This is a genomic window from Frigoribacterium sp. VKM Ac-2859 (assembly GCF_013204925.1).
In the GTDB taxonomy this organism is placed as follows: Bacteria; Actinomycetota; Actinomycetes; order Actinomycetales; family Microbacteriaceae; genus Frigoribacterium.
In genome coordinates, this window is record NZ_JABMLC010000001.1 from 56,307 (window position 1) to 168,935 (window position 112,629).

Sequence of the window (112,629 nt, forward strand, 5' to 3'; positions counted from 1 at the left end):
GACCGAGATGATCGGCGCCATGGTGCTCCTGTCGCTGACGGCCCCGGTGTCTCCGGGGCCGAGACCCACCCTCGCGGGCCGCGCCGACCGCGTCGTCCCCCCACCGCGGACACCTGCCGGCCGTCGAGTACCGCACCTGCGGTACGCGACGTCGGGCCAGAGGGGGACTCGGCCACCGCCGTTCCAGGGCACGATGGGGTCATGACGACGACGGACGGCAGGAGGCGCGAGCCCGCCTACCCGCGACCTCGCGTCCCCTGGTGGCTGGGCGACACGATCGCCGCGGTGCTCGTCGTCGGTGCGGCGTTCGCCCCCTTCCCCGTCGCGGGGTTCCGGCCGACCGGCGGGCTGGCCGTCGCGGTCGTCCTCGCCCCCGTCGTCCTGCTGCCGTTCCGTCGTCGACGCCCCGTCCCGGTGCTCGCCGCGATCGTCGGCCTGTTCGGCATCGCCGCCCTGCTCGGCACGCTCGCACCGGGCGTCGTCCTCGCCACCGGCATCGCCGTCTTCGCCGTGGCCGCGCGGACCCCGCGCCGCCGCACCATCGTCGTGACGGTCGCCACGGTCCTGGCCGTCGCCCTGCTCGGCCTGCTGGGGGTGGGGGGACGCGTCGTCGACCTGCCCGTGGTCCAGTTCACGCTCCTGGTCGCCTTCGCCGCCGCGGCGGGCGACGCCAGCCGCTCCCGACGGGAGTACATCGAGGCCGTCACCGAACGCGCCGAGCGAGCCGAACGCACCCGTGAGGCCGAGGCCTCGCGCCGGGTGGCCGAGGAGCGGTTGCGCATCGCCCGCGACCTGCACGACGCCGTCGCCCACCAGATCTCGGTGATCAGCCTCAACGCGGGCGTCGCGTCGTCGGCGATCGAGACGCGACCCGAGAAGGCGGTGACGGCCCTCGCGACCATCCGCCGCGCCTCCCGGACCGTCCTCGGCGAGATCGGCGACCTGCTCGAGGTGCTGCGCGCCGGGGACTCCGAGCGGGTCGCGTCGCCGCAGCCGGGCCTCGCACGACTCGACGAGCTCGTGGCAGGGTTCGCCGACGCGGGCCTCGTCGTGAGCACGCGGGTCGAGGGCCCGCTCGCCGCGGTCACGGGCGCGGTCGACCTCGTCGCGTACCGGGTCGTGCAGGAGGGGCTGACGAACGCCGGCAAGCACGGTGCCGAACACCGTGCGCACGTGCTCATCGCTGTCGACGAGCACGAGGTGTCGGTCGTGGTGACGAACCCCGTGCCGGCGTCGAAGGACGCGCCCGAAGCGGTGGACGTCCGTGGCGGGTACGGGCTGCTCGGTCTGCGCGAACGCGTCGCCTCGGTGCGGGGCGTCGTCGAGACCGGGCCGACGCCGGGCGGCTTCCGGCTGGCGGCCGTGCTGCCGGTGACCCGTGGGGTCGACGTGGCCGGTTCGTCCGGCTCGGCCGGCTCGTCCGGCTCGTCCGGTGGGAGCGGGGGAGCCTCGTGACGACCGTGCTCGTCGTCGACGACCAGCCGCTGATCCGTCAGGCCGTGACCGACATCCTCGACGGCGAGGACGGGGTCGAGGTCGTGGGCGACGCCGTGAACGGCCGGGAGGCGGTGATGCGGGCGTCGGCGCTGAGGCCGGATGTGGTCGTCATGGACATCCGCATGCCCGAGCTCGACGGCATCGGCGCGACGGCCGAGATCTGCGCCGACCCGCTGCTCGCCGGGACGAAGGTGCTCATCCTCACCACGTTCGAGGAGGACGAGTACCTCGTCGCGGCCCTGCGCGCCGGCGCGAGCGGGTTCATCGGCAAGGGCGCGGAGCCCGACGACATCGTCCGGGCGGTGCGGGCCGTGCACGCGGGGGAGGCGCTGCTGTCGCCCGTCGCGACGCGCAGCCTGATCGAGAAGTACGTGCTGCCGGGTGGTGGCGGGGCGGGATCGGTCTCGGGAACGCCGTCGTCAGGGGAGTCGTCGTCGGGGGCGTCGTCGCCGGCCGTGCCGGCCGGGCTCGCCCACCTGACCGACCGTGAGCGCGAGGTGCTGCTGCTCGTCGCCCGGGGTCGCGCCAACGCCGAGATCGCCGGCGACCTGGTCATCTCGCCGCACACCGCGAAGACACACGTCAACCGCATCATGACCAAGCTCGACGCCCACGACCGGGCGCAGCTCGTGATCCTCGCCTACGAGACCGGCTTCCTCGCGCCGGGCGCCGCGTAGCGCCCCCTCCCTGCGCGCGAGGGGGCAGAAGATGTCCTTCCCCCGCGTGCGGAGGACATCTTCTGCCCACTCGGGCGGAGGGGGGACGAGGAGGCGCGGGTCAGGCGAGCGCCGCGGGGTCGAGACCGTGCTGCTCGACCTGGATGGCCTGCCGGATGGTCAGCGGGTAGATGCGCGAGAGCTCGGGGTTCGACGGATCGCTCGAGATGTACGCCACGCTCTCGACGTGCTGCTCGAAGGCGTTGACCTTGTCGCGCGGCGCGCCCACCACGAGCTGGAAGCCCAGGGAGGTCAGTGCCGCCAGGGCCCGGCCGGTGTACTCGGCGTCGGCCTTGACGAAGCCCTCGTCGAGGACGATCGGCGCGTAGGTCGGCACCCGGTCGGTGCCGTCTCCCAGCCGGAACCGCAGGGCGGCCCCCAGCACGAACGCGATGAGCTCCTGCCCCTCGCCGCCGGACTTGCCGGCCACGCCCTCGTGCACGATCTGCGTTCCGTCGGCGCGGGTCTCGATCGCCCGGAACTGGTAGTGCTCCCGCGCGTCCAGCACCCGCCGGCGCCAGGCGTCACCGACCTTCGACTTCTCCTCGAGGTGGGCGAGGTCGCGGCGGAGCCTCAGGAACCGGCGCTCGACCTCGGACGCGTCCCGCGCCTCCGGGGCCCGTCCGTCCGCGGAGCGTGCCTCGGACGTGCCCCCGCTCCCGGCCCCGCCGGTGTGCTCGCGCAGCGTCCGCTTGAACTCGAGCAGGTCGCCGTTCGACACCGGCCGCGGCTCGATGTCGAGCGTCGAGCCCTGTCGGAACTCGATCGACCGCAGGGCCTGCGAGATGGGGCGGACGCCGCGGCGGATGACGTGGCCGTCCTCCTCGATCTGGACGAGCAGCGCCCGAAGGCTGTCGCCCACGTCGCTGCCGGCCCTCTCGAGCCAGCGCTGTCTCGCGTGCGGCAGGTCGTCCTCGACGAGCTGCCGGTGGATCGCCCGGACCGCCGGCAGGCTCTCGATCGTGGCGTCGATGCCCGCGGTGCGGTCGAGTTCGAGGTACCGCTCGAAGACGACGACGAGCGTCGACTCGGCGTTCGCCCGGTCGCGGTCGTGCGCGTCGACCTGGGCCCGCAGCTGGGACGCCGCGTCCCGGTACAGCCGCACGACGTCGGTCGCCTCACGCGGTGCCGCGAACGGCAGCGGGGCGAGGAGTGCCCGCTCGTCGTCGGTCAGGGGGTCGGCGTCGGCGGCGTCCGCGAACTCGTCCTCGATGTCGACGAGCGTCGCGTGCTTCTCGTCGAGCTGCGCGAGCACCTGGTCGATCTCGGCCAGGCGGCGCGTCGCGGCCGAGCGGTCGTCGTCGTGCTGCGCGGCCTCGGCCTGCAACGTGGCCAGTTCGGGACGCTCGACGGCGATGCGGTCCAGCTGGGCGCGCAGGTCGTCGAGCCTCGCCTGCGCGGGGGCGGTGTCGAGCTCGTCCCAGGTGAACTCCTTCGCGCGGGCGACGGCGTCGGCGACGCGGCGGCGTTCGACCGCCTCGGCCTCGATCGCGTCGTACTCGCCGCGGACCCGGGCCAGCACGGCCTCGAGGTCGACGATCTCGTCGCCGAGCTCGGCGATCCGGGCCGCGTTGTCGAGCCCGATCCACGAACGGGTCGACCGGTCGTCCTTGATCACGCGGTCGCGCGAGCCGGTGCGGAGGCCGCGCCGGGTCACGGCACCGCGGGTGCCGGACGGGCGCGGGCCGCCGAGGTCGTCGGGACCCTCGACGCAGAGCACGCTGCGGTCGGCGACGAGCTCGTCGTGCAGCCAGCCACGGAACGGGCTGGCCGGGTCGAGCCGCACCATGGCGGGCACGGTGCGGTCGACCGGGGTGAGCGTCGGATCGGCCCCGGTGGTCGCCGGCACGAGCGTGACGCGTCCCCGCACGTCGTTCTCGTCCACCCAGCGGCGCACGGCGTCGAAGTGCGCGCGGTCCACGAGGAGGTGCGTGGCGAGGTCGCCGAGCACGCGCTCGATCGCGACGGCCCACCCGGCGTGCTCGGGCGCGACCTCGAACAGCTCGCCGGCGTAGGGCAGCTCCGACACCGGCACGCCCGCCCCCTCGGCGATGCGCCGGCGTCGCTCGATCGCGTCGTCGGGCACGTTGCTGCGGCGCTGCTCGAACGACCGTTTCTGCTTCTCGAGGGCGGCCAGCGAGCGCTTCGTCTCGCCGATGCGGGCGGCGAGGTCGCTGCGGGCGTCGGCGGTCGCGGCCCGGGCGGCCGCGTCGTCGGCCGCGAGGCGGTCGGCACGCTGCCCGAGCGCGACGAGTTGTTCGTCGTCGCGGGGGAGGGACGCACCGGTCCCCTCGAGCGCGGCGGCGAGCCGGCCGCGGGTGCGCTCGACGGCGGCGAGCTCGGCCTCGGCGGCGGCCACGTGCTCGCGGAGCGACTGCGTGGGGTCGCCCCCGAGCTCGCTGATCCGCGCCAGGGCCTGTTCACGGGACCGGAACGCGAGCTGCTCGTCCGCCTGGGCGCGCCTCCGGCGTTCGCCCTGCTCGCGCTTCTCGGTCGTGACGCGGTCGACCTCGCCGCTGACCCAGCTGCCGACGCGTTCGGCCAACCAGACGCGGAGGCGGCTGGGCCCGTCGTCGTCGACCAGCAGGCGGCGCTTGGCCGAGCCGTCGCGTCCGGCGAGCTCGTACCGGTCGGCGAGCGTCGGCACGGCCTCGAGCACGTCGAGCTTCTTGCGGGTCGTCTCGAACACGTCGTAGAGCGCCGAGGCCTCGCGGTAGGTGGCGAGCGTGGTCTCCCAGCGGCTGAGCGCCTGCGGCTGCACGAGCACGAACTGCTTGAACAGGTCGTCGATCGAGAACACGCCCTTGGACGCCTGCGCCCGACGCAGCAGGGTCAGCGCCTTGAGCTGCGACTCGTCGCTGCCGCCGATGCCGAGCTGACCGCACAACCGCACCCGCAGCTCCGGCTGCGACGAGGTCGCGAGATCGTGGGCGGGGTCGAGCAGGCGGGCGAGGGAGCCACGGGTCAGGGGGTTCTGGCTCGTGCCCTCGCGCGTCACCTCGGCCAGGCGGCTGAGGTCGAAGCGGCCCTGCACGAGCAGGTAGACGCTCGCCTGGGTGACGTCGTCCTGGCTGGCGGTGTCCTCGCCGATCCAGGCGACGCGGACGGCCGTGACCGTCTGGCCGAGTTCGGTGGACCAGGTGATGGCCGCACCGCTCGGGAACGCCTGGCCGAGCGGACGCAGGAACCGCGTCGTCGTGCGGTCGGAGGCGGCGTCGCGGACCTCGTCGGTCTTGCCGCGCGCGTAGCTGTACACCGTGCGCTCGGACCGCTGTCGGCTGTCGTCGCGGGCGGCGCGGTTGAACTCCTGCGGGTTGGGCATGATGACCGCGGCCATCGCGTCGAGCACGGTCGACTTGCCGCGGCCGGTCGGGCCGAGGATGGCGATGCCGCCGCGACCCACGGGCATGCGGTGCAGGCCGGCGTAGCTGCCCCAGTTGAGCAGCTGCACCTGCTCGATGCGGTACTGGCCCGAGTGGAACATGCCGAGGTCGGGCGGGGTGTCGGCGATGCTCATGCCTGGGGTGCTTCCGGGTCGGTGTCGGTGCCGGCGTCGTGCGCGGGCGCGGGCTCGAGGTCGAGGTCGAGGTCGAGCGGGACGGCGGTCGGGTCGGGTTCGGCGTCGGGGGTGTCCTCCACCGTGTCGGCGGGGCCGGCGTCGGCGGGATCGGGTTCGACCTCGACCTCGGGCTCGACGACGTCGACGTCGGCATCGGCGTCGGCGTCGGCATCGATGTCGGCGTCGACCTCCGCTCCGGCCGCGTCCGCATCGACGGGGATGCCGACCTCGTCCCCATCGGTCGGGTCGCCCTCGACGCCTGCCGCCTCGAGGTACACCCGCTCGAGGTGCGCGAGTCGGTCGGCGGTCATCAGCGGCACGATCGCGGGCGAGACCACGAACAGTTCGGGGTCGTCGGGCTCGGCCGTCAGCAGGTCGCGGGCGACGAGCGCGGCGATCGCGGCGTCGACCCGGCGGCGGGCGCGCACCTCGTCGGAGCCCGAGTCGTCGTGGTACCGACCGAGGAACTCGGCCACGGCGTCCTTCGAGATCACGACCGCCTCGTCTTGCCCGTCCGTGAAGGCGTGCTCCCGGCGGGCGAAGACCATCAGCAGCGAGGCGTCGCGCGACAGCGGCTTCTCGCGGCGCAGCAGAACGGGGACGTCGTCCTCGCCGCCCTGTCGCTTGAAGGCGACCTCGTGGTCGTGGTCGACGACCAGCACCAGGAACAGTTCCTCTAGCCGGGCCCGGATCTCGGGCTCGTGGGCGAGCAGGCCGGCCCAGGCCTCCTGCTGCCGGGCGCGGGACACGAACCGGTGGGTCAGCAGCGTGACGAGTGCCTTGCGTCCGGCCAGCGGCAGCGCGTCCGTGACGCCACCGGGCAACGCGTCGTCGGCGTCGCCGTCGTCGAAGGCGTCGCGGGAGGTGCGCGCCGAGTCGTCGTCGGAGGTGGCGGTCGCCTCGGCCGAGGAGGCGCGGGTCGCCTCGTCGACGCCGGTCTCGTCCGAGGGGGCTGCGGGGCTCATGCGAGGTCCTTCGTGCTGGTCGTGCCGGTCGTGAGGTCGGGGGCGTCGGGCTCGGCGCCCGGCTCGGCCCCGGGCGGACCCGCGGGGTCGCGTCGGAAGACGAGGCGGGGCAGCGTGACCTGCCGACCCGCGCCTCCTGACGTCGTCGGGTCGGCGGGATCGCCGACGAGTTCGACGGTCTCGGTGTCGTCGCCGACGACGCCGCGCTCGAGCGCGAGGTCGAGCATGCTGAGGACGAGCGCGAGGCGGCGGAACCCGGGCTCGGTCGCCTGGTAGACGTCGACGCTCGTGACCTCGTCGCGGTCGACGAGCAGCCGGTCGATCGTCGCCGACACGGCCGCCGTGCTCGTGCCCGAGGTGAGGCGGAGGGCGGCCCGGTCGGCCTCCGGCAGGGTCGCGTCGCCGATGGTCACCTGCACGTCGACCGTCGGCCGCGCGCGATCCGTGTGCAGCTGCACCTGGCTGACGTCACGGACGTCGAGCGCCCCGAGGCCGAGCCCGTCGCCGTGCTCGACGGGCAGCATGGCGTGGCCCGGCCGGCGCTCGGCCCAGACGCCGCCCGCGTGAAGCGCCCGGTCGGCGAGGGTGAGCAGACGCTGCTGCTGGTCGGAGCCCGACCGGCTGAGGAAGCGCCGCAGCGAGGACGTCCACCGGCCGTACGTCTCTTGCACGCTCTGCTCTTCGGCGAGCAGCGAGGAGATGAGCGACTCGAGCTGCGTGCGCTGCCGCTCGGTGAGCTGTGCGGCCGCGTCGGGCTGCGCGAGGACCTTCTCGATGTCGGCGCGCATGACATCGATCCCGCGCGACGACAGCATCTGGGCGAAGCCGCGGTAGGCGCGTCCCTCGGGGGTCTGCTCGAGCAGGTCGTTGTCGCGCAGGTACTGGTCGACGAGCGCGCCCTTGCCGACGTGTTCGGACGAGGCCCGGCGCGCGACCTCGCGGTGCCGCTGCTCGACCATGGCGCCGAGCTGGCGGAAGTCCTCGGGCAGCGACGCGGTCAGACGCACCACCTCGCGGACCTGACGGCGCAGCACGTCGGGAGCGGTGGGTTCGGTGCCGTGCCGCTCGATCTCGGCCTTGCGGCGCTCGAGCTCGGCGATCTGCTCGTCGAGCCGGGAGAGCTGCGACTCGCGGCTGGGGTCGGCGAGGCCCGCGAGCTGCCCGACGGCGTGGGCGATGCTGCCGAGGCGGGCCTCGCTGACGGCGTTGTCGCGCTCGACGAGGTCGCGCACGAGGCGCAGCGCCTTGAGCGCGTGCGGCGACAGGCGGTACTCGGCACGGGCGTCCGGTCCGGAGGCGCGGGTGCGGACGAGCCAACGGCTCTCGACCCAGCTGCGGCAGTACTCGGCCGGGGTGGTCTTCTGCTCGGCGGTGGCCGGCGTGGCGACGGGCGTCGGGGACGCGGGCCGCGCCTCCTCGGGGTCCTGCTCGGTCGTCGCCCGCTCGGACGTCGGGTGCTCGGGGGCGGCCTGCTCGGACGCCGCCTGCTCGAGTGCGGCCTGCTCGGACGCCGCCTGCTCGGCGGCGTTCTGCTCGAGGGCGTCGGCGACCTGTCGGTGGAACCAGTCGGCCGACACCGGACCCTCGGCGTGTTCGAGGTGGCGGGAGAAGAGCGGCAGCATCCAGCGGGCGTTGTAGCCGCGGAGCAGGGCCCAGGTGGGGTCGTCTTCGTACGCCGCGCGCACGTCGTCGCGGCTCAGGGCGTCGTCGTGCCCCGACGGGTGGTTCACCAAGCAAGACCTCCGGCAGTCGTCGGACGACGATACCAACTGGTGACGCTCCGCTCGGCGACGGTGTCGCTCCTCGTCCGCAGCGGCCAGGATGGGGGGATGGGGATGGGCATGGGGATGGGCATCAGGTCGAGTCGGGGCGTCGTGGCGACCGTCGTCGTGGCCGTCCTCGCGCTCGCCGCCGGATGTGCCAGCTCGAGTGACCTGCTCCAACGGTTCGAGTCGCTCATGGACGGTGTCGGCGGCGTGGTCGAGATCGAGACGGCCGGGACCGACTCTCCCCTCGGCGTCGCGGAGGCCCAGGCCACGGTCGTGGTCGAGGACGACCTCTCCGACGACGACCTCGAAGCCGTCGCCGAGCGCATCAGGCCGTTCGTGGCCCGCAACGTCGGTGACTCCTCCGACTGGCGGTTCGTCGATGTCCGGCGAGGCACCGTCTCGTTCGAGGTGCTCGCCGACGAGGGCGACACGGCGGCCCAGCTCGACCTCGCGCGTCGCGTCGCGGACGACGCGGTCTTCGCCGAGGTGTCCCTCGCCACGCACGCGTTCGGCGAGGACGGGGCGACCGGGGACGACTCGCCTCGGCGAGGGTTCGGGATCACGGTGGTCCCCTCGGACTCGTCGGACGTCGTCTCGGCCTGGCAGCGGGCACGCTCCCTTCGGGACGCCGCGGCCCAGCTGGCCGACGTCGACGTGACGGCGTGGAGCCCGGACACCCGCCGGTTCGTGACCGAGAACGTCTCCGGGTTCCCCTCGGTCCTCGACGATCCCGCGACGTCCGACGTCGTCCTCGACGCCGCCGACCAGGCCCGTCTGCTCGACGCCGTGGGGGCTGCGGATCTCGGGGCCGGGCGGGTCGAGGTCCTGCCGGAGGGCATCCGGGTCGACCTCGACACACCGAGCGTCACGGGTCACCACTCGCGCGACGAGGTGGCGGAGGCGTCCCCGCGAGCGGCACGGATCGCCGGCGTCCTCGTCGGGATGTCCGAGGTGCCCGGCACCTCGATCGGCTTCGTCTCGTCACCGGACGAACGGCGAGAGCTCGACGGCGACCTGTCCGCCGCCGAGTCGCTGGTGGACGTCGTCGCACCCGACACGGTCACCTACTCGGCGATCAGCGCCCGGTCGGTCGAGGTATGGACGTCGGGGCTCGAGGGCGCCGTGCCCGCGATGCAGGCCATCGGCGGTTCCGCGGCCGTGTCCGGGATGGACGAGATCCGCGTCTCGTCCGGTGGAGCAGACCGTCGGGGACTCTCGTTCTCGGGCCGGCCCGAGGCACTCGCCGTGCTCGCCACCGTCACGGGCGCCATCGTGGCCGCACCCCGGATCGAGGGCGTGGCCGTGACCGCCACGGAAGGCCGCCTCAGCATCGAGTTCGACGACGACGACGACACCGACGCCGCCCTGGCGGACGTCGTCGGCGCGGTTCGGACGGCACCGGCCGGGACCGTCGTGACGTTCCGGCGAGACGTGCGCGGGGCGGCCGACCTCGTCACCGAGACGGTCGGCCAGGGGGCGACGAGCGACTGCTCGACGCTCGCCGCCGACGACGCAGCACTGTGCGCGATCGTCCGGTCCGCATGGGGTGCGTGATGCTCGGTGCTGGCACCCCGGGCCCGAAGGGTGCACGATCGGACGATGACCTCGCCGATCGACCACGCCGACCCGACACCCGTCGTGCACGTGCTGCACGACAACGCCGAGTGGCTGCCGCCGCTCGTCGCCGCGCTCGACGCCGCGGGGGTGCCCCACCGCGAGCACCTGCTCGACGGGACGTCCTTCGACCTCGCGGCCGCGCCTCCTGAAGGGGTGTTCTGGTCGCGGCTGAGCGGCTCGGCCCACACGCGCGGCCGGGGGACGGCCAAGGAGGTCGCGCGAGCGACCCTGCGCTGGGCCGAACGGCACGGGCGCCGGACCATCAACGGCAGCGGTGTCGTCGAACTCGAGGTGAGCAAGGTGGCGCAGTACCTGGCGCTGGCGTCCGCCGGGTTCGACGTCCCCGCGACGACCGCCGTGTTCGGCACCGCCGACCTCAAGGCCCGGGCACGCGAGCAGACGCTGCCGTTCATCACGAAGCACAACGAGGGCGGCAAGGGCCTCGGTGTGCGGCGCTTCGACGACCTCGACTCGTTCGACGCGTACGTCGACGGGCCCGACTTCGAGGTGCCGGTCGACGGGATCACCCTGCTGCAGGAGTTCCTGCAGGCCGAGGAGCCCTTCAACACGCGCGTCGAGTTCGTCGGCGGACGCTTCGTCTACGCGGTGCGCGTCGACACCTCGGCCGGCAGCTTCGAGTTGTGCCCCGCCGACGCGTGCGTCGTGCCCGACGGCGCCGACCCGGCCACGTTCGCGCCGTTCGCGGTGCGCCCGTCGGTCACCGCGGAGCACCCGCTCGTACGGCGACTCGAGGCTTTCGTCGCCGAGCACGGCATCGAGGTCGCCGGCATCGAGTTCATCGAGACCGTCGACGGCCGCTTCGTGCCCTACGACGTCAACACGAACACCAACTACAACCCGGACGTCGAGCGGTCGTCGTCGGTGTCGGCCGCCGCGACGCTCGCCGCGTGGCTGGGCGAGGTGTTGGCGGCGGAGTACGCCGCGACCCCGGCCTAGCGCCGGTCTCGTCGACATCGCCGAGCTCCGTCGACGACGTCATCCAGCCACGGTACCGACCCGGGGCCGCGCGTCACCCCGGGCCGTGGGTGAGCCGTCCCTGGTGCCCGCCCGGGTGAGCACCGTCCGAGTGGGCAGAAATGGTCCTTCGTCGGGCCGGGAGGGACCGTTTTTGCCCACTCGACGAGCACGACCCGCGCCGACGCGGAACGGGGTCAGCGGCGTTCAGGAGGCGCGGGCGGCGCCGGCGACGTCGCGAACGCGACGGCCGCGAGGCCGGTCAGCACGACCGCACCGATCGTCACGGGTGCGAGCGGCCCGGCGAACGCCGCCGCGAGCCCCTGCGTCGTGCCGAGGCCGACGACGAGCTGTCCGATCACCAGCAGCACGAGGCCGAACGCGGAGCCGAGGAGGCTCACCCGGGCCAGGTCGTGCAGTCGGCGGGAGTCGTCGGCGAGGCGGCGCGTGCCCGGCGTTCCCGGCAGGCCGGCCGAGAGTCGACGTCTCATCCGGACGAAGAGCACGAGCGCGACGACCGACAGCACCAACGGGATCGCGCTGCCGATCGTGAGGGAGGTCTGCACGACGCCGAACAAGGCGTCGGTGCCACCGGGTGAGGGCGGGGTGCTCATCGGACTCCGTTCGGCGGGGACGGTGGGTTCACGGGCGAGTTCGTGGTGGACGGGCGACTCAGGCGGACCGGGGACGACGAACTCGCCCGTGCGCGACCGCTGGTCGCCGACGAACCGCCCGGACACGACGACGCCGACCAGGCGGGAGCCGGGTCGGCGTCGTGGGCCGTGCGGCCGGGTGTCTAGTAGCGGGGCTTGCGGGCGGGCCGCTCGCCACCCTGCGACCGGTCGGGGCGGTCGTCGCGGCGGGGCGCGCCTCCTCGGCGGTCGGGCTTGATCTCGATGAGCTTGCCGCTGATGCGGGTGTCGCTCAGGCGGTCGAGCATGTCGCTCGAGACGTCCGAGGCGAGCTCGACGACCGAGAAGTCGGGGCGGATCTGGATCGCCCCGAAGTCGTCGCGGCTCAGGCCGCCCTCGTTCGCCAGGGCACCCACGATCTGACGCGGCTCGACACGGTGGCGGCGACCGACCTCGATGCGGTAGGCGGTCATCGGCTTCGACGTCCGCGGGCCACGCTCACGGCGCTCGCCCCGGTCGTCGTCGCGACCAGCGCGCGGGGCACGGTCGTCGCGCTCGCGCAGCGGCCGCTCGTCGCGCTGCGGGCGCTCGTCCTTCGGGTCGAGCAGCAGGGGCGTCTCGCCCTGGGCGACCACGGCGAGTGCGGCGGCGACGTCGGCCTCGGGCACGTCGTGGTGCTCGACGTAGTGGCTGATGATGTCGCGGAACGCCGAGATGCGGCTGTCCTGCGACAGGGCCTCGGTGATCGCGTCGTCGAAGCGGGTGAGGCGCGTGCTGTTGACGTCCTCGACGGTCGGCAGCTGCATCTGCGTGAGCGGCTGGCGGGTGGCCTTCTCGATCGCACCCAGCAGACGACGCTCGCGCGGCGTGACGAAGCTGATCGCGGCACCGCTCCGACCGGCACGCCCGGTGCGGCCGATGCGGTGCACGTACGACTCGGTGTCGATCGGGATGTCGTAGTTGACGACGTGGCTGATGCGGTCGACGTCGAGACCGCGGGCCGCGACGTCGGTCGCCACGAGGATGTCGAGCTTGCCGCTCTTCAGCTGGTTGACCGTGCGCTCGCGCTGGGCCTGGGCGACGTCACCGCTGATCGCTGCGGCCGAGTAGCCGCGGGCGCGCAGCTTCTCGGCGAGGGTCTCGGTCTCGCTCTTCGTGCGGACGAAGATGATCATGCCCTCGAAGTTCTCGACCTCGAGGATGCGCGTGAGCGCGTCGACCTTCTGCGGGTACGACACCATCAGGTAGCGCTGGGTCGTGTTGACCGAGGTCGTGGTCTTGGCCTTGACCGTGATCTCTTCGGCGTCGTTCAGGTACTGCTTCGAGATGCGACGGATCTGCGGCGGCATGGTGGCCGAGAACAGGGCCACCTGCTTGTCGTCGGGGGTGTCGGCGAGGATCGTCTCGACGTCCTCCGCGAAGCCCATCTTCAGCATCTCGTCGGCCTCGTCGAGCACCAGGTACTTGAGTTCGCTGAGGTCGAGGGTACCCTTGGCGAGGTGGTCCATGATGCGACCGGGCGTGCCGACGACGACGTGCACGCCGCGGCGGAGCGCGCTCAACTGGACGCCGTACGCCTGGCCGCCGTAGACGGGCAGGACGTGGACCCCGCGCATGCCGGAGGCGAACTGCTCGAACGCCTCGCAGACCTGCAACGCGAGTTCGCGCGTCGGCGACAGCACGAGGGCCTGCGGCTTCTTGGCCGACACGTCGAGGCGCGAGAGGATGGGCAGGGCGAAGGCCGCGGTCTTGCCGGTGCCGGTCTGCGCGAGCCCGACGACGTCGCGGCCGTCGAGCAGGGTGGGGATCGTGGCGGCCTGGATGGCCGAAGGGGTCTCGTAGCCGATCTCGCGGATGGCCTTCAGGACCTGGTCGCTCAAGCCCAGATCGGCGAACGTCGGCGTCGTGTCGGCTTGCTCTGTGGCGTCGCTCGGGGCTTGCTCGGTGGTGTCACTCATGGTGCAACGGTAGCTTGTCCAGGCCCTCTGCTGTTGCTCCCGCCCGCGAGGCGGGCCGAGTCAGGTCGGTGCGAGGGGCAGCACCGTCGCGACGAGCGTGGTCACGACGACCACCGTGGTCAGCGCGGAGGTCGCGACGGCGAGTCGGCGCAGGGCCCGGGACCGGCCCGGCCGTCGTCCGACCGTGGCCGACACGAGGGCCGTCACGGCGAAGGCCGCCGAGGTCAGGCCGACCACGGGCGTCGACGCCCGGCGACCTCGAGCGAGGCCGAACGGGAACCCGGTGGCTCCCTCGTCCAGCTCGCCCCAGCCCCACGCGACGTACCCGGCGGCGGCGACCGCCGACAGGGCCAGCGCGAGTGCGGGCTGGTGGGGGATCGGCTCGCGGTGGACGGAGACGCTCGGCGGGCCTCGTCGAGGGGGACGCCGGGGGCGGAGGATCGGGTCGCCGGGGTCGAGGGTGTCGTCGAGCAGGAGTCGGCCCCGACGGCGGAGCACGATCACCTCGTCGACCGGACGGGGTTGCCGCGAGTCCGGCTTCTGCTCCTTCGCAGGGGGTGACACGGTCATTAGCCTACCGGTCGTCAGTCGAACGGACGGGCCTCCGTGTCGGCGGCCCGAAGTAGTCTTCTCGACGACCGATCCCGCCCCGCGACACCCCGAAGGACGATGTGCAACCGACGTACCGCACCGCCAGCGGTCGACTCTTCCAGGCCGACTGCCTCGAGGTCCTCGCCGAGCTCGACGACGAGTCCGTCGACCTCGTGTTCGCCGATCCGCCGTTCAACCTGGGCAAGGTCTACGGGGCGGGCATCGACGACTCGCTCGACGAAGACGCCTACCTGGCCTGGTGCGGTCGGTGGATCGCCGAATGCGTCCGCGTGCTCCGGCCGGGCGGTTCCTTCTACCTGTTCAACCTCCCTCGCTGGAACATCGAGCTGGGCCACGTGCTGAACGGCGAGGGCATGACCTTCCGTCACTGGGTCGCGGTCGACATCAAGTACGGTCTGCCGATCCCCAACAAGCTCTACCCGTCGCACTACTCGCTGCTCTACTACAGCAAGGGCAAGCCGTCGCGCTTCGTCCGTCCCCGCCTGCCGATCCAGGTGTGCCGGCACTGCGGCCGGGACATCAAGGACTACGGCGGCCACCGCAGCAAGCTGCACCCGGACGGGATCAACCTGACCGACGTCTGGCTCGACATCCCGCCCGTGCGACACCGGGCGACGAAGACCCGCGGGGCGAACGAGCTCAGCGAGAAGCTGCTCGAGCGCGTGTTGACCATCAGTTCCGAGCCCGGCGACCTCGTCCTCGACCCCTTCGGCGGGTCGGGCACCACCTACGCCGTGGCCGAGAAGATGCACCGACACTGGGTCGGCGCCGAGATCGGCGACGTCCAGCCGATCATCCGCCGCCTCGAGGGCGAGGACGCCCAGGTCGAGCTGCCGGGGCGCGGCGACACGGGGCGCGGCGACACGGGCCGTGGCGACGCCGGGCGCGGGGTGACTGCCGGGGCCGAGCGCTAGCCGTTCGAGGTCGCCGCGTCTGCCGGGGGCTCTGCGGATCGGACCGGAGTCGAGAGAGCGACCCCGGGCAGGCGGGGTGCCGTGGGGTCCGCGAGGCGCGGGCGTTCAGGGGTGGGGCTCGGCTTCGAGACCGTCTCGGTGGCCGACGGCACCACGGGGATCGGTGCGGTGGGCGTGGGCGCGGGCACCCCGACCGACGGCTCAGCGACGGGTGCCTCCGCGGCGACCGTCGGGACGATGATGCTGATCGGCGTCGTGTCCGTGTGGACCGACTGCACCCGCACGCGCTTGGCCCGGCGCAACCACCGGCGCGCGCCCGGGGTCGCGAGCAGGCTGCCGAGCACGAGTCCCGCGCCGATCGCGAGGGTCGTCAGCATCGAGAACACGAAGTCGACCTCGGCGCCGTCGTTGCCGGCCATGAAGTTGAGCAGCGACGACGCGACGGCGAGCGACGGCAGCAGCGACCCGCAGAACGCCGGCACGGCGATGACCGTCGCCGCCGTCCGCAGACGAGCCGCGGCCACGGTCGAGAGCGCTCCGAGCAGGGTCGCCGCGACGAACGTGGCCCCCATGAGCGGCAGGTCGAGCTGGCGCAGGGTGAAGAGCGAGAGGTTGCCGACCAGGGCGACGCCGATCGTGATCGGGATCATGCGGGCGGTCGACCCCTGCGCGATCGAGTTGGCCGACGCGGCGGCGAAGCTCGAGATGAGCGAGAGCCAGAGCGGCAGGGCCTGCAGGGTGATGTTCGTCGGGTCGACCTCGATGTCCGCGAACCGTGCGGTCACGGCGAGTCCGGCCGGGATGCCGCACACGACCCCGGCGACGATCAGCCCGATCACCAGGGCGCGCCCGACCGCCATCGACCGGAAGCCCGAGATCGCGTCCTGGGCCCAGGTGACGATCGTGGGGTGCGGCAGGACGAGGACGACCACGGCCGCGACCAACGCCGCCGCGCCTCCCGGGGTCAGCAGCCCCGCCCAGATGCCGAGCGTGCCGAGTGCGGCGGTGGACGCGGCCTGCAGGCCGATGACGAAGAACTGGGGGATGCCGCGGGCGGTCAGCCCCCGGCCGGACGTCATGATGCCGATCATCACCACGAAGGCGCCGACGGCGGCCTGCCACGTGCCGCCGGCCTGCAGCGTCACGGAGACGCCGAGCAGGCCCATCGCCAGGTCGGTCATCCATGAGGGCCACCGGGGCGGGGACTTCAAGACCTCGACGAGGCCGGCCACCGCCTCGGTCATGTCGCGGTCGTCGTGCAGCAGGTCGTCGACGATCTGGTAGACCCTCGACAGCCGGTGCAGGTTCGAGCCCTCGGCGTAGATGACCCGGGTCTTGACCAACGGGTTGACGCCGGCCGGGGCGTACTGGATGGTGATCGCCGTGCCCGTGATGTCGAGCTCGAGCGGGGCCAGGTTCCACTTGGTGCTCACGGCCACGATCGCGACCTCGGTGCTGCGGACGTCGGCACCCGACGACAGCATGACGTCGCCCAGGTCGAGGCAGAAGTCGACGATCTGACGGGGCGAGTAGAGGTCGCCGCCGATGCCGTGCTCGGGCGTCGTGCCCTCGTAGATGGTGCCGCGCAGTCGGGCCCGGACGTCGCGCAGTTCGTGCTGGTTGACCAGTCGTGACTGGGCGGGCCCCTTCGGCCTGCCCTTCGGGGCCTTGGGCACCCGCGGCGGTCGGGGCTTGACCGGGGTGGGCCGCTCAGGGCGCCTGGTGTCCGACACGCTGACCTCTTCCTCGCTCACGACCGGCGGGCCGGGGCACCGCCGAGGCGGTCCCCGCGGACCCGTCCGTCGAGTCTAGGAGGCGCGGTGCCGGACGTCCGGTCCGGACGCGTCGAGCAGGTCGTCGCCCCTAGGACGCGTGGTCGGCGTCGTCGTCGTCGCCGCGCTCGGCCCGCGCCTCGCCCGCGTCGCCCCGCTCGCGACCGGCGTCGGCCATGTCACGGTGACCGTGGTCCGCGCGCATGGGGGCGTCGTCGCGGTCCCGCTCGGCGGCGTGCGCCCGGGCGTCGCGTTCGGCCTGCGCGACGAGCTCGGGGTCGTCGTCCATGTCGTCCTGCCCGCCGGCGAACGGCGACTGCGTCTGGGCCACGATGGCCTGCGAGGTCGAGCCGAGGATCACTCCCGGGTCGACTCCCTTCTCGTGGGCGAGGGCGGCGGTGAGGCCGGCCGCGAGGCTGCCGCCGGCGGTGCCGAGGGTCGCCATGACGTCCTCCTGTCGAGGCGTCAGCGGTTCGTCGGTCAGCTCGGCGACGACCTCGCGGAGGTTCTCGTCGCTGGCCTCGACGGCCTCGGGGTCACCCTGCGTGATGGCCGCGGCCTGGGACACGATGGCGAGCGCGAGGGCCGCCGCCTCGTCTTCGGGCGTGCGACCGGTGGGCTCGTTCGTGTCCTGATCCATGGGCCGACCGTACGCCCGGGCCGCGTGGGGCCTGTCAGGCGGGAGGGGCGGGGTACGTCGGTGTGGACGCGCCGGCCGGGAATGCCGGGAGGCGCGATCGGCTTGGACCACGGATGAGCACCACCGAGACCCCCCAGACCGACAGCACCCGGCCCGCCGCCCCGACAGTTCCGGGCACCGCCCTCGTGGTGGGCGCCAGCGGCATCACCGGCACCGCCCTCGTCGAGCAGTTGACGCGCGAGGGGTGGGACGTCCTGGCCCTCTCGCGCCGCGCCTCCTCGTCCGACGGGGTGACGGGCATCGCCGCCGACCTGACGAGTGCCGAGAGCCTGCGCACGGCGCTGGCGGACGCGAAGCCGACCCACGTGTTCTTCGCCGCCTGGCAGAAGCGCGACACCGAGGCGGAGAACATCGCGGTGAACGGCGCCATGGTCCGCGACCTGCTGGCCGCCCTCGACCACGCCCCCGTGCGACACGTGTCGCTCGTCACCGGGCTGAAGCACTACCTCGGCCCGTTCGAGGCCTACGGCACGGGCGACATGCCCGACACGCCGTTCCACGAGGACGAGGAGCGCCTGCCCTACCCGAACTTCTACTACGCGCAGGAGGACGAACTCTTCGCCGCCGCCGAGCGCCAGGGGTTCACCTGGTCGGTGCACCGGTCGCACACCGTCATCGGGTTCGCCGTCGGCAACGCCATGAACATGGGGCTGACCATCGCCGTGCAGGCCGCGCTGAGCAAGCGCCTCGGCCGTCCGTTCAGGTTCCCGGGCAGCGAAACGCAGTGGAACTCGCTCGTCGACGTCACCGACGCGGGCGTCCTCGCCGAGCAGATGATCTGGGCCGCGACCGACCCCGCCGGTGCCGACGAGCCGTTCAACGTCGTCAACGGCGACGTGTTCCGCTGGCGCTGGCTGTGGCCCCGCCTCGCCGGCCACCTCGGCATCGACCCCGCACTCGTCGAGGGCTTCGAGGGCGAGCCGCGTCCGCTCGAGCAGCAGATGGTCGGCCTCGAGCAGGAGTGGCGCGACCTCGTCGCCGAGCACGACCTCGCCGAGCCCGACCTGTCGCGCGTCGCCTCGTGGTGGCACACCGACGGCGACCTCGGCCGCGACATCGAGGTCGTCACCGACATGGGCAAGGCCCGCGACGCCGGGTTCACCCGGTACCGCCGCACCGAGCAGGCGTTCGTCGACCTGTTCGAGCGCTACCGCGCCGCCCGCCTGATCCCATAGGCCCCGAACCGCCGAGGAGGCGCGGTGCCGGTGGCGAGACCGGCGCCGCGCCTCCTGCCGTCTACGCCCCGGGGTCGGCGCGCTCGGCGTCGGCGATCGCGTCGCTCGGCACCGGCTTGCCCCGCCGCGACACGAAGGTCACGAGCCAGAGGACGACGCCGATCGCGAGCAGGCCCCCGGCGATCGTGTACTGCTCGGCGCCGCGACCGGAGGACACCGGCAGCACCAGCCAGAGGCAGGCCACGACGCCGACGATCGGCAGGACCGTGCCCGCGCGGAAGTGTCCGTGCGACACCGTGTCGCGACGCAACACGAGGACGACGACGTTGACCAGGGCGAACACCGTCAGCAGCAGCAGGGACGTCGTGCCTCCGAGCACGGCCACGATCGGGGACTCGGGCGAGAGCGAGACGTAGCCGATCAGCACCAGGCTGAGAGCCGTCGTGAAGACGATCGACGCCCACGGGGTCTGCCGCTTCCGGTGCACCCTGCCGAGGAAGCCCGGCAGCACGCCCTGCTTGCTCATGCCGTAGAGCAACCGGCTCGCCATCATCATGTTGATCAGGGCGCTGTTGGCGACGGCGAACATCGAGATGAACGGCAGCAGCCCGCCGATCGGGAAGTCCGGGGCGGCGGTGTTCACCACGGTGACCAGGGGGGTCTCGTTGTCGGCCAGGTCGCCGATCGGCACGATCGCCACGGCGCAGATCGAGACGAGCACGTAGATCACGGCGGTGATGCCGAGGCCGGTCAGCATGACCCTGGGGAAGACGCGGCTCGGGTCCTTGGTCTCCTCCGCCATGTTGACCGAGTCCTCGAAGCCGACCATGGCGAAGAAGGCGAGCGACGTCGCGGTGCTGACGCTCAGCAGCAGCGACTTGTCGCCCGGCGTCTCGAAGAGCACCACCTGGCCCCAGTCCGCGTTGCCGCCGGCGATGAACCAGAACCCGATCAGGATCACCATGACGAGGCCCGACAGCTCGATCAGGGTGAGGACGACGTTCGCCTTGACGCTCTCGCTGACCCCGCGGAAGTTCACGGCCATCACGAGCAGCATGAACGCCATCGCGATCAGCATCACCGCCGAGTTCGACAGCTCGACGCCGATGCCCGCCGCCAGGTTGGCCGCGAACGCCCGTGACGCCGTCGACGCGCTCGTGATGCCCGAACACATCACCACGAAGCACACGATGAACGTCACGAAGTGGATGCCGAACGCCTTGTGCACGTAGAGGGCCGCACCGGCGGTCTGCGGGTACTTCGTCACGAGCTCGAGGTACGAGAACGCCGTCACGAGGGCCACGGCGAACGCGATCAGGAACGGCAACCACGCCGCACCGCCGACCTCGGCGGCGACCTGCCCGGTCAGGGCGTAGACGCCCGTGCCGAGGATGTCGCCGACGATGAACAGCAGCAGCAGCTTCGGACCGATCGCCCGCTTCAGCTCGGTGGGGCTCTCGCCCGTGTCGGTCGTGGGCGGCTGCGCCTGGTTCGCGGACCGGGGGTTCGGGGGCTGCTGGTTCGTCGTCGACATGCTGACCTCCGGGGCGCATCGGTGTGTCTCGGGCGTTCCGGTCATCCTGCTCCCGCCGGAGCGGCAGCGGAAGAGGCGGCCGGACATCGTCACACCCCCGACACAGAGGCGGCGTCCGCCCGACACCAGGAGGCGCGTCCCCGGTCGCCGGGACGCAGGCGGTTCCCGAGCCACGCGTCGTACCCTGAGCCCATGTCGGTCCGCCTGTCCCCACCCGAGTCGTCGACGTCCGGCCCCGCACCGACGCCCGGCCCCGCCGACCCGATGACCCCCCGCGCCGCCGGGCTGTGGGCCGCCCTCGCCGGCATCGTGTCGATGGCCGCGTTCCTCGCCGCCGCCGAGGTCGTCGCCCTCGTCACGGGGCCCACCGGCAGCCCGCTCTTCGCCGTCGGCTCGGCCGTCGTCGACCTCGCCCCCGCCGGCGTGAAGGACGCGATGGTGTCCCTGTTCGGCACCGGCGACAAGGTCGCCCTCTTCGTGCTGATGGGCGTGCTGCTCGTCGTCATCACCGGCGCGGCCGGCTACGGCGAGTACCGCCGCCAGCCGATCGGCAAGATCGCCTTCGTGGCGGGCGGGGCGCTCGCCGTGATCGCGGTCCTGACCCGCGCGGACGCCGGCCAGGTCGACGCCATCCCGAGCCTCGTCGGCACCTTCGCCGCCGTGCTGCTGGTCGACAAGCTCGCCTCGCGCCTCCGTCGGTGGGTCCGTTCGACGTCGGCCGGGTGGGCGGAGCAGACCCAGCCCGTCCCGCCGTTGCGCGGGCCCGGGCTCGAACGCCGGTCGTTCCTGACGTACACGGTCGTGGCCGGCGTGGCCGCGGTCGTCGTCGGCACGGGGGCCCGCGTCGTGAACGCCGGCCGGGCGAACGCCGCGGCCCTGCGGCGCGCCCTGACGCTGCCCCGCGCGAGCGTGACCGAGGCCGCGGTCCCGGCCGGCGCCTCCTTGGACGTCGAGGGCATCACGCCCTACGTCACGCCCGCCGCCGACTTCTACCGCATCGACACGGCCCTGCAGGTGCCGTCGATCGACCCGGCCGACTGGAGTCTGCGCATCCACGGCCTGGTCGATCGCGAGGTGACGATCTCGTTCGACGAGCTGCTCGCCCTGCCGCTCGAGGAGCACATGGCGACCCTCAGCTGCGTCTCGAACGACGTCGGCGGCGACCTGATCGGCAACGCCCTCTGGCTCGGCTACCCGATCCGCTCGCTGCTCGAGCGCGCGGGGCCGAACGGCGGCGCCGACATGGTGCTGTCGCGCAGCATCGACGGCTTCTCGGCCGGTACGCCGCTCGACGTGCTGCAGGACGACGGCACGGACGCCCTGCTCGCGGTCGGCATGAACGGCCAGCCGCTGCCGATCGAGCACGGCTTCCCGGTGCGGATGGTCGTGCCCGGCCTGTTCGGCTACGTGTCGGCGACCAAGTGGGTCGTCGAGATGGAGGTCACGCGGTTCTCCGACGCCCAGGGCTACTGGACGCCTCGCGGCTGGGACGCCCTGGGGCCGGTCAAGCTCGAGTCGCGCATCGACGTGCCCCGCGACGGGGCCTCCGTCGACGCCGGGACGGTCTCGATCGCGGGGGTGGCCTGGCAGCCGCACACGGGCGTCGAGGCGGTCCAGGTACGGATCGACGGCGGCTCGTGGGTCGACGCGACCCTGGCCGACTCGGTCTCGGCCGACACGTGGCGCCAGTGGGTCCATCGCTGGGACGCCGGGGCCGCGGGCTCGGGGTCGCACACGATCGACGTTCGGGCGCAGGGCGCGGACGGCACCTGGCAGCGCGAGCAGTACGTCCAGCCGGCTCCGAACGGGGCCGAGGGCTGGCACCGCGTGACCGTCGAGGTCGCCTGACCCGGCGGACGAGGAGGCGCGGGTGCCAGGGTGGGAGGTCGCGGCCCGTCCGCCGCGCGGCCCGCTCCCGGGGCCGCCGCCCGATCGAAGGGACCACCATGTCCACCACCGTCCACCTCGAACTGCACGTCGACCCCGCCCGGCTCGACCTCGCCCACGAGATCGCCCGCGAGACCCTCGTCGCCACGCGCGCCTGGCCCGGCTGCCAGGGGCTCGAGGTGCTGATCGACGACGCCGACCCGTCGGTCATGATCGTCGTCGAGACGTGGGCCTCGTCGGCCGACCACGACGCCTACGTCGCCTGGCGCGCCACGCCCGAGGGGGCCAACCGCCTGCCCGAGGTCTTGCTCGCGCCGCCGACCACGCGGACCTTCACCGAGACGGTGTCGCTGGCCTGACGCCCGCCTCGGCCCGGCCCGGCTCGGGTCAGGCGTCGAGCAGGCCGCGGATGTCGTCGGCGGTGAGCGCCGCGCTGAACACGGCGTCGTCGTCCATCACGGCGTCGAAGAGCTGCGACTTCTGGGCCTGGAGGGCCAGGACCTTCTCCTCGATGGTGTCGTTCGCGATCATCCGGTAGACCATCACGTTGTCGGTCTGCCCGATGCGGTGCGTGCGGTCGACCGCCTGGGCCTCGGTGGCCGGGTTCCACCACGGGTCGAGGATGAACACGTAGTCCGCCTCGGTCAGGTTGAGCCCGAACCCGCCCGCCTTCAGGCTGATGAGGAACGCGGGTGCGTCGCCGGTCTTGAACCGGTCGATCACCTCGGCCCGACGTCGGGTCGACCCGTCGAGGTACTCGAACGCGACGCCACGCTGGTCGAGCCGGGCGGCGACCTTGTGCAAGAACGTCGTGAACTGGCTGAAGATCAAGGCGCGGTGCCCCTCGGCGACCACGTCCTCGAGTTCGTCGAGCAACTGGTCGAGCTTCGCCGAGGGGATGTCGGCGTAGGCCTCGTCCACGAGTGAGGCGTCGAGCGAGAGCAGGCGCAGCAGGGTGAGCGACCGGAAGACGATGAACCGGTTGCGGTCGAGGTCGTCCATCAGGCCGAGCAGCTTCTGTCGTTCACGCTGCAGGAAGGCGTCGTAGAGGTCGCGGTGCGCGGGGTCGAGGTCGACGCGGAGGACCTGCTCCTGCTTGGCGGGCAGGTCGGACGCGACCTGTTCTTTCGTCCGGCGCATCATCAGCGGTCGGATGCGCCGGCGGAGCTTCTGGAGCAGGTCGGGCGCCTCGCCCGTGGCGATGGGCTTGACGTAGTCGTCGGCGAAGCGGACGCTGCTGCCGAGCAGTCCGGGCGCCACCACGTGCAGCAAGGACCACAGGTCGGTCAGGCTGTTCTCGAGCGGCGTGCCGGTGATGGCGAGCTTGAACGGCACGTCGAGGTCGACCGCGCACCGGTGGGCCTGCGAGGCACGGTTCTTGACGAACTGTGCCTCGTCGAGGATCAGCCCCGCCCACCCTTCGGCCTGGTAGGCGGCGAAGTCGAGGCGGAACAGGGCGTACGAGGTGACGACGACGTCGGCACCCCGGGCGAGGTCGTGCACCGAACCGCGTCCGCCCTTGGCCTGCGTGGCGGTCACGGCGCGGACGGTCAGCCCTGGTGTGAAGCGGGCGGCCTCGGCCAGCCAGTTCGACACGACCGACGTCGGGGCCACGACGAGGAAGGGCGCGGGAGGAGCGCCGGGACCGTCGGCCGCGGCCGGGGCCGCCTCGGCCGTGGTCGCTAGCGGGTCTGGGGCCGCTGCCGGGCCCGCGGCGGCTGCCGGGCCGCCTGCCCGCATCCGTTCGGTCTCGCGCACGTGCGCGACGAGGGCGAGCGTCTGCAGGGTCTTGCCGAGGCCCATGTCGTCGGCCAGCACCCCGCCGAGCCCCTGCTCGTGGAGGAAGGCGAGCCAGGCGAACCCCTCGTGCTGGTACGGGCGGAGGGTCGCGTCGACCGTGGCCGGCACGGGGGTCGCCGTGGCGGCTGCGAGGCCGCCGGCGTCGGCCAGGGCGAGCAGTCCGCCGACCGACCGCTGCCACTCGGCGGCGGGCACCGTCTCGTCGGCGAGTTCGTCGAGCTCGGACCAGAGGCTGGCCTGGTAGCGGTTGATGCGTGGCGCGACCTCCCATTCGTCGAGTGCCGACGCCTCGTCGATGAGCCTCTTGAGCTCGTCGAAGGCCGGGTGGTCGAGGGACAGGTACGAGTGGTCGACCAGCAGCAACTTCTTGCGCCCCTTCGCGAGGGCGGTGATGAGCGGCGTGAAGGGCACGGTCCGTCCCTCGACGGTGACCAGCACGCCGAGGTCGAACCAGTCGCGCTTGTCGGTCGGCATCGTGGTGATGGTCAGTCGGGGCTCGTCGGTCAGCTCGTGGTAGTCGGGCCGCGTGCCGACGAGGTCGACCTGTACGTCGGGTCGCGCCTCGAGTGCCTGCAGCGTGCCGGTCGCGAACTCGGCTGCGGTCACCCCCTTCAGCACCTGGTCGCGGGGGACGACGTCGAGCTCGGCCAGGTCGGGGACGGGGGAGTGGGCCGTCAGCGGTCGGGGTGCCCCGTCGATCGTCCACCGCCAGGTCAGGCGGATGGTCTGCCCCTTCTCGAACCCGACGGTGAGCGTCAGCACGGGCGGCACCATCGTCGGGAACTCGATCGACGCGTCCGAGCTGACGACGTCGACGCGCCGGCGGAGGGCGGGGTAGTAGTCGCGGAGGAACTCGTCGGAGTCGGCGGCCGGGACCACGACCTCGGGCGTGATGGTCAGCAACCGCCGTTGCTCGTCGTCGAGCGGCCCCGCGGTCGGCGCGAGCGTGAAGGTCGGTGCGGGTTCGTGGGCGACGCACCACACCCCGTGGTCGGCGATGACGCCGGTCGACTCCGCGCGACGGGCCACGCCGTCGACGGTGACCCCGGCGGTCAGCAGCATCGAGCCGTCGTCGCCCCGCACCGCGTCGACCGTAACGCGGGCCTCGTCGCCGACGACGACGTCGGTCGCGCGCTTGCCCGTCACGAGCGAGATGCCCAGGCGACCGGCCTCGGCCAGCAGCGGCCACAGCAACGGGCTGGCGAAGTCGTCGACGAACAACCAGTCGGCGTCGCCCGGCGTGTAGGTCGAGACCGCCGACCGGTGGAGCGCCGCGAACTGGCCGAACCAGGCGTGCTGATCGGGCTCGATGGCCAGCCGGTTGAGCTGGTACGGCAGCGACGTCCAGGTCAGGTTGCCGCGCACCCAGTTGCCCGTGCCGCTCAGGGTGACCGGCCGCACGCCGAGTCGCTGCACCGTCGGTCCGCCCTGCCGCCGGGCCGAGGGCGCGACCGCGCGCCCCCGGGTCGAGTGCGCCCGGTCGCGCAGTTCGAAGAGCAGACCCATTCGCGTCGTCCGGACCGAGGAGGCGCGGGTCGGCTGCCCGATCGCCCCCACCGTCGACCGCCAGTCGCTCGCTCCCGTGCCGGACCGGGCCGCCCCGAGCGCGGTCACGCCCCCGGTCGTCAACTCGTCGACGGTGGGGGCCGGGGCGCTGCGATCGGCCACGGCCCGGGAGTTGCTCTGCAACAGCGTCGCCGCGACGTGCTTGCAGTCGCTGCCGATCGGGCAGGTGCAGCGGCTGCGGACCGGGCGGCTGTACTCGCCGCGAGTCGCCCGCAGGTCGACGACGACCTGGTAGGGCGTCGACTCGGCCCCTCGGACGGTGCCCTCGAGGCGCTCGTCCGCCGGGTGCCAGGCGGTGTCGAGCACGGCTCCGTCGCGGACGTATTCTTTCGCCCGGTTGAAGGCGCGCGGCCCGACGAGCCGGATGACGTCGACGGCGTCGACCATCGGCACGGCCGTCGAGTGGACGGGGCCGTCGGCGTCGCCGTCACCGGCCGGGAAGCCGTCGTGCACGTCGAACTCGTCGCCCAGGTCCATGCCGCCCATGATGTCAGCCGCCGCCGACACCTCCGGCTCGCTCCCCAGGTGTCGTGGTCCTCCCCGGGATCGTCCGCCGGCCCCCGTCGTCCCGCCCCCAGGGCGTGCGTCGTCCACACCCCCGGACGCGTGGCTAGGTGTCGGGGCGCAGCGGTGCCACACTTGACCCGTGGGGCCCACCCCGCACCACCCCGTCGGCACAGCAGCTGGCCCGCACCATCCCGCTCGTCCCGTCGCCCCGCGTCATCGTCCTGCCCGAAACGTTCCCGCCTCACCGGCACCGAGCCGTCGTCGCCCCGGTGCCTCTCACCCTGCCCGCACGCTCGAAGGGATCGGCACCCCGTGTCCATCGTCACGCCCCGCGACGCCTCGCGCCTCTCGCACCTCCGCGCCCTGCTCTTCGACCTGGACGGCGTCCTGACGCCGACCGCCGAGGTCCACATGCGCGCGTGGGCCCGCCTCTTCGGCGACTACTTCGCCGCGCACGACCTCGCGCCCTACACCGAGGCCGACTACTTCGAGCACGTCGACGGTCGGCCCCGTTACGACGGCGTCCGGGCGATGCTCGCGGCCCGCGACGTCGTCCTGCCCGAGGGGTCACCCGACGACGACCCCGAGGCCGAGACGGTGTGCGGTCTCGGCAACCGCAAGAACGCGGCCTTCGCCGCCGAGCTCGCCGAGAACGGCGTCACGCCGTACCCGGGGTCGGTGGCCTTCCTCGATCGGGCCCTCGCCGAGGGCGTCCGGGTCGCCGTGGTCTCCAGCTCGCGCAACGCCGTGCCGGTGCTCGAGGCCGCGGGCCTCCGCGACCGCTTCGACGTGATCGTCGACGGCGTCGTGGCCGCGGCCGAGGGCATCGCCGGCAAGCCCGCCCCCGACACGTACCTCGAGGGCGCCCGCCGCCTCGGCCTCACCGCCGACGACTGCGTCGTCGTCGAGGACGCGCAGTCCGGCGTCGAGGCCGGTCGCCGGGGTTCCTTCGGCCTCGTGCTCGGGGTCGACCGCGGAACGGGTGCGCAGACCCTGCTCGACTTCGGGGCCGACCTGGTGGTCGACGACCTCGGCGAGCTGGTCGAGGCGCTCGACCGAACCCGCGCCTCCTCGGCTCCGAATCCCGACCAGGCGACACCGGGCACCCCCTCGACCAGCAGCAGCACCACCGGCACCACGGAGGCACAGTCGTGAACCACATCACGTCCGACCCGCTCGACCGCTCGCGGTTCCCCGTCGACGAGTGGGCATTCGTCGAGGACGAGTACATCCAGGGCGACGAGGGCCTCACCGAGACCGTCTTCGCGGTCGGCAACGGGTACCTCGGCCTCCGCGGCAACCCCGACGAGGGGCGCGGCGGTCACTCGTTCGGCACCTTCGTCAACGGGTTCCACGAGACCTGGCCCATCCGGCACGCCGAAGAGGCCTTCGGGTTCGCCCGGGTCGGCCAGACGATCGTCAACGTGCCCGACGCGAAGGTCATCCGCCTCTACGTCGACGACGAACCGTTCGTGCTCTTCGAGGCCGACATCCTCCGCCACACGCGACGCCTCGACTTCCGCGACGGCGTCCTCACCCGCGAGATCGACTGGCGCACGCCCTCGGGCAAGCGCGTTCTGGTGACCAGCCGCCGTCTGGTGAGCTTCGAGGACCGCCACCTGGTCGTCATCGAGTACGAGGTCACGATGCTCGACTCGTCGGCGTCGCTGCTGATCTCGAGCCAGATCCTCAACCGTCAGGACATGGGCGACCAGTACCACGCCGGCATGCGGGCCGCGGCCGAGGCGTTCGACCCGCGCAAGGCCGAGTCGTTCGACGACCGGGTGCTGCAGCCCGTGCTCAACCGCAACGGCGGCACGCGGGCCGTGCTCGGCTACCGCACGACGAACTCGGGCATGACGATCGCGGTCGGCGCCGAGCACCGCATCGAGACCGACGCCGAGTGGGACCAGTCCTCGCAGATCGACGACGACATCGCCAAGCACGTCTACCGCGTGAAGGCGCAGGCCGGCCAGAAGGTCCGCCTGACCAAGACGATCACCTACCACACGAGTCGCGGCGTGCCGCCTCGCGAACTGGCCGACCGGTGCGACCGCACCCTCGACCGGGCCGCCGAGACGCCCACGGCCGAGATCTTCGAGCACCAGCGCGCCTGGCTCGACGACTTCTGGCAGCGCAGCGACGTCCAGGTCGCCGGCCAACCCGAGATCCAGCAGGCCGTCCGCTGGAACCTCTTCCAGCTCGCGCAGGCGACGGCCCGGACCGACGGTCAGGGGGTCGCGGCCAAGGGCGTGACGGGGTCGGGCTACGGCGGACACTACTTCTGGGACACCGAGATCTACGTCCTGCCGTTCCTGACGTACACCTCGCCCAACGTGGCCCGCAACGCCCTGCGGTTCCGTCTCGGCATGCTCGACGCCGCCCGTGACCGGGCCGTCGAGTTGAACCAGCGCGGCGCGCTGTTCCCGTGGCGCACCATCAACGGGCTCGAGTCGAGCGCGTACTACGCCGCCGGCACGGCCCAGTACCACATCGACGCCGACATCAGCCACGCCCTCAGCCAGTACGTCCAGGCGACCGGCGACGAGGACTTCCTGCAGAGAGGTGCCGTCGACATCCTCGTCGAGACGGCGCGACTGTGGGCCGACCTCGGCTTTTGGCGCTCGAACGGCGACCAGCGGTTCCACATCGACGGCGTCACCGGGCCCGACGAGTACACGACCGTCGTCGACGACAACCTCTACACGAACGTCATGGCGCGCGCGAACCTGCGGGCGGCCGTCCGGGCGGTCACCCGCCTGAAGGACGACTCTCCCGTCGCGTTCGACCGGATGGTCGACCGCCTCGGCCTCGAGGAGCACGAGATCACGGGGTGGCAGCTCGCCGCCGAGGCGATGCACATCCCGTACGACGACCACCGGGGCATCCACCCGCAGGACGCCCAGTTCCTCGACAAGGAGCTCTGGGACCTCGAGGCCACCCCGGCGAACAAGCGACCGCTGCTGTTGCACTACCACCCGCTGGTGATCTACCGCTTCCAGGTGCTCAAGCAGGCGGACGTCGTGCTCGCGCTCTACCTGCAGGGCGACGAGTTCACGCCCGAGCAGAAGCTGCGCAACTTCGAGTACTACGACGCGCTGACGACGGGCGACTCGACCCTGTCCGGCGTCGTGCAGTCGATCATCGCGGCCGAGGTGGGCCACCACCAGCTGTCGCAGCAGTACTTCCTGTCGTCCCTCTACGTCGACCTGGCCGACCTGCACAAGAACACGTCCGACGGCGTCCACGTGGCGTCGACCGGCGGCATCTGGAGCGCGCTGGTCAACGGATACGGCGGCATGCGCGACTGGCTCGGCTCGATCACCTTCGACCCGCGCCTGCCGGCCGACTGGGACGAGCTCTCGTTCCGCGTCGCGATCAAGGGCAGCCGGGTGCGCGTCGACCTCGCCCAGCACGAGATCGTCTTCACCGTCGAGACGGGCGACGCCGTGACGCTGTCCGTCCGCGGCGACGAGTTCCGGGTCACCCCCGAGGCTCCGGTGCGGGTGGCCCTCGAGGGCCAGGGGCCGCGCATCACGACGCGCGTCCCCACGACGAGCGACCTCCGGGGGCTGATGCGCGCCGACGGTTCCGTCATCACGGCGTCCATCCCGACGATCAGCGTCGACCGCTACGACGAGGACGAAGCCGCGTCCTGACCGACGCGACGTCCGTCGCCCGGACGACCCGCGCCTCCCCGGCCCCGAGGGCTGAGGAGGCGCGGGTCGTCCGGGCGAGGGGGTCGCGTCAGTGCACCGGGACCGGTGCGTCCACGGCGGGCGAGGCCGACGCGTCCACGTCGTCCGACTGCGGGACGCGGCGACGGAACAGCAGGGCCGCGATGACCGCGCCGACCGCGAAGAACCCTGCTCCCCACCAGTACGCCGTGGCGTAGCCGGTCACGGCGGCCTCGGCCGCGACGGCCCCGGTCGCGGGCAGGTGGTCGGCCACGTAGTTCGCGGCCGCGGTCGCCGCCAGGGTGTTGAGCAGTGCCGTGCCGATCGACCCGCCGACCTGCTGGCTCGTGTTGACCATGGCCGAGGCGACGCCCGCGTGTCCGCGGTCGACGCCGAGCGTGGCGGTCTGGATCGACGCGGGCATGATCGAGCCCATGCCGAAGCCCAACACCATCAGGGCCGGCAGCACGTTGGCGGCGTACATGCTCTCGAGGTCGAGCCGGGTGAGCAGCAGCATGCCGACCACGCCGAGGGTCATGCCGAACGGCACCATGATCTTGGGCCCGAAGCGCGGCACGAAGATGTTCGTCGACAGCTGGGCCGCGAGGACGAGCATCGCGATCATGGGCAGGAAGGCCAGGCCGGTCTTGGTCGGCGTGTACCCGAGCGAGGTCTGCAGGTAGTACGTCACGAACAGGAAGATGCCGAACATGCCCGCGCCCGCGATGGTCACCGACGCGTAGGCGGCACCCCGGTTGCGGTCGAGGACGATCGACAGGGGCAGCAGGGGGTGCTCGGCCCGGCGCTGCCACGCGACGAACGAGGTGAGCAGCACGACGGCCGCCGCCAGGAAGCCCCAGGTCAGCGGCGAGTCCCAACCCTGCGTCTCGGCGTTCGAGAAGCCGTAGACGAGCGAGAAGAGCGCGCCGGAGACGAGCAGCGTGCCGGGCACGTCGAGCTTGGGTCGCGGTCCGGTGCGGGTGACGTGCGACACGAAGATCGCGGCCCCGGCGATCGCGACGGCGGCGATGACGACGTTGATGTAGAGGTTCCAGCGCCACGAGGCGTACTGGGTCAGGAACCCGCCGAGCAGCAGGCCGATGGCTCCGCCGGCACCGGCGATCGCCCCGAACACGCCGAACGCGCGGGCACGCTCCTTCGGGATCGTGAAGGTCGTGGTCAAGACGGCGAGGGCGGTCGGGGCGAGCAGGGCGCCGAACGCGCCCTGCAGGGCGCGGGCGAAGACGAGCAGCCCGAAGGTGCCGGCCGCACCGCCGAGGGCCGAGGCGAGGGCGAAGCCGATCAGGCCGATGATGAACGTGCGCTTGCGGCCGATCAGGTCGCTGACGCGGCCGCCGACGAGCAGCAGGCTGCCGAAGGCGAGCGAGTAGGCGGTGATGATCCACTGCCGGTCGCCGTCCGAGAAGCCGAGGTCGGTCTGGGCGGCGGGCAGCGCGATGTTCACGACGGTCGAGTCGAGGACGACCATCAGTTGGGCGAGGGCGACGGTGGTGAGGGTCCACCAGCGCCGGGACGGCGGCGGGGTGGCAGAGGGCGAGGAGGCGCGGGTCGCGCCGTCAGGGGAGGTGGAGGCCTGAGACATGAGCGCGAGCATATACGAGTCTCGCGAGTTTCGGATACAGGCAGTTTCGTAAACATCCGATGTAGAGTCGCCCCCATGACCGACAGGGAAGGCGTGGCGACGACGCCCGCCGAGACCGACCCCGCGACCCCCTCGCGACCGGGTCGCAAGCGCGACCACAGCCGCGACCCCGAGATCCTCCGGTGCACCATCGACGTGCTCGCCGAGACCGGTTTCGAGGGCATGACCATCGAGATGGTGGCCGCGCGCGCCAAGGCCGGCAAGGCCACGCTCTACCGCCGCTGGGCCTCGAAGGGCGAGCTCGTCGTCGACGCGGTGGCCTGCCTCAAGCAGGGGGCCGTCGACCTCGACGGCCTGCCCGACACCGGCACGCTGCGCGGAGACCTCCTGGCGATGATCAAGCCGCACAGCATCGACGACGCCGAGAAGAAGATGCGGGTCATGGCGGGCGTCGTGACGATGCTCTCGACCACGCCCGAGCTGGCCGAGGCCGTCGACGCCGCGATCGTCCAACCCCGTGCCGAGGCCAACCGCCTGCTGCTGCGCCGCGCCCTCGAGCGAGGCGAGATCGCGGCCGACACCGACATCGAGGCACTCGCCCTCGTCACCCCGTCGATGGTGTCGTACCGGGTGCTCGTCCTCCGGAAGCCCGTCGACCGCGACTACCTCGTCGGGCTCATCGACGGCGTGCTGTTGCCCGCCGCGGGGGTGCGCCAGACCGCTCGGGTCTGACTCCGAGGCCAACGGGGCCGCGCCTCCTCGTGACCCGTTCATGTGAAATCCTCATGAAGAGGCGGGCAGAACCGGGCCACGCCCGTACTGTGCAGGCATGAGCGCAGAGCTGACGCTGGGGGCGGAAGAAGAACTGCACCTGATCGACCTCGAGACGGGGCGTCTGTCGGCCAGGGCGCCGCACCTCCTCGCCCGGCTGCCTGCCGACCGCTACGGGGCCGAACTGCAGCGCACCACGATCGAGACCAACGTCCCGGTCGTGACCACGCTCGACGACCTGCGGCGTGAGATCCTGACCCTCCGTCGGGACCTCGTCGAGGTGACGACCGCCGAGGGGCTCGCCATCGGCGCCGTTGGCACGGCCCCGCGCAGCGAGGTCGCCGACTTCGAACTGACGACGACCGGGCGCTACGGGCGCATGCACGAGCAGTACCGCCTGCTCGTGGACGAGCAGCTGATCTGCGGCCTGCAGATCCACGTGGGCGTCGCCGACCGCGACCTCGCCGTGGACGTCGCCGGGCGGATCGCCCCGGTGCTGCCCGCCCTGCTCGCCCTGAGCGCCAGCTCGCCCTACCTCAACGGCCAGGACACCGGTTACGCGAGCATCCGCTCGCTCATCTGGCAACGGTGGCCGAGCGCCGGGGCGACCGGCCCGATGGTCGACGCCGCCGAGTACGACCAGCTGCTCGCCGACCTCATCGGGTCGGGCGTGATCGCCGACAGCGGCATGGCCTACTTCGACGTCCGGCCCTCGAGCCACGCGCCCACCCTCGAGCTGCGCACCTGCGACGCCTGCCCGCTGGTCGACGACGCGGTGCTGATCGCCGGCCTCTACCGCGCCGCGGTGCGCCGGGCCGAGACGGACGTCGAGGCCGGCCGCCCCGCCCGGCACCGGGCGGCGCCGCTGCACCGGGCCGCGATGTGGCAGGCGGCGCGCAGCGGGCTCGCCGGCGAGCTGCTCGACCTCGAGCAGCACCCCTCGCGGTTGCCCGCGGCCGAGGCCGTCCGGCAGCTCGTGACCCGGCTGCGACCACAACTCGAGGAGTTCGGCGACTGGCAGACCGTGTCCGACCTCGCCGAGGCCACGCTCGCCCGGGGCAACTCGGCCGACCGGCAGCGCGCCGCCTTCGCCGAGAGGGGACGGCTCGACGACGTGGTCGACCTGGTCGTCCGCGAGACGCACGGCCCCGCCGCCGGGCTCGACGACCCGGCGCCGACCCTCGTGGGGTACCGGTTCCGTGCCGGCGACGAGGCGATCGGCCCGGGACTCCACCCCCGCCCGGCCTACCGGGACGTCGCCGGCTTCTTCCAGCAGCTCGGCGCGATCGAGGCCCGCGCCCGCGCCGTCGCACGGGACGCCTGGTGCGAGCGGGCCGGTCTCGGGTTCGGCGTCGGCGGCGACCACCGGGCGTTCCACTGCGACCTCGTGCCCCGCATCGTCACGCGGCACGAGTGGAGCCGCCTCGAGGCCGGCCTGACCCAGCGCGCCCGGGCGATCGAGGCGTTCCTCCGCGACGCCTACGGTGAGCGCCGGGTCGTCGCGGACGGCGTGCTGACCCACGAGCAGGTCGTCGGCGCGGCGGGGTGGCGGACCGAGGCCACCCGGCTGCCCGCGGACGCCGTGCGCGCCGCGGTGCAGGGTTTCGACCTCGTGCGCGACGAGCTCGGTGGCTGGCGCGTGCTCGAGGACAACGTCCGGGCACCGAGCGGGGCCGCGTTCTCGATCGCCGTGCGACGGCTGCTCGACGAGGTGGTGCCGGACGCTCCGCGCCCGGCCGGGCTGCTCGACCCGACGAGCGTGTTCTCGGTGCTGAGGGCGACGTTGCTGGCGCACGCCGCGCCTCCTCGGGGCGGAGGCGAGCCGGTCGGCGCGGTCCTCAGCGAGGGCCCCGCGAGCCCGGCCTGGTACGAGCACCGCACCCTCGCCGAGGGCGCGGGGCTGCTGCTGCTGCAGGCCGACGACGTCGAGGTGCGGGAGGCGCGGGTCGTCGACCGCAGGACCGGCACCGTCGTCGACGCGCTCTACCTGCGGCTCGACCGCGAGCTGGTCGACGTGCACGCGCCGCACGACCCGTTGCTCGGCGAGCACCTGATGGACGTGGCGGCGGCGGGCGGCGTCGTGCTCGCCAACGCCCCCGGCAACGGGCTGGTCGACGACAAGGCGATGTACTGCGCGGTACCCGACCTCATCTGGTACTACCTGGGCGAGCGTCCGCTGCTCGAGTCGGTGCCGACCTACCGGACGGGCGACCCGGCCGAGCGGCTCGCGGTGCTCGACCGGGTGGGCGAGCTCGTCACGAAGCCGGTCGACGGCGAGGGGGGTCGCGGTGTCCTGATCGGCCCGTCGGCCAGCGCGGCGGTCGTGGCCGAGCGTCGGGCCGAGATCGCCCGGGACCCGTCCGGCTGGGTCGCGCAGGAGGTGGTGACGTTGTCGTCGCACCCGACCCTGACCCCGACCGGGCTACAGCCGCGGCACGTCGACCTCCGCTGCTTCGTGTACCTCACCGGCACCGGGGCGGGCGAGAGCGTGCTCGCCGACCTGGCGCTGACCCGCGTGGCGCCCGAGGGCAGCATGATCGTCAACTCGTCGCAGGGCGGGGGCGCGAAGGACACCTGGATCGTGGGCGTCTGACTCGTCGGCGTCCCCGAGGGAGGCGCGGTGTCGGCCCGTGCCCCGTCACCGGTCAGAAGGGCCCGGCGGCCTTCGCGATCGCCTCGAACAGGGCGGTCGTGTCGTCGTCGCGGCGCTTGACCGACGTGCCGATCGTGCCGCCGGGGGAGTGGACCTCGGCCGAGACCCGGCTGCCCTTGTCGGACGTGGCGAAGTCGAGCCTCACGGTGTCCGTGCCGCTGGCCGACGCCGATCGACGCAGAAGCGTGGCCCCCGTCTCGTCGGCGTCGCGCAACGAGAACGTGGGGCTCGCCTGCAGTGCTCGACGCACGAGGCCGGGCAGCATCGCCACCGGCAGCTTCAGGTCGAGCGTCGCCCGGGTCACCTCGGGGTCGCCTCGGACGATCTGGGGTCCACGCGTGTCGGCCATGGTCGGAGCGTAGTGCCGACGGACGGCTCCGTCGATCACCCGGGGGCAGTGGACCATGAGGATCTCTCGCCCACCTGCGTCGTCCCCCTACGCTGGGCCAGTGAGTGAACAGACCCTTCCGCCTGGCTCGGGCGGCGTCCCCTTGCCCCCGCCACCCTCGGCCGACGAGATGCGGGCGACGAGCGAACGGATCGACGAGCTGACCCGGGTGTCCGAACTGCGGGGCATCGACGACACCGACGCCCAGGCCGACCTCTGGGACGCCCTCTTCGCCCTCGACCGCTGGTGGTTCATCGCCCGTGGCGAACTGCCCGACGTGCAGCCCCTGGTGGCCGACGTCGACGGACGTCCGATGGTCCTGGCCTTCACGTCGCCCGAGCGGGCGCGGCAGCACGGCTTCGCGCGAGGGCTGTCGGACGAGGAGGCCGGCCGGCTCCTCGCCCTGCCGTCGAGGGGCTTCGTCGACGATGCCGTCGCGCGGGAGCGCACCGGCGTGTTCGGCGTCCTCTTCGACGTCGAGGGGAAGGGACCCTATGCACCCCTGGGTGCACTCGACGCCATGCGGAGGTTCGGCGTCGATCGGCGGGCGCGGCGCACAGCAGACTCGAACGGCTCGACGTCCACGCCGCCGGCCGGTCCGGACCGCTTCGCCCGCCCGACGGACGCGCCGGTGCTCGTGGTCGCCCACGACGGTCGGCGGCTCCGGCGTCAGCTGGTCGGTTCAGGCATCGGAGTCCTCCTCGCCCTCGCCCTGCTCGCCGCCCTCGTGACGTGGGCGATCACCAGCACCGCGCTGCTCTGGTTCGTGGTCGCCCTCTGGATCTTGCCGACGTTGTTGCCGATCGCGACGTTCTCCGAGTACGTCGGAGCCGTGCGCCGCCGTGGCCGGCCGTCCTTGTCGGTCCACGCGTCGGCGATCGTCATCGACGGCAGCGTCGTCGTGCCGTGGGACTCGGTCACCCGGGTGAGCTGGGTCGACGGGCCGGCCGGCCCCCTGGCCGGCGCGGGCGGGAGGTCGGTGCGACGGCTGTCGATCGTCGCCCGTCTGTTCGCGATCGGCGACGGGAAGCGGCTCGTCAACTTCCACCTGCGGGACCACGACGAGGTGCGTCGGCACGCCGGCAGCGAGGGGACGACGCGACTGGTCGACCCGACCCGCGCAACGCCGTCGCTGCCGGCGGACGCCGCCCACGCCTACGTCGTCCTCACCGACGCCCTCGGGTCGACCGACTTCGCCGCCATGACCGGCGTGTTGCAGCGCCTGGTCGAGGACCGCGGGCTCGGCTGGTCCCGCGCGGTCGAGTAGGCGACAGGCCGCTGAGGAGCCGCGTCGGGGTCGCAGGGGGCACCGCCGCCGCACCCGGGCCTCACCCGGCCGGCCGCCCTACGCTGGACCGATGCCGAGCCCCGACCCGTCCGACCCCCGCCGTCCGTCGAGCCGTCGCGGCCCGTCGGGCACCGCAGCACTCACCTGGGGGATCGTGCTGCTCGCGATCGCCGTCGTCGGGTCGCCGATCGGCGCGTCGGTGCTGCTCGTCGGGCTCGTGGCGCCCGGTCGGCAGTCGTCCGTCGACGTCGTGGTCGCCCTCGCCGTGGTCGCCGTCCTCGTCGCCGGCGGCATCGTGCTCGTGAGGATCGGTCTGGGACAGCGCCGTCGAGCCCGGCTCGAGAAGGTCGTCGACCGGGCGGCCCCGCCGGCGGGACCGCTGCCGGTGACGCGGCCCGCGCCTCCTCGGGTGGCCCCCGGCAGCGCGGCACCGGTCGTCGTGCCGCCTCCTGTGGTCGACGCGACGCCGGTGCGGACCACGGCCGTCGTGGTCGACGACCCGGTCGCCCTGTGGCGCTCGGCGTTCCGGCTCGAGGCCTGGTGGTTCGTCGACCGCGGCACGGTGGGGGCCTCGAGGCCCTTCGCCGTCGTGGACGAGGGCACCCCGACCCTGCTCGCCTTCACCTCGCCCGAGCGCGCTCGGGACGCCGCCCTCGCCCGCGGCCTCGACGCGTCGTCGGCCGACCGGCTGGTCTGGCGCGCGCCCGCCGACTTCGTGGCCGACGTCGGCACCTACACGCGTGCCGGGTTACGGCGTCTCGCCCTCGACCCCGACCAGCACGGGGCATCCGGCACCCTCGCGGCGCTGCCCGAGATCGCGCGGCTCGTCCGGCACTGACCCGCAGGACAGGCCGTCCGCTCAGTTCCAGCGGTAGCCGTGCTCGGGTCGGCCCGGGCTGCCGTACCGGGGCTCGCGGGTCGCCGCCCCCGTGTCGGCGAGGTGCTCGAGGTACCGGCGGGCGGTCACCCGCGACACCCCGGCGGCGTCCGCCACCTCGCCCGCCGACGGTGACCCGCCGCGACGCAGCACCGCCACGACCTGCTCGAGCGTGGCCGGCGCGAGGCCCTTGGCCAGCGTCGGTGCCGGTGCCCGGCGCAGGGTGGCGAACCCCGAGTCGACGTCCGACTGGGTCACCTGCCCCTGCCCGGTCGCCAGCGACTCGCGGAACGCCCGGTAGGCCCCGAGCCGGTCGGCGAACGTCGCGAACGTGAACGGCTTGATCAGGTACTGGACGATGCCGAGCGACACCGCGGTCCGCACGACGGAGGCGTCCCGTACGGCCGTGATCGCGATGACGTCGACGCTCGACCCCGCCGCCCGCAGGGCCCGGCAGAGCTGCAGACCGTGCGTGTCGGGCAGGTTCATGTCGAGCAGCACGAGGTCGAGACCCCGCCCGTGGGGGCCGCCGAGCGCGCGGACCGCGTCGAGGGTCTCGCGTCCGTCCCGCGCCCGGCCGACCACCTCGAAGCCGTCCAGCCGGTCGAGGTACGCGACGTGCGCCTCCGCGGTCAGGGGCTCGTCCTCGACGACGAGCACGCGGACCCGGTCGACGGACGAGGAGGCGCCGGTCACGACCGCACCCCACCCCGACGTCGGGCGGTGGTGTCGACGTCGTCCGGCCGCCGGTCGGGCAGCAGCACCGAGAAGGTGGTCCCGTCGGGTCCCGTGGCGACGTCGAGCCGACCTCCGACCCGACCCACGGCCTGACGGACGAGCGCGAGGCCGATGCCGCGTCCGCCCGCCGACGTCGGCTTGGTGCTGAACCCCCGCCGGAAGGCGAGCTCGACGTCGCCGAGCCCCGGGCCGTCGTCCTCGACGTCGAGCTGGACGCCGCCCTCGACCCGGGCGACGGTCACCTCGACCCGGGGCGGGCGGGCCGGGCGGCCGGTGGGATCGGGGGAGGGGGCCGGGGCGTCGAGGGTCGGGGCGACCGCGTCGAAGGCGTTGTCGACGAGGTTGCCCAGGATCGTGACGAGGTCCCCGGGCTCGACGTCGATCGTCCCCAGGTCGGGCTCGACGTCGACGCGCAGGTCGATCGACCGTTCGCGGGCCTGTGCCGCCTTGCCGAGCAGCAGGGCGGCGAGCGTCGGCTCGTCGATCGCGGCCACGACCCGGTCGGCGAGCCGCTGGCCGAGGTCGAGCTCGTCGGCCGCGAACCGGAGGGCCTCGTCGCCACGCCCGAGCTCGATCAGCGACACGATCGTGTGCAACCGGTTCGAGAACTCGTGGGTCTGCGAGCGCAGCGCGTCCGAGAGGGTGCGCATGGTCTCGACCTCGCCGGTGAGGTGGGTGAGCTCGGTGTGGTCGCGCAGGGTCGTCACGGTCCCGAGCGTGCGGCGGGAGCGCGGGCGGGTGGCGCCGGTGACCGGTGCCGCGCCTCCTGACGGTGTCGCGCCTCCTCGTCCGGTCGAGGGCGACGGGTGGGACGGGCCCTCGGTGGGTTCGGTGACCTCCTGGTTCACGACCAGCACGCGATCGTCGGTCACGTGCACCTCGTCGGAGGCGCGGCGTCCGGACGCGAGCAGCTCGCGGAGCGAGTCGGGCAGCTGCAGGTCGGTCAGCGGGACGGGAGCGGCGATGCCCCCGGGCGGCAGGTCGAGCAGCTCGGCCGCCTGGTCGTTGTAGAGCGTCAGCCGGCCGCGGTCGTCGACGAGCACGAGACCCTCGCGCACGGAGTGCAGCACGCCCTCGTAGTACGCGAACATCCGGGCGAGTTCCTCGGGGCCGCGGCCCCAGGTCACCCGCCGCAGGTACCGGCTGAGCAGCCACGAGACGACGCCCCCGAGCACCACGGTCGCCCCCGCGGCGGCGAACACGAGCGGCAGCCGCTCGCCGACCGACTGCGTGATGGTGTCGACCGTGACGCCGGCCGACACGAGGGCGACGACCTCGCCGTCGCCCTCGATCGGCACGACCGCGCGCACCGACGGGCCGAGGGTGCCGGCGTAGGTCTCGGTGAACGACTCCCCGCGGAGGGCCGGGGCGATCGTGCCGACGAACGGGCGGCCGATCTCGTCGGGGTCGGGGTGCGTCAGGCGCGTGCGGTCGGGCCGCATGATGGTGACGAAGTCGGTCGACGTGTCGCTCATCAGGGCCACGGCGTAGGGCTGCAGACGGGCGCTCGGGTCGGACGTCCCCAGCGCGTCGACGACGTAGGGGTTGTCGGCGATCGAGGTGGCGAGCGCCAGGCAGGCCCGTGCGGCCGAGCGATCCGCGTCGTCGCGGGCCGACCGGATCGTCCAGGCCGTCGCCAGCAGGGTCACGGCGACGACGAAGACCACGAGCAGGGCGAACAGCCGGGTGGCGATGCTCCACCGGGTGGGGTCGACGGTCATCTCGGGCGGGCTCCTCGCTGCGCTGCGGCCGGGGTCCATCATGACGCACCACCGGCGCGACCAGTATGACCACAACGTCGACGCCCACCCGGCGACCGACGAGAGTCACGGCGACGAACCCCGCACGACCGTCGACGACGACGCCGCCGGTCACGAGCTCGAGGAAGACCCCCATGGCAAAGACGCACAAGGGCCCGCAGACCCCCACCCCCGGCGGAACGACGACGACGGGCGGCGTCCGCGCCCGGCGTCGGATCGACCGCTCGCACTGGCTCTACATCGCGGTGATCGTGGCCGTCGCGGCCGGCATCGTCGTCGGCCTCACGGCACCCGAGGTCGCCGTGCAGCTGAAACCGATCGGCACCGCCTTCGTGTCGCTCATCTCGATGATGATCGCGCCGGTGATCTTCTGCACGATCGTGCTCGGCGTCGGCTCCATCGCCAAGGCCGCGACCGTCGGCAAGGTGGGCGGGCTCGCGCTCGGCTACTTCATCGCGATGTCGACCTTCGCCCTGGCCATCGGCCTCGTGGTCGGCAACCTGATCCACCCGGGCGAGGGCCTGATGATCGGCTCGACCGGATACGAGGCGCCCGCCGCCGAGGAGGCCGGTGGCACGGCGGGCTTCCTGCTCGGCATCATCCCCGAGACGCTGGTGTCGTCGCTGACCAGCGGCTCCATCCTGCAGACGCTGTTCGTGGCCCTGCTCGTCGGCTTCGCCCTGCAGCGCATGGGCGATCGCGGCGCGACCATCCTCGAGGGCGTCCGCAACCTGCAGGTGCTGGTGTTCCGCATCCTCGCGATGATCATGTGGGTCGCCCCGATCGGCGCGTTCGGTGCGATCGCCGCGGTGGTCGGCGAGACCGGAGTCGCCGCCATCGTGGCGCTCGGGACCCTGATGGTCGCCTTCTACATCACGTGCATCCTCTTCGTCGCCGTCGTGCTCGGCACGATCCTCAAGCTCGTCACGGGCGTCAACATCTTCCGGGTGATGAAGTACCTCGGACGCGAGTACCTGCTGATCGTCTCGACCTCGTCGAGCGAGGTCGCGCTGCCGCGCCTCATCGCCAAGATGGAGCACCTCGGCGTCTCGAAGCCCGTCGTCGGCATCACGGTGCCGACCGGCTACTCGTTCAACCTCGACGGCACCGCGATCTACCTGACCATGGCGTCGCTCTTCATCGCCAACGCCATGGGCACGCCGCTCAACGTCGGCGAGCAGGTCTCGCTGCTGCTGTTCATGATGATCGCCTCGAAGGGTGCCGCCGGGGTCACGGGTGCCGGCATCGCCACCCTCGCGGGAGGCCTGCAGGCGCACCGGCCCGACCTGGTCGACGGCGTCGGCGTCATCGTCGGCATCGACCGGTTCATGTCCGAGGCGCGCGCCCTGACCAACTTCACGGGCAACGCCGTCGCGACGATCCTCGTCGGCACCTGGACGAAGCAGATCGACAAGGACCGCGTCGAGACCGTGCTGTCGGGTCGTGCGCCCTTCGACGAGGCGACCATGAACGCGGACGGTCACGGCGCCTCCTCGGGGTCGGACTCGGGCTCGGGGTCGGACTCCGCTTCGGCCGGCCCGGCCGCCGCGCGCCTGCTCGACGGTCGCGCGGGTGGGCTGGGCTCGCTCGAGGGCACCTCGCCCGACCGCATCTCGACCGGCTCGCTGCACGCCATGGTCGGCACCGACGGTCGGCGGGCGGACGAGCACCTCGCCGACGCCGCCGCGGACGACGAGCCCCGTCGCGGGTAGGGCCCGCCTCGGACCCCGGATCGTCGCCGAGACCCCCGTGCGTGCGCGGGGGTCTCGGCGACGTCCCGGGGTCTCGCCGTCCGCCCGCCGACCCGCGGCGGGTGCAGTGTGCAACATCCGTGTGGGAGGCGTACCGTCGCACCCGATGTGCGGTCACGCCCCGCGGTCAGAGCCGACCGACCGGGCCCCGCAGGACGGAGCCACCATGCTCGCCGGACGCCTCGACGTCAGCACCCGCCACTTCTCGGTCACCGAGGTACCCACCCCCGACGCCGGCCCGGGGCAGGTGCGCGTCGCCGTCGCCGCCGCCGGCGTCTGCCTCAGCGACGTGCACCTGATCCAGGGGTCGCTCACGCCGCTGCACCTGCCGGGCGACACCGTCACCCTCGGCCACGAGGTGGCCGGCACGGTCGACCAGGTGGGCGACGGCGTCAGGCACGTCGCCGTCGGCGACCGCGTCCTGCTGCAGGCCGGCGAGGAGCGCGACGGCCAGGTCTTCACCCGTGGCGTCGACTACGACGGCGGGTGGGCCGAGTTCGCCGTGGCCCGCGCCGACACGGTCGTGAAGATCCCGGACTCCCTGCCGTTCGAGCAGGCCTGCTTCATCCCCGACGCCGTGTCGACTCCCTGGGCCGCGCTCACCACGACCGCCGACACCCGGCCCGGCACGGCGGTCGGCGTCTGGGGCGTCGGCGGCCTCGGCGCCCACGCCGTCCAGCTGCTCTCCCTGCTCGGCGCCGCGCCGATCGTCGCGGTCGACCCCCTGCCCGGTGCCCGGGCCCGGGCGCTCGAGTTCGGTGCGGACCTCGCGCTCGATCCCGCCGACCCGGACTTCGCCGCGGCACTCGGCCGTGCGACCGGTGGCCGCGGACTCGCCCGGGCCTTCGACTTCGCGGGGGTGCCCGCCGTGCGCGAGCAGGCCATCGCCTGCCTCGGATACCGGGGACGGTTGACGCTCGTCGGCCTGTCGGACCAGCCGATCACGATCACCGACGGCACGAAGTTCAGCTTCCTGCAGCAGCAGGTCCTCGGCCACTACGGCTCCGAGCCTGCCGACGTCACCACGCTCGTCGCGCTGGCGGCCCGGGGGAGGCTCGACTTCGCGAAGTCGGTCAGCGCGACCGTGCCGCTGGCCGAGGCCGAGCGGGCGGTGCAGATGCTCGAACGCAAGGAAGGCGACCCGATCCGGATCGTGCTGGTCCCGTGAGCGACGCGACCCGCGCCTCCTCGGTCCCGGGCGAGGGTGACGACCGCCCCGCCGGTGGTGACGACCGCCCCGCCGTGGGAGGCGTCGAACACGTGGACCTGCTCGTCGTCGGCGCCGGCCTGTCCGGTGTCGGCGTGGCGGCGCAGCTCCGCCGGGACTTCCCCGGTCGCAGCCTGGCCGTCGTCGAGGCCCGCGCGGCGATCGGCGGCACCTGGGACCTCTTCCGCTACCCGGGGGTCCGATCGGACAGCGACATGTTCACCCTCGGTTACGGGTTCCGACCCTGGCGCGACGCGCGGGCGATCGCCCCGGGCGAGGCGATCAGGGAGTACGTCCGTGACACGGCCGACGAGACGGGCGTCGCCGGGCTGATCCGGTTCGGGCACCGCGTGGTCGCGGCCGACTGGTCCTCCGCCGAGGCCCGGTGGACCGTCACGATCGAGGTCGCGAGCGCGGTGGCAGCGGACGCGTCATCCGCCGCCGGCGAGGAGCCGAGCGCAGGAGGCGCGGGTGCCGCCCCGGCGGCTCGTCGCGTCACGATCACGTGCTCGTTCTTGTTCGTCTGTTCCGGCTACTACCGCTACGACGAGGGCTGGTCGCCCGCGTTCCCGGGGCAGGACTCGTTCGCCGGACGCGTCGTGCACCCCCAGCACTGGCCGGAGGACCTCGACGTGAGCGGCAAGCGCGTCGTCGTGATCGGATCGGGGGCGACGGCGGTGACCCTGGTGCCCGCCCTCGCCGAGAGCGCCGAGCAGGTCACCATGCTGCAACGTTCGCCGACCTACGTGCTGTCCCTTCCCTCGCGCCGGAAGGAGCCCCGTGCCTGGCGTCGACTGCTGCCGCAGGCCGTCGACGACCGGCTGATCCGGTGGCGCAGCATCGGCATGGCGCTGCTCAGCTTCCAGACGAGCAGGCGCTCTCCCGAGAAGATGAAGGCCTTCCTCCGGGCGCAGGTGGCCCGGCGCCTGCCGGACGACTTCGACGTCGACCGGCACTTCCAGCCGAGCTACGACCCGTGGGACCAGCGTCTCTGCATCACCCCGGACGGCGCGCTGTTCCGGGCGTTGCGCTCGGGGTCGGCGTCGATCGTGACCGACGACATCGACTCGTTCACGGCCGGTGGCGTCCGGGTGGCCGGTCGCGACGGCCAGCGGGCGCACGAGCTGCCCGCGGACGTCGTCGTCACGGCGACGGGGCTCAACCTGCTGCTGTTCGGCGGCATGCGGTTGTCGGTCGACGGGGTGGAGGTCGACCCGGCGACCCGGCTGACCTACAAGGGGTTCATGCTCTCGGGGGTGCCGAACCTGGCGTTCGCCATCGGGTACACGAACGCGTCGTGGACGCTGAAGATCGACCTCGTCGTGCACTACGTCGCCCGGCTGCTGCGTCACGCCGACCGTCACGGGTACCGGTCGGCCGTGCCGATCGCGCCGGAGCGGCCGGGACCGACGAGCCCGCTGATCGACCTGACGAGCGGGTACGTGTCGCGCGGGGTGCACCTGATGCCCCGGCAGGGATCGCGGTCACCGTGGCGGATGCACCAGAACTACCCACGCGACGTCTGGTTGATGCGGCACAGCACCCTGACCCGGGACGGTGTGCGGTTCGAGCGCTGAGCGAGCCCCGGCGGTCCCGCGTCGGACGACGCGGTGGCCCGCCGGGCGACGACGCGGCGGCCCGCCGGGGACGACTCAGCCGACCACCGCGAGGGCGAAGGGCAGCACGGCGGGAGCCCCGGCGCGGCGCAGGTCGCGTCCGGCCACCGTGAGCGTCCAGCGGCTGTCGACCAGGTCGTCGACGAGCAGCACCGGCCCGGACACGTCGGCGAGGGCCGCGGCCAACTCGGGGCCGACCTCGAAGGACTGCCAGACGTCGGCCAGACGGTAGACGCTGTTGCCGCCCTGGCCGCGGCCGGCCGAGGGGCGGGCGCTGCCGAGCGTGCCGAGCAGCGGCAACCGCCCGACGGTGCTGATCGCCTCGGCCAGCGACCCGACGAGCTGCGGCCGTGACGTCGACGGCATCGCGACGACCCCCACCGGGCGTTCGGCCCACGGCCACTCCTTCAGGACGCGCACGACCCCGTCGAGCAGGTGCTTCGACAGGGGAGCGTCGGGGGCGGTCGCCGCGAAGACCTCGCGGAGGGTGTTGCCCCACCCCAGGTCGGTCAGTCGGGCGAGCGCCCGACCCGGCTCGACCCGTTCGCCCTCGGGGATCTTGCCCTTGACGGCGACCCCGGCCCGGTCGGCGCCCGTGGGCCACTGGGCCCGGGGGTCGATCTCGACGCCGACCCGGTCGAGGGTGCTCGCGGCCGAGGTCGCCGCCTCGCCGGCGATGTCGGTCGGATACCAGGTGCCCGCGCAGACGTCGCACCGCCCGCAGGGCTCGGCGGCCGGATCGTCGAGATCGACCTGCAACATCTGCATGCGGCAGGTCTGGCCGCGCTCGAACGCGAGCATGGACTCTTGTTCGGCGACCCGGGCCGCGGCGATGCGGTCGTAGCGTTCGGCGTCGTAGACCCAGGGCTCGCCCGTGCTGACCCAGCCGCCCTGGACCCGGCGGACGGCACCGTCGACGTCGAGCACCTTGAGCATCAGTTCGAGCGGGGTGCGCTTGACGTCGACCCGCGCCTCGAGGGCGGGCGTCGACAGCGGCGTCTCGCCCAGCTCGGCCAGCACGGCCGCCGCCCGCGCCTCGGAGGGCATCGAGGCCGTGGCGAAGTACTGCCAGATCTCGGCGTCCTCGGTGCCGGGCAGCAGCAGCACGTCGGCGTTGTCGGTGGCGCGACCCGCTCGGCCGATCTGCTGGTAGTACGCGACGGGCGACGACGGCGCGCCGAGGTGGATCACGAAGCCGAGGTCGGGTTTGTCGAAGCCCATGCCGAGGGCGCTCGTGGCGACCAGTGCCTTGAGGTCGTTGCCCTTGAGGCGCTGTTCGAGCTGTTCGCGTTCTTCGGGGTCGGTGCGCCCCGAGTACGACCGCACGTCGTGCCCGGCCTCGCGCAGCAGGCGGGCGGTGTCGTCGGCGGCCGAGATCGTGAGCGTGTAGATGATGCCGCTGCCGGGCAGGTCGGCGAGGTGGCTGAGCAGCCAGCCGAGTCGGTCGCGCGAGGTCGGCAGCTGCAGCACCCCGAGACGCAGGGAGGCGCGCGCCAGCGACCCCCGGATCGTCAGCACCTCGTCGCCCGGCCCCACGGCGAGTTGCTCGGCGACGTCGGCCACGACGCGGGCGTTGGCCGTGGCCGTCGTGGCCAGGACGGGCACGCCCGTGGGCAGGGTGCGGATGAGGTCGGCGAGGCGACGGTAGTCGGGCCGGAAGTCGTGGCCCCAATCGGAGATGCAGTGCGCCTCGTCGACGACGAGCATGCCGAGCCGGGCGATGAGGACGGGCAGCTGCTCGTCGCGGAACCGCGGGTTGTTGAGTCGTTCGGGGGAGACGAGCAGCACGTCGATCTCGTCGTCGACGAGCTGCTGCTGGACGTCGGACCACTCGTGGGCGTTCGCCGAGTTGACCGCGACGGCCCGGACCCCGGCCCGGGCGGCGGCGGCGACCTGGTCGCGCATCAGGGCGAGCAGGGGGGAGACGAGCAGCGTCGGGCCGGTGCCGCGTCGACGCAGCAGCAGGGTGGCGATGAAGTACACCGCCGACTTGCCCCAGCCGGTGCGCTGGACGACGAGGGCTCGGCGACGATCGGCGACGAGCGCCCGGATGGCCTCGAGCTGCCCGTCGTGGAAGACGGCGTCGTCGCGCCCGGTGAGCGCCCGCAGCAGGTCGAGTGCCTCGGCGTCGATGTCGGTCGCGGTGCTCGTCGGTGTCATGGCCCCATGCTCGCAGAGGCCACCGTCACCCGCCGGACGGACGGAGGGCGCGACCACCCGACGTCGGGGGTCGCGCCCTGGGGACGAGACGAGGGAGGCGGGTCAGCCCGCCGAGGAGTCCGAGCCCGGCTCGGCCGGGGGAGTGGCCCGCTTGCCCAGCTCGACCGCCACGAACGAGGCGATGACGCCGGCGACGAGGGCGAAGACCGTTCCGCCGGCACCCCACGACTTCTTGCCGAAGAGCTGGTCGACCGACGGCCCGCCGGGGCCCGAGGCCAGGGCGGCGGCGGCGGCGATCAGGACGGCGTTGTACTCGTAGCCGCCCTCGGTCACCCACGGGCCCTTGGAGAGGTGCACCTTGCGGACGGCGGTGACCATCGTGCCGACGATGCCGGCGGCGGCGAGCGGGGTCGCCGCGCCGAGGGCGAGGGCGGCACCGCCGGCGGTCTCGGTGACCGCGACCAGACGGGCGTTGCGGGCGGCGGGGTGCATCCCCGTGCCGGCCATCATCTGCTCGGTGCCGGCGAGTCCGGGACCGTCGAAGGCGCCGGTCAGCTTCTGGAGTCCGTGGCCGACGAAGAAGCCGCCGACGGTCAGGCGGAGGAGGGTGGATGCGAGGCTCATGCACCGTTCCTACCCGGTGTGGGCCGTCGCCGTCCGCGGCGGGGAGCGTCCGGTCCGCCCGCTCGTGTCAGGATCGGGGGATGCGCGCCGTCCAGTACGACCAGTTCGGGTCGATCCCGACCATCGTCGACCTCCCGGCACCCGTGCCGCCCGCCCACGGCGTCGTGGTCCGCGTCGCGGCCACGGGGGTGTGCCGGAGCGACTGGCACGCCTGGAAGGGTCACGACGACTCGGTGCGCCTTCCCCACGTGCCGGGCCACGAGTTCGCGGGCGTGGTGACGGCGGTGGGTGCCGACGTCTCCCGGGTCGCCGTCGGCACCCGCGTGACCGCCCCGTTCGTCTTCGCCTGTGGCACGTGCGACGAGTGCCGTGCCGGTGCCACACAGGTGTGCTCGCGTCAGCAGCAGCCCGGCTTCACCCTTCCCGGCTCGTACGCCGAGTCGTTGGTCGTCCCGCACGCCGACGTGAACGTCATCGCCCTGCCGGACGAGGTCGGCTTCGTCGAGGCGGCGGCGCTCGGCTGCCGCTTCGGCACGGCGTACCACGCCCTGCACGCCCGGGCCCGCGTCCGGGCGGGTGAGTGGGTCGCCGTCTTCGGCTGCGGCGGAGTGGGTCTCTCGGCGGTCGCCGTGGCGGTGGCCGCCGGTGCTCGCGTCGTCGCGTCGGACATCTCGCCCGCCGCCCTCGAACGGGCCGCCGACCTGGGTGCCGAGACCGTCCCCATGGACGACCTCGCCGTCGACCGGGTCCGAGCCCTCACCGGGGGAGGCGCCGACGTCGCCCTCGACGCGTTCGGCAGCCGGGTGACGTCCGTCGCGTCCGTCGCGTCCCTCCGTCCGCGGGGTCGACACGTCCAGGTGGGCCTGCTGCTCGACGACGACGCCGCCCCGGTGATCCCGATGGGGCGGGTGATCGCCGACGAACTCGAACTGTTGGGCAGTCACGGCATCTCGGTGGGCGAGTACGCCGCGATGCTCGACGACGTCGTCGCGGGCCGACTGCGTCCGCAGGAGTCCATCGGTCGGATCATCGCCTTCGACGACCTGCCCGACGCCGTGGCGGCCATGGACCGACCGGCGACCTCCGCCGGCATGACGGTGGCCGTGTTCTGACCCGATCTACCTCAGTCGTCGAAGGTTGGTGACGCTCAGCCAGATCAGGCAGAGCATGCCGATCAGCGTGAAGTACGACCCCGACTTCCCCGGATCGAGGACGATCAGGACGATCGAGGCCGCCGCGATCGTCACGGCGACGGCGAGGAGGACGCGCCACGTGGTGCGGCCCGTCGGGGGCGGGGGATTCGAGGTCATCCTCCATGCTGTCATCCCTCCCCGGCGTCCGCGAGGGGCCCGGTACGGGGAGGATGGCCCCATGACTGCACTCCAGGGAATCGACGTCGCGGCCGAACTCCGACAGGTGACCGAGCACTGGACGCCTCGGGTCGTCGGGCAGGTGAACGACCAGTACGTGAAGGTCGCGAAGCTGCTCGGCGAGCTCGTCTGGCATGCGCACGACGCCGAGGACGAGATGTTCCTCGTCGTCTCGGGCACCTTGCGCATCCAGCTCCCCGACGACCGCGAGGTGGTCCTCACCCCCGGGCAGTTCCACGTCGTGCCGCGGGGGGTGCCACACAACCCCGTGGCCGACGACGAGGTCGAGATCGTGCTGATCGAGACCACCACGACGGCCCACACCGGTGACGTCGTCGTCGACCGCACCGTGCCCGTCGACCGTCAGGTCGGCGACTTCCGCTGACGGCGACGCCGAGGAGGCGCGGGGCGCGTTCCCGGGGACCGGGCAGGTCAGCCGCCGCGGGTCCACTCCGCGACGAGCGAGACGGTGTGGGCGTACTCGGCCAGCCGGGGCCGGTTCAGGAAGGCATGGCGGGTGCCCGGCAGGACGTGGTGCCGCATGTCGACCCCCGCGTCGGCGAGCTCCCCGGCGAAGAGGTCGCCCGAGGCGCGCATGTTGTCGCGCTCGGCGGCCACCACGAGCGTCCGGGGGAATCCCGAGAGGTCGTGACCTCCGGGGAAGGCGAGACGGTCGGCCAGCGCGGTCGGCGAGCCGGCGTAGTTGCGGTTCATCACGTCGAGCGCCCACCTCGCGTGGCTGAGTCCCCGGTGTCCACCCGACCGGTGGCGTGCCTCCGCCATCGGGGGATGCGCGGGGTGGAAGAAGCCGTAGGCGAAGACGGCGCCGACCGGAGGGCGACCCTCGTCGATCGTGCGGAGGGTGGCCGCCGCGGCGAGGCACGCCCCCGCGCTCGCGCCTCCGACGATGACGCCCTCGGGCGACCCGTCGGTCACCTCGCCGTAGGCCGTCGCCACGTCGTCGAGTGCCCCCGGGTACCGGCTGCGCGACGGCATCAGCCGCCCGGCCACGAGACCGAGACCCGGAGGAGGCGCGAGGCGGTAGTCCACCGTGGCGACCCTCACCCCGCGCGCGGCGAGCGACCGCGCCACGTCGTGCGCCTCCGGCTGGTCGAGCCCCCCGCGGAAGAACCCACCGCCGTGCAGCCACAGCAGCGTCGGCCCGGGCGAACCCGTCGACACCGGCCACGGCTCGTACCAGCGGACGGGCACGGGGAGCCGGTCGGTCCCGCCACCCGGGGCGGCGAGTAGGCGGCTCATGCCCCGTCGACCGCGTCATCGGGCAGGACCAGCAGGTCGAGGTGGTCCCGCAACTGCTGCACGACGTCGATGCGGTCCGGGTCGAGCAGCCACTGCAGCTGGATGCCGTCCCACAGGGCCACGAGCCCGGACGCCGCCCGGTCGGGGTCGACCCCGGGGCGCAACCGACCCCGCGCCTCCAGCGCTCGCAGGGCGTCGCCGTACTCGGCACGCAGACGCTCGAAGCGCTCGCGCACGTAGTCGCTGCCGGGGTTGCCGGTCGTGACCGCCTCGCCCGCCAGCACCGCGTAGAGCGCGATGAGTCCGGGCACCGTCTCGTTGTGTCGCGCCTGCCCGAGGACGGTCCCGATAAGGTCACCTCGGTCGGGAGGCTCGGCGGAACGGTCCGAGACCGTGTCGCGACGTTCGAGCACCGCGAGCAGCAGCGCGCTCTTCGACGGGAAGTAGTGCAGCAGGCTCGTCTGGCTCATGCCGACGACGTCCGCCACGTCACGGAGCGACCCCCCGACGTAGCCCTTGGTGGAGAACACCTCGAAGGCCGCCTCGACGATCGCGAGCCGGCGTTCGGCCGACTTCGCGTACGGGCCGCGACGCGTGGGACGAGAACCGTCGGCACCACCCGCGGGCGCGCCTCCTGGGTCGCTCGTCGTCGAGCCGGTCGTCGTCATGATCGGCCACTCTACGACCTCGCGGACACCTCGCCCGTGAAATTCGAGCGACCACTCGAATTTGTGTTAGCGTCGCTGACGCCACGGCCCCACGACGAAGTGAGATGAACATGAGCCCGATTTCCCGACGGCAGTTGCTCGGCCTGGGGGTGACCGCCGGCGCCACTGCCATGCTCGCCGGCTGCGCCACGCCCGGGACGACCTCCGTGAACTCCCTGCCGACCATCCCCGCGGCCGACGGCCCGGTCAAGCTCCAGTACTGGGCCTGGCTCAAGGGCCTCGACCAGGTCACCGCCTTGTACAACAAGAGCCAGTCGCGCGTCCAGGTCGAGACCGTCTTCATCCCCGGCGGCAACGCGGGCGGCTACCAGAAGCTGTACTCGGCGCTCGCCGCGGGGGCCGGGCCCGACATCGCCCAGGTCGAGCTGCGCTCGCTGCCCGAGTTCCTCCTCGCCAACGGCGTCGTCGACCTCAAGCGCTACGGCGCCGACCAGTACGCCGACCTCTACGACCCCACGCTGTGGAACCAGGTCAGCTACACCGACGGCGTCTACGCGATCCCGCAGGACAGCGGCCCGATGGGCATGTTCTACCAGCCCGCCGTCTTCGACACAGTCGGCGCCGGCGTCCCCGCCACGTGGGACGAATGGGCCGCGGTCGGCACCGAGCTCAAGGGGGCCGGCGTGCTGATGGACTCCTTCCCCCTCGCCGACGCCTCGCTGTTCGCCGCCTACGCCACCCAGGCCGGTGCCTCGTGGCTGCGCGCCGAGGACGACGGCTGGGTCATCGACATGACCGACGAGGCGACCCTGACCGTCGCCCGGTTCTTCGACAAGGCGATCGACGACGGCATCGTCACGACCGCCTACGGCGCCTACACGCCGGCCTGGTTCTCGGCCGCCAGCGCGGGCACGATCGCCTCCGTCGCGACCGGCTCGTGGGGTGACGCCCTGATCGAGGGCGTCAGCGGCGCCGAGGGCAAGTGGAAGTGCGCCCCGCTGCCCACCTGGCAGACCGGCTACGCGTCGAGCTTCCTCGGCGGCTCGACCGCCGCGATCCTCGCGAACAGCCAGCACCCCCAGGAGGCGCTGGACTTCGCCGTCTGGATGACCACGACCCCCGAGGGCATCAACGCCCTCATCGAGTTCTGCGGCATCGGTTGGTCGCCGGCCCGTGACGTCGTCGGCTCGCTGCGCGAGCAGCCCAGCCCGTTCTTCAGCGGTCAGAACTACAACCAGGAGGTCTTCGTGCCCGCCACGAAGGAGTCCTCGCAGAACCAGGACTGGAGCTGGTGGCCCATCACCCAGCAGTCCTTCAACATCCTGAGCGACGGGTTCCGGGGCAAGGCGTCGGGCGGCACGCTCGTCGACGCCGTGGCCCAGGCCGAGAAGGACATCATGGCGGTCTTCCAGAACAAGGGCCTCACCATCCGGAAGGCGAACGCATGAGCGCCGCGACCGACACCAGGCCCGACGCGGCGACCGACTCGACCCGCGCCTCCTCGGGTCCCCGCCGCAGCAGCTCGAAGGGCGCCGTCAAGCGGGCGCCCTGGGTGCTGCTCGCGCCGTTCCTGGCGCTCTTCGCCCTGACCTTCGTGATCCCGATCGTCATCGCCCTCTTCTCGAGCTTCACGAAGGTCACCCGCAGCGGCCTGTTCGGCGAGGGCGGCGTGACCAGCGGCTTCGCCGGCTTCGACAACTACGCCCAGGTCATCGGCGACCCCAACTTCGTCGCCTCGATCGGCCGCATGTTCCTGTTCGGCATCGTCCAGGTGCCGGTCATGTTGATCCTCTGCACGGTGCTCGCGCTGCTGCTCGAGTCGGCGTCGGCGAAGTGGCCGGGCGTGTTCCGCGCCGCGTACTTCCTGCCGTACGGCGTGCCCGGCGTCATCGCGACCATCCTCTGGTCGTTCCTGTACGTGCCCGGTCTCAGCCCGATCATCGACATCGGCGAGGTCTTCGGCGTCACCCCCGACTTCCTCGGCGCGAACACCGTGCTGTGGTCGATCGCGAACATCGTGACCTGGAGCTACACCGGCTACAACATGCTGATCATCATCGCCCAGCTCAAGTCGATCCCGGTCGAGCTGTACGAGGCCGCCAAGGTCGACGGTGCGTCGTCGTTGCGCGTCGCGTTCAGCATCCAGCTGCCGCTGATCCGTCCGGCCCTGCTGCTCACCGCCGTCTTCTCCATCATCGGCACCCTGCAGCTGTTCGCCGAGGCCCAGGTGCTGCAACGCGTCTCGCCGGCGATCGACAGCCAGTACACGCCCAACCTCAGCGCCTACACCACGGCCTTCGCCTACAACGACTACAACGTCGCGGCCGCCCAGTCCGTGCTGATCGCCCTCGTCGCGTTCGCGCTGTCGATCACGTTCCTCAGCATCACGAACAGGAAGCAGAAATGAGCCTCTCGACGAAGGGCACCGAGCACGCCACCGAGACCGAGTCCATCGTGACGGCACAGGGTCGCGGCCGCGGTGCCGAGAAGCCCCCCCGCCGCCGCGCCCGGAGCGCCGGCCCCGACCGCACGGCCGGACGCTCGAAGGCGTCCACCATCATCGTCACGGCCGTCCTGGTCGTGGTGGCGCTGTACTTCCTGGTGCCGGTCTACTGGGTCGTCGTCGCGGCGACCAAGACCACGCCCGACCTGTTCGGCACGTTCGGCTTCTGGTTCGCCCCGACCTTCTCGCTCTGGGACAACCTCGGTCAGGTGCTGACCTACGGCGACGGCATCTTCGTGCGGTGGGTGCTCAACTCGGTGCTCTACGCCGGCGTCGGAGCCCTGATCGCGACGTACTTCGCCGCGGCCGGCGGCTACGCGCTCGCCAAGTACGAGTTCCGCGGACGCAACGTCGTCTTCGGCACGATCCTCGGTGGCGTGCTCGTGCCCGGCACCGCCACGGCCCTGCCCCTCTTCCTGCTGTTCAGCCAGATGGGCATCGCCAACACCTACTGGAGCGTACTGCTGCCGTCGCTCGTGTCGCCGTTCGGCCTGTTCCTCTGCCGCATCTACGCGCAGGCCACGGTCGACACGTCGCTCATGGAGGCCGCCCGCCTCGACGGCGCCAGCGAGCTGCGCATCTTCCACACCCTGGGACTGCGCATCCTCACCCCGGCGCTCGTCACGGTGTTCCTGTTCCAGCTCGTGGGCATCTGGAACAACTACTTCCTGCCCCTGGTCATGCTGAGCGACGTGGACAAGTTCCCCGTCACGCTCGGCCTCAACAACTGGCTCAGCCAGACCGACCGCCTGCCCGAGTTCTACCAGCTGACGACCGGCGGCGTGCTGCTGTCGATCATCCCGCTGGTCATCGCCATGGTCGTCCTCCAGCGCTTCTGGCGCGGCGGCCTCACCGAAGGAAGCGTCAAGTGACCCCCAGCACCACACCGTCCACCGTCTCCGCCGACTACCTCACCGACACCGGCCCGGGTCAGGGTGCCCGCACCCCGGCGCGGTCGTGGCTGCACACCGACGCCCCGACGCTGTCCCTCGACGGCACCTGGTCGTTCCGCCTGCTGCCCGGCGCCCCCGGCACGCTGGGCGGCCGCGGCGTGCTGCCCGAGGGCGAGCCCGTCGACGGCGTCGGCGCGGTCGACCTCGACGAGTCGTCCTGGGGCGAGATCGAGGTGCCGTCGCACTGGGTGCTCGGCGGCGACGGTTCGCGCGGCGCTCCGATCTACACCAACGTGCAGTTCCCGTTCCCGACCGAGCCGCCCTTCGTGCCCGACGCGAACCCGACCGGCGACCACCGCCGGACGTTCGAGCTGCCGTCGTCCTTCGACGGCGCCGATCGCGTGCTGCTGCGGTTCGACGGCGTCGAGTCGCGCTACGTGGTGTGGCTGAACGGCGTCGAGATCGGCATGGGCGTCGGCAGCCGCCTCGCCCAGGAGTTCGACGTCACCGACGCCCTGCACCCGGGCGAGAACGTGATCGCGGTGCGCGTGCACCAGTGGTCGGCGTCGAGCTACGTCGAAGATCAGGACCAGTGGTGGCTGCCCGGCATCTTCCGCAGCGTCACGCTGCAGGCCCGCCCGGTCGGCGGCCTCGACGACGTCTGGCTGCAGACGCCGTTCCACGGCACGGCCGGTCAGGGCGAAGGAGGCGCGGCGATCGTCCCCGAGATCACCGCCGGCGAGGCCGCCTACCCGGTCACCCTCTCGGTGTCCCAGCTCGGCGTCGAGGTGACCTGGGCCACCCCGGCCGACGTCGCGCCCGTCGCGCTCGACGCGGTCGAGCCGTGGTCCGCCGAGACCCCGCGCCTCTACGACGCGACCGTCACGAGCGCAGGCGGCGCCGAGACCGTCTCGCTGCGCCTCGGCTTCCGCACGGTCCGCATCGTGGGCGACCAGTTCGAGGTCAACGGCCGCCGCGTGGTGTTCCACGGCGTCAACCGCCACGAGACCCACCCCGACCGTGGCCGCGTCTTCGACGAGGAGTGGTCGCGCCGCGACCTCGCCCAGATGAAGCGGTTCAACGTGAACGCGATCCGCACGTCGCACTACCCGCCGCACCCGCGCCTCCTCGACCTCGCCGACGAGCTGGGCTTCTGGGTCGTCCTCGAGTGCGACCTCGAGACCCACGCCTTCGAACGCCAGGAGTGGATCGGCAACCCCAGCGACGACCCGGACTGGCACGACGCCTACGTCGACCGCATGGTGCGCACCGTCGAGCGCGACAAGAACCACCCGAGCATCGTCCTCTGGTCGCTCGGCAACGAGGCGGGAACGGGTCACAACCTCGCGGCGATGGCGGCGTGGACCCACGCCCGTGACGGGGGCCGTCCCGTGCACTACGAGGGCGACTACACGGGCGCCTACACCGACGTCTACTCGCGCATGTACTCGTGGATCGACGAGACGCGCGCCATCGGGTCGGGCGACGAGTCCGTCCCGCTGTTGGGCTGCACGCCGGCCGAGGCCGCGCGCCAGCGCTCCAAGCCGTTCCTGCTCTGCGAGTACGTCCACGCGATGGGCAACGGCCCCGGCGCGATCGACGAGTACGAGGACCTGGTCGACGCCTACCCGCGCCTGCATGGCGGCTTCGTCTGGGAGTGGCGCGACCACGGCCTGCGCACGCACACGGCCGACGGCGTCGAGTACTTCGGCTACGGCGGCGACTTCGGCGAGGTCGTCCACGACGGCAACTTCGTCATGGACGGGATGGTGCTGAGCGACGATACCCCGTCACCGGGCCTGTACGAGTGGGCCCAGGTCGTGGCCCCGATCCGCCTGCGCTTCGAGACGCCCACCGTCGACGGTCGACCGGTGCTCGTCGTGTCGAACCTGCGGCACTCGGCCGACGCCTCCGACGTCGTCTTCCGCTGGGTCGCTTCACACGACGGCGAGGAGGTGCGCTCGGGCACGCTCGACGTGGTCGGCCTCGACGGCGGCGCCCTGGCCGCCCACGAGACGGTCGCCGTCCCGCTGCCCGAGGTGCCCGTGTCGGGCACCGGCGAGACGTGGTTCACGGTCACCGCCGAACTGGCCGACGCCACCGTGTGGGCGGACGCGGGTCACGTGCTCTCGACCCAGCAGCTCGACCTCACGCCGGCACCGGTGCGGGTCGCGACACCGCGCCCCGCAGTCGTGGGTGACGTGCGCGACCACGTGGCCCGCGCCTCCTCGGGGCGCGTCGAGCTCGGTCCGGCCGTCTTCGACGACGGGCGGCTGGTCTCGCTGGCCGGGCGCCCGGTCGACGGCGCCCGTCTCGAGCTGTGGCGCGCGCCGACCGACAACGACCGCGGCGAGTGGCTGACGCCGAAGGACCGCGACCGCGACGTGATGCGCAACCGCCACCGCGTCGACCTGTACGAGGTCGGCGTGCTGCCCAGCTCACAGGACACCTGGCTGCTCGCCGGGCTCGACCGGCTCACCGCGCGCGTCGAGTCGGTGAGCGTCGCGCCGGACTCGGTCCGGGTGCGGACGCGCTACGCCGCGGCCGACACGCGCAACGCCGTGACGACCGACGAGCAGTGGCAGCTCGTCGGTGACGACCTCTGGCTGTCGGTCGACATCGTCCCGACGGGGTGGTGGGACATGGTCTGGCCCCGCGTCGGCGTGCGCTTCGACCTGCCGGGCGACGTCGACCACGCCTCGTGGTTCGGCACCGGTCCGCGCGAGTCCTACCCCGACAGCCGTCACTCGGCGTTCGTCGGTCGCTACGAGTCGGGCATCGACGACCTGTCGGCCGGGTACGCCCGCCCACAGGAGACGGGGCACCGCAGCGACCTGCGCACGCTCGACCTCGGCCCCGCCGGTCGGCCGTGGCTGCGCGTCGAGGCGGTGCCGAGCGCCACGGGCGGACGACCCGGCTTCACGCTGAGCCGCCACACGGCCCAGCAGATCGGCGTGGCCGAGCACCCGCACGAGTTGCCCGCGAGTGACCGCACCCACCTGTACCTCGACGCCGCCCAGCACGGCGTCGGGTCGCGGGCGTGCGGGCCGGACGTCGCGTCGCGGCACGTGCTGCGTCCGGGCGCCCACCAGCTGCGCCTGAAGTTCAGCGCGCTGTAGCGGGCCGACCCCGCCGAGGACGGGCGGGTCCGTGCCGGGCGGGCGTCTCAGGACGCCCGTGCCGGACGGACCCGCCCGTCCTGCGCGCGGCCGCGTCCGCGTGCCGCCCGGGCGGCGCCGACCTCAGCCGTCCCGGCGCGTCGCGCGGACGACCACGTCGGCCACGTGCCAGACCTCACCGTCGGGGCCCGTCATGTCACGCGGGCGCACCTCGGCGACGTCGACCCGCCACGAGTCGGGGGAGAGCCTGCCGACCACCTCGCCGACGGTGAAGAGCATGCCCGGGTCGCCGTGCTTCCCGGCGCCGCCCGGCAGGGCGTCGACGTCGTGGCCGACGATCAGCAGGGTGCCGCCCGGTGCCACGCCGTCGGCCAGTGCCGGGAACAGCCGCTCGCGGTCGGTGGGCGGCAGGTGCATGAAGTGCGCCGTGACGAGGTCGAAGGAGGCGCGGGTCGGGCTCCACTCCGTCAGGTCCGCCTGCTGCCAGGTGAGGTGGGCCGGGTCGACGTCCTCCTGCTCGCGGGCGAGCGCGGCCGCCTTGTCGAGGGCGTTCTGCGAGATGTCGACGCCCGTGACCCGCCAGCCCCGCGAGGCGAGCCAGAGGGCGTCGCCGCCCTCGCCGCTGCCGACGTCGAGTGCGCCACCGGGCGCCAGCTGGGCGACCTCGGCGACGAGGGCGGCGTTGGGGCGTCCGCTCCAGGCGCGGCCGGGCTGCCCGTAGCGGTCCTCCCAGTAGTCGCGGTCGAAGACGGGGTGGGCGTGCCCGTTCCCGTGTCGCTCCTGCTCCTGCTCGTGCTCGTGGTGCTGCTGCTGCCCTCGCTCCGCCTCGCTCATGCGTCGATCGTCTCCCCGGTGCGCAGGGCGGCGACGGCCGCCGCGACCTCGTCCGTCACCAGGTCCATGTTGATCGCCGCGCCGGCCATCGTGCCCGCCGCGGCCGCCGCGACGACCTGCGCCATCGGCTCGGTGACGTTGCCGGCGAGCCAGACCCCCGGCACGGCCGATCGGCCGGTGAGCGGCTCGATCGTGGCGAGGTGGGTGCCGACGCCGGCGGGGTGCTCGGTCGCCTCGAGTCCGAGGTCGGCGAGGAAGTCCGCCCGCGAGCGCACCCGGGCCATGACGGCCAGGGCGCCGACGTCGACCGTGCGACCGTCGTCGAGCGTCACGCCGGTGAGGGCGTCGTCCTCGACCCGGAGGCGCGCGACCGGGCCGTCGACCACGGTGACCCCGCGGGCCCGCAACTGCTCGGCCTGCTCGTCGTCGGGCGTGAACGAGGCGTTGGTGAACAGGACGATCTCGCGGCTCCACTGCCCGAAGAGCAGGGCCTGGTGCATCGCGAACGGGCTCGTGGCCAGCACGCCGATCACGCGGTCCTGCACCTCCCAGCCGTGGCAGTACGGGCAGTGCACGGCGTCGCGGCCCCAGCGCTCGGCGAGGCCGTCGACGGCGGGCAGCTCGTCGACGAGGCCGGACGTCACCAGGAGGCGCCTGGCGCGCACCTCGGACGCGTCACCACCCCTGCCGGTGACGGTCACGACGAAGGGGGCGCCGGGGTCGTCGTCGCGACGGACGCCGGTCACGGTGCCCGACGTGATCGCGCCTCCGTACGCCCCGACCTCGGCGCGACCGAGGCGGGTGAGCTCGCGCGGGGCGACGCCGTCGCGGGTGAGGAACGCGTGGACGCCCTCGGCGGGAGCGTTGCGGGGCCGGTCGTCGTCGACGACGAGCACGGTGCGGCGGGCGCGGACGAGCGACAGGGCGCCGCTGAGTCCGGCGGGACCGCCGCCGATCACGACGACGTCGTGGACGGCGCCGACCGGGTGGGTGTTCTGGTTCATGGTGTGACCTCCTGACCCGATCCTGCGACCTGGGTCAGCGGGCTGGCAATCTACGTTGCCGAAGTGGCAAGATGGCCGGCATGGACCACCCCACGAACGCCCCCGGTGCCGACGCCCCGAGCACCGACGACGTCCTCGCCGCGGTCGGCCCGCGCCTCCGTGCCCTGCGCGCGCGGCGCGGCGTGACCCTCGCCGAACTGGGGGAGCGGACCGGCATCTCGGTCAGCACCCTGTCCCGGCTCGAGTCCGGGCTCCGGCGGCCGACCCTCGAACAGCTGTTGCCGCTCGCCCGCGAGCACGGGGTGCCGCTCGACGACCTCGTCGGCGCGCCCGAGACCGGCGACCCCCGCGTGCACCTCAAGCCGCGGCAACAGCACGGCATGACGGTCGTGCCGCTCTCGCGCGGGGGCGGCGCGATCCAGGCCTTCAAGATGGTGATTCCTGCGGACTCGCCTCGGAGCGAACCCGTGCTCCGCACGCACGAGGGCTACGACTGGCTGTACGTGCTGCGCGGACGCATCCGGCTCGTGCTGGGCGACCTCGACCTCGTGCTGCCCGCCGGCGAGGCGGCCGAGTTCGACACGCGCACGCCGCACTGGTTCGGCCGGGCCGACGACCGGGCCGTCGAGGTGCTCAGCCTGTTCGGTCGGCAGGGCGAGCGGCTGCACCTGCGGACCGCGCCCGGCTCGCCCGCATGAGGCGTCCCGGGGTGTCGGTGGCGCCTCCTAGGCTCGGGGCGGGCGTCCAGGCCGCGTCCCGACAGAAGGAGTCCGCGTGTACCTCGACGACGACCGGGTGGTCACCAGCCCGTCCGACCTGACGACCTGGGCCGCGTGCGAGTGGTCGTTCCTCCGACGGCTCGACGCGAAGCTCGGCCGGGTCGATGCCGTCGCCGACGCGTCCGACGACATGCTCGACCGCACGGCCCGGCTCGGCGACGCGCACGAGCTGCGGTACCTCGAGGCGCTGCGGGCGACCCGTGACGTCGTCGAGTTCGACCGTCCGGCCCCGTCGGGCTACGCGGCGGCCGCCGAGGAGGCGCGGCTCGCCATGTCCTCCGGGGCCGACGTGCTCTTCCAGGCGACGTTCTTCGACGGATCGTTCATCGGCTTCAGCGACTTCGTGGTGCGCACCGACGACGGCACCTACGAGGTCTACGACACCAAGCTCGCCCGCCACGCGAAGATCCCCGCCCTGCTGCAGGTCGCGGCCTACACCGACCAGATCCGGGCGCTCGGGCTGCCGTCGGCCGACACCGTGCGCCTCGTGCTCGGCGACGGCAGCGAGAGCGTGCACGACGTCGCCGACGTGCTGCCGGTCTACCTGGTCCAGCGTGACCGGCTGCGGGCCGCCCTCGCCGAGCGGCTCGCCGCCGAGGGGCCGCTCGCCTGGGGCGACCCGGGCGTCACCGCCTGCGGGCGCTGCACGGCCTGCCAGGCCCAGGTCGACGAGCACCGCGACCTCGTGCTCGTCGCCGGCCTGCGCGGCGAGCAACGTCAGCGGCTGCACCTGGCCGGCGTCGCCACGATCGACGAGCTCGCCGGGTCGGACGGGCCCGTCGCCGGCATCGGGGCGACGGCCCTCGCCCGCCTGCGGGGGCAGGCCCGGGTGCAGCTCGCCACCGAGCGCGACCACACCGGCGCGCCCGCGGTCGAGGTCGTCGACGCCGACGCCCTGCGGACGATCCCGCGGCCCGACGCCGGCGACGTCTTCTTCGACTTCGAGGGCGACCCGCTCTACACCGAGGGCGACGGGCGGGCCTGGGGCCTCGACTACCTCTTCGGGCTGGTCGAGGCCGACGGCACCTTCCGGGCCTTCTGGGCGCACGACTTCGCGGGCGAGCGGCAGGCGCTGATCGACTTCCTCGACTACCTCGCCGAGCGTCGCCGGCGATTCCCCGACCTGCACGTGTACCACTACGCCTCGTACGAGCGCAGCCACCTGCTCTCGCTGGCGGCGCGCCACGGCGTCGGCGAGGACGCGGTCGACGACCTGCTCCGCGACGGCGTGCTCGTCGACCTCTACCCGGTCGTGCGGCAGGCGTTGCTCGTCGGGTCGCACAGCTACTCGCTCAAGAAGCTCGAGCCGCTCTACATGGGTGACGACCTCCGGCAGAGCGACGTCAAGACGGCCACCGCCAGCATCACCATGTACGTCGACGCCATCGCCGAACGCACCACGGGCGACGCGGCGCGGGGTGACCTGATGCTCGACGAGGTCCGCGACTACAACGAGTACGACTGCCGGTCGACCCTGCGGCTGCGCGACTGGTTGCTCGAGCTGGCCGACCGGCACGGCACCCGGGGCGACGACCCCGACGGCCCGACCGCGCCCGACCCGCTCGAACTCGCCCGCGTGCCCCGCGAGCCGAACCCGGTCGCCGTGGGCCTCGCGGCGCACGTGGCCGACGTCGACCCGCTCGACCGTACCCCCGACCAGACGGCCATCGCCCTCGCGGCGTCGGCCATCGACTACCACCGCCGCGAGGCCAAGACGTTCTGGCAAGAGCACTTCGACCGCCTCCGCAACCCGGTCAACGACTGGGCCGACACCCGCGACGTGTTCGTGGTCGAGACGGCGTCGGTCGAGCGCGAGTGGCAGAAGCTGCCCCGGGCCCGCAAGCTCAGCCGCGAGGTGCGGCTGCGCGGCCGCCTCGCGCCCGGCAGTCGCCTGGGCGAAGGAGGCGCGCCCTACGCCGTCTACGACGCCCCCGTCCCGCCCGGGGTCGCCTCGCTCGGCCCCGGGCTGCGGGGTGCCGTCGGGTCGACGGTGGTCGAGGCCGGCCCGAACGGCGACCGGCACGAGGTCGTGCTGCTCGAGCGCGTCACCGGCGACGACGACCGGCACGACGCGTTCCCGGTCGCGCTGACGCCCGCCGCGCCTCCCCGGGCCACTCCGCAGCCCGAGGCGATCGCCGAATGGGGTGGGCACGTGCTCGACGCCCTGCCCGAGATGCTGCCCGACCCGGCGTTCGACCTGCTGCGGCGGCAGCCGCCGCGTCGGCGGTCGGGTGGCGGGCCCGCACCCGTGGTCGGGAACGACACCGTCTCGGCCGTCGTCGAGACCCTGCTCGACCTCGACCGGTCGTACCTCGCCGTCCAGGGCCCTCCCGGCACGGGCAAGACCTACGTCGGTTCGCGGGTCGTCGCCCGGCTGGTGCGTGAGCACGGCTGGCGTGTCGGGGTCGTCGGGCAGTCGCACGCCGTGGTCGAGAACGTCCTGCGGGCGGCCATCACGGCCGGGGTCGATCCCGAGCGCGTGGGCAAGGTGCCGAAGTCGGGCACGACCGCCGAGCAGGCCGACGAGCAGCCCTGGCGTGCCCTGAAGTCCGGCGGCGAGGCCGCGTTCCTCGCCGAGGCCGACGGTGGGGCGGGCGGTGCCGCGGTCGACGGCGGCGGGCAGGCCGTGGGGGCCGTGTTCGGGGCCACCGCCTGGGGGTTCGCCAACGCCGACAAGGTGGCCCGCGCCTCCCTCGACCTGCTGGTCGTCGACGAGGCCGGGCAGTTCTCCCTCGCCTCGACCGTGGCGGCCTCGGTCGCCGCGACGCGGTTGCTGCTGCTCGGCGACCCGCAGCAATTGCCGCAGGTCAGCCAGGGCAGCCACCCCGAGCCGGTCGACGAGTCGGCCCTCGGCTGGTTGGCCGACGGCCACGACGTGCTGCCGGCCGAGTACGGCTACTTCCTCGCCACCACCTGGCGCATGCATCCGGCGCTGTGCGCCCCGGTCAGCGAGCTGTCCTACGGCGGGGCCCTGACCGCCCATGCGTCCGACCGCCGGCTCGAGGGCGTCACACCCGGCCTGCACGTCGAACCGGTGACGCACGTCGGCAACACGACCTCGTCGGTCGACGAGGCCCGGGCGGTCGTCGAGATCGTGCGGTCGGTCGTCGGGCTCGACTGGTCGGACGCCGACGGCACCCGGTCCCTGACCGCGGCCGACGTCATCGTCGTCGCGCCGTACAACGCCCACGGCGCCGTGCTGCGCGAGCACCTCGACGCGGCCGGCTTCGACGAGACGCCCGTCGGCACGGTCGACCTGTTCCAGGGGCAGGAGGCCGTCGTGGCCGTCGTCTCGCTGGCGGCGTCGAGCGCCGCCGACATCCCGCGCGGGCTGGACTTCCTGCTGATGCCGAACCGGTTGAACGTGGCCTTGTCGCGGGCGAAGTGGGCGGCGTTCCTGGTGCACTCCCCGCTGCTCGCGACGGGCTTGCCCACCTCGATCGCGGGGCTCGGGCTGCTGAGCGGGTTCCTGCGCCTGACCGGGCAGGGCCAGCCGGCCGTCGAGGGCTGAGCCGGTCCGTGCGGAGGGGCTGGCGGACGGGCTAGCGGACGGGGCGTCGCGTCAGCACCTCGGCGCCGTCCTCGGTGATGGCGATCGTGTGCTCGCTGTGGGCCGTCCGGCAGCCCGTCGCGCTGCGCAGCGTCCAGCCGTCGGCGTCCGTGACGAGCTCGTCGGTGTCGGTCATCACCCACGGTTCGAGCGCGAGCAACAACCCCGGCCGCAGGCGGTAGCCCCGCCCCGGGCGCCCGGTGTTCGACACGTGCGGGTCCTGGTGCATGGTCGAGCCGATGCCGTGGCCGCCGAACTCGACGTTGATCGGGTAGCCCGCGTCCGACAGCACCGAGCCGATCGCGTGCGACAGGTCGCCGATGCGCGCCCCCGGCCCGGCCGCCGCGATGCCGGCCTCGAGCGCCCGCTCGGTCGTCTCGATCAGGCGGACGCTCTCGGCCGGACGCGAGTCGCCCACGACGAAGCTCACCGCCGAGTCGGCCGCCACCCCGTCGAGCACGACGGCGAGGTCGAGCGTCAGCAGGTCGCCGTCGACGAGTCGTCGGTCGTGCGGCAGCCCGTGCAGCACGGCGTCGTTCACGGCCGTGCAGACGTAGTGGCCGAAGGGGCCCCGGCCGAACGACGGCGCGTAGTCGACGTAGCAGGAGACCGCCCCGGCCTCGTCGATCATCGTCTGGGTCCACGAGTCGACGTCGAGCAGGTTCGTGCCGACGGTCACCCGGTCGCGCAGCGTCTGCAGGATGGTGCCGACGAGTGCGCCGGTCGCCCGGGCCCGTTCGATCTCGGAGGGGTTCAAGATCTCGATCATGGGTGTCCTGCCGTTCGCGTGCCGAAGATCATCCCGGTAAAGGTATCCCACTCGGGCCTCCGGCGCACTACGCTCGGGGCATGGTCCGTCTGCCGCTCACGCCCGCCGAGATCGAACGCGGTCGCCGCCTCGGGGTGCTGCTGAGGCGGGTCCGTGGCTCCCGGCCGATGCTGCAGGTCGCCCTGGACGCCGGGCTGTCGCCCGAGACCCTGCGCAAGATCGAGACCGGTCGCGTGGCGACCCCGGCCTTCTCGACGATCGCCGCGATCGCCGCCGTCGTCGGAGTGTCGCTCGACGACATCTGGGCCGAGATCACGCGCGACGGGGCCGGGGGAGCAGCCGACGCGCCGTCCGTCGTCGACGCGGCCCGCGCCTCCTGACCCCGTCGGGGTGTCGCTCACGTGCCGAGGTGAGCGGCACGTCGTGACGGCTCGGTCACCCGAGGAGGCGCGGTGTCAGCCCTTCGGACGCGCCAGCGACCCGAGGTCGAGCCGGGTCGACACCTCGTGCCAGACGGCCTCGGCGAGTTCGTCGGTCGACCGGTCGGCGTCGACCGTGACGACGACCTCGTCGGCCCGCTCGATCGCCTCGGCGTAGCGTTCGCGGGCTGCCCGGAGCCGCTCGTCGACCTCGAACCGGTCGGTCGTCGTGCGTCCGCTGGCGAGGCGCTCGAGGGCGACCTCGGGCGAGACGTCGAGGTAGATCGTCAGGTCGGGCAGCATCAGGTCGGTGCTGATGGAGTTCGACGAGGCGATCCACTCGCTGCCCACGTCGGACGCCTGGTAGGCCTGTGACGACAGGTGGTACCGGTCGCAGAGGACGGTCGTGCCCCGCTCGACGATGCCGAGCATGCCGTCGTGGGCGTTGGTGATGTGGTCGAGGCGGTCGGCGACGAAGAGCGACGCGATGACGCGGTCGTCCAGGTCGACCCGGCGGTTGAAGCCGTTGCGGATCAACGTGCCGACGGGGCCGTTGGTCGGCTCGGCCGTCTGGTGCACGGGCACCCCGGCGTCCTGGAGGCGGGCGGCGAGCAGGCGTGCCTGCGTCGACTTGCCCGACCCGTCGATGCCCTCGAACACGATGAACGCCCCACGGGCTGCCTGATCCGTCACCCGGTGAGCCTACCGATCGTCGCACCCGCCGCGGGACGGACCGCGACGCGGACGTCTGCCGACGGAGGCAGCCCCAGGAGGCGCGGTGAGGTCCCCGATCCCGCCCTCGACGTCTCCGGTCAGCACACGGTGATGAACGATGCAGGGTGCGCGGTCACCGGTGATCGGTGCGGGGCTGAGTGGTGACGACGTGAGTCGTGGCGCTGCCCTCCGCGCCTGCAGGGTGACCGGGATGACCGCCGGTCTCGGTTCGTGCTCGCCCCGGTGACGTCTACCGACTCACCGCGCAGCTCAGTTCTGCAGTTCGGCCTCCCAGTTGGTCTTCTGGATCTCGACGTCGAGTTCGCGGAGGTCCTTGGCGACGGCGTCGGCACGGCCCCGCAGCTCGGCGACCGGCAGGGCCGAGAACATCCGTAGCTCGCTGCGGAGCTGGCGGTAGCCGCCGGAGGCGCCGCGGGCCGCGTCGGAGGCGGTCACGAGCAGGGCGTGGGTGGCGCGCAGGGTCTCGCGGCGGGCCAGGGCAGCGGTCATCGTGCTGCCGTCGCCGAGGGGCGTGCGGGCGTTGGTGAGGTTGACGCGCACGACGAGCGACTCGAGGACGGCGAGGGTGTCGACCGCCTGGCGCAGCAGCTCGGCGGCGTCCTCGGTGGGCTCTTCGCCCTCCTGGTAGCGGGCGTTCGCGGTGACGCGGTCACGCAGCTGGTCGACCCGGCGCTGGGCGTCGGACCGTTGCAGGAGGGCTTCGGCGAGCTTCATGATGAGAAATCCTACGCAGGTCGGGTGCGCGGCGCGTCGTGCGTGTCGCCGGCGCCCGGTCGCCGGTCGTTCATCGGGACACCTGTCGGGCCGCGTCTCGGCTAGCTGAAGTCAAGTGGCGCCTGGCCTGCGGATTCGCGTATGCCTGTCCCGTAAAAATGCCCGGTGAGGGGGGTCTGAACGCTACAGTCGTCGGATGCTCATCGGATATGCCCGTGTGTCGACCTCGGGACAAGATCTTGCAGCACAACGTGATGGTCTTGCAGCGCTCGGTATTGACCATCAACACGTCCATGTTGACCACGGGCTGTCGGGTACGACTCGAGCCCGGCCCGGGCTCCGCGAGGCCCTGGCGGCGTGCCGTGCCGGCGATGTCTTGGTCGTCACCAAGCTCGACCGTCTCGCTCGATCGCTGCGCGATGCGACGGACATCGCGGATGAGCTGACGAAGAAGGGGGTCGCCCTAAACCTCGGGGGAGCGGTCTACGACCCCACCGACCCGGTTGGGCGGCTGCTTTTCAATGTTCTCGGCATGGTGGCTGAGTTCGAGGCTGACCTGATTCGCGCCCGTACCCGTGAGGGCATGGCGATTGCCAAGGCGGCCGGCAAGTTCCGCGGCCGCAAGCCCAAGCTCACCGCCTCGCAGGAGAAGCACCTCGTGCAGCTACACCGCACCGGCGCTCACACGACCAGCGAAATCGCCGAGCTCTTCGGGGTCGCCCGCTCAACGGTTTACCGGGCCGTCCAGCGCGGGGAACAAGCGTGACAGGTAACCGGTGCCGAGGCGCTCAGGGAGTCATTGACGAAACAACCTGTAGCTGAGGTCGTGAGGTAGTTTCAGGCCAGATGGAAAGGACGCTCAAGGCCGCATGGCGCAGGCGTTGCGGGCGCGGCCGAGGCGACTGGATACACGCACAGCCCAGCAGTCATGGCACCGGGCCGAAACTACAAACGAGGGAGGGGATCGTACGCATGACTAAGGCGAATCCTGCCCTCTCAAGGCCGTTGAGGCGGGTCGGGTACCCCTCGCGCGCTTTAGCCTTTACCTTTGCGCTGATCATCGTCGCTTCGTGCATCCTGGGCATCCTGGGGGCCGATGGTGAATTGAAAGTGACCCCGCGCGACCTTCTGCCTCCCCTCGGTGTGGCCCTGATCCCTGGGATCGTGGCCCTGCGATCGATGCGTGTCGGGATCGTCGCCCGCGAGGACGGCTTGCTCGTGACCGACTGGTTCTCGACCCGGATTATTCCCTACGCCGTCCTCCGTGAAATTCGAATTGTTCCGTATGCGGGCCTCTTGAACTGGTACAACACTGCCTTCATGAGCACAGCCGTCAAGATGATCCAACTTCACAGCCCGTCGTTCGCACTGGGGACGCGAAACCTAGAGGTGTCGCTCGACACCGAGGCTCAGCTGCTGCGGGTTGTCGTCCATCTCCGTCACTTGCTCAGGTCGCAAGACGAGGATGGACGTGTTCTGGCCACGCCGGACGCCAGCGCCGTCGAGCGGGAAGTTCAGGAGCTCGCGGCAGCTCAAGTTCGACGGTCGAGGAGGCACTAGTGAAGCCGGAGTCCGTTATTGACCTGAACGTCACCGAGACGGCCATGTGCACGCCGATCGATGGCCCGCACGGCATGTTCAGCTTGCCCACTGACGATTGACGCGGCGGGCTGGCCCGAGGGCGATGCACAAGCTTGGATCGAGAACTCTGGGGCGATTTGGCGCCCGATCGGGATGGTCGTCCGGGCTCCCGCGGCGGTGTTAGGTCAGATGAACACGGACGCAGTGCCGACCAGGGCGACCACAACGGATCAGCCCAGCGTGATGTACGCCCGTCGAGACAATGCTCGTCCGGCACGCCGGTCCGCAAAGGCGAACGCGACTGCGATCAACGCAAGAAGGATGGCGATGGCCCAACAGACGAGAATCACGGCTCGACCGTAATGCACCGTTTGCAATCGCACGTCCCGATAGCCGATCGACCATCGGGCGGTCCCCGTAGTGGCGTCAGTCGACCCGCACAAGTCCTCGGTCGTCCTCGTGGTTGAAGCCTGTCTCGTACAGGTCGACGTCCACTTCGACGATGTCGATGCGGAACTGGTCGAGGAACCGGCGGAAACCGGGATCGAGGCGGAGGCTCCTGATTGCGCGTCGTGCCTCATTCTCGGAGGTGAAGTAGCCGATCTGTTTGAGGTTGACCATTGGCCACTCGGTGTTCTGCCCTCGGGGGCGGAGGTGTGTCACGGAGTAGACCTTCATTCCTCTCGGCCCTCAGCGTCATAAGAGAAGAAGCCTCCACGCCATGCGACGTCGTCGAGGCCGTACCGGTACACCGTGAGCTCCTCCTGGGAGTCCACCGGCCCGAGGCGGCCGTCGAAGCCGAGCTGGAGCCGGGCCCTCTCGCGGGCCTCGTTCGCTCGTTCTTCTGTCGAGTAGACACCGAACACGCGAGGGAATTCGACCTCTTCATAGCTAGAGACGGTCGCCGTGTAGAGATGTTCTACTGTCCAGACAGACCGGCGTTCCGTGTCCGGTGCGCTGTGGTTGGTCATTCGACCAGGCTAGGACATCGCCGGAGATGCCCGATAGCCGCTCGGTTGACGGTCGGCGGGCAGGTCTTTAGTTCTCGTTTACGACGAGGATGACGAATCCGACGCCGAAGACTAGCCAAGAAGTGACGATCCACGGGAAGACAATGGCTTTGCGTCCCTCGAAGGGTCTTCCGCCCGTCTTGCGGTGCTGAACCTGTTCGTAGATGACAGCCGACCCGAATCCGGCGAAGCCAATTGCAACTAGGACGAAAACCACAGGCGTCATAGCAGAACGCTAATGCCCGTTAGGGGATCGACCATCGGGCGGTCCCCGTAGTGGCGTCAGTCGACCCGCACAAGTCCTCGGTCGTCCTCGTGGTTGAAGCCTGTCTCGTACAGGTCGACGTCCACTTCGACGATGTCGATGCGGAACTGGTCGAGGAACCGGCGGAAACCGGGATCGAGGCGGAGGCTCCTGATTGCGCGTCGTGCCTCATTCTCGGAGGTGAAGTAGCCGATCTGTTTGAGGTTGACCATTGGCCACTCGGTGTTCTGCCCTCGGGGGCGGAGGTGTGTCACGGAGTAGACCTTCATTCCTCTCGGCCCTCAGCGTCATAAGAGAAGAAGCCTCCACGCCATGCGACGTCGTCGAGGCCGTACCGGTACACCGTGAGCTCCTCCTGGGAGTCCACCGGCCCGAGGCGGCCGTCGAAGCCGAGCTGGAGCCGGGCCCTCTCGCGGGCCTCGTTCGCTCGTTCTTCTGTCGAGTAGACACCGAACACGCGAGGGAATTCGACCTCTTCATAGCTAGAGACGGTCGCCGTGTAGAGATGTTCTACTGTCCAGACAGACCGGCGTTCCGTGTCCGGTGCGCTGTGGTTGGTCATTCGACCAGGCTAGGACATCGCCGGAGATGCCCGATAGCCGCTCGGTTGACGGTCGGCGGGCAGGTCTTTAGTTCTCGTTTACGACGAGGATGACGAATCCGACGCCGAAGACTAGCCAAGAAGTGACGATCCACGGGAAGACAATGGCTTTGCGTCCCTCGAAGGGTCTTCCGCCCGTCTTGCGGTGCTGAACCTGTTCGTAGATGACAGCCGACCCGAATCCGGCGAAGCCAATTGCAACTAGGACGAAAACCACAGGCGTCATAGCAGAACGCTAATGCCCGTTAGGGGATCGGCTACTCAAACACGGCGTGCAGCTCTCTGACCAGCTGATCGAAGGTGCGCTCGTAGATGAGGTGATGTTGATAGGTGCGGACGAGGTACCGGCCCTCGTTGCTGCGCATGTGTAGCCCGACGGTGCTCCCACTTCCGCTTGCGCTCACACGCCAAGTCAATCGCATCGGAAGCTTTGCCTGGCCCCGCCGGCTAGCGCCCCACATCCGGTACGCAAACCGCGAGCCCAGATCCAAGGCGCCTTCTGCGCTTGCCTCTCGCGGTTTAAGGCTTTTCTCGGCAAGCCACCTAGCAAGAACTTGGCTCGCGTCGTCCACGGTCTTGGGAGTGACGAGTTCGAGAGAACGAACCTCGGCTAAATCAATCACTCGACCCTTCTACAGCGTCGTTTGTTCTGGCGTTGCTTGCGAGGCCAGGATTTGTGGCTGTGTCGGGCTTGGATCGAGAACTTAGGGGCGGTTTAGCGCCCGATAGACGATCGCCAAGAGGGACGTGGTCTATGCCGTCGTGAGGACGGTCAGTCCTGGGGACGCTTCCTCGATTAGGGGCCATTGGAGGGCGTTGGATCATCGGCCTCGACGGTGGGCTCTCGAGGGCTATTCTTCCGACGTGAACGAGTACGCCCGTCCTGTCTTCGCAGGCGTCCGCGAAGGGGAGCGTTCCCACAACATAGGCGACCAGCCAACCTGGGATTCTGGGGAGCGGTTCCGCCCCGTTGGCGCTGTTGCGCAGGCTCTCATCGAGTATGTCGATCGGGAGTACGACGTCGTCATCGATGCTCCGGTCGCGCTGCCGCCCACACACGCACGTTGGCTCGGCCACGACGTGTCACGCATTGTTCGCATCTCGTCGCGTCGCTCCGGCGAGGTCACGGTGTGGCTGGTATTCGGTTCGACGCCAGGAGTCATCTCTGTGTTCGCCGGGCTCTTCAGCCAGTTCGACATGTGGTTCTGCGGTTGTGACTTGTGCGATGAGACCTGGCAGGAGGTCGCCGACGCCCTGGAGGAAGTGTTCCTGCAGCTGGCCCGCGGTGGCGTCGCTGAGAGTGTTAAGCCGGGGCGGTCTGGACAAGCTCGGTGGTCTTTGACTAACTCGAGCAGGGACTGGTCAGGCGTCATGCCGCTCAAGGGCGTTCGCAGGCGTGAGCGAGGCCTCTGGGCTGAGCGTCTGACTGAGTTGTCCGAAGGTCGTTGGTCCGGGTGGACCCCACGCCCGTAGGCCCTGCGCCACGCTAATCAAGACCACGCAACTCAACGCGAGGTGCTCCGTCCCGACAAGGAATCGCTCCCCGGGCACTGCCTCACGGCGCGCTACGGGCGGGCCACTCCTCGCGGAACTCTTTGATCTCGCCGTCGGCGTCATCGCGACGGAACGTGCTGACGAGTGTGATGGGCCCCATGAGATTCGCGTTCAGTTCATCGAGGCGTTCCGCCGGAATCCAGTACTCAAGGATGCTTCGCCCACCGACCTGCTGGACGTCGAAGCCCTCGAGGAAGCTCCGACGCACCGAGAACCGAGTGACATGGCCAACGCCCGAGGCCTTGACGTTCCAGTCTCGGGCGATGCGCACGGCATAGTCCTCGTTCAGTACCGGGTAAAAGATTGGCTGATCCGGCAGTCTCGGGGGCCACAGCGACCAGCCACTCGCCTTGACGAGTTCGAGTTCCTCCGGGCCCGTGGGCCGCCAGAGTACAACGCTGCTGTCAGCGTCCGATCGTGTGGTCATGGGAACAGAATGCTGGATGGAACGCTCATTTCCTATCTGTTTAACCGTCGACGTGGGCGAGCGTCGACGAGGCTTCTCCGCGGCGCCCGATAGACGATCCACCATCGAGACCACGTTCGGGCTGTGCTGAGTCTGACCACTTAGAGACCTCTTGCCGGTGCCCATGGTGAGAGGCGTGTGCATCAGTTGCCTTCAGCTAGCACCCTGCTTCGCGCATACGAGCCGGTCCACCGTCGAAGTATCAGGATCTCCCAGGGGAGGGTGATCGCTCCGCTCAACGGGCCGTGTTCGCGAGGGTAGATCGTGTATTCAAGTCGGAGTCCTTCATCTCGAAGCTCGAACGCCAGATGTGCCTGCACCACGCGGTCGCTTTCGCCAAACCAATCTGCGTTGTCGCGCGCGTACTGGACGTGCCCCACGTCGTCGGAGATGAGCTCGACGACTGTCTGGCGACTCCTGGTGAGCAGATCGCGCACCATCTCGAGGTTGACGCCACGCAAGCTCACCCTCACCGGATCGTCGTGTCCTTCGACGAATCCCATGCTCGAGCGGGTCTCTCGGAACGGCGCACAGAACCCGAAAAACGAGAGGAAGTAGCTGACTTTCGCGAGTCGCCCGTCATCGGTCCATGCGAAGAGATCGCCGTTGGGGCCGACGGGCGTCGCGGCGAGCCGTATCGACGCTGCTGTCGACTGGTTCGACCGCGAAGGTGCCTCTCCTGGTGCATCGCTGTAGAGCGTCGAGGAGAACGAGTCGTAGGCAAGAGCGCGGGTGGCTGGGTCAAGGGAGCACTCCAAGAACAGCCGCGAATCAGCTACATCGGAAGGCCACTCGCTGCGGGGGCCGGAGTCGGCGGGGTGAGGTCGTAGTGCCGCCGAGAGGTCGATCCGGACGACGCCTGGATCAACGGCGGCGTCATCTGCGACAGCGGTGACCTCGATGCGCCAGTCAGACACCCCGTACTCCGAGCCACCCCCCGGTAGCCGGACACTCCCAGGCGCATCGGCGGAAAGGGACAAGGGGGCCGAGCGGGCGGAGTGCAACACGTTACCGATCAGGCTCCCGACGCCGACTGGCAGACGCAAGGTGGCGCCTTCACCGACGGAGGTGAGGTACCCCGATTGCTGGTCTCTGTCGGCCGAGGCGGCCGTGAAGAACTGGGCGGCAGACTCGTCCCCGGAGACTTCGATCGTCGTCGCTTCAGTGGTGATCCGATCCATCCCCGGGAATGACAACCGTCCGCGTCCGTACACCTGCCCCTCAGTACCGATCATCGCGTCGCGTAAGTGCACTGTTCCCCTGGTCTCGTCGCTTCGTCGAGCATGCCCAACCGAGAGTAGCGAGACCGCCCCCAGTGCAGGAGCCCCCGCGGCAGAGTGCGGGCATGGGTTTTAACGAATGCGATGTCGATCCGATCGGCCGTCACGCGCCTCCTATTTGGGTTGCCCATGCCTGTAGAGCTCGCCGAAGGCTCAACGATCCGCTTCGAAGCCAGTCCGGTAACCCATCGGTCACCGGCCGCGGCGGGATGCGATGATGCCGTAGATGAGGCAGCCGAGCCCACCCATGGAACATGCTCCGACGACAAGCCATCCGGCGTAGCCCCTGCTTGCGACAGAGAGATCGGCTGACGTGAAAAAGAGCGTGGCGGCGACGGCGAGAGCTCCGAGGCCCAGGACGATCATGATGGGGGCCTCGCTGCGCTTCACGGGGTCATCCAACCTGCATTAGTGAAGGGTCGGCCACGGGAAGCGTCTCTGCCCCGTCTCATTAGACGATCCTTGACCGCGAACCATTCCGCTGGGATGCTTCTCGGAACCGGCGGAGGTCGTCATGTTCGAGGAACGCGGGTGGTTTGCCGAGGCAGACGCGAGAGCGCTCAGGCCCGCCGACTCGGTGAACGACGTCAATCATCGTGGCGACCCTCCCCGTTACGAGCACAGGCCTCAACCCGTCCGCCTCCGTCTACTCGATCGCCTCTTACGCGGCTTTCCTTGGCATGACCGGATTTACCGACTGCGCCATTAGCTACTAAGCCGCGTCCGCCCGTTAGTCGATGGACCACAGGGCGCGCTCGCCTCGGGGGCGACGTGACGGCTGAAGCGGGCCGGCTAGTTCGATGGTCACGACCATCCCGTCGAGGAGGCACTTCCGCGGCTCAGCTTCAGTAGATGATCACGCGTGGCGTTATGGGCGCAGGGTCAGCTTTACTTGGATGCCTGAGACATGCGCCGCGATGGGGCGCGGAGAGAGGCGTTGGGGGCATGTGGAAGTGGCGTGTGTCGGGCGGTTGCGTCGCTGTTCTGGGGATTGCCACGCTGGTGGTGGGCCTTTGGCTCACAGATGCTTGGCTCGCAGGTGATCTCGAATACACCGCCCGAGGTCACCCGCTCTCTGTCGTCACGACTGGTGGGCTGTTCGCGTGGTTAGGTGTGGGTCTTTTCACTCACCCGACGCGGGCGGCATCACGGCTGACTCGTGGCGATGAAATCATGGCTCGAGCTCGACGAGCTCATGCAACGGCACAGCAGGACGCGGCTCGACGCGCGCGGCGGAGGGCTCGCTCAGCTCGGTGGCCATTCAGGTGGTTCGTTCGCGATTGAGGCGCGCTGCCCGGCGAGGGATCGCTCCGCGGTCGTGCGGGAGGCCCCCATGCCGCAGGTGTCTGGTCGGTTCAACCCTCAGCAGAGAGACGGGCAGGGGAGGCTGACTGTGAGCAGGAACATGCTCACGTGGAAGGCCACAGCAGCAGCCACAATTAGCGAGAGAGTCGGAACGAGTGCGGGGCGGCCGCCCAGCATGCGACGCCAGGAAAGGACGGCGGCCAAGAGCCACAGCGACGACTGCATGCTTACCAGCGCGGGGCTGGCCCAGAAAAAGTTGTCGCCCATGATGTCGCGCCAGAGAATTGCGACGAGGATGACGACCAAGGTCGCTGCGAAGCCGACGATCAGCACCAAGATCGCGCCCGCGTCGACCCTGGTCGAGGGGCGCGGAGCCGCCAGCGGCTCCGTGGTCATCATGACCGGAGCCTAGACGAATTCACAGCGTTGCTGATAAGCCCCCGTAGCTTCACGAGAAAGTGCCCGATTGCCGATCAGCTGTCGGACGGGTCGCATCCATGCTGACGACGTGTCTGCTGCCGAGGTCGTCCAGCTCCTTCGAGAACGACGTGTCGTTTTCGAGGCAGGGCTCTCCGAGGCTGAGTTGGCTCGGGCTGAACGCCGTTACGGGCGTCCGCTTCGCCCAGGACCACCGCGAGCTCCTAGCCCTCGCACTGCCGGTGGGCGATAGGTGGTTCAACTGGCGCGCAAGAGCTGACGAGCATGTCCGCAGAGCTATTCGATGGCCTTTCGAGGGCGTCTTGTTCGATGTCGAGAACAATGTCTTCTGGCCTGCGTCGTGGGGTGAGCGGCCAGACTCCGTGGCGGCACGCTTCAAGATCGTGAAGGGTCAGGTCAACGAATGGCCGCAGTTCGTGCCTCTGTACGGCCACCGCTATCTGCCGGCCGCGCCCTCAGGTCCTGGGGCCCCGGTCTTTTCCGTTCACCAGGCGGACGTCATCATCTACGGCTCAAACCTGCTGGACTACGCAGCCCGTGAGTTCGGCACGCCCCGGTCGATCCCCAGCGCCGACGTGGAGACCTATGGTCTGGAGTCGTGGTCTTTCCTGGCATTCGAAGAGGGCATTCCCTAGGGCCGAACATGACCATCGGGGAGCGTCCCGATAGCCCATCGTCTGCCGGGCTTGGAGCTTTGCCGCATCTACAGTGAGGCGAACCCCTCTAGGGATGCGTACGAGGAGACAAGATGAACGTGCTTGAGGGCATCAGAGTTTGGGGGATGTTGCCCCGTGAGATCGCCTACATCTGTTTCAGTGCGGTCGTCACCCTCGCTGGCCTGGTGACTGTGGCCGGTCTGATCAACGGCTTGTGGTGGATGTTCATCGGCTCGGCCTTGGGAGCCGCGGTCGCATCGTTCTTGCTGAAACTCTCTCTTCATCTTAAAGCGATCGCCTATTTGCAGTTCGAAGAGAGCCGATCGCAGGTCTCGGACTAGTTAGAGGGCGGACGTGGCCATGGATCTCGAGGCATCCCGATAGCCGATCAGCCATCGGACGCGACCGCTCGGATCAGGGGATGGGTTTTACTCGTGGCATGGGTAGTCACTCCGGGATTCCGGCATCAGGAGAGCATCGTGTCCCGATCGAGCAGGCTCTGGCGGGCTTAGAGGTCCATCCACTGGAGGAAGGCGAGACGGCCATTGAGGCGTTCCTACCCGTGAAGACACTGAATGCCGACGGGGAAGCGACGTGGGCATATAGGACTACGAACAGGCTTAATCGCGAAGAACTTCTTGGGGCACTGACGGTTCAGGTCGCAGTTCTTAAAAAAGAGATGCGCGACGAATGGGACGACGATTGAGTCCCTGACAAACGCGTTTTGCCCAGACCCGACTTAGTGCCCGATAGGGAATCGCCTACCGGATCGCGTCGCTCGGCCACCAACGTCACTTATGAATGCGATCGGCCCGGGCGTTTCGAATGAGGCGCATGGCGAGTGATCCGGCTGTGAAGATGACGGCGTAGGCGACGAAGGCAACCCACATGGGCGCTTGGACGCGGTCGATGAGGAACCAGAAAAGCCCACCGCCGACGAAGATCAAGACGAGGTTGAGGAGGACGGTTCTCGCCGGAAGCCACGGCGTCGGGCGCTCAGTCACTGCAGTTGCTTCGACGGGGCGAGCCTGCGGCAGTCCTTCTTCGTTGCTCATGGGACGAGCATGCCCCACGACGTGATCCGGCATCGAATATCGTCCCGATAGGCGATCGCTACCCGAACGGGTTTCTGCGATGAAGCACGGGTGGACGAGCCTTTCGGGTGCCCACCGCCGCGAGCCGCAGGGGGCGACTCGCGGGGTGGACTGTCCGGTTCAGTCGCTCAGGGGCCGGAGCCACTGCGCCTCGAGGTCGCCCTCGACGAGGTCGCCCAGCTTGCCGAAGTAGTCCTGCATGTGGGGCTGCTGCACGTGGCGGGCGATGTCCGGGCCGGAGGACCAGCGCTCGTAGAACGCGAACGCGCCCGGCGCCTCCTCGGTCGTGTGGACCGCGTACTGCTCGTAGCCCTGCTCGGCTCGGACCGCCGGGATGATGGCCCGGATCGCGGCCTCCAGCTCGCGCTCCTTGCCGGCCTTCGCGCGGGCGAAACCGTAGACGGCGACCGGAGTCGTCGAGGCCAGGACGTCGGCGGGCATCAGGCCGTCGGGGACGGTGTCGTCGGTGGTGCTCATGGTGCCTTCTTCTCTCGTGTCTTCTCGCCCGGCATCCGCTCGGGGTGGGATTCACGGTAGGGGCGACCGGTGGCGCACTCAATGCGCGTGAGGTCCACGAAGATGTCCGTGAGTACCAATTGCGCCTCCAGCATGGGTGCCTCGCGTGATCAGCCGTAGGGTGACGGGATGGACGTTCTCTCCGAGGTGCTCGACGTGTCCGGGGTGCGGGGGAGCGCCGGTGCGCGGATCGCGGCGGGCGGCGACTGGGGCGTCGAGTGGCTCCGTGACCGCGACGCCGTCGTCTACGCGGTCACCGCCGGCATCGCCTGGCTGACCCTCGACGGGGAGGCCCCGCGCCTGCTCATGACCGGCGACGTCGTGATCCTCGCCACGGGCGCGGCGCATTCCCTCTCGAGCGAGCCCGGGGCCGACGTCCACTCGTGCGACGTGGCCGCCGCCGCCGAGGCCCGCCGCGAGGGCGGCGACCTGCGCCTGGGGAACGGTGACGTGCAGACCCAGGTGCTCGGCGCCTCCTACTCCCACGACCCTGCCGGGAGCACGCCCGTCTTCGCGCTCCTCCCGCCGGTGGTCCACCTCGGCGCCTCGCAGCTCGATGCGACCCTGACCGATGTGGTCCGGCTCCTGGGCAGGGAGATCGCCCGCCCGGGTCTCGCGACGGACCTCCTCCTGGACCGCCTGGTCGACGTTCTCCTCATCGAGGTCCTCCGTACCTGGCTGGCCTCCGCCCCGCCTGTCGACGCATCGTGGTGGGGCGTCCTCCGCGACCCGCTTCTCCTGCGCGCCGTGACGCTGATCCACGAGGCCCCGGCGCGCCCGTGGACGACGGAGGCCCTCGCGCGCGAGGTCGCGACGTCCAAGCAGACGCTCGTCCGCCGCTTCGCGACCTTCGCCGGGACCACGCCCGGCGCGTACCTGACCCGCTGGCGGATGGACCTCGCCGCGCACCGCCTCCGCGACACCGACGACTCGCTCGACGAGATCGCCGCCGGCGTCGGCTACACGTCGGTGTACGCGTTCAGCCGAGCTTTCAGCCGCGAACGTTCACTTCCCCCTGGGCGGTATCGGACAGCCTCGCGCGGCGAGGGCTCTTCATACGACCGATGACGAGCTAGCCCTGCTCGGGCGACCGGCGCGCTCGAATCGAGCACGAGGTCGTGTTCCCAGAAAGGCCTCCTGGCGATCTCCACATCTTGTCCGTCAGGGCATCGTCATCGGGGCGACCTCGTAGGGTCGATGCATGGATCAGGGCGAAGTCCTCGAGCATGTGGCCCTCAGGGCTCGGTCGGCCGGCCGCCCGGTTGTGGTCGGCATCTCGGGCTACTGCGGGTCGGGGAAGTCCACGCTTGCGCGCCACATGGTCGCGGCTCTACCCGGCGCTGTGAGGATGCGCGGTGACGACTTCCTCGATCCTGCACGCTCTCACCTCCGCTCTGCGGACTGGGACGGAGTGGACCGGCGACGTCTCGTCTCGAGTGTCTTGGAACCCTTCCGCGGCGAGCAGCAGGGCGACTTTCGACGGTACGACTGGGCGGCACGGGCACTGGGCGTTCCGGAGCCGGTTCCTCGCGCCGACGTCCTCGTCGTCGATCTCATCGGGCTCTTCCACCCTGAGGCCCTGCCTTCTCTCGACGTCACGATCTGGTGCGACGTCGAGCTCGACGTCGCTGTGAGCCGCGGCATGGCCCGCGACAGGGCGCTGGGTCGACGCCACGAGGCGCTGTGGACCGACGTCTGGGTGCCGAACGAACGCGAGTTCGCCCACGAGTTCATGCCGCGAGAGCACGCGGAGCTGTTGTACGCATCGTCTCAGTAGGTGATCGGTGGACGGACGATTCTGCGGCAGGCTGGTCCGGTGACTGACGAAGCTCGCCATGTTGTCCACTTCCATCGAAAGCACTACGACGCGATCATCGCTGGCGAGAAAGTGACCACCGTCCGCTGGGGCGAGTCGGTGCGCGTCGGAGCCGCGACGTTCGTCTTCGATGATCATCCGACTGCAGCCGATCGCCGGGCAGGTCGTCGCGGTCCGCCGGTACCGCCTCGACGAGCTCACAGCGGAGCAGGCTCACGAGCCTCCGGGAACGGACATGACGCTCTTCGCAGCACAGCTCCGCGAGAACTACTACACGGACATGCCAAGCGGTGCGGTCGTGGACGTCGCTGAGCTGAGTCTTGTCGAGCCATCCCGGTGGACGATCGGCCACCGGGGCGAGGTCCGGTGACTAGCCTGAGCGCGTGAGAGGTGTCGGCAAGCTGAGACGGCTCGGGGTCGTTGTCTCGGGTATGGGTCTGGTCTTGGCGACCTTCTGTTTTGCGTTAGCGGACGGCGACGAGGCCGCGATTCTCGTGGGTGTGCTCGCCGCCGCGTCAGGCCTGCTCGGCTTCGCGACGTTCTTCGTGAGCAAAAGGCCTAGATCGCCGTCTGATGACATCGATGAGACTGCCCGGTAGCCGGTCGCCTGCCGGGCTATGCGCCGATGAGGTGAGCTAGAAGCAGGTGGAACGAGGACGGACACGCGAGGTCACGCGAGGTAGGAGGGCAAGATGAGTGCCATGGCACCCGCAGGCCTCCTCCCTGTCGATCGGGCTCGTGTGCGTCGTAATCGCCGTGGGGATGAACGTGGTCACGGCCGCTCATGTCAGTGGTGGCAAGGCGATGTCGAAAGAGCGTCGCATCCGCTCTGCTGTGCTCACGGTCTCTATCGCTGTTGTGGGGCTGGTTTGCATGGTCGCTTGGTTCGTGCAGTCTTAGTTGCTCTGCCGGGCAAGCACGGGGCCGTCGTGTGCCCGATGGATGATCGGTTTCCGGCACGGTGGGGACGATTCAGGGCCACGTCGCTTGGACGCCGCGATCGGTTCCGAACTGAGTGGCGATGTCGTTGTGCACGGCGAGCAACTCCGCCATGGGCACGGCCCGCTTGCTGGCGCTGCTGACGTCCTTTCCCTCTGCCGTGAACGGATAAGGGTAGAGAGATAAGCCTTGCCTCGGCTGCAGTGTGGCGATGTCGGCCTGCCACCCCGGCCACCGGAGGGACTCGTAGAAGCTCGTGGTCGCACCAGCGAGCATCCTGGTCACAAAGGCCGCGTGGCCCAACTCGAGGTCCTCCCAACTCAATGAGTCGACCGAGAAGTGGTGGACGGAGCCGTTGCCTGTGCCGAGGGCACCCCCGTCCAGGGCGAAGACGCCGCCCAATACGTCGATCGCAATCACCAGCAGCCCCGTGGTGGCGGCACTGGCCTGGTCGAGACCAGGCAGGCCATCGGCGCTGGAACTACCTCCGAGGAGGCGCAGCCACCCGTCGTCCACCATGACGCCAGAAGTGTTGCGAGCGAACGCGCCGAGAAAGGAGCCTGTGCCAAGTCCCAGTGTCGCCGCGGTGGCTGAGGCGTCGTGTGGCGGGCACACCATGACATTCAGGGGCGAGGTGGCAATGAGTCTCGACAACTCGGACCAGGCGTCACCTCGAGAATCGACCATGCCTCGATTGTGGTCCACCGTCGGGTCTTCTCGCGGTCGGGGCGTGAGCTTCTGCCCACACAAGGGTGACCTGCCGGTCACGTCGGCGTCGTGTCCTCTCCGACATGGTCCTCTTGCTCGTTCCCGTCTTCGTCGTCGAAGTCGACGACACCCAAGCCTTGACGCATCTCGCGCGCTGTCGCACTTCGGCTCCATGAATGGGCGCCCGGCCAGCCGCTGGGAGGAAGCCAGGGTGCAAGCCAATCGGCGAGGGTCGCAGCGTCGTCCGGGTCGCACATGACGACGTCGACGCCGCCGTCGTAAGCACTGATCGCCTTGCTGAGGTCCTCGGCCAAGACGATGAAGTCGTCGTCTTGTTCGTGGGCGAGCATGACCAAGGCGTCGAGGAGGCGATCCTCGACTGGGCCTGTCGTGAACGAGTGCGTCGGCAGCGGCCACTCCTTCCCGTCCTCGTCCGGGTCGGAGTCTTGCCAGTCCACGTCGGTCCCGAAATCCATGGGCGGGTCGGTGACCCATGATTCGAGGTGGGGAAGGACTGACAGCGCCCGATCGCGGAAAGGCCCGGGCCGCGGGTCGTCGGCAAACACGATCACCATGGCGGGCAGATCCGTCAGTTCCTCGACAGCGCGGACGATTCGTCGGAAGCGACGGCGGACCGCCCGGGCATCACGACGGTGACGAATCTGTTGCCTGCCCTCTGTCAGCGTGTGGAAGCGCACCCATGCCTCCGGCCGCGCTTCTCGGGGTGCCCACCCCCAGGGCAGCACGCCCTGCCATTGGACATTCCACCGGTCGAGGAGGGCCTGCGCTCGAGGGGACCCGCCGGGTGCCAGCGTGAGCGGTGGCGTCGAGTCGGTGTCGGTCACGGCGCGATCCTTCCATGGGGCGGCACGCGGTCGGCGAGGTGGCTGCCGGTAAGTGGCCCGCGCACAGGAGTTGGTCGTCTGGGCCATCCTCATCACATGCAGTTCTCGTGGTGGTCCTGGTCGGGGCTCGTGATCGTCGCCCTCGGGGGACTCGGGCTGATCGGACGCGCCTGTGTGATGGCCGTTCGCCGAGACGGCATCGCGCGGGCCAGGGCGGAGCGCGGTCCGAGCGCTCCGTGGTTCTGGTCCGGAATCGCGTTGCTCGTTGCGACCGGTGTCGTCCTGGCCCTCTGGGTCCTCGTGCTCGACAGCTGACTGGCTCACGTGCAGCTCTGACCGGGCGGCCAGCCGTCCGGATGGACGATCGTTCATCGGACCCCATCTGAGACCGAGGTCTGCTGCGGTGGAGGTGATGATCGGGACTGGGGCCCCGAGGTGTTCTGTCGTGAGGGTGTCGGCTGTTTGTCGGGTCCGTGTCGTGGACCTCGGGGCTGGTCGTTCTTAGTGTGAGGTGCATGAACGAGACACGGATCGTCGATCTCCGGACCCAGATGGGTTGGACCCAGGAACGCCTCGCAGACGCGAGCGGCGTGACCGTCCGCACCGTCCAGAGGCTCGAGGCAGGCAATGACGGGAGCCTCGACACGCTGTCGCGGGTGGCGAAGGCCTTCGGCGTACCAGTCCGTGACCTCTTCGTCACCGTCGCCGAGGACGACTACGGCCGCTCCGTCACGGCCCTCGACGAGCGGACGACTCGCCAGCAGGATCGGCGGGGCCGGGTCGAGGAGGGCTTCCGAGCCCTGTACTACGGCGTCGGCGTGCTCTTCACGATCGCCGTGGTCGTCGCAGTCGCCACCGACGTCGTGCCGAACGTCGTGATCTTCTCGATTCCCGCCTACTGGATCGCCGGGTGGTTGCTGTCGATGTTCTTGTTCCTCGTCGTCCTCAGCCCCCGCCTGGACCGCGCCTATCCCCTCTCCCGTGCCGCCGCGGATGAGGCGACGAGCGGGTAGCCACAGCGTGTCGATGGGAACTCGAAGCGCGTTACCGCCGTCAGTCGACGGGTCAGTCCGAAGAGGGACGTGCCGGGTGGCTGAACTGGATCATGCGATCTGCTGGCGGTGGGCCGGCCGTCGGATTCGTCCAGGCGACGCTCACACGCGAGGGCGCTGACCTCGTCGCTGATCTCGCGTGGCTGGTCACGGCCTCGGAACAGGGTCGCGGTCTCGCCGGGGAGGCGGCGACAGCCGTCGTGACGTGGCTGACCTCGCTGGGTGTCGGGCGCCTTCAGGCCTACGTCCACCCCGACCACGAGGCGTCAGCTCGGGTGGCCCGTCGGCTCGGGCTCGTACCCACGTCGACGGTCGTCGACGACGAGATCCTCTGGGAAGCCGTCGTCGCTCCCAGGGCACAGCGGCACGAGGGCGTCCGTCAGTCGATCGTGCAGCGGGGGTAGGTGCGGTTCGGCCGTCGAGCATCAGCCTTGTGGTGGAGTCGGGGCTCGTCCGGCCACCCCAACCGGCCACGGGGGCGACGGCTGCGGGCGACCCGGTGCGGCGTCCCAGCCCCGCGGCGCATCATGAGGCCATGCCCGCCTTCCGCCGCCCCTCCCGTCCGCCCCACCCCGTCCGCGTCGAGCCCGGCCCCGGGCAGGAGTCCGTGTGGGACTACCCCCGCCCGCCACACGTCGAGCCCCGCACCGAGCGCGTCGTCGTCCGTCTCGGCGGCGTCGTGGTGGCCGACACGACGGCCGCGATCCGCGTGCTCGAGACGAGCCACCCGCCCGTCTACTACCTGCCCCGCTCGGACTTCGCCGCAGGTGCCCTGTCGCGCGCCGAAGGGCGAAGCCTCTGCGAGTTCAAGGGCCAGGCCGGCTACCTCGACGTGACCGGCGGGGGAGTCGTCGCGCGCCGCGCCGGCTGGTCCTACGCCGAGCCCTGGCCCGGCTAGGAGTCCCTCGTCGACCACGTCGCGCTGTACCCGGGCGCCATGGACTCCTGCGAGATCGACGGCGAGGTGGTCCAGGCGCAGGAGGGCGACTTCTACGGCGGCTGGATCACCGCGAACCTGGTCGGCCCGTTCAAGGGCGCACCCGGCACGATGGGCTGGTAGGGACGAGGGCCCCGACAGGAGGAGACTGGACGGATGTCCAGACGACCCCGCCCCCGCCCCACGTCCCTCGCCCGCACCCTCGGCCGCATCGCCCTCGGTGGCGCCCTGGTCTTCGCCGGCACGAGCCACCTCACGTTCGCCCGTGAGCCGTTCCAGGCCCAGGTGCCCGAGTGGTTGCCGCTCGACGACGACTTCGTCGTGCTCGCCTCCGGCGTCGTCGAGATCGGCATCGGCGCGGCCCTCGTCGTCGCCCCCAAGCACCGCGTGACGGTCGGCTGGGTCGCCGCGGCGTTCTTCACCGCGATCTTCCCCGGCAACATCTCGCAGCTCGTCACGCACACCGACGCGTTCGGCCTCGACACCGACGGCAAGCGCGCCTTCCGCCTGGTCTTCCAGCCGCTGCTCGTCCTGCTGTCGCTCTGGTCGACGGGCGCCTGGCGCGACCGTCGCAGCATCGGCCGCCGCGCCAAGTAGTCACGGTCGGCCCCGACGGCCCCCGACCGGCCGACCGGCCGACCCGAGGAGGCGCGGCTCAGCTCGACAGCGCCGCCACGACCACCTCGGCGTCGGGGAACCACTTCGTGTAGTGGTCGGGGTCGGCATTGACCTGGACGGCGTGAGCCGCCTGGGTCGGCGTCAGGTCCTTCCAGCCCGGGATGGCCACGAGCTTCGTGAAGAAGCTGGTCGCCGCCGTGTAGGGGTCCATCCGCTGCTCGTAGGTGCCCCACTGGCCGTTGTCCCGTTGCTGGAAGAGCCCTCGGCTGTCGGGCCCGACGGCGTCGCCGTAGTCGATGTTGCGGAGGCTCGACTCGCCCATGGCGGTCATCACCCCGATGGCCTGGGTGTGTTCCCCGATGCCCTGCGCCCGGGCGGCCAGCATGATGTACGCGGCGTTCACCAGCCGGTCCTGGCAGTACCCGGCGACCGGCCCGGCCGGCACCTCGATGTCGCCGACCATCACCGGGTCGACCTCGGGGCAGGCCGGCACGGGCGTCGACGTGATCGCCGTGACGTCCTCGTCGCGGGGTGCCGTGAGCGCCGAGACGACCATCGCGACGGCGACGACGAAGGCGACGAGCCCCACGCCGAACACGACGGAGACGGCGATCAGCACGCGGCGCACGGCGGGCCTCCTGGGGGTCGGGTGGGGTGGCGATCAGTGGGCGGCGACCGGCACGGAAGTCGTCGTCGAGGATAGGCGATCCGCTCGGCAGTTCGTCCCGCGTCGGCTGGGGGGTGGGTGTGCCTCCCTCCGAATGCCCTGGCAATCCGCCGCCGACATGCCGGTAACGTTGCCCGCCGTCGACCCGACCACTCGGGCCGCGGCAGCCGGGCACCGCCCCTCCGCAGCTCGATCGCCGCGGCGCCCGTTCCTGCGACCGGCGCCCGAGATCCAGAGGAACGTCGTTCATGGGAACCCCACCCACCCCTACCCGCGAGACCCGTCCCGACCGCCCGACCCGCGCCTCCGGACGGAGGCGCCCGCGGCGTCTGCGCGTCGACGACGTCACCGTCGTCGACCCGGCGATGATGAAGCGCGCCATCGGCGGCACCGTCGTCGGCAACACCATGGAGTGGTACGACGTCGGCGTCTACGGCTACCTCGCCGTCACGATGGGCCGGGTCTTCCTGCCCGAGGCCGACCCGTCGCTGCAGATCCTCTTCAGCCTCGGCGTCTTCGCCTCGACCTACGTCGCGCGTCCGCTCGGCGGGGTCGTCTTCGGCCGCCTCGGCGACCGGGTCGGACGTCAGAAGGTGCTCGCGACCACGCTCATCCTGATGGCGGGCGCGACCTTCCTGATCGGCGTGCTGCCCGACTTCGCCGCGATCGGCGCCCTCGCCCCGATCGCCCTCGTCGTGCTCAAGCTGCTGCAAGGCTTCTCGACCGGTGGTGAGTACGCCGGGGCGACGACGTTCGTCAGCGAGTACGCACCCGACAAACGGCGCGGGTTCTTCGCGAGCATCCTCGACCTCGGCAGCTACCTGGGCTTCGCGCTCGGCGCCGCGGTCGTGTCGGTGCTGCAGCTGCTGACCACCGAGCAGCAGATGCTCGACTGGGCCTGGCGCCTGCCCTTCCTGCTGGCCGGCGTGCTCGGCGTCGTCGCCATCTACTTCCGCCTGAAGATCGAGGAGTCGCCCGCGTTCCAGGCGACGCAGGACGCTCAAGAGAACAAGGTCGGCGAGATCGCCGACGCGCAGGGCCGTCCGCGCAACACCCTCGCCCTCGTCCGGCAGCACTGGCGTCCGATCGTCATCGCCATCGGCCTCGTCGCCGCCTCCAACACCGTCGGCTACGCGCTGACCAGCTACATGCCGACCTACCTGACCGACTCGCTCGGCTACGACCCGCTGCACGGCACGCTGCTGACCATCCCGGTGCTCGTGCTGCTCGCCCTGCTGCTGCCCGTCGCCGGGCGCCTCAGCGACCGCATCGGCCGACGTCCCGTCATGTGGCTCGGTGCCGCATCGGTGCTGCTGCTCGCCCTGCCCGCGTTCCTCCTGATCGGCGTCGGCAGCATCGCGACGACCCTCGCCGGGCTGTCGCTGCTCGCCGTGAGCGTCGCGCTCTGGGTGTCGAGCCAGGCGTCGTCGCTGCCCGCGCTCTTCCCGACCGCGAGCCGCTACGGCGCGATGGGCGTGTCGTACAACGTCGCGATCGCCGTGTTCGGCGGGACGACGCCCCTGATCATCCAGGCGCTGCTGCAGGCGACCGGCAACGAGCTCGTGCCGGCGTTCTTCCTGATGGCGACCTCGCTGGTCGGAGCCGTCGCGGTGTGGTTCATGAAGGAGTCGTCGCAGCGCCCGCTGCCCGGCTCGATGCCGAGCGTGGCCACCGAGGCCGAGGCGCACGAGCTCGTCGAGACGCAGGACGCCAACCCGAACATCGACCTCGGCGACCTGCCCTTCCTCGACGCCGAGCCCGCCCAGCCCGTCGACCCCGCCGAGCCTGACGAGCCCGCGGCGACGACCGCGTCCGCTGCGTCGTCCTCGCAGAGGACCGCGCGCTAGAGCAGTTCGGCCCGATCGGCGAGGTACGCGGCGAGGTCGCGGACCTCGCCGGTCGCCGTGCCCCACCGCACGAGGGCGTGCCCGTCGCGGACGAGGAGGCGCTGCTCGCCGCCCTGCAACGCCGCGGTCGACAGGTCCACCGTCTCGTACCCGTAGTTGACGACCTCGCCCTCGTCGAAGTGGCCGCGCACGGCCGCCCGCCGTTCGGCCTTGCGCTGCTCGACCTGGGCGGACAGGTGCTGGGAACGGGTCGGCGTGACCGCCCGGGTGATGCGTCCGGTCTCGAAGACGCGGCCGTCGGTGCCGAGCAACAGCACGCCGAGTCGCCAGGCGCGCCCGGCGGGCTCGAGGGACTCGGCGGTCTTCACCACGACGATGCGCCGGGCGGGCTTGTGGCGGGCGAGGGCCTCGGTGCGCGCCCCGCGCGCGGCCAGGTCGGCGGCCGCCTGCTCGACGAGGGCGCGGAGCGAGGCGGCCGCCTCGTCGTCGGACGGGGACTCGGGGGCCGGCACCGCGCCTCCTGCGATCGGGTCGTCCACGTGGTGCTCGGGCGGTGGGCTCAGGCGTCGTAGCCGTGGTCGAGGAAGTCCTCGATCACGTCGACGACGAACGCGTGGTCGTCGGCCTGCGGCAGGCCGGAGACGCCGGCCGAGCCGACGACGCCGACGCCCGTGACCCGCACGGGGAACAGCCCGCCGTGCGCCGCGTAGAGGCCGGTGTCGAGGCGCGACTTCTCGTCGAACGTGCCGCCCTGCACCCGGAACGACTCGCCCACCCGGTACGAACTCTGCCCGTAGCGCTCGACCACGCGGGCCTTGCGGTCGAGCCACTCGTCGTTGTCGAGGCTGCTGCCGGGCAGGGCCGCGTGGAACGCCCGCTGCCGACCGTGCCGCACGGTGACCGCGACGGCGAGGTCGCGGCGTCGGGCCTCGGCCAGGAGATGCGCGCCCAGGTCGAGGGCGACGTCGAGGGTGAACCGCCGGAAGACGAGGCGCTCTTCTTGTTCGATGAGGGTCTGGAGCAGGGTGTCGTCGGTCATCGGTGGCCTCCTGGGGTGGTCGGGCGAGCTGGTGGGTCGGCACGGGCGCGCGGCGGCGCGCCGTCGCGGGACGACCCGAGCCTAGGCCCGGCCCCCGTCAACGGGCTGGTGGCGTCGGGAGGGGTCAGGCCGAGGCCGCGGCGCAGGGCGACCCCTGGCGGGCGAGCGACCCGCAGTAGACGCCCACGAGGTCGTCGGCCGAACGCGACCACGGGTGGTCGAGGGCGTGGGACCGGGAGGCGCGCGAGAGCCGGTCGCGCAGCCCGGCGTCCGCGAGCACCTGCGTCATCGCCCGGGCCCAGGCCTGCGGGTCGCGCTGCGGCAGCACGATGCCCGTGACGCCGTCGACCACCGATTCGCGGAGGCCGCCCGACGCCGCCGCGATCACCGGGACCCCGCTGGCCGCGGCCTCGAGAGCGATGAGCCCGTAGGTCTCGGAGTGGGAGGGCACGAGCACGAGGGCAGCGTCCCGCAGCAGTGCGGCGAGGCCGGGCCGCGATCGCGGGCCCAGGAAGTGCACGGTGAGGTCGAGGTCGTCGCTCAGGGCGCTCAACTCGGACTCGTACCCGGCGAACTCGGTCGAGGCGCCGCCGGCGATGACGAGGTCGGGGCGCACCTCGGCGGGGACCGCCGCCACCGCGCGCAGGGCGAGGTCGGGTGCCTTGAGCGGTTCGAGTCGCCCCGCCACGACGACGTACGGGCGGCCCGGGGCGGTCCGGCCCGCCTCCGCCGGGTGGAAGAGCTCGCCGTCGACGCCCGGCAGGACGACGTGGACGCGGTCGGGTGAGCCGCCGAGACGGGAGGTGACGGTCCCGGCCTCGGCGTGGCTGATCGCGACCACGGCGTCGGACTCGCGGGCGAGCCGTTCTTCGCCGGCGATCCTGCCGGGGGACTCGGCGCGTTCGCCGTGCGAGAGGGGGGTGGAGTCGTGGGCGGCGATCGAGTGGAAGCTCTGCAGGTGGGGCACGCCGAGGGCACGGGCGACGGGAAGCGCGGCCATGCCCGAGAACCAGTGGTGCGAGTGGACGACGTCCCACGGGCCGAGCTCGGCGAGCCGGTCGCGGAACTCGTCGACGTAGAGCTCGTTGCGCCCCTTCGTGACCGGTTCGGCCGGGCCGGCGTCGAGGAACCGCAGCGTGACGCCGGGGGCGAGGGCCAGGCTCGCGGGCTCGTCGGGCGAGGACCGGCGGGTCAGGATCTCGACCTCGTGGCCCGCGGCGCCGAGCGCCTCGGCCTGGTTGCGGACGACGACGTTCATGCCGCCGACGTCGCCCGACCCGGGCTCGGCACCGGGGGACGTGTGCAACGACACGAGGGCGATGCGGAGCGGGGAGGAGGCGGTGGTCACTTCCCGAGGGTACCGGCCCACCGCCCCCGCGGTCTGCGCGTCGCCGGTCAGGCGACCCCGCCCGCCCAGTAGGCCCGGACGTCGTCGAGCACGGCCTCGGCCTGTCGGCGACCGGCCTCCGCCGCGGGGCGGCGGGTGGTCGTCGCGAGGACGTCGGTGCCGAACGCCTGCAGGGACTCGGCGTCCGCCTGGACGACCAGCACGTCCCGGCCGGCGGTGCGGCGCGCCTCGACGACCTGCGGCAGCGTGGGCCCGAGCGGCGAGACGTCGAGCTCGGGTCCGCACGACAGCACGAGCACCCGGTCGTAGTCGTCGGCGAGGTCGGCGTTGGTGCCCGAGCGCACGCCGCCGTCCATGGTCGGGCGGCCGTCGACGTCGACGGTGGGCCAGACGACGGGCACCGAGCAGCTCGCGGCCACGGCCCGGTAGAGGTCGACGTCCGAGCCGGCGTCCAGCGGACGGAACGAGCCGTCGGTGGCGTCCACGGTGCAGACGGTCAGGGCGGCGTCGGGCCAGGCGACGCCTCCGAAGCGCTCCCGCATGGCCGTGACGAGTTCAGGTTCGTCCGCGACCACGGGCGTCTCGCGCGCCAGGGCACCGATGCGGGCCCGCGCCTCCTGCTGATCGGTCGCCCCCGCGAGGGCCTGCCCGAGGGTCTGCTGGAACACCTCGGGGTCGATCGAGCCCGACGGCAACTCGGTCACGGCCTCGAACTGCTCCCGCAGGCCCTCGTCGACGCGGCCGAGCCGCACCATCGTCCCGACGACCGATCCGGCCGAGGTGCCGACGACGAGGTCGGCCTCGTCCACGGGCACGCCCGCCTCGAGCAGCCTCGACAGCACGCCGAGCTCCCAAGCGATGCCGGTGATGCCGCCACCGCCCAGGACGAGGGCGGTGCGGGTGGGGGTCGTGGTCGTGCTCATGTCTCTCCTCGGTCGTGGTGGCGGTCCGGGCAGGAGGCGCGGTGCGTCCCCCGGGGCCGCGCTCGACACTAGGCCGGTCACCTCGCCACGTCCTCGGGCGGGTGTCAGGCGGCGCGCAGCTCGTCGGCGCGGCCGAGGTCCTGCACGTGCCACTCGGTCTGCGCGAGGGCCGAGCCGAGCCGGTAGCCGTGCAACGAGGCGATGCCGCCGCTCCACGACATCCGCTCGGCGACCTGCCACACCGTCGGCCGCTCGAGCGCGTCCAGGGCGGCGGCCGCGTCACGGCTGCGGTCGGCGCGGTGCGCGATCAGGGTCTCGGCCCGAGCGCGGAGACCGACGAAGCGGTACTCGTGGCCGGGGCACACCTCGAGAGCGTCGGGGCCGGCGACGTCGAGCGCCACCATGCGGTCGAGCGAGGCGAGGTAGTCGGTCAGCGGGTTCGCTCCCGTGCGCCCGCCGAGGCCGATGCCGGGGTTGATCCGCGGCAGCACGTGGTCGCCCGTGAAGACGAGTCGCTGCTCGGGCTCGACGAAGCAGAGGTGGCCCGCCGTGTGGCCCGGGGTGTGCACCGCACGCAGCAGCCGTCCCGCGACGGGCAGCACGTCGCCGTCGCCGAGCAGCAGGTCGGCGGTGAGCGCGGGCAGGTGGCGACCCGACCCCCACGACGCGACCAGCGCCTCCTGGTCGTCCCGAGGCGCGCCCCACCGGGCGATGTCGGCGTCGGCGGCCGCGGCGTCGGACGGCCGATCGCCCAGCGCGCGCTGCTCAGCGGCGTGCAGGGCGATCCGGGCGCCGGAGGCCCGGCGCAGCGCCTCGGCTCCGCCCAGGTGGTCGGCGTGCAGGTGGGTCACGGCGATCAGCTCGACGTCGGCGAGCGAGTGGTCGACGTCGGCGAGGGCGCTCTCGAGGCGGTCGAGGTTGGCCTCGACTCCCCACCCGGGATCGATGACCGTCAGGGCGCCGTCGGAGCCCTCGACGACGTAGCCCAACGAGTGGTCGTCGATGCCGTCGCCGAACTCGAACGCGACCGACCAGACGCCGTGCCGGATCTCCTCCACGGGCGGCAGCGCGCCGCGACGGACGGCGTCGGCCTGCACGGGGCTGAGCGGGACGGGAGGGGCAGGAGGCGCGGGTCGGCTGGCGGCGTCGGTCACCCCGCGAGCCTAGCCAGCGCCGCCCGCGCCGCCCCGCGTCCGTCGAGGCGGCGTCGGGCCATGCGCAGCCCGTCGTCGACGCGGCGCCGGACTATGCGGAGCCCGTCGTCTACTCGGCGGAGACCTCGATCAGCACCTTGCCGACCACGTCGCCCTCGACGGCCTCGTGGGCGGCGGCCGTGTCGGCGAGCGGGAAGCTGTGCAGCGGCAGGCCGGCGGCCTCGCCGACCGGCAGCACGCCGTCGCGCAGGGCCGCGGTGACGTCCTCGACGGCGGCCTGCAGCGCCTCCTCGCCCACGGTGTAGAGCAGGACGAACTGGAACCGGGTGTTCGTGATCATGTTCGCCCGGATCGGGATGGTCGTCGTGTCGCCGCCGTTGTCGGCGTAGATCGCGACGGAGGCGCGGTGGGCGACGACGTCGGCCAGCAGGTCGGCGTTCTGCGAGATGGCGACCTCGACGACGACGTCGACGCCGGCGGGGGCGATCTCGCGGATGCGGGCGGCGGCGTCGTCCGTGCGGTAGTTGACGACGTGGTGGGCACCGGCGGCCGTGGCCAGGGCGGCCTTCTCGTCGCTGCTGATGGTCGTGACGACGGTGGCCCCGGCCCAGCGGGCGAGCTGGATGGCGGCGTGACCGACCGCACCCGCGCCTCCGGCGACGAGGACGACGGCGCCGTCGAGGCTGCCGGGGGTCAGGCGGCTCGGGCCGTCCTCCCACACGGTGAGCGCGCGGTGGGCCGTCATGGCGGGGACGCCGAGGCTCGCGCCGACGTCCAGGCCGACGCCCTCGGGCAGCGGGACGACGCGGGACGCGGGCAGGACGGTGTACTCCTGCGCGGTGCCGGTGGGGCGCTGGTGGGCCGAGAGGTAGGTCCAGACGCGGTCGCCGACCGTCAGGCCGGTGACGTCCTCGCCGACGGCGTCGACGACGCCCGAGCCGTCCTGGTTGGGCGTGACCTCGGGGAACGGCAGCGACTCGCCGGGCCCGCCGCCTGCGCGGGACTTCCAGTCGGTGGGGTTGACGCCCGAGAACACGACGCGCACCCGCACCTCGCCGGCGGCGGGTTCGGGCAGGTCGCGGTCGACGAGCTGCAGCACGGTGGGGGCGGGTCCGGTCTCGGAGTACACGATCGACTTCATGCCCGGAGCCAACCAGACCCGGCCCCGCCGTGTTCCCGCCCGGGACGCCACCGAGTGGACACGGCACCGCTGCACGTCACGGTGTCGTGCCCACTCGACGGCGTCGTGTGGTGCGCGGGCCGGCTCAGGACCCGGCGCCGCGGAACAGGGCGAGCGCCAGCAGGTCGTCCTCGAACCCACCGCCCTCGTGTCCGTTGTACGGCCACACCGTGACGTCGGCCGCCCCGGCGTACGCGTGGAACGCGCCGAACACCGTCGACGGCGGGCAGGTCGGGTCCATCAGTGCCGTCGTGAAGAGGGCCGGGGCCGTGGCCCGCCTCGCGAAGTTGACGCCGTCGAAGTACGCGAGGACGTCGTGCACCGAGGAGGCGCGGTGCCGGTGGACCGCCAGGTAGCGTCCGATCTCCTTGTACGGGTCGGCGTCGGTGATGACGGTCGCGCGCCGGAAGTCGCAGAGGAACGGCACGTACGCCGCGACGGCGGCGAGGTCGGGGACGAGTCCCGCGACGGCGAGTGCGATGCCGCCGCCCTGGCTGCCGCCGACGACGGACACCCGGGAGGCGTCGACGACGTCGAGGCCGCGCGCGGCCTCGACGGCGCGGACGGCGTCGGCGAACACCCGGCGGTAGTAGTAGGTCTCCCGCGAGTCGATGCCCCGCGTCATGACGCCGGGGTGAGCGGGACCCGAGCCGTCCGGGTCGGGGGTGGCGCCGAGGCTCCACCCCGAGCCCTGGCCGCGGGTGTCCATCTGCAGGTGAGCGAAGCCGGCCGACGACCAGAAGAGGTTCTCGACGGCGGCGCCGCGACCGCCGCCGTAGCCGACGAACTGCACGACCGCCGGCAACGGTCCCTCCGCCCCGGCGGGCACGCGCAACCAGGCCCGCACGGGCTGACCCGCCCATCCGGCGAACGTCACGTCGTACACGTCGACCGTCGTCAGCCCCGTGTCGACCCGGTCGACCCGCAGGTCGAGCGGGTGCGCCCGCGTCTCGGCGAGCGTCGTCGCCCAGAACTCGTCGAAGTCGTCGGGGTCGGTCTGGGTGCTGCGGTACTCCCGCAGGGCGGGTTCGGGCAGGTCGGTGAACATGCCCCCTTGTCTACCGCAGCCCGCGACGACAGCCGAGGAGGCGCGGTGCAGGAGGCGCGGCTCAGCTCGCGCGGGCCAGGTTCGGCACCCAGCCGAACGCGGGCGCGACGTGGTCGGCGACCGTCTGCAGCAGACGGGCGTTGTAGGCGACCCCCAACTGGTTGGGCACCGTCAGCAGGATCGTGTCGGCGTCCCGGACTGCGGCGTCGGCGGCCAACTGCTCGGCGATGACGTCGGGTTCGCCCACGTAGCTCTTGCCGAAGCGTGACTGCACGCCGTCGAGCAGGCCGACCTGGTCCTGCGAGTCGGCCTGGGCGCGGACGCCGAAGTAGCGACGGTCCTCGTCGGTGGTGATCGGGATCACGCTGCGGCTGACGGACACCCTCGGCTCACGGGCGTGCCCGGCGGCGCGGTAGGCCTCCCGGTACAGCGCGATCTGCTCGGCCTGCAGCTCGTCGAAGGGCACCCCCGTGTCCTCCGTCAAGAGGGTGCTGCTCATCAGGTTCATGCCCTGCTCGCCGGTCCAGACGGCCGTCGACCGGCTGCCGGAACCCCACCAGATGCGCTCGCCGAGGCCGGGGGAGTGTGGCTCGACCGAGAGCCCGTGCGACCAGCCGGTCATCTTGGGGTCCGACTCGGCGACGTCGGCGCCGTCGATCGCCGCCCGGAACGCCTCGGTGTGCCGGCGGGCGAGGTCGGCGTCGCTCTCGCCCTCGAGGGGGACGTGGCCGAAGGCCTCCCAGCCGCGCAGGGCGGGCTCGGGTGATCCGCGGCTGACGCCGAGCTGCAGGCGCCCTGCGCTGATCAGGTCGGCGGCCGCCGCCTGCTCGGCCATCGAGAGCGGGTTCTCGTAGTGTCGGGTCGAAGACGACAAACGTCATCGCGCAGAATCATCGATGTTGCCGAATACGCGGCTGCTGCCGTCAAAGTGTGGCGAACGGCGGCGAGAACTTGTTGGCCCCCGCCGCCGTTCTAGTTACTCGGCGACGCGACGCCGCAGATCAGCGAGCTCAAGCGTGCGGCTCGTCGCGCGGTAGAGCATGACCGACCTGCCGGCGTAGTGCGTGTTGCCGTTGTGCTGGCGCATGACCGAGTCGTGGACTTCTCGGAGTACTTCAGCGCCGTACTGGTCCCACATTGCCTTTACCTCCTCGAACGGATAGCGCCAGGACGCCTCGCCCCCATCCTCGGGCACCGTGATGAGTGCACGGAACGCCGCAAAGCTCGGGACCGCGGCAGCCTTCGTGAGTCGCACGTCGGCTCCGGTCGCGCGGCCGCTGGCATCGAGAAGGAAGGGGAACTTGAAGAGGCCCGCAGGTCTGACGTCCGCAATTTTCGTGGTACGGAAGCGTCCGTTCCAAACCGTAGGAGCCGTGCTGCGGATGTACTCGTACAATTCCATTGCTTCCAGGGCAAGCGACGAGAACTTTTCTACTTTTTCGGGCTCACGGAGGTAGGACCGAAAGACGGACGACAGGCGTGCGTACGTGTTCTCAATACCTACGGGGTCTTCGAGGGGGTAGCGCGAAGGGTCGAGGGCCATGAGGAGGGCGATGACCTCCCTGACGTCGTATTCGCCGTCGTCACCCTCGTGCCAAGCGATGGCATCGAGCCCATTGACGTGCGTATTTACGACATTTTTCAGCCAGTCAAACTGATTACGCAAGTCGGCGAGAGACTCCTCACGAACTTGCATGGACGTGTTCAGTCCATCCGCGAGATCGGCCACCGCAGCAACTGGAACACCGGTATGAACCTTGATCTCAACGTACTGATCGCCGGGGATTGCGCCGTCGGCCTGAGATTCCAAGATGAGCTGGTAGCTGTGGTTGCCGTTGGCAACGCCCTGCTTGATGTCCAGGTCGAACCAGACGCGATAATTGTCTGCATCGAGCTTCTCGACCCGATCGGCGATGACGACGATGCCGCCATGCTTCAAGTGGAAAGAGCCGGAGCCTTCGCTGCCTGACAGCGAGGCGCGCACCTTGCGATAGACCTGACGATTCAAGTTAGGTTCGCGCGGGTTGGCGTCGTCGGGGATGCCACCCGGCATCTCGTTGGCCTTGACACGCATCACGACGGTCTCAACGCCCGCGAAGTCGCTGGGTGAGTCCTTCGGCGCCGGGAAACGACGGGCGATGGGCGCATGAATAATAACGCTGGCATAGTTTGCCATTTTTTAGTCCTTTTCTGACTCGGTCGCTGACCGGTCGTTTATATGTTCTGCTGCCGAGTCCACGACGCAGTTAGAACAGGATACCATGAAAGCGTACTGAGAAGGTGTTGGTTGGGGCATGAACCTGCTGGCAGCTCAACTAGTCGGCTGCGGGTTCTCGTAGCGCATGTCGATCACGCCGGTGCCGAGCTCGATGCGGGTCGTCCGCGCGGCCATCGCCGCGAGCAGCGGGAACGGGTTGGCGGCCTGGCGCACGTAGTGGTGCACGCGCACGGCGGCCACGTCGACGCCGATCTCCTCCGCGGCCTCGGCCAGCTCGATCGACTGGACCAGCGCCTCCCGGGCGGTCGGCGTCGCCGAGCCCCGCACGTCCTGGTAATGGCCGAACGACAGGAACCCGATGCGCTTCTTCATGACCGGGCGAACCCCCGACGTCGCCCGGCCATTCCGTCGGGCGGCCGTGCTGGGTAGCGTGGTGCCGTGGAGAACCGCTTTCGCATCGACGGTGACGACCTCGGCATCGACCTGCGCGCCTCCTCGGTCATGCTCGGAGACGACGGCGTCGTGGACGCCCGCATCGTCGCGGGTCGGGTGCCCGAGGTCGCGGACTGGTCCGACGAGCCGCCGTCGCTGGTGTTCCGTGACGTGCCCGTGAAGTTCGACGGTGCCACCTTCGGCGCCACGGTCGACGACGACCTGCTCGACGAGCACGAGATCGTCTTCCGGCTCGGCGAGAACCTCGACGTGCACGGGGTGCTCAGCCTCGGTGCCGGCGACCGGCTGCGCTTCGTGGGCACCACGCACGTCTCGGGCGAGCCGAAGGCCTGGCGCCTCGACGTCTCGATCGGCTTCGGCGGATCGGCGCGGCGCACCGCGATCTGACGCGGCTCGCGGTCGACGCCGGGAGGCGCGGGTCGTGCCCCTTCGACGGCCCCCGACGACGGGTGGGGTGCGGGGTGCGCGACCGGCCTGGGGACGTGGTGAGGGTCGGACGGTCGCGCACCGCGCGGTCTCCTGATGCTTCGGGTTCACCAGGCGATCACGATGGTAGCGCCTGGATACCCGTCGGTATGCGCCTTCTCCGGGGGCGGCGCGGGTGACTTCTGAGGATCACCCGCACCCGTTAGGGTCGCAGCATGGCCACCACCTCCGGGGCTCCGATTCCCCGCATCCCACGAGCCGAGGTCAAGCAGCGGCTGCTCGACGCGGCGGCCGAGCTGTTCTCCCGACGCGGGGTGCACGCGACCACCCTGGACGACGTCGCGCGGGCCGCCGGGTTCAGCAAGGGTGCGGTCTACTCGAACTTCTCGTCGAAGGACGACCTGGTCCGCAGCCTGATGCGTCGCGAGACCGACGGCGCGCTCGGCGCCCTCGAGGGCATGTTCTTCCCGGGCACCTCGCTCGACCAGCTGCCCGAGAAGATCGGCACGGCGTTCGCGCCCTACGGCCCCGGGCAGGTCGAGGACTTCGCGTTGATGAGCGAGTTCCGCGCGCACGCCCTCTCGCACCCCGAGGTGATGGCCGACTTCGTCCGTCAGCGCCGCGAGGTGCTCGACGCCCTGCACGGCCTCGTCGAGGAGGTCTTCCAGGGGCAGACCGTCCCCGTGACCGGTCTCGAGCCGCGGACGCTCGCCCGCGTCCTCATCTGCATCACGCTGGGCGTCGCCTTCGACTGGCCCGCCACGGGTGAGCAGGCGGCCGGCGACGTCATGGGCGACGTCGTCGCCGCCCTCACCCGCGGCGTGACCCCCTGACGCCCGCCCGGCCTAGCGCTGCTCGATCGTGACGACGGGCACGTGCCAGCGGGTCCGCACCTGGAGGGTCAGCTGACCCCGCCGGGCGAGCACCAAGGCCGTCACGGCGGCGGCGACGGCCGGCACGCCGCCCGAGACGATCATGCCGACGTGCGTGCCGAAGGTCTCGACGATCACGCCCATCAGTGGTCCGCCGATCGCCTGGCCGCCGAGCAGCACGAGGATGTACAGCGACATCACGCGCCCCCGGATCGCGATGTTGCTCGACATCTGCACCAGCTGGTTCGCGGCCGTCAAGAACAGCAACGACGCGAGCCCGACGCCGACGAGGACGACGGCGAACGGCACGAGCGAGGGCATGGAGCCGGCGACGGCCTGCAGCACGCCGGTGACGAGCACGCCCAGCACGATGGTGCGCAGCCGGATCGTCGCGCGCCGCGTCGACAGCAGGGCGCCGGTCAGGGCCCCGACGGCGATCATCGAGTTGAAGAGGCCGTACCCGCCGGGGCCCACGTCGTAGACGTCCGCCGCGAACGACGCGAGCAGCACGGGCATCGTGAGGCCGAACACGGCGTAGACGCCGACGAGCAGCACCGGCACGACGATGGTCGGCTTCGAGCGGGCGTAGGCGAGGCCCTGCCGTAGCTGGCCGCGGCCTCGTGCCGACGAGGCGACCCGGGTCATCTGCGCGGTCCGCAGCATCGTCAACATCACGACGACCACGAGGCAGGCGACGCCGTTGACGACGAACGCCCACCCCGCGCCGACCGCCAGCAGCAGCACGCCGGCGATCGCGGGGCCCACCATGCCGCCCAGCTGGAACACGCTCGAGTTGACGCTGATCGCGTTGCGGAGGTGGGTGTGACCGACGAGCTCGGTGACGATCACCTGTCGGGCCGGGTTGTCGACGACGGTGACGAGGCCCGTGGCGAAGGCGATGGCGAAGACGTGCCAGGCCTCGACGACGCCCGCCAGGGTCAGGGCGGCGAGCCCCAGGCTGAGCACGGCGAACACGCTCTGCGTGACGAGCATGAGGGCGCGCTTCGAGAAGCGGTCGACGATGACCCCGCCGAGCAGGCCGAAGAACAGCATCGGGGCGAACTGCATCGCCACGGTGATGCCCACGGCGGTCGCGCTGCCGGTCAGTTCGAGCACGAGCCAGTCCTGGGCGATGCGCTGCATCCACCCGGCGGTCATCGCCACGACGTTGCCGGCCGTCCAGAGACGGAAGTTCGGCACGCTGAGGGCGATGAAGGTGTGTCGCCACGGCGGGCGGGTCGTGCTGATCGGGAGCGGGGCGGTCGGGGGGAAGTCGGTGCGGGGCGGGGCGGACATCACGTTCCTGCGCTGGTGGTTCGGTTCACGGTCTGCACCAACGGTAGGGCCGGCCTGGTCATTCGGACCCCGGTGGGGGATGATCAATCACATTGGCTTCGTGAATGACGAGGCCCGAGACCCTTCGACGGAGGAGGCGCGGTGTACGACCCCACGCTGCTCGCGACGTTCCTCGTCGTGGCCGAGACGCGCAGTTTCACCCGGGCCGCGCAGCGCCTCGGCATCAGCCAGCCGACGGTCAGCCAGCAGGTCGGCCGGCTCGAGAAGGCCGCGGGCCGCACGCTCGTCGCCCGCGACACCCGGGACGTCCGACTGACCGACAACGGCGACGCCATGGCCGGCTTCGCGCGCACGATCCTCGCCGCGCACGCCGCGGCCGAGAGCTACTTCAGCGGCTCGGCCATGCGGGGCCGCCTGCGCTTCGGCGCCGCCGACGACCTCGCCATCACCCAGCTGCCGCGCATCCTGCGCCACTTCCGCCAGCTCTATCCGCAGATCAACCTCGAGCTGACCGTCAACCAGTCCGCGCCGCTGCGCCGTCGTCTGGCCGCGGGCCACCTCGACCTGATCTTCGTGAAGCAGACCGCGGGCGAGTCCGACGAGGGCACGCGCGTCGCGGGCGACGCCATGGTCTGGATCGGCCAGGAGAAGCTGGTCGTCGAACCCGGCCAGCCCGTGCCGCTCATCGCCTACCAGGCGCCCAGCCTGAGCCGGCAGATGGCCATCGACGCCCTCGAGCGCGCCGGCCGCACCTGGCGGATCACCTGCAACACCCGTGACGTCAACGGCGTCCTCGCCGCCGTGCGGGCCGGCATGGGGGTCGCCGTGTTCCCCTTCTCGCTGATCCCCACCGACCTCGTCAAGGTCAGCGACCGGTTCTCGCTGCCCACCCTCGGCGACGTCGACTACGTGCTCGTCGCCAACCCGGGTGCCGCCCGTGAGCCCGTCGACGCCCTCATGTCGGCCATCACCAGCCGGGGCGTCAGCCGCGCCGTCTGACCCGGTCCGGCAGCGTCGTCCGACCGCTCCGGCGCGCCGCCCCCGCCCCACCCCGGGCGGCGCGCGCAAGATGGTCGCATGAGTCACCGCCCCACACGCCGTCAGAAGTCCGCCGCCCGTCGGGACGCCTGCGTCCTCGCCGCGATCCTGGGCGGTTCCGGCCTCCTGCACCTCGCCACACCCGCGGTCTACGACGCGGTGGTCCCGAGGAGCGTCCCCGGCCCCGCGCGGTTCTGGACGATCGGCTCGGGTCTCGCCGAGGTCGGCATCGCCGCCGCCCTCCTCGCCCCGCGCACGCGTCCGGCCGGTGGCCTCGCCGCCGCCGCGCTCTTCGTGGCCGTCTTCCCGGCCAACGTCTCGATGGCCCTCCGCGCCCTGACGAGCGAGCGGGCCACGACGGCTCGCCGGGCCGTCACCCTCGTGCGGCTGCCGTTGCAGGTGCCCCTGGTGACGCGCGCGCTCGGCGTGCACCGCGCCTCCTAGGCGTCCGGGCGCGTCGCGGTCGCGGGGCGGGGCCGTTGCTGGGTGCACCCTGGGCACGCCCTATCCTGTTCTCTTCCCCCTCGACATCCGATCTCACCGGAGACGCATCGCCATGGCCACGAACGCCCCCGTCACCACCCCGCCGAGACCCGGAGTCGGGGGCACCCTCGACCGGTTCTTCGAGATCACCCATCGCGGCTCGACCTGGGCCCGCGAGATCCGGGGCGGCGTCGTCACCTTCGTCACGATGGCGTACATCGTCATCCTGAACCCGTTGATCCTCGGCGGCTTCAGCGCCGACCAGGCCGCCAAGGACGTCGCCGGCAACTGGCTGCAGAACGGTCAGGTGGGCGCGGTCACGGCCCTCACCGCGGGCGTCATGACGATCCTCTTCGGAACCGTCGCGCGCCTCCCGTTCGCGTTCGCCGCCGGACTCGGCATCAACTCGTTCCTGGCCGTCAACGTCGTGCAGGACGTCACCTGGCCCGAGGCCATGGGTCTCGTGGTGATCAACGGGCTCGTCATCACGATCCTCGCCGTGACCGGTCTGCGCAGCATGATCTTCACCGCGGTGCCCGCAGCGCTCAAGACAGCGATCACGGTCGGCATCGGCCTGTTCATCGCGTTCATCGGCCTGGTCGACTCGGGCTTCGTGCGCACCAGCGGGACGTCGTCGCCGCCGCTGCAGCTCGGTGACTCCGGCTCGGTGGCGACCCTCCCGACCATCACCTTCGTCATCGGCCTGCTCGTCATCGGCGTGCTGATGGCCCGCAAGGTGCGGGGGGCCATCTTCATCGGCATCGTCGCGTCCACCGTCATCGCCATCGCCCTGCAGGCGATCTTCCAGGTGCCGCCGTCGAACGGCCAGAACCTCGACGACTGGAACCTCAACGCCCCCGTGCTGCCCACCCAGATCGTGGCCCTGCCCGACCTCTCGCTGGTCGGCCAGTTCAGCTTCGGGGCCTTCGCCCGCATCGGCGTGCTGTCGGCGGTCATGCTGGTCTTCACGCTCGTCTTCACCAACTTCTTCGACGCCATGGGCACGATGACCGGCCTGGCCAAGGCCGGCGACGTCGCGGACGCCGACGGCACCTTCCCCCGCCTCCGCTCGGCCCTGATCGTCGAGGGGGTCGGCGCGGTCGCGGGCGGTGCGACGAGTTCGTCGTCCAACACCGTGTTCGTCGAGTCGGCCTCGGGCATCGGTGAGGGCGCCCGGACGGGCTTCGCCTCGGTCGTCACCGGTGCGCTGTTCCTGCTCGCCATGTTCTTCACGCCGCTGACCCAGGTCGTCCCGCTCGAGGTCGCCGCCTCGGCGCTCGTGATCGTCGGCGCGCTCATGGTGTCGCAGATCAGCCAGATCGACTGGACCGACTTCTCGGTCGCCCTGCCGGTGTTCCTGACGATCATCACCATGCCGCTGACCTACTCGATCGCGAACGGCATCGGCGTCGGCTTCGTCAGCTGGGTTGTCGTGCGGGCGTTCGCGGGCAGGGCGCGCACGATCAGCCCGCTGCTCTGGATCGTCGCGGCGGGGTTCCTGGTCTACTTCGTGCGCGGCCCGATCGAGGCGCTGATCGGCTAGGCGTCCACCGGGACGTCACGACGGGCCGCTCGGCGTTCCGGGCGCGCGGCACGTCGTGAGGTCTCGTGCGGCGATCCGCTCCGCAGTACGCTGACCGGCAGCAGGCGGCGACGGCGCCGCCAGCCCACCCCGAGGAGGCGCGTCATGCCCCGCATCACCCCCACGCTCTGGTTCGGTCGTGACGTCGAGACCGCAGCGGACTTCTACGTCACCCTGTTCCCGTCGTCGCGCGTCACCGACGTGTCGCGCTATCCCGACGACTTCCCCGACGAAGCGATGGCCGGTCAGGCCCTCGTCGTCGACCTCGAACTCGACGGCCAGCCCTACCGCCTGCTGAACGGCGGCGACGGAGGGCCGAGGCCGACCGAGGCCACGTCGTTCTCGATCTCGGTCGAGTCCCAGGACGAGCTCGACCACTACTGGGACGCCTTCGCGGCCGACGGCGGACAGGAGGGGCGGTGCGGCTGGGTGACGGACCGCTGGGGCTTCTCCTGGCAGGTCGTCCCGTCGGTGATGGACCGCTACCTCGGCGGGCCCGACCCCGAGGGCGCCGCCCGGGCCATGACCGCGATGATGGGCATGACGCGGTTGGTCATCGCCGAGCTGGCGGCGGCCTACGAGGGGTGACCGACGCGCTCGCCCGCGCCGCGCCTCCTCGTCACCAGTCGTGGACGGTCCCGTCCGCGAGGCGGTTGTAGGGCAGGTAGGCCTGCGCGTAGGGGTACGCCGCGGCGGCCCGCTCGTCCAGCTCGACCCCGATGCCGGGCTGCTCACCCGGGTGCAGCATGCCGTCCTCGAACGTGAAGCTCTGCTGGAAGACCTCGTCCGTCCTCGCGCCGTGCTTCATGTACTCCTGGATGCCGAAGTTGTGGATCGCGAGTCCGAGGTGCATCGCGGCCGCCATGCCGACCGGTGAGATGTCGGTCGGACCGTGCATGCCCGACTTGATCTGGTACTGCGAGGCGTACTCGAGCACCTTCTTGAGGTGGGTGATGCCGCCCGTGTGCGTGACGGCGCTGCGGACGTAGTCGATCAACTGCTCGCGGATGATCTGCTGGTAGTCCCACACGGTGTTGAAGATCTCGCCGATGGCCAGCGGGGTCGTCGTGTGCTGCCGGACGAGTCGCAGGGCCTCGGGGTTCTCGGCCGGGGTGACGTCCTCGAGCCAGAAGAGGTCGAAGGGCTCCAGGCTCTTGCCGAGCCTCGCCGCCTGGATCGGCGTCATGCGGTGGTGACCGTCGTGCAGCAGGGGGATCTCGGGGCCGAACTCGTTCCGCACCGCCTCGAACACGGTGGGCACGTGCCGCAGGTACGAGCGGGTGTCCCAGTCCTCCTCGTTCGGCAGGGCCCCGCGTTGGGCGGGCTCGTGGTCGTAGCGCACGCCGCTGTTGGCGTCGAAGGTGGCGTTCGAGGCGATGCCGTAGATCGACTTCAGGCCGGGCACCCCGGTCTGCACGCGGATGGCCTTGTAGCCCTGTTCCTGGTGGTCGCGGACGCTGTCGAAGAGCTCCTCGAGGTCCTTCCCCGAGGCGTGGCCGTAGGTCAGCAACCCCGTGCGCGAGGCTCCGCCGAGCAGCTGGTAGAGGGGCAGGCCGGCGACCTTGGCCTTGATGTCCCAGAGGGCGACGTCGACCGCGGCGATGGCGGCCATCGTGACCGGCCCGCGCCGCCAGTACGCGCTGCGGTAGAGGAACTGCCAGGTGTCCTCGATGCGAGCCGGGTCCCGCCCGATCAGCAGGGGCACGACGTGTTCGGTCAGGTAGGCGACGACGGCGAGTTCGCGCCCGTTCAGGGTGGCGTCGCCGAGGCCGGTGACGCCGTCGGAGGTCGTGATCTTCAGCGTCACGAAGTTGCGGTCGGGGCTGGTGACGATCACGTCGGCTCTGTCGATGATCATGCGGTGTCCTCTGGAGCTCGCGTCCGGGTGACGTCGATGTCACCCGGGCTGGTCCCTCCACTCTGGCGCATGCACGAGCGCGAGGCGAGCCCGTCGGGCGCTTGCGCGGGCGCGAGGCGAGCCTGGGAGGCGCGGGTCAGCGCATCTCGAGCGGCACCCTGGTCGTCGGCACGGGGAACGCGCGCTCGAGCTGCACGAACGCCTGGTCGTCGAGGTCGACGGCCAGTGCGGCCGCGTTCTCGAGGGTGTGCCCGACCGTGCCCGCCTTGACGGCGACCATGAGGTCGGGCACGAGGCGCAGCACCCAGGCGAGGGCGAGCTGCGCCGACGAGACGCCGAGATCGGTCGCGACCTGCTCGAGCACGGGGTGACCGAGTAGCTCGCCGCCGTCGACGGGGGAGTACGAGGTGAGCGGCACGCCGTGCTCGCGCGCCCAGGGCAGCAGGTCGAACTCGGGTCCGCGACGGGCCAGGTTGTACAGGACCTGGTTCGTCTGGACGTTCTGGCCACCGGGCACCGAGAGCAACTCGTGCAGGTCGTCGACGTCGAAGTTGCTGACGCCCCAGCCGCCGATCGCGCCCTCGGCGACCAGCGCCTCCAGGGCCTCGACGGTCTCGGCGAGCGGGTGGCGACCACGCCAGTGCAGCAGGTAGAGGTCGAGGCGGTCGGTGCCCAGGCGCTCGAGGCTGGCGTGGCAGGCCTCGACCGTGCCCCGGCGCGAGGCGTTGCCCGGCAGCACCTTGCTCACCAGGAACACCTCGTCGCGCCGGCCCGCGATCGCCTCGCCGACCAGCTGTTCGGACCGCCCGCCGCCGTACATCTCGGCGGTGTCGATCATGGTCAGGCCGGCGTCGAGGCCGGCCCGCAGGGCGGCGACCTCGTCGGCGCGGCGCCGTGGGTCGTCGCCGATGTTCCAGGTGCCCTGGCCGAGGGCCGGGACGACGCGCCCGTCGGGCAGGGCGACGGCGGGATTGGTCGGTGTCGCGGGGGTGGTCATGCCGGGGGATGGTAGTCGTCACGCGGGGAGGGTGTGGCCGGCCCCGCCTTGGTCGGGCCTGCCGTGGTCGGGCCCGTCGTGGTCGGGCCTTGCGTGGCCGGGCCTGCCGTGGTCGGGCCCGTCGTGACCTCGCGGGCCAGCAGGGTGGCCGCGGCGACGGCGGCCGGCATCACGAGCACGGCCCCGAGGGGGACGAAGAACAGGAGGTAGGTGGCGGTGCCCAGCCCCAGGGTGCGCGCCCGGTTGACGGCGAGGCCACGGCGGCGCTCGGCGAGCGAGCGGCCCCGGGCGTCGAAGGCGTACCCGGTGAGCTCGACCGCCAGGAACCATCCGCCGGTCAGGGCGCCGAGCACCGGGACGACCGTCTGGCCGAGCACCGGGACGAACCCGCCGACGAACAGGAGGACGCCCACGCCGGCCGTGGCCAGCAGCAGTCGGAGCGAGTCGCCGGCACTCCGGGCGAGCCCGCGCCAGAAGCCCCGGTCGACGTCGGCCGGCGGGTCGCCCTCTCGCTCCTCGACGCGACGCCAGATGCGCTCGTAGAAGGGATCGCCGACGAGGAGCGTGACGGCGGTGAACGCGACGACCGCGAGCAGCACGGCCAGGGCCGCGACGGCCAGAGCTCCGCCGAGACGCACGAGGGTGCGGGACCACTCGGGCCACCCGTCGGCGAACGGCGTCAGGGTGCGGGCCAGGTCGTCGGCGGCGAGGCCCACGCCCACGAGGGCCGCGGCGAAGACCGCACCCACGACGAGGGCGGGCACCCCGCCCAGCAGCATGAGCCGCGGGGAGGTCGCCCACAGGCGCAGGCCTCGGCCGAGCAGGCCCACACCGCCGAAGAACTCCCCGATCACCGACACGGGGCGAGCGTACCGAGTGCCGGAGGCGCGGGTGCGGTCGGACGACGCGTCACGGCGCGGGGGCGGCGCGTAGCGTCGACGGCGTGCCGCATCGAGGCGGCACCACCGAGAAAGGTCGTCCATGAAGTTCAGGTACCTCGGCAACAGCGGGCTCAAGGTCAGCGAGCTCACCTACGGCAACTGGCTCACCCACGGGTCCCAGGTGGAGAACGACACGGCGACGCGCTGCGTCCGTGCGGCGCTCGACGTCGGCATCAGCTCGTTCGACACGGCCGACGTCTACGCGAACACCCAGGCCGAGACGGTGCTCGGCGAGGCGCTGAAGGGCGAGCGGCGCGAGTCGCTCGAGATCTTCACCAAGGTCTACGGTCCCACCGGGCCCAAGGGCCACAACGACACGGGCCTCAGCCGCAAGCACGTCACCGAGTCGATCAACGGGTCGCTGAAGCGCCTGCAGACCGACTACGTCGACCTCTACCAGGCCCACCGGTACGACGTCGAGACGCCCCTCGAGGAGACGATGGAGACCTTCGCCGACCTCGTCCGCCAGGGCAAGGTGCTCTACATCGGCGTCTCGGAGTGGAACGCCGAGCAGCTGCGCGAGGCGCACGCCCTGGCTCGCGAGCTGAAGATCCAGCTCGTCTCGAACCAGCCCGAGTACTCCCTGCTCTGGCGCGTCATCGAGGACGAGGTCGTCCCGGCCTCGGCCGAACTCGGCATCTCGCAGATCGTCTGGTCTCCCGTCGCCCAGGGCGTCCTGACCGGCAAGTACACCGTCGGTGCCGAGCTGCCCGCGGGCAGCCGGGCCACCGACCAGAAGGGCGGTGCGGGCATGATCGAACGTTGGATGCGCGACGACGTCCTCGACGCCGTGGCCCAGCTCGAGCCGATCGCGTCCGACCTGGGGCTGACCCAGGCGCAGCTGTCGCTGGCGTGGGTGCTGTCGAACGAGAACGTCGCCTCGGCGATCATCGGGGCGTCGCGTCCCGAACAGGTCGAGTCGAACGCGAAGGCGTCGGGCGTCACCCTCGAGGCCGACGTCCTGTCGCGCATCGAGTCGATCTTCGACGGCCTCGCCGAGACGGACCCGCGCAAGACGCAGATGCCGGCCGGCCGCGAAGCCTGATCGGCCGTCGCCCGATGCGACGACGCCCCGCCACGAGATCGTGGCGGGGCGTCGTCGTGCGTCGGCTCGGCGTGCGACCGCTCAGGCCTCGGGCTCAGGCCCCGGGCTCAGGCCCCGGGCTCAGGCCCCGGGGACCTCGAACGTCGCGGAGATCACCGCGCGGGCCAGCGTGTGGAAGTGCAGGTTGAAGCCGAGGTACGCCGGGCTGGCGGTCTCGTCCACCCCGATCTTCTCGACGTCGAGGGCGTGCACCGCGACGAAGTACGTGTGCGGTCCGTGGCCCTCGGGCGGTGCCGCACCGACGTAGCGGGCGAGCCCACCGTCGTTCTTCAGCTGGAGGGCCCCCTCGGGCAGGCCCGAGCCTTGGTCGTCACCCGCACCGGAAGGCAACGACGTCGTGTCGGCGGGGAGGTCGGCCACGGCCCAGTGCCAGAAGCCCGAGCCCGTCGGGGCATAGGGGTCGTAGACCGTCACGGCATAGCTCTTGGTGCCCTCGGGGGCGCCGGACCAGCTCAGCTGGGGGCTGGCGTCGTCTCCGCCCGGGCCCATGATGCCGCTCACCTGCGCGCGCTGCAGCTCACCCCCGTCGGTGAGGTCCGTGCTCGAGAGCTCGAACCCGGGCACGATGCCGATGATGTCGTAGGGGCGGGTCAGGTTGGCGTCGGCCATGGCTGTCTCCTGTTCGTCGGGGATGGTCGTGACGGTGCGCCCGCCCCGAGGGGCGGGCGCACCGGGTGTGCGATCAGGCGGCGTCGAGCCGCTGGATCTCGTCGGTCGAGAGCTTGATCGACGTCGCCGTCGCCGAGTTCATGATCGTCTGCGGTCGGGTCGACCCCGGGATCGGGATGACGAGTTCGGACTTGGCGAGCTCCCAGGCGAGCGTCAGCACCTGCGGCGTGACCCGTCGGGCGTTGGCGATCTCGGCGAACACGGCGTGCTTCGCTCCGAGCTCTCCGGCGTTCGTGATGCCTCCGAGGGGGCTCCACGGCAGGAACGCGATGCCCATCTCGTCGCACAGCGCGAGCTCCACCTCACTCGACCGGAACGCGGGCGAGTACTGGTTCTGCACCGACACGAGTCGGCCGTCCAGCACCTCGTTCGCTTCGCGGATCTGGTCGGGCGTGGCGTTCGAGATGCCCGCCATGCGGATGACGCCCTCGTCGAGTAGTTCCACCAAGGCGCCGATCGAGTCGGCGTAGGGCACCGCCGGGTCCGGTCGGTGGAATTGGTACAGCCCGATCGTCTCGACGCCCAGCCGTTTCGCGGAGGCCTTGGCGGCCTCCTTGAGGTAGGCCGGGTCGCCGTTCTGCGCCCACGCCCCCGCCTCGGGGCGGAGGTGTCCACCCTTCGTGGCGACGAGCACCTGGTCGGTGTCGGCGTGGTAGCTCTTCAGCGCCTTGGCGATGAGCAACTCGTTGTGCCCGACCTCGTCCTTGCCCGCCTGGTGGTAGGCGTCGGCCGTGTCGATCAGGCTGATGCCCTGCTCGAGTGCGGCGTGGATGGTCGCGATGCCCTGCTTCTCGTCGGGTCGGCCCTCGATCGACAGGGGCATGCCGCCCAGGCCGATCGCACTGACCGTCACGTCTCCGATTGTCCTGGTCTTCATGTCGTCCTCCGGTTCACCACGCGTAGTCCTCGGGCGACGTCTCGTGCCCGGGGAAGATCTCGTCCAGCCGCGCCAGCGCGGCCTCGTCCAGCTCGACGTCGACGGCGGCGACCGCCGACTCCAGTTGCGCCATGGTCCGCGGGCCCGTGATCGGCCCGGTGACGCCCGGCTGGTGCAGCAGCCAGGCGAGGGCGACCTCGCCGGGCGCGTGGCCCAACTCGCGGGCGAACGCCTCGTAGGCCTCGAGCTGGTCGCGGTGTTCGGCGACGTACTCCGCGCTCCGCCCCTCGAGTCGTCGTGAGCCCTCTTCGGTCTTCTCGATGACGCCGCCGAGCAGACCGCCGTTGAGCGGCGACCACGGGATCATCCCGAGACCGTAGTGACGGGCGGCGGGCAGGGTCTCGCGCTCGACGTCCCGCACGATCAGGTTGTAGATCGACTGTTCGCTCACGAGGCCGCTGAAGTGACGTGCCTTGGCGGCTTCCTGGGCCTGCGCGATGTGCCAGCCGGCGAAGTTGCTGCTGCCGACGTAGAGGACCTTGCCCTGCTGGACCGCGACCTCCATCGCCTGCCAGATCTCGTCCCAGGGCGTCTCGCGATCGACGTGGTGGAACTGGTAGAGGTCGATGTGGTCGGTCTGCAGACGCGTCAGGCTCGCGTCGAGCGCCCGACGGATGTTCAGGGCGCTGAGCTTGCCGTCGTTGGGCCAGTCACCCATGTCGCCGTACAGCTTCGTGGCGAGGACGGTCTTCTCCCGTCGCCCGCCCCCACGGGCGAACCACCGACCGATGATCTGCTCGGTGATGCCTTCGCCCTTCTCCCAGCCGTAGACGTTGGCCGTGTCGAAGAAGTTGACGCCGAGCTCGTGGGCCCGGTCCATGATCGCGTGGGAGTCGTCTTCCGTGGTCTGGGGCCCGAAGTTCATCGTGCCGAGGACGGCCCGTGAGACGGACAACCCTGTGCGTCCGAGGTGTGTGTAATCCATGTTCCCTGGCTACCCCCTCCCGGGCCGTGCTGCTCACAGGAACGCCCCCTAACGTCGCCGTCATGGACGAGCAGCCCGAGAGCCCGGACGGCGTGCCCCTCGACGAGCGTCGCGGGGCCGGTCCGCACCGCGGTGCTCGGCGCCGTGCACTGCGCGACGGTCACGCGAGGATGCGCCTGAGGCTCGACGCGCACCCTCGGCTCCGGTTGCTCTACAAGATCGGCGTCGGGGTGCTCGGAGCCCTGATCGTCGTCGTAGGCCTCATCCTGGTCCCGCTGCCCGGACCCGGTTGGCTCGTCGTCTTCCTCGGGGTCGCCGTGCTGGGCACGGAGTTCCCGGCCGCCCACCGCATCACCCTGTGGGTGCGTCGACTCGTCGGCCGCGCCCGTCTCCGGTGGCGGGCGTGGCGGGTCGCCCGGTCGGCGCGGCGGGCGTCGACCGTGAAGCCCTCGGCCGCCCCGTCGCGGTGAACCATCGGGCCCACACGGTCCCGGCGGCCGTCGACCGGACGTCCAGCGCACGTTCGGTAAAGTCGCCGTCGTGACGCCCAGTCCCGCCTCCGCCACGCCCTACGAGGTGCTCGGCGTGCCGTCGACGGCGTCGACCGACGACCTCCGTCGCGCCTATCGACGGCTGGCCCGCCAGACCCACCCCGACCTCGGCGGCACCGCGCAGGCGTTCCGCGACGTGCAGCACGCGTGGCAGCAGGTGGGCACGCCCGAGGCTCGCGCCTCCTACGACCAGGGGTCGGCGTCCCGGAGCACCGCCCCCTCGGGCAGCGCGCGGTCCGCGGGTTCGAGCGCCCCCGGCTGGTCACCGCCGCCCCGGGAGCCGGCTCGCACCGATTCGAAGCCCAAGGCCCGGGTGCACGGCCACCCCGGTGGTGCGAACCGCGAGCGCTACCTCGGCCTGATGCGCGAGTGGGTCGGTCGGGGAGTCCCGCTCGACGATCCGTACGACGAGCGCCTCGTCCGGAGCGCGCCTCCCGAGATCCGTCACGTGCTCGCCGACGCGATGGCCGAAGAGGCCACCGTCGCGGCCGTCACCGACCTCGGCATCGGCTTCACCATCTGGAGCGACGTCGACGCGGGTGTCGAGGGCAAGCTCGACCACGTCGTGCTGGGGCCGTCGGGCCTCTTCGCCATCCAGTCCTCCGACTGGGGCAGCGAGGTGCAGGTGTCGCGCGGCGAGCTCGTCGGCAGGGGCATCCCCGCCGACGAGGAGCCCGTCCGCGACCTCACGCGTCAGGCCCGCGCCGTGCGACGGGAGACCCGCGTGTCGTTCACGGCCCAGTTGATCGTGGTGCCCGACGACGACTTCGGGCCCGCCCTCGAGAAGGTCGGGCGTCGTGCCGGGGGCACCTGGGTCGTGCGCCGCTCGCTGCTGCCGCAGGTCCTGCGTCACGGTCCCGAGCTCGGCGACCGCACGAGCATCTCGGACGTCTTCGAGGTCCGGGCCCGACTGCAGCAGGCCATCCGGTTCGTCTGACCGGGACTGGCGCCCGGGCCCGGCAGGGTCCACGCTGGGGGCGAGACGCCGGCGTCCGTCGGCCTCGCGCGTCAGAGAGGGGCCACCCGTGTTCCGTCCTCGGTCCGGCTACTCCGGGTTCAGCGTCGACGACGTGGCGGCCGCCACGTCGTTCTACCGCGACGTCCTCGGCCTCGAGATCGAGGTCCTCGTCGACGGTCAGATGTTCCGCCTCCGCCTCCCGGGAGGCACGGCGTGGGTGTTCGTGTACGGCAAGCCCGACCACGCCCCCGCGTCGTACACCGTCCTCAACCTCGTCGTCGACGACGTCGACGCCGCCCTCGACGCGCTGGCCGAGCGGGGCCTCGAACCGCTCCACCTCGGCGGGTACTCCGACGAGCGGGGCGTCATGCGGGGGCGCAGCGTCGACCTGGGCCCCGACATCGCCTGGTTCACCGACCCGGCGGGCAACGTCTTCTCCGTCCAGCAGCCCTGATCGCCCGGTCCGACGCGCGAGCCGGGGAGGCGCGGTGCCGGACCCGGGGGAGGGCTGGCCCGACATCGGGTTCCGGGCCAGCCCCAGGTGTGCCTTCGGAACTGCCGCACCCATCGGTTTGGTCGCCCGCCATCGGGTCGACCCGTCGACGTGACGTCGTGCGCACGACGCGGCCACCGCCTCCTCGTCCCTGTGGCAAGCTCGACCGTGTGAACACGCACGAGCCCGCGGACGGCTGGGTCGAGGCCCCCGACGGGCGTCGGTTCTGGGGCCGTGCCGGTGCCGCGGGCCTGCTCGTCCTCGACCAGGACGACCGGGTGCTGTTGCAGCACCGGGCCGACTGGAGCCACTTCGGCGGCACCTGGGGGCTCCCCGGCGGAGCCCGCCACCACGACGAGAGCGCGGTCCAGGGCGCTCTGCGCGAGAGCGGCGAAGAGGCGGCCGTGCCGGCCGACGCACTGCGCCTGCTGTTCGCCGCCGAGCTCGACCTCGGCTTCTGGTCGTACACGACCGTCGTGGCCCGGGCCGTGCGCCCGTTCGAGCCCGTCGTCTCGGACGCCGAGAGCATCGCCCTGAGCTGGGTGCCCGTCGACGAGGTGGCCGACCTCCCGCTCCATCCCGGATTCGCCGCGTCGTGGCCGAGGCTCCGATCCGAACTCGGGGGCCGGGTGCACGTCGTCGTCGACGTCGCGAACGTCCTCGGCTCCCGTCCCGACGGGTGGTGGCGCGATCGGGTCGGTGCCACGACTCGGTTCCTGGAGGCCCTCTCGCGGGGTGCCCGGGACGGAGTGGCCGAGGCGCTCGTCGCACCCGGTGGCGGCGGGACCCCCGCGGCGACGGGTCGGCCGGACGCCGACGACTCGCCGACGGACGCCGCGGCGTTCGCGGACGGCTCCACCGGCGAGCCTCCCGGGGCGCCCACCTGGCGGTGGCCGGACGTGACGGCCGTCGTCGAGGGCGAGGCCCGTGCCGTCGGTGGGTCGTTCCCCGGCCTGACCGTCGTCCGGGCCGAGGCCGACGGCGACTCGGCGATCGTGGCCCTCGTGCACGACCTGCGGGACGTGCCCGGCGTGGCGCCGCGCGTCGTCGTCGTCACCGCCGACCGGGGCCTCGCCGATCGGGTCGGAGCCCTCGGGGCCACGCTCGTGCGTCCGGGCGCCCTCCGCCGCGCGGTCGGCCTCGACTGACACGGGCGAACGGCCCGCTCCACCGGTCGGTGGAGCGGGCCGTTCGCGTCCGGTCCCGGGTCAGGCGGCGGGTCCGTCGCCCAGCGTGACGGTCGCGGTGTGGGACGCGCCCGTCGTGTCGGTCCAGGTGACCGAGACCTGGTCACCCGAGTCGTGCGCCTGGATCGCGGCGGTGAGTGCGGACGGGTCCGCCACGGCCGTGCCGTCGATCGCGGTGATCACGTCCCCGGCGACCAGGCCGGCCGACGCCGCCGCGCTGCCCTCGACCGTGCCGGCGATCGTGACGCCGCCCGCGGTGCCGGTCGCCGTGCTCGAGATCTGCGCGCCGAGGAAGGCGGGCAGGCCGATCTGCACGGTCGAGCTCCCCGTGCCCGACTGGATCTGCTTGGCGATGGCCAGGGCGTGGTCGATCGGGATGGCGTAGCCGGTCACCGTCGACGATCCCTGCGAGGCGGCCGTCACGATGCCGACGACGTCGCCGTCACCGTCGCGGAGGGGACCGCCGGAGTCGCCCGACACCACGTCGGCATCGACCTCGATGAGACCGGACAGCGACTCGGTTCCCGATCCGGACTCGCTCTTCACCGTGATCGACTGGTCCGTGGCGAGGACGGTGCCCTGGGCGGTGACGAGGTCGCCCGTGCCCTCGGCGTTGCCCGTCGAGTGGACGACGTCCCCTGTGGCGACGTCGCCGGACGCGTCGAAGCTCACCGGGGTGAGGCCCGTCGCGTCCTGCAGCTTCAGCACGGCCACGTCGTTCGTGGCATCCGTGCCGACGACGTCGGCCGTGTAGGTCGTACCGGTCGACTCGACGGTCACCTGGATGCTGGTCGCGCCCTGCACGACGTGGTTGTTCGTCAGGATGAGCCCTCCGGAGGTCAGGATCATGCCCGTGCCGGCGGATTTG

Annotated in this window: 106 protein-coding genes and 3 pseudogenes (2 of these 109 running past the window's edge); 53 read left to right on the forward strand and 56 right to left on the reverse strand. The window is 71.5% G+C overall.

What is annotated here, in order from left to right; all coding sequences use genetic code 11:
- Positions 1-21, reverse strand: the 5' portion of a protein-coding gene (locus tag HQQ78_RS00280; protein WP_173150726.1) for an ABC transporter ATP-binding protein. 675 nt of this gene lie to the left of the window's left edge; only the first 21 of its 696 coding nucleotides appear in the window; it begins with the start codon at positions 19-21; the stop codon falls past the left edge of the window.
- 180 nt (positions 22-201) lie between these two features.
- Here HQQ78_RS00280 and HQQ78_RS00285 point away from each other — a divergent pair, with 180 nt between their 5' ends.
- Entirely contained in the window at positions 202-1,455 is a 1,254-nt protein-coding gene (locus HQQ78_RS00285; RefSeq protein ID WP_173150727.1) for a sensor histidine kinase, read from the forward strand.
- On the forward strand, positions 1,452-2,174 hold the full coding sequence (locus tag HQQ78_RS00290) for a response regulator transcription factor (protein ID WP_173150728.1): 723 nt from the start codon (positions 1,452-1,454) through the stop codon (positions 2,172-2,174). The genes HQQ78_RS00285 and HQQ78_RS00290 overlap by 4 nt, the downstream gene beginning before the upstream one ends.
- A gap of 100 nt (positions 2,175-2,274) precedes the next feature.
- On the opposite strand, the gene HQQ78_RS00295 is transcribed toward HQQ78_RS00290, so the two are convergent.
- From HQQ78_RS00295 to HQQ78_RS00305, 3 genes are read right to left on the reverse strand one after another with little or no spacing between them, the layout of a single operon-like run.
- On the reverse strand, positions 2,275-5,730 hold the full coding sequence (locus HQQ78_RS00295) for an ATP-binding protein (protein WP_173150729.1): 3,456 nt from the start codon (positions 5,728-5,730) through the stop codon (positions 2,275-2,277).
- The gene (locus HQQ78_RS00300; protein WP_173150730.1) at positions 5,727-6,737 is read right to left on the reverse strand and encodes a DUF4194 domain-containing protein; all 1,011 of its coding nucleotides are present in this window, start codon (positions 6,735-6,737) and stop codon (positions 5,727-5,729) included. The genes HQQ78_RS00295 and HQQ78_RS00300 overlap by 4 nt, the downstream gene beginning before the upstream one ends.
- Positions 6,734-8,467 carry a DUF3375 family protein gene (locus tag HQQ78_RS00305; protein ID WP_173150731.1) on the reverse strand — a complete coding sequence of 578 codons (1,734 nt, stop codon included), beginning with the start codon at positions 8,465-8,467 and terminating at the stop codon, positions 6,734-6,736. Before HQQ78_RS00305 ends, HQQ78_RS00300 begins: the two co-directional genes overlap by 4 nt.
- 99 nt (positions 8,468-8,566) lie before the next feature.
- On the opposite strand from HQQ78_RS00305, the gene HQQ78_RS00310 reads away from it, so the two are divergent.
- Positions 8,567-10,060 (forward strand): hypothetical protein, encoded by a 1,494-nt coding sequence (locus HQQ78_RS00310; RefSeq protein ID WP_173150732.1) that lies wholly within the window; start codon positions 8,567-8,569, stop codon positions 10,058-10,060.
- A 45-nt stretch (positions 10,061-10,105) separates the two neighbouring features.
- A complete protein-coding gene (locus tag HQQ78_RS00315; protein WP_173150733.1) occupies positions 10,106-11,080 on the forward strand; it encodes a RimK family alpha-L-glutamate ligase in 975 nt (324 codons plus the stop codon).
- 215 nt (positions 11,081-11,295) lie between these two features.
- Here the strand turns inward: HQQ78_RS00315 and HQQ78_RS00320 are convergent, their stop codons facing one another.
- The 3 genes from HQQ78_RS00320 to HQQ78_RS00330 form a co-directional block, all read right to left on the reverse strand.
- Positions 11,296-11,712, reverse strand: coding sequence for a hypothetical protein (locus tag HQQ78_RS00320; RefSeq protein ID WP_173150734.1), 417 nt, complete (start codon positions 11,710-11,712; stop codon positions 11,296-11,298).
- Positions 11,713-11,894: 182 nt separating this feature from the next.
- A complete protein-coding gene (locus HQQ78_RS00325) occupies positions 11,895-13,688 on the reverse strand; it encodes a DEAD/DEAH box helicase (RefSeq protein WP_056044815.1) in 1,794 nt (597 codons plus the stop codon).
- Positions 13,689-13,748: 60 nt separating this feature from the next.
- A complete protein-coding gene (locus tag HQQ78_RS00330) occupies positions 13,749-14,252 on the reverse strand; it encodes a hypothetical protein (protein WP_157485271.1) in 504 nt (167 codons plus the stop codon).
- Positions 14,253-14,359: 107 nt separating this feature from the next.
- Between HQQ78_RS00330 and HQQ78_RS00335 the strand changes: the two genes are divergently transcribed.
- Positions 14,360-15,214 (forward strand): site-specific DNA-methyltransferase, encoded by an 855-nt coding sequence (locus HQQ78_RS00335; protein ID WP_157485268.1) that lies wholly within the window; start codon positions 14,360-14,362, stop codon positions 15,212-15,214.
- On the opposite strand, the gene HQQ78_RS00340 is transcribed toward HQQ78_RS00335, so the two are convergent.
- Both HQQ78_RS00340 and HQQ78_RS00345 read right to left on the reverse strand, forming a co-directional pair.
- Entirely contained in the window at positions 15,211-16,947 is a 1,737-nt protein-coding gene (locus tag HQQ78_RS00340) for a threonine/serine exporter ThrE family protein (protein ID WP_371740294.1), read from the reverse strand. The genes HQQ78_RS00335 and HQQ78_RS00340 overlap by 4 nt on opposite strands.
- A 130-nt stretch (positions 16,948-17,077) precedes the next feature.
- Positions 17,078-17,626: a hypothetical protein gene (locus HQQ78_RS00345; protein WP_173150736.1), complete on the reverse strand. Its 549-nt coding sequence runs from the start codon at positions 17,624-17,626 to the stop codon at positions 17,078-17,080.
- 113 nt (positions 17,627-17,739) lie between these two features.
- Between HQQ78_RS00345 and HQQ78_RS00350 the strand changes: the two genes are divergently transcribed.
- The gene (locus HQQ78_RS00350; protein WP_173150737.1) at positions 17,740-18,861 is read left to right on the forward strand and encodes an SDR family oxidoreductase; all 1,122 of its coding nucleotides are present in this window, start codon (positions 17,740-17,742) and stop codon (positions 18,859-18,861) included.
- Between the two features lie 61 nt (positions 18,862-18,922).
- On the opposite strand, the gene HQQ78_RS00355 is transcribed toward HQQ78_RS00350, so the two are convergent.
- Complete coding sequence (locus HQQ78_RS00355; RefSeq protein WP_173150738.1) at positions 18,923-20,395, reverse strand: APC family permease; 1,473 nt, start codon at positions 20,393-20,395, stop codon at positions 18,923-18,925.
- 192 nt (positions 20,396-20,587) lie between these two features.
- Between HQQ78_RS00355 and HQQ78_RS00360 the strand changes: the two genes are divergently transcribed.
- On the forward strand, positions 20,588-22,243 hold the full coding sequence (locus HQQ78_RS00360; protein ID WP_371740295.1) for a molybdopterin-dependent oxidoreductase: 1,656 nt from the start codon (positions 20,588-20,590) through the stop codon (positions 22,241-22,243).
- Positions 22,244-22,341: 98 nt separating this feature from the next.
- Complete coding sequence (locus tag HQQ78_RS00365) at positions 22,342-22,641, forward strand: putative quinol monooxygenase (RefSeq protein ID WP_173150739.1); 300 nt, start codon at positions 22,342-22,344, stop codon at positions 22,639-22,641.
- Positions 22,642-22,669: 28 nt separating this feature from the next.
- On the opposite strand, the gene HQQ78_RS00370 is transcribed toward HQQ78_RS00365, so the two are convergent.
- Positions 22,670-26,125, reverse strand: coding sequence for a DEAD/DEAH box helicase (locus tag HQQ78_RS00370; RefSeq protein ID WP_173150740.1), 3,456 nt, complete (start codon positions 26,123-26,125; stop codon positions 22,670-22,672).
- Between the two features lie 342 nt (positions 26,126-26,467).
- On the opposite strand from HQQ78_RS00370, the gene HQQ78_RS00375 reads away from it, so the two are divergent.
- Both HQQ78_RS00375 and HQQ78_RS00380 read left to right on the forward strand, forming a co-directional pair.
- Positions 26,468-27,310, forward strand: coding sequence for an HAD family hydrolase (locus HQQ78_RS00375; protein ID WP_371740296.1), 843 nt, complete (start codon positions 26,468-26,470; stop codon positions 27,308-27,310).
- Positions 27,307-29,814, forward strand: a complete 2,508-nt coding sequence (locus HQQ78_RS00380; protein ID WP_056044802.1) for a glycoside hydrolase family 65 protein — start codon at positions 27,307-27,309, stop codon at positions 29,812-29,814. Before HQQ78_RS00375 ends, HQQ78_RS00380 begins: the two co-directional genes overlap by 4 nt.
- 88 nt (positions 29,815-29,902) lie before the next feature.
- On the opposite strand, the gene HQQ78_RS00385 is transcribed toward HQQ78_RS00380, so the two are convergent.
- Positions 29,903-31,435: an MFS transporter gene (locus HQQ78_RS00385; RefSeq protein WP_173150741.1), complete on the reverse strand. Its 1,533-nt coding sequence runs from the start codon at positions 31,433-31,435 to the stop codon at positions 29,903-29,905.
- 75 nt (positions 31,436-31,510) lie between these two features.
- On the opposite strand from HQQ78_RS00385, the gene HQQ78_RS00390 reads away from it, so the two are divergent.
- Complete coding sequence (locus HQQ78_RS00390) at positions 31,511-32,167, forward strand: TetR/AcrR family transcriptional regulator (RefSeq protein ID WP_056044801.1); 657 nt, start codon at positions 31,511-31,513, stop codon at positions 32,165-32,167.
- Between the two features lie 97 nt (positions 32,168-32,264).
- Complete coding sequence (locus HQQ78_RS00395) at positions 32,265-34,799, forward strand: carboxylate--amine ligase/circularly permuted type 2 ATP-grasp protein (protein ID WP_173150742.1); 2,535 nt, start codon at positions 32,265-32,267, stop codon at positions 34,797-34,799.
- Positions 34,800-34,851: 52 nt separating this feature from the next.
- On the opposite strand, the gene HQQ78_RS00400 is transcribed toward HQQ78_RS00395, so the two are convergent.
- Positions 34,852-35,208, reverse strand: coding sequence for a hypothetical protein (locus HQQ78_RS00400; protein WP_173150743.1), 357 nt, complete (start codon positions 35,206-35,208; stop codon positions 34,852-34,854).
- Between the two features lie 100 nt (positions 35,209-35,308).
- On the opposite strand from HQQ78_RS00400, the gene HQQ78_RS00405 reads away from it, so the two are divergent.
- Both HQQ78_RS00405 and HQQ78_RS00410 read left to right on the forward strand, forming a co-directional pair.
- Positions 35,309-36,514 (forward strand): hypothetical protein, encoded by a 1,206-nt coding sequence (locus tag HQQ78_RS00405; RefSeq protein ID WP_173150744.1) that lies wholly within the window; start codon positions 35,309-35,311, stop codon positions 36,512-36,514.
- Between the two features lie 91 nt (positions 36,515-36,605).
- Complete coding sequence (locus HQQ78_RS00410; protein WP_173150745.1) at positions 36,606-37,373, forward strand: hypothetical protein; 768 nt, start codon at positions 36,606-36,608, stop codon at positions 37,371-37,373.
- Positions 37,374-37,394: 21 nt separating this feature from the next.
- On the opposite strand, the gene HQQ78_RS00415 is transcribed toward HQQ78_RS00410, so the two are convergent.
- Together HQQ78_RS00415 and HQQ78_RS00420 are read right to left on the reverse strand one after the other, a co-directional pair.
- A complete protein-coding gene (locus tag HQQ78_RS00415; RefSeq protein WP_056044794.1) occupies positions 37,395-38,108 on the reverse strand; it encodes a response regulator in 714 nt (237 codons plus the stop codon).
- Positions 38,105-39,871 carry a sensor histidine kinase gene (locus HQQ78_RS00420; protein WP_173150746.1) on the reverse strand — a complete coding sequence of 589 codons (1,767 nt, stop codon included), beginning with the start codon at positions 39,869-39,871 and terminating at the stop codon, positions 38,105-38,107. Before HQQ78_RS00420 ends, HQQ78_RS00415 begins: the two co-directional genes overlap by 4 nt.
- A 173-nt stretch (positions 39,872-40,044) precedes the next feature.
- Here HQQ78_RS00420 and HQQ78_RS00425 point away from each other — a divergent pair, with 173 nt between their 5' ends.
- From HQQ78_RS00425 to HQQ78_RS00435, 3 genes are all read left to right on the forward strand, one after another.
- Positions 40,045-41,622: a cation:dicarboxylate symporter family transporter gene (locus HQQ78_RS00425; protein WP_173150747.1), complete on the forward strand. Its 1,578-nt coding sequence runs from the start codon at positions 40,045-40,047 to the stop codon at positions 41,620-41,622.
- A 205-nt stretch (positions 41,623-41,827) separates the two neighbouring features.
- Positions 41,828-42,829 carry an alcohol dehydrogenase catalytic domain-containing protein gene (locus tag HQQ78_RS00430; RefSeq protein WP_173150748.1) on the forward strand — a complete coding sequence of 334 codons (1,002 nt, stop codon included), beginning with the start codon at positions 41,828-41,830 and terminating at the stop codon, positions 42,827-42,829.
- Positions 42,826-44,445 (forward strand): flavin-containing monooxygenase, encoded by a 1,620-nt coding sequence (locus HQQ78_RS00435; RefSeq protein WP_371740297.1) that lies wholly within the window; start codon positions 42,826-42,828, stop codon positions 44,443-44,445. Before HQQ78_RS00430 ends, HQQ78_RS00435 begins: the two co-directional genes overlap by 4 nt.
- A gap of 75 nt (positions 44,446-44,520) precedes the next feature.
- Here HQQ78_RS00435 and HQQ78_RS00440 read toward each other — a convergent pair whose 3' ends face one another.
- Together HQQ78_RS00440 and HQQ78_RS00445 are read right to left on the reverse strand one after the other, a co-directional pair.
- Positions 44,521-46,644 carry an ATP-dependent DNA helicase RecQ gene (locus tag HQQ78_RS00440; RefSeq protein ID WP_173150749.1) on the reverse strand — a complete coding sequence of 708 codons (2,124 nt, stop codon included), beginning with the start codon at positions 46,642-46,644 and terminating at the stop codon, positions 44,521-44,523.
- Positions 46,645-46,746: 102 nt separating this feature from the next.
- Positions 46,747-47,268: a DoxX family protein gene (locus tag HQQ78_RS00445; protein ID WP_173150750.1), complete on the reverse strand. Its 522-nt coding sequence runs from the start codon at positions 47,266-47,268 to the stop codon at positions 46,747-46,749.
- A gap of 80 nt (positions 47,269-47,348) precedes the next feature.
- Between HQQ78_RS00445 and HQQ78_RS00450 the strand changes: the two genes are divergently transcribed.
- Positions 47,349-48,380 (forward strand): alcohol dehydrogenase catalytic domain-containing protein, encoded by a 1,032-nt coding sequence (locus HQQ78_RS00450; protein ID WP_173150751.1) that lies wholly within the window; start codon positions 47,349-47,351, stop codon positions 48,378-48,380.
- 6 nt (positions 48,381-48,386) lie between these two features.
- On the opposite strand, the gene HQQ78_RS00455 is transcribed toward HQQ78_RS00450, so the two are convergent.
- On the reverse strand, positions 48,387-48,578 hold the full coding sequence (locus HQQ78_RS00455; protein ID WP_173150752.1) for a hypothetical protein: 192 nt from the start codon (positions 48,576-48,578) through the stop codon (positions 48,387-48,389).
- Between the two features lie 61 nt (positions 48,579-48,639).
- Between HQQ78_RS00455 and HQQ78_RS00460 the strand changes: the two genes are divergently transcribed.
- Complete coding sequence (locus HQQ78_RS00460; RefSeq protein WP_173150753.1) at positions 48,640-49,023, forward strand: cupin domain-containing protein; 384 nt, start codon at positions 48,640-48,642, stop codon at positions 49,021-49,023.
- 47 nt (positions 49,024-49,070) lie between these two features.
- Here HQQ78_RS00460 and HQQ78_RS00465 read toward each other — a convergent pair whose 3' ends face one another.
- On the reverse strand, positions 49,071-49,898 hold the full coding sequence (locus HQQ78_RS00465; protein WP_173150754.1) for an alpha/beta hydrolase fold domain-containing protein: 828 nt from the start codon (positions 49,896-49,898) through the stop codon (positions 49,071-49,073).
- On the reverse strand, positions 49,895-50,566 hold the full coding sequence (locus HQQ78_RS00470; RefSeq protein ID WP_173150755.1) for a TetR/AcrR family transcriptional regulator: 672 nt from the start codon (positions 50,564-50,566) through the stop codon (positions 49,895-49,897). Before HQQ78_RS00470 ends, HQQ78_RS00465 begins: the two co-directional genes overlap by 4 nt.
- Before the next feature lie 110 nt (positions 50,567-50,676).
- Between HQQ78_RS00470 and HQQ78_RS00475 the strand changes: the two genes are divergently transcribed.
- The 4 genes from HQQ78_RS00475 to HQQ78_RS00490 are packed head-to-tail and all read left to right on the forward strand — an operon-like array spanning position 50,677 to position 57,081.
- Entirely contained in the window at positions 50,677-52,014 is a 1,338-nt protein-coding gene (locus HQQ78_RS00475; RefSeq protein WP_056044890.1) for an extracellular solute-binding protein, read from the forward strand.
- Positions 52,011-52,973: a carbohydrate ABC transporter permease gene (locus tag HQQ78_RS00480; protein WP_056044767.1), complete on the forward strand. Its 963-nt coding sequence runs from the start codon at positions 52,011-52,013 to the stop codon at positions 52,971-52,973. Before HQQ78_RS00475 ends, HQQ78_RS00480 begins: the two co-directional genes overlap by 4 nt.
- Positions 52,970-53,941 carry a carbohydrate ABC transporter permease gene (locus tag HQQ78_RS00485; RefSeq protein WP_173150756.1) on the forward strand — a complete coding sequence of 324 codons (972 nt, stop codon included), beginning with the start codon at positions 52,970-52,972 and terminating at the stop codon, positions 53,939-53,941. The genes HQQ78_RS00480 and HQQ78_RS00485 overlap by 4 nt, the downstream gene beginning before the upstream one ends.
- Positions 53,938-57,081, forward strand: coding sequence for a glycoside hydrolase family 2 TIM barrel-domain containing protein (locus HQQ78_RS00490; protein WP_173150757.1), 3,144 nt, complete (start codon positions 53,938-53,940; stop codon positions 57,079-57,081). The genes HQQ78_RS00485 and HQQ78_RS00490 overlap by 4 nt, the downstream gene beginning before the upstream one ends.
- 123 nt (positions 57,082-57,204) lie before the next feature.
- Here the strand turns inward: HQQ78_RS00490 and HQQ78_RS00495 are convergent, their stop codons facing one another.
- The gene (locus HQQ78_RS00495; RefSeq protein ID WP_173150758.1) at positions 57,205-57,915 is read right to left on the reverse strand and encodes a bifunctional 2-polyprenyl-6-hydroxyphenol methylase/3-demethylubiquinol 3-O-methyltransferase UbiG; all 711 of its coding nucleotides are present in this window, start codon (positions 57,913-57,915) and stop codon (positions 57,205-57,207) included.
- Positions 57,912-58,919, reverse strand: a complete 1,008-nt coding sequence (locus HQQ78_RS00500; RefSeq protein WP_173150759.1) for an NAD(P)/FAD-dependent oxidoreductase — start codon at positions 58,917-58,919, stop codon at positions 57,912-57,914. Before HQQ78_RS00500 ends, HQQ78_RS00495 begins: the two co-directional genes overlap by 4 nt.
- Before the next feature lie 80 nt (positions 58,920-58,999).
- Between HQQ78_RS00500 and HQQ78_RS00505 the strand changes: the two genes are divergently transcribed.
- Together HQQ78_RS00505 and HQQ78_RS00510 are read left to right on the forward strand one after the other, a co-directional pair.
- Positions 59,000-59,617, forward strand: a complete 618-nt coding sequence (locus HQQ78_RS00505; RefSeq protein WP_123570750.1) for a helix-turn-helix domain-containing protein — start codon at positions 59,000-59,002, stop codon at positions 59,615-59,617.
- A gap of 76 nt (positions 59,618-59,693) precedes the next feature.
- Positions 59,694-63,209 (forward strand): TM0106 family RecB-like putative nuclease, encoded by a 3,516-nt coding sequence (locus HQQ78_RS00510; protein WP_173150760.1) that lies wholly within the window; start codon positions 59,694-59,696, stop codon positions 63,207-63,209.
- Between the two features lie 31 nt (positions 63,210-63,240).
- Here the strand turns inward: HQQ78_RS00510 and map are convergent, their stop codons facing one another.
- A complete protein-coding gene (gene map, locus HQQ78_RS00515) occupies positions 63,241-64,017 on the reverse strand; it encodes a type I methionyl aminopeptidase (RefSeq protein ID WP_159825165.1) in 777 nt (258 codons plus the stop codon).
- A gap of 80 nt (positions 64,018-64,097) precedes the next feature.
- On the opposite strand from map, the gene HQQ78_RS00520 reads away from it, so the two are divergent.
- Complete coding sequence (locus HQQ78_RS00520) at positions 64,098-64,397, forward strand: helix-turn-helix transcriptional regulator (RefSeq protein WP_173150761.1); 300 nt, start codon at positions 64,098-64,100, stop codon at positions 64,395-64,397.
- 75 nt (positions 64,398-64,472) lie between these two features.
- Here HQQ78_RS00520 and tmk read toward each other — a convergent pair whose 3' ends face one another.
- A complete protein-coding gene (tmk, locus tag HQQ78_RS00525) occupies positions 64,473-65,129 on the reverse strand; it encodes a dTMP kinase (RefSeq protein ID WP_173150762.1) in 657 nt (218 codons plus the stop codon).
- Positions 65,130-65,420: 291 nt separating this feature from the next.
- Entirely contained in the window at positions 65,421-65,885 is a 465-nt protein-coding gene (locus tag HQQ78_RS00530) for a DIP1984 family protein (RefSeq protein WP_173150763.1), read from the reverse strand.
- A 196-nt stretch (positions 65,886-66,081) separates the two neighbouring features.
- Here HQQ78_RS00530 and HQQ78_RS00535 point away from each other — a divergent pair, with 196 nt between their 5' ends.
- Positions 66,082-66,651, forward strand: coding sequence for a recombinase family protein (locus HQQ78_RS00535; RefSeq protein ID WP_173150764.1), 570 nt, complete (start codon positions 66,082-66,084; stop codon positions 66,649-66,651).
- A gap of 206 nt (positions 66,652-66,857) precedes the next feature.
- Complete coding sequence (locus tag HQQ78_RS00540) at positions 66,858-67,445, forward strand: hypothetical protein (protein WP_173150765.1); 588 nt, start codon at positions 66,858-66,860, stop codon at positions 67,443-67,445.
- Positions 67,446-67,892: 447 nt separating this feature from the next.
- Here HQQ78_RS00540 and HQQ78_RS00545 read toward each other — a convergent pair whose 3' ends face one another.
- From HQQ78_RS00545 to HQQ78_RS00560, 4 genes are all read right to left on the reverse strand, one after another.
- Positions 67,893-68,129, reverse strand: a complete 237-nt coding sequence (locus HQQ78_RS00545) for a hypothetical protein (RefSeq protein WP_173150766.1) — start codon at positions 68,127-68,129, stop codon at positions 67,893-67,895.
- An 11-nt stretch (positions 68,130-68,140) separates the two neighbouring features.
- Positions 68,141-68,437 (reverse strand): hypothetical protein, encoded by a 297-nt coding sequence (locus tag HQQ78_RS00550; protein ID WP_173150767.1) that lies wholly within the window; start codon positions 68,435-68,437, stop codon positions 68,141-68,143.
- Between the two features lie 321 nt (positions 68,438-68,758).
- On the reverse strand, positions 68,759-68,995 hold the full coding sequence (locus HQQ78_RS00555) for a hypothetical protein (protein ID WP_173150766.1): 237 nt from the start codon (positions 68,993-68,995) through the stop codon (positions 68,759-68,761).
- An 11-nt stretch (positions 68,996-69,006) separates the two neighbouring features.
- Positions 69,007-69,303: a hypothetical protein gene (locus HQQ78_RS00560; protein ID WP_173150767.1), complete on the reverse strand. Its 297-nt coding sequence runs from the start codon at positions 69,301-69,303 to the stop codon at positions 69,007-69,009.
- 903 nt (positions 69,304-70,206) lie between these two features.
- Here HQQ78_RS00560 and HQQ78_RS00565 point away from each other — a divergent pair.
- Positions 70,207-70,815, forward strand: a complete 609-nt coding sequence (locus HQQ78_RS00565) for a DUF6226 family protein (RefSeq protein WP_173150768.1) — start codon at positions 70,207-70,209, stop codon at positions 70,813-70,815.
- 82 nt (positions 70,816-70,897) lie between these two features.
- Here HQQ78_RS00565 and HQQ78_RS00570 read toward each other — a convergent pair whose 3' ends face one another.
- From HQQ78_RS00570 to HQQ78_RS00585, 4 genes are all read right to left on the reverse strand, one after another.
- Positions 70,898-71,323, reverse strand: coding sequence for an ADP-ribosylation/crystallin J1 (locus HQQ78_RS00570; protein ID WP_173150769.1), 426 nt, complete (start codon positions 71,321-71,323; stop codon positions 70,898-70,900).
- Positions 71,324-71,505: 182 nt separating this feature from the next.
- On the reverse strand, positions 71,506-72,543 hold the full coding sequence (locus tag HQQ78_RS00575; protein WP_173150770.1) for a hypothetical protein: 1,038 nt from the start codon (positions 72,541-72,543) through the stop codon (positions 71,506-71,508).
- 291 nt (positions 72,544-72,834) lie between these two features.
- Positions 72,835-73,032 carry a hypothetical protein gene (locus HQQ78_RS00580; RefSeq protein WP_173150771.1) on the reverse strand — a complete coding sequence of 66 codons (198 nt, stop codon included), beginning with the start codon at positions 73,030-73,032 and terminating at the stop codon, positions 72,835-72,837.
- 972 nt (positions 73,033-74,004) lie between these two features.
- On the reverse strand, positions 74,005-74,346 hold the full coding sequence (locus HQQ78_RS00585) for a hypothetical protein (RefSeq protein ID WP_173150772.1): 342 nt from the start codon (positions 74,344-74,346) through the stop codon (positions 74,005-74,007).
- A gap of 341 nt (positions 74,347-74,687) precedes the next feature.
- Here HQQ78_RS00585 and HQQ78_RS00590 point away from each other — a divergent pair, with 341 nt between their 5' ends.
- The 3 genes from HQQ78_RS00590 to HQQ78_RS00600 all read left to right on the forward strand — a co-directional run bounded on the left by HQQ78_RS00590 (position 74,688) and on the right by HQQ78_RS00600 (position 75,747).
- Positions 74,688-75,020 (forward strand): hypothetical protein, encoded by a 333-nt coding sequence (locus tag HQQ78_RS00590; RefSeq protein WP_173150773.1) that lies wholly within the window; start codon positions 74,688-74,690, stop codon positions 75,018-75,020.
- Between the two features lie 113 nt (positions 75,021-75,133).
- A complete protein-coding gene (locus HQQ78_RS00595; RefSeq protein ID WP_173150774.1) occupies positions 75,134-75,382 on the forward strand; it encodes a hypothetical protein in 249 nt (82 codons plus the stop codon).
- A gap of 98 nt (positions 75,383-75,480) precedes the next feature.
- Positions 75,481-75,747, forward strand: coding sequence for a hypothetical protein (locus tag HQQ78_RS00600; protein ID WP_173150775.1), 267 nt, complete (start codon positions 75,481-75,483; stop codon positions 75,745-75,747).
- Between the two features lie 85 nt (positions 75,748-75,832).
- Here HQQ78_RS00600 and HQQ78_RS00605 read toward each other — a convergent pair whose 3' ends face one another.
- The gene (locus HQQ78_RS00605) at positions 75,833-76,096 is read right to left on the reverse strand and encodes a hypothetical protein (protein ID WP_173150776.1); all 264 of its coding nucleotides are present in this window, start codon (positions 76,094-76,096) and stop codon (positions 75,833-75,835) included.
- Positions 76,097-76,255: 159 nt separating this feature from the next.
- Entirely contained in the window at positions 76,256-76,612 is a 357-nt protein-coding gene (locus tag HQQ78_RS00610) for a putative quinol monooxygenase (protein WP_159825137.1), read from the reverse strand.
- A gap of 168 nt (positions 76,613-76,780) precedes the next feature.
- Here HQQ78_RS00610 and HQQ78_RS00615 point away from each other — a divergent pair, with 168 nt between their 5' ends.
- From HQQ78_RS00615 to HQQ78_RS00630, 4 genes are all read left to right on the forward strand, one after another.
- A complete protein-coding gene (locus HQQ78_RS00615) occupies positions 76,781-77,719 on the forward strand; it encodes an AraC family transcriptional regulator (RefSeq protein ID WP_173150777.1) in 939 nt (312 codons plus the stop codon).
- Positions 77,720-77,852: 133 nt separating this feature from the next.
- Complete coding sequence (locus HQQ78_RS00620) at positions 77,853-78,428, forward strand: uridine kinase (protein WP_173150778.1); 576 nt, start codon at positions 77,853-77,855, stop codon at positions 78,426-78,428.
- A 169-nt stretch (positions 78,429-78,597) separates the two neighbouring features.
- Positions 78,598-78,837, forward strand: coding sequence for a hypothetical protein (locus HQQ78_RS15650; RefSeq protein ID WP_254064995.1), 240 nt, complete (start codon positions 78,598-78,600; stop codon positions 78,835-78,837).
- Between the two features lie 13 nt (positions 78,838-78,850).
- Positions 78,851-79,066 (forward strand): hypothetical protein, encoded by a 216-nt coding sequence (locus tag HQQ78_RS00630; protein ID WP_173150779.1) that lies wholly within the window; start codon positions 78,851-78,853, stop codon positions 79,064-79,066.
- A 373-nt stretch (positions 79,067-79,439) separates the two neighbouring features.
- Here HQQ78_RS00630 and HQQ78_RS00635 read toward each other — a convergent pair whose 3' ends face one another.
- Positions 79,440-80,093 (reverse strand): DUF2625 family protein, encoded by a 654-nt coding sequence (locus HQQ78_RS00635; protein ID WP_173150780.1) that lies wholly within the window; start codon positions 80,091-80,093, stop codon positions 79,440-79,442.
- 77 nt (positions 80,094-80,170) lie between these two features.
- Positions 80,171-80,959, reverse strand: coding sequence for a hypothetical protein (locus HQQ78_RS00640; RefSeq protein ID WP_173150781.1), 789 nt, complete (start codon positions 80,957-80,959; stop codon positions 80,171-80,173).
- 96 nt (positions 80,960-81,055) lie between these two features.
- Between HQQ78_RS00640 and HQQ78_RS00645 the strand changes: the two genes are divergently transcribed.
- From HQQ78_RS00645 to HQQ78_RS00665, 5 genes and pseudogenes are all read left to right on the forward strand, one after another.
- Entirely contained in the window at positions 81,056-81,274 is a 219-nt protein-coding gene (locus tag HQQ78_RS00645; protein ID WP_173150782.1) for a hypothetical protein, read from the forward strand.
- A 200-nt stretch (positions 81,275-81,474) separates the two neighbouring features.
- Positions 81,475-81,972, forward strand: a complete 498-nt coding sequence (locus HQQ78_RS00650) for a helix-turn-helix transcriptional regulator (protein WP_173150783.1) — start codon at positions 81,475-81,477, stop codon at positions 81,970-81,972.
- A gap of 32 nt (positions 81,973-82,004) precedes the next feature.
- Positions 82,005-82,415 (forward strand): annotated as a pseudogene (locus HQQ78_RS00655) (GNAT family N-acetyltransferase); the annotation flags it as partial.
- Between the two features lie 131 nt (positions 82,416-82,546).
- Positions 82,547-83,071: pseudogene (locus HQQ78_RS00660) on the forward strand (DUF427 domain-containing protein).
- Between the two features lie 33 nt (positions 83,072-83,104).
- Entirely contained in the window at positions 83,105-83,545 is a 441-nt protein-coding gene (locus HQQ78_RS00665) for a hypothetical protein (RefSeq protein ID WP_173150784.1), read from the forward strand.
- Positions 83,546-83,603: 58 nt separating this feature from the next.
- Here the strand turns inward: HQQ78_RS00665 and HQQ78_RS00670 are convergent, their stop codons facing one another.
- Complete coding sequence (locus HQQ78_RS00670) at positions 83,604-84,194, reverse strand: hypothetical protein (RefSeq protein ID WP_056044955.1); 591 nt, start codon at positions 84,192-84,194, stop codon at positions 83,604-83,606.
- A gap of 287 nt (positions 84,195-84,481) precedes the next feature.
- Between HQQ78_RS00670 and HQQ78_RS00675 the strand changes: the two genes are divergently transcribed.
- Positions 84,482-86,080, forward strand: coding sequence for an MFS transporter (locus HQQ78_RS00675; protein ID WP_173150785.1), 1,599 nt, complete (start codon positions 84,482-84,484; stop codon positions 86,078-86,080).
- On the opposite strand, the gene HQQ78_RS00680 is transcribed toward HQQ78_RS00675, so the two are convergent.
- From HQQ78_RS00680 to HQQ78_RS00725, 10 genes and pseudogenes are all read right to left on the reverse strand, one after another.
- Complete coding sequence (locus tag HQQ78_RS00680; RefSeq protein ID WP_173150786.1) at positions 86,077-86,619, reverse strand: hypothetical protein; 543 nt, start codon at positions 86,617-86,619, stop codon at positions 86,077-86,079. The genes HQQ78_RS00675 and HQQ78_RS00680 overlap by 4 nt on opposite strands.
- Before the next feature lie 20 nt (positions 86,620-86,639).
- On the reverse strand, positions 86,640-87,119 hold the full coding sequence (locus HQQ78_RS00685; RefSeq protein WP_123569985.1) for a heme-degrading domain-containing protein: 480 nt from the start codon (positions 87,117-87,119) through the stop codon (positions 86,640-86,642).
- A 124-nt stretch (positions 87,120-87,243) separates the two neighbouring features.
- Complete coding sequence (locus HQQ78_RS00690) at positions 87,244-88,467, reverse strand: glycosyltransferase (RefSeq protein ID WP_123569986.1); 1,224 nt, start codon at positions 88,465-88,467, stop codon at positions 87,244-87,246.
- A gap of 47 nt (positions 88,468-88,514) precedes the next feature.
- The gene (locus tag HQQ78_RS00695; protein WP_173150787.1) at positions 88,515-89,390 is read right to left on the reverse strand and encodes a patatin-like phospholipase family protein; all 876 of its coding nucleotides are present in this window, start codon (positions 89,388-89,390) and stop codon (positions 88,515-88,517) included.
- A gap of 104 nt (positions 89,391-89,494) precedes the next feature.
- Positions 89,495-90,544 (reverse strand): MBL fold metallo-hydrolase, encoded by a 1,050-nt coding sequence (locus HQQ78_RS00700; protein WP_173150788.1) that lies wholly within the window; start codon positions 90,542-90,544, stop codon positions 89,495-89,497.
- A gap of 109 nt (positions 90,545-90,653) precedes the next feature.
- Positions 90,654-91,685, reverse strand: coding sequence for an NADPH:quinone reductase (locus tag HQQ78_RS00705; RefSeq protein ID WP_173150789.1), 1,032 nt, complete (start codon positions 91,683-91,685; stop codon positions 90,654-90,656).
- A 124-nt stretch (positions 91,686-91,809) separates the two neighbouring features.
- The gene (locus HQQ78_RS00710; RefSeq protein WP_173150790.1) at positions 91,810-92,772 is read right to left on the reverse strand and encodes an acetylxylan esterase; all 963 of its coding nucleotides are present in this window, start codon (positions 92,770-92,772) and stop codon (positions 91,810-91,812) included.
- Positions 92,773-92,833: 61 nt separating this feature from the next.
- Entirely contained in the window at positions 92,834-93,607 is a 774-nt protein-coding gene (locus HQQ78_RS00715) for an LLM class flavin-dependent oxidoreductase (RefSeq protein ID WP_173152037.1), read from the reverse strand.
- 141 nt (positions 93,608-93,748) lie between these two features.
- Positions 93,749-94,948: an AIPR family protein gene (locus HQQ78_RS00720; protein ID WP_173150791.1), complete on the reverse strand. Its 1,200-nt coding sequence runs from the start codon at positions 94,946-94,948 to the stop codon at positions 93,749-93,751.
- A gap of 150 nt (positions 94,949-95,098) precedes the next feature.
- Positions 95,099-95,362 (reverse strand): annotated as a pseudogene (locus HQQ78_RS00725) (LLM class flavin-dependent oxidoreductase); the annotation flags it as partial.
- Between the two features lie 66 nt (positions 95,363-95,428).
- Here HQQ78_RS00725 and HQQ78_RS00730 point away from each other — a divergent pair.
- Positions 95,429-95,830: a hypothetical protein gene (locus HQQ78_RS00730; protein WP_173150793.1), complete on the forward strand. Its 402-nt coding sequence runs from the start codon at positions 95,429-95,431 to the stop codon at positions 95,828-95,830.
- 254 nt (positions 95,831-96,084) lie between these two features.
- Positions 96,085-96,702, forward strand: a complete 618-nt coding sequence (locus HQQ78_RS15575; protein ID WP_200413004.1) for a TetR/AcrR family transcriptional regulator — start codon at positions 96,085-96,087, stop codon at positions 96,700-96,702.
- A 12-nt stretch (positions 96,703-96,714) separates the two neighbouring features.
- Here HQQ78_RS15575 and HQQ78_RS00740 read toward each other — a convergent pair whose 3' ends face one another.
- On the reverse strand, positions 96,715-98,037 hold the full coding sequence (locus tag HQQ78_RS00740; protein ID WP_123569994.1) for an MFS transporter: 1,323 nt from the start codon (positions 98,035-98,037) through the stop codon (positions 96,715-96,717).
- A 141-nt stretch (positions 98,038-98,178) separates the two neighbouring features.
- Here HQQ78_RS00740 and HQQ78_RS00745 point away from each other — a divergent pair, with 141 nt between their 5' ends.
- The 4 genes from HQQ78_RS00745 to HQQ78_RS00760 all read left to right on the forward strand — a co-directional run bounded on the left by HQQ78_RS00745 (position 98,179) and on the right by HQQ78_RS00760 (position 101,728).
- The gene (locus tag HQQ78_RS00745; RefSeq protein WP_043594893.1) at positions 98,179-99,036 is read left to right on the forward strand and encodes a LysR substrate-binding domain-containing protein; all 858 of its coding nucleotides are present in this window, start codon (positions 98,179-98,181) and stop codon (positions 99,034-99,036) included.
- Positions 99,037-99,114: 78 nt separating this feature from the next.
- Positions 99,115-99,519, forward strand: a complete 405-nt coding sequence (locus tag HQQ78_RS00750) for a hypothetical protein (RefSeq protein ID WP_173150794.1) — start codon at positions 99,115-99,117, stop codon at positions 99,517-99,519.
- 112 nt (positions 99,520-99,631) lie between these two features.
- The gene (locus HQQ78_RS00755) at positions 99,632-101,101 is read left to right on the forward strand and encodes an NCS2 family permease (protein WP_173150795.1); all 1,470 of its coding nucleotides are present in this window, start codon (positions 99,632-99,634) and stop codon (positions 101,099-101,101) included.
- Positions 101,102-101,245: 144 nt separating this feature from the next.
- Positions 101,246-101,728, forward strand: coding sequence for a VOC family protein (locus HQQ78_RS00760; protein ID WP_056044983.1), 483 nt, complete (start codon positions 101,246-101,248; stop codon positions 101,726-101,728).
- 31 nt (positions 101,729-101,759) lie between these two features.
- Here the strand turns inward: HQQ78_RS00760 and manD are convergent, their stop codons facing one another.
- From manD to HQQ78_RS00775, 3 genes are all read right to left on the reverse strand, one after another.
- Positions 101,760-102,998: a D-mannonate dehydratase ManD gene (gene manD, locus HQQ78_RS00765; RefSeq protein ID WP_173150796.1), complete on the reverse strand. Its 1,239-nt coding sequence runs from the start codon at positions 102,996-102,998 to the stop codon at positions 101,760-101,762.
- Positions 102,999-103,134: 136 nt separating this feature from the next.
- Entirely contained in the window at positions 103,135-103,995 is an 861-nt protein-coding gene (locus HQQ78_RS00770) for an aldo/keto reductase (RefSeq protein WP_173150797.1), read from the reverse strand.
- A complete protein-coding gene (locus HQQ78_RS00775; RefSeq protein ID WP_216844136.1) occupies positions 103,992-104,855 on the reverse strand; it encodes an EI24 domain-containing protein in 864 nt (287 codons plus the stop codon). Before HQQ78_RS00775 ends, HQQ78_RS00770 begins: the two co-directional genes overlap by 4 nt.
- 121 nt (positions 104,856-104,976) lie before the next feature.
- Here HQQ78_RS00775 and HQQ78_RS00780 point away from each other — a divergent pair, with 121 nt between their 5' ends.
- Positions 104,977-105,981 carry an aldo/keto reductase family protein gene (locus tag HQQ78_RS00780; RefSeq protein WP_056044991.1) on the forward strand — a complete coding sequence of 335 codons (1,005 nt, stop codon included), beginning with the start codon at positions 104,977-104,979 and terminating at the stop codon, positions 105,979-105,981.
- A 120-nt stretch (positions 105,982-106,101) separates the two neighbouring features.
- Here HQQ78_RS00780 and HQQ78_RS00785 read toward each other — a convergent pair whose 3' ends face one another.
- From HQQ78_RS00785 to HQQ78_RS00795, 3 genes are all read right to left on the reverse strand, one after another.
- Positions 106,102-106,650, reverse strand: a complete 549-nt coding sequence (locus HQQ78_RS00785; protein WP_056044992.1) for a YbhB/YbcL family Raf kinase inhibitor-like protein — start codon at positions 106,648-106,650, stop codon at positions 106,102-106,104.
- A gap of 73 nt (positions 106,651-106,723) precedes the next feature.
- A complete protein-coding gene (locus tag HQQ78_RS00790) occupies positions 106,724-107,587 on the reverse strand; it encodes an aldo/keto reductase (RefSeq protein ID WP_173150799.1) in 864 nt (287 codons plus the stop codon).
- Between the two features lie 13 nt (positions 107,588-107,600).
- Entirely contained in the window at positions 107,601-108,572 is a 972-nt protein-coding gene (locus HQQ78_RS00795) for an aldo/keto reductase (RefSeq protein ID WP_056044998.1), read from the reverse strand.
- A 62-nt stretch (positions 108,573-108,634) separates the two neighbouring features.
- On the opposite strand from HQQ78_RS00795, the gene HQQ78_RS00800 reads away from it, so the two are divergent.
- The 4 genes from HQQ78_RS00800 to HQQ78_RS00815 all read left to right on the forward strand — a co-directional run bounded on the left by HQQ78_RS00800 (position 108,635) and on the right by HQQ78_RS00815 (position 111,722).
- Positions 108,635-109,042, forward strand: coding sequence for a TIGR02611 family protein (locus HQQ78_RS00800; protein ID WP_123570003.1), 408 nt, complete (start codon positions 108,635-108,637; stop codon positions 109,040-109,042).
- 70 nt (positions 109,043-109,112) lie between these two features.
- Entirely contained in the window at positions 109,113-110,060 is a 948-nt protein-coding gene (locus HQQ78_RS00805; RefSeq protein WP_123570004.1) for a J domain-containing protein, read from the forward strand.
- 88 nt (positions 110,061-110,148) lie between these two features.
- Positions 110,149-110,535 carry a VOC family protein gene (locus tag HQQ78_RS00810; RefSeq protein ID WP_173150800.1) on the forward strand — a complete coding sequence of 129 codons (387 nt, stop codon included), beginning with the start codon at positions 110,149-110,151 and terminating at the stop codon, positions 110,533-110,535.
- 209 nt (positions 110,536-110,744) lie between these two features.
- On the forward strand, positions 110,745-111,722 hold the full coding sequence (locus HQQ78_RS00815; protein ID WP_173150801.1) for an NUDIX domain-containing protein: 978 nt from the start codon (positions 110,745-110,747) through the stop codon (positions 111,720-111,722).
- A 60-nt stretch (positions 111,723-111,782) separates the two neighbouring features.
- On the opposite strand, the gene HQQ78_RS00820 is transcribed toward HQQ78_RS00815, so the two are convergent.
- Positions 111,783-112,629, reverse strand: the 3' portion of a protein-coding gene (locus HQQ78_RS00820; protein WP_173150802.1) for a S1C family serine protease. 644 nt of this gene lie beyond the right edge of the window; the window shows 847 of its 1,491 coding nt (coding positions 645-1,491); its start codon lies beyond the right edge, outside the window; its stop codon occupies positions 111,783-111,785.

Coding starts and splice junctions, on each gene's coding strand:
- HQQ78_RS00285 (WP_173150727.1), top strand. CDS start 202: ATGACGACGACGGACGGCAGGAGGCGCGAGCCCGCCTACCCGCGACCT.
- HQQ78_RS00295 (WP_173150729.1), bottom strand. CDS start 5,730: ATGAGCATCGCCGACACCCCGCCCGACCTCGGCATGTTCCACTCGGGC.
- HQQ78_RS00300 (WP_173150730.1), bottom strand. CDS start 6,737: ATGAGCCCCGCAGCCCCCTCGGACGAGACCGGCGTCGACGAGGCGACC.
- HQQ78_RS00310 (WP_173150732.1), top strand. CDS start 8,567: ATGGGGATGGGCATGGGGATGGGCATCAGGTCGAGTCGGGGCGTCGTG.
- HQQ78_RS00315 (WP_173150733.1), top strand. CDS start 10,106: ATGACCTCGCCGATCGACCACGCCGACCCGACACCCGTCGTGCACGTG.
- HQQ78_RS00320 (WP_173150734.1), bottom strand. CDS start 11,712: ATGAGCACCCCGCCCTCACCCGGTGGCACCGACGCCTTGTTCGGCGTC.
- HQQ78_RS00325 (WP_056044815.1), bottom strand. CDS start 13,688: ATGAGTGACACCACCGAGCAAGCCCCGAGCGACGCCACAGAGCAAGCC.
- HQQ78_RS00345 (WP_173150736.1), bottom strand. CDS start 17,626: ATGGATCAGGACACGAACGAGCCCACCGGTCGCACGCCCGAAGACGAG.
- HQQ78_RS00350 (WP_173150737.1), top strand. CDS start 17,740: ATGAGCACCACCGAGACCCCCCAGACCGACAGCACCCGGCCCGCCGCC.
- HQQ78_RS00355 (WP_173150738.1), bottom strand. CDS start 20,395: ATGTCGACGACGAACCAGCAGCCCCCGAACCCCCGGTCCGCGAACCAG.
- HQQ78_RS00360 (WP_371740295.1), top strand. CDS start 20,588: ATGTCGGTCCGCCTGTCCCCACCCGAGTCGTCGACGTCCGGCCCCGCA.
- HQQ78_RS00365 (WP_173150739.1), top strand. CDS start 22,342: ATGTCCACCACCGTCCACCTCGAACTGCACGTCGACCCCGCCCGGCTC.
- HQQ78_RS00370 (WP_173150740.1), bottom strand. CDS start 26,125: ATGGACCTGGGCGACGAGTTCGACGTGCACGACGGCTTCCCGGCCGGT.
- HQQ78_RS00385 (WP_173150741.1), bottom strand. CDS start 31,435: ATGTCTCAGGCCTCCACCTCCCCTGACGGCGCGACCCGCGCCTCCTCG.
- HQQ78_RS00390 (WP_056044801.1), top strand. CDS start 31,511: ATGACCGACAGGGAAGGCGTGGCGACGACGCCCGCCGAGACCGACCCC.
- HQQ78_RS00395 (WP_173150742.1), top strand. CDS start 32,265: ATGAGCGCAGAGCTGACGCTGGGGGCGGAAGAAGAACTGCACCTGATC.
- HQQ78_RS00400 (WP_173150743.1), bottom strand. CDS start 35,208: ATGGCCGACACGCGTGGACCCCAGATCGTCCGAGGCGACCCCGAGGTG.
- HQQ78_RS00410 (WP_173150745.1), top strand. CDS start 36,606: ATGCCGAGCCCCGACCCGTCCGACCCCCGCCGTCCGTCGAGCCGTCGC.
- HQQ78_RS00420 (WP_173150746.1), bottom strand. CDS start 39,871: ATGACCGTCGACCCCACCCGGTGGAGCATCGCCACCCGGCTGTTCGCC.
- HQQ78_RS00425 (WP_173150747.1), top strand. CDS start 40,045: ATGGCAAAGACGCACAAGGGCCCGCAGACCCCCACCCCCGGCGGAACG.
- HQQ78_RS00430 (WP_173150748.1), top strand. CDS start 41,828: ATGCTCGCCGGACGCCTCGACGTCAGCACCCGCCACTTCTCGGTCACC.
- HQQ78_RS00440 (WP_173150749.1), bottom strand. CDS start 46,644: ATGACACCGACGAGCACCGCGACCGACATCGACGCCGAGGCACTCGAC.
- HQQ78_RS00445 (WP_173150750.1), bottom strand. CDS start 47,268: ATGAGCCTCGCATCCACCCTCCTCCGCCTGACCGTCGGCGGCTTCTTC.
- HQQ78_RS00450 (WP_173150751.1), top strand. CDS start 47,349: ATGCGCGCCGTCCAGTACGACCAGTTCGGGTCGATCCCGACCATCGTC.
- HQQ78_RS00455 (WP_173150752.1), bottom strand. CDS start 48,578: ATGACCTCGAATCCCCCGCCCCCGACGGGCCGCACCACGTGGCGCGTC.
- HQQ78_RS00460 (WP_173150753.1), top strand. CDS start 48,640: ATGACTGCACTCCAGGGAATCGACGTCGCGGCCGAACTCCGACAGGTG.
- HQQ78_RS00465 (WP_173150754.1), bottom strand. CDS start 49,898: ATGAGCCGCCTACTCGCCGCCCCGGGTGGCGGGACCGACCGGCTCCCC.
- HQQ78_RS00470 (WP_173150755.1), bottom strand. CDS start 50,566: ATGACGACGACCGGCTCGACGACGAGCGACCCAGGAGGCGCGCCCGCG.
- HQQ78_RS00475 (WP_056044890.1), top strand. CDS start 50,677: ATGAGCCCGATTTCCCGACGGCAGTTGCTCGGCCTGGGGGTGACCGCC.
- HQQ78_RS00480 (WP_056044767.1), top strand. CDS start 52,011: ATGAGCGCCGCGACCGACACCAGGCCCGACGCGGCGACCGACTCGACC.
- HQQ78_RS00485 (WP_173150756.1), top strand. CDS start 52,970: ATGAGCCTCTCGACGAAGGGCACCGAGCACGCCACCGAGACCGAGTCC.
- HQQ78_RS00495 (WP_173150758.1), bottom strand. CDS start 57,915: ATGAGCGAGGCGGAGCGAGGGCAGCAGCAGCACCACGAGCACGAGCAG.
- HQQ78_RS00500 (WP_173150759.1), bottom strand. CDS start 58,919: ATGAACCAGAACACCCACCCGGTCGGCGCCGTCCACGACGTCGTCGTG.
- HQQ78_RS00505 (WP_123570750.1), top strand. CDS start 59,000: ATGGACCACCCCACGAACGCCCCCGGTGCCGACGCCCCGAGCACCGAC.
- map (WP_159825165.1), bottom strand. CDS start 64,017: ATGATCGAGATCTTGAACCCCTCCGAGATCGAACGGGCCCGGGCGACC.
- HQQ78_RS00520 (WP_173150761.1), top strand. CDS start 64,098: ATGGTCCGTCTGCCGCTCACGCCCGCCGAGATCGAACGCGGTCGCCGC.
- HQQ78_RS00530 (WP_173150763.1), bottom strand. CDS start 65,885: ATGAAGCTCGCCGAAGCCCTCCTGCAACGGTCCGACGCCCAGCGCCGG.
- HQQ78_RS00535 (WP_173150764.1), top strand. CDS start 66,082: ATGCTCATCGGATATGCCCGTGTGTCGACCTCGGGACAAGATCTTGCA.
- HQQ78_RS00540 (WP_173150765.1), top strand. CDS start 66,858: ATGACTAAGGCGAATCCTGCCCTCTCAAGGCCGTTGAGGCGGGTCGGG.
- HQQ78_RS00550 (WP_173150767.1), bottom strand. CDS start 68,437: ATGACCAACCACAGCGCACCGGACACGGAACGCCGGTCTGTCTGGACA.
- HQQ78_RS00560 (WP_173150767.1), bottom strand. CDS start 69,303: ATGACCAACCACAGCGCACCGGACACGGAACGCCGGTCTGTCTGGACA.
- HQQ78_RS00570 (WP_173150769.1), bottom strand. CDS start 71,323: ATGACCACACGATCGGACGCTGACAGCAGCGTTGTACTCTGGCGGCCC.
- HQQ78_RS00575 (WP_173150770.1), bottom strand. CDS start 72,543: ATGGATCGGATCACCACTGAAGCGACGACGATCGAAGTCTCCGGGGAC.
- HQQ78_RS00585 (WP_173150772.1), bottom strand. CDS start 74,346: ATGATGACCACGGAGCCGCTGGCGGCTCCGCGCCCCTCGACCAGGGTC.
- HQQ78_RS00595 (WP_173150774.1), top strand. CDS start 75,134: ATGAACGTGCTTGAGGGCATCAGAGTTTGGGGGATGTTGCCCCGTGAG.
- HQQ78_RS00600 (WP_173150775.1), top strand. CDS start 75,481: ATGGGTAGTCACTCCGGGATTCCGGCATCAGGAGAGCATCGTGTCCCG.
- HQQ78_RS00605 (WP_173150776.1), bottom strand. CDS start 76,096: ATGAGCAACGAAGAAGGACTGCCGCAGGCTCGCCCCGTCGAAGCAACT.
- HQQ78_RS00610 (WP_159825137.1), bottom strand. CDS start 76,612: ATGAGCACCACCGACGACACCGTCCCCGACGGCCTGATGCCCGCCGAC.
- HQQ78_RS00615 (WP_173150777.1), top strand. CDS start 76,781: ATGGACGTTCTCTCCGAGGTGCTCGACGTGTCCGGGGTGCGGGGGAGC.
- HQQ78_RS00620 (WP_173150778.1), top strand. CDS start 77,853: ATGGATCAGGGCGAAGTCCTCGAGCATGTGGCCCTCAGGGCTCGGTCG.
- HQQ78_RS15650 (WP_254064995.1), top strand. CDS start 78,598: ATGATCATCCGACTGCAGCCGATCGCCGGGCAGGTCGTCGCGGTCCGC.
- HQQ78_RS00635 (WP_173150780.1), bottom strand. CDS start 80,093: ATGGTCGATTCTCGAGGTGACGCCTGGTCCGAGTTGTCGAGACTCATT.
- HQQ78_RS00645 (WP_173150782.1), top strand. CDS start 81,056: ATGCAGTTCTCGTGGTGGTCCTGGTCGGGGCTCGTGATCGTCGCCCTC.
- HQQ78_RS00650 (WP_173150783.1), top strand. CDS start 81,475: ATGAACGAGACACGGATCGTCGATCTCCGGACCCAGATGGGTTGGACC.
- HQQ78_RS00665 (WP_173150784.1), top strand. CDS start 83,105: ATGTCCAGACGACCCCGCCCCCGCCCCACGTCCCTCGCCCGCACCCTC.
- HQQ78_RS00675 (WP_173150785.1), top strand. CDS start 84,482: ATGGGAACCCCACCCACCCCTACCCGCGAGACCCGTCCCGACCGCCCG.
- HQQ78_RS00685 (WP_123569985.1), bottom strand. CDS start 87,119: ATGACCGACGACACCCTGCTCCAGACCCTCATCGAACAAGAAGAGCGC.
- HQQ78_RS00695 (WP_173150787.1), bottom strand. CDS start 89,390: ATGAGCACGACCACGACCCCCACCCGCACCGCCCTCGTCCTGGGCGGT.
- HQQ78_RS00705 (WP_173150789.1), bottom strand. CDS start 91,685: ATGAAGTCGATCGTGTACTCCGAGACCGGACCCGCCCCCACCGTGCTG.
- HQQ78_RS00710 (WP_173150790.1), bottom strand. CDS start 92,772: ATGTTCACCGACCTGCCCGAACCCGCCCTGCGGGAGTACCGCAGCACC.
- HQQ78_RS00715 (WP_173152037.1), bottom strand. CDS start 93,607: ATGGCCGAGCAGGCGGCGGCCGCCGACCTGATCAGCGCAGGGCGCCTG.
- HQQ78_RS00720 (WP_173150791.1), bottom strand. CDS start 94,948: ATGGCAAACTATGCCAGCGTTATTATTCATGCGCCCATCGCCCGTCGT.
- HQQ78_RS15575 (WP_200413004.1), top strand. CDS start 96,085: ATGGCCACCACCTCCGGGGCTCCGATTCCCCGCATCCCACGAGCCGAG.
- HQQ78_RS00740 (WP_123569994.1), bottom strand. CDS start 98,037: ATGTCCGCCCCGCCCCGCACCGACTTCCCCCCGACCGCCCCGCTCCCG.
- HQQ78_RS00750 (WP_173150794.1), top strand. CDS start 99,115: ATGAGTCACCGCCCCACACGCCGTCAGAAGTCCGCCGCCCGTCGGGAC.
- HQQ78_RS00755 (WP_173150795.1), top strand. CDS start 99,632: ATGGCCACGAACGCCCCCGTCACCACCCCGCCGAGACCCGGAGTCGGG.
- HQQ78_RS00760 (WP_056044983.1), top strand. CDS start 101,246: ATGCCCCGCATCACCCCCACGCTCTGGTTCGGTCGTGACGTCGAGACC.
- manD (WP_173150796.1), bottom strand. CDS start 102,998: ATGATCATCGACAGAGCCGACGTGATCGTCACCAGCCCCGACCGCAAC.
- HQQ78_RS00770 (WP_173150797.1), bottom strand. CDS start 103,995: ATGACCACCCCCGCGACACCGACCAATCCCGCCGTCGCCCTGCCCGAC.
- HQQ78_RS00780 (WP_056044991.1), top strand. CDS start 104,977: ATGAAGTTCAGGTACCTCGGCAACAGCGGGCTCAAGGTCAGCGAGCTC.
- HQQ78_RS00785 (WP_056044992.1), bottom strand. CDS start 106,650: ATGGCCGACGCCAACCTGACCCGCCCCTACGACATCATCGGCATCGTG.
- HQQ78_RS00790 (WP_173150799.1), bottom strand. CDS start 107,587: ATGAAGACCAGGACAATCGGAGACGTGACGGTCAGTGCGATCGGCCTG.
- HQQ78_RS00795 (WP_056044998.1), bottom strand. CDS start 108,572: ATGGATTACACACACCTCGGACGCACAGGGTTGTCCGTCTCACGGGCC.
- HQQ78_RS00800 (WP_123570003.1), top strand. CDS start 108,635: ATGGACGAGCAGCCCGAGAGCCCGGACGGCGTGCCCCTCGACGAGCGT.